This window comes from Caballeronia udeis, assembly GCF_001544555.2.
Taxonomy (GTDB): Bacteria; Pseudomonadota; Gammaproteobacteria; order Burkholderiales; family Burkholderiaceae; genus Caballeronia; species Caballeronia udeis.
Map to the genome: position 1 here is coordinate 57,672 of NZ_FCOK02000005.1, position 115,343 is coordinate 173,014.

Annotated in this window: 95 protein-coding genes and 2 pseudogenes (2 of these 97 cut by a window edge); 46 read left to right on the top strand and 51 right to left on the bottom strand. The window is 59.8% G+C overall.

The window, feature by feature from the left end:
- Positions 1–1,300, top strand: partial view of a hypothetical protein gene (locus AWB69_RS05675; protein ID WP_156528750.1) — the 3' portion only. The gene continues 8 nt to the left of window position 1, outside the view; 1,300 of the gene's 1,308 nt are visible here — the last part of the coding sequence; the start codon falls outside the window, past its left edge; the stop codon is at positions 1,298–1,300.
- Here the strand turns inward: AWB69_RS05675 and AWB69_RS05680 are convergent.
- The gene (locus tag AWB69_RS05680; RefSeq protein ID WP_156528751.1) at positions 1,293–2,666 is read right to left on the bottom strand and encodes a hypothetical protein; all 1,374 of its coding nucleotides are present in this window, start codon (positions 2,664–2,666) and stop codon (positions 1,293–1,295) included. The genes AWB69_RS05675 and AWB69_RS05680 overlap by 8 nt on opposite strands.
- A gap of 143 nt (positions 2,667–2,809) precedes the next feature.
- A complete protein-coding gene (locus AWB69_RS05685; RefSeq protein ID WP_062083092.1) occupies positions 2,810–3,280 on the bottom strand; it encodes a hypothetical protein in 471 nt (156 codons plus the stop codon).
- Positions 3,281–4,679: 1,399 nt separating this feature from the next.
- Between AWB69_RS05685 and AWB69_RS50705 the strand changes: the two genes are divergently transcribed.
- The 3 genes from AWB69_RS50705 to AWB69_RS05700 all read left to right on the top strand — a co-directional run bounded on the left by AWB69_RS50705 (position 4,680) and on the right by AWB69_RS05700 (position 6,890).
- Entirely contained in the window at positions 4,680–5,426 is a 747-nt protein-coding gene (locus tag AWB69_RS50705; RefSeq protein WP_062083094.1) for a helix-turn-helix domain-containing protein, read from the top strand.
- 497 nt (positions 5,427–5,923) lie between these two features.
- Complete coding sequence (locus AWB69_RS05695) at positions 5,924–6,547, top strand: hypothetical protein (RefSeq protein WP_062083096.1); 624 nt, start codon at positions 5,924–5,926, stop codon at positions 6,545–6,547.
- 55 nt (positions 6,548–6,602) lie between these two features.
- Positions 6,603–6,890 (top strand): DUF6723 family protein, encoded by a 288-nt coding sequence (locus tag AWB69_RS05700; protein ID WP_063977755.1) that lies wholly within the window; start codon positions 6,603–6,605, stop codon positions 6,888–6,890.
- A gap of 92 nt (positions 6,891–6,982) precedes the next feature.
- Here AWB69_RS05700 and AWB69_RS05705 read toward each other — a convergent pair whose 3' ends face one another.
- The 8 genes from AWB69_RS05705 to ehuR form a co-directional block, all read right to left on the bottom strand.
- On the bottom strand, positions 6,983–8,368 hold the full coding sequence (locus AWB69_RS05705) for an aspartate aminotransferase family protein (protein WP_062083100.1): 1,386 nt from the start codon (positions 8,366–8,368) through the stop codon (positions 6,983–6,985).
- Positions 8,369–8,402: 34 nt separating this feature from the next.
- On the bottom strand, positions 8,403–9,875 hold the full coding sequence (locus tag AWB69_RS05710; protein ID WP_062083102.1) for an NAD-dependent succinate-semialdehyde dehydrogenase: 1,473 nt from the start codon (positions 9,873–9,875) through the stop codon (positions 8,403–8,405).
- Between the two features lie 122 nt (positions 9,876–9,997).
- The gene (locus AWB69_RS05715) at positions 9,998–10,465 is read right to left on the bottom strand and encodes an Lrp/AsnC family transcriptional regulator (protein WP_062083353.1); all 468 of its coding nucleotides are present in this window, start codon (positions 10,463–10,465) and stop codon (positions 9,998–10,000) included.
- Between the two features lie 5 nt (positions 10,466–10,470).
- Positions 10,471–11,511 carry a N(2)-acetyl-L-2,4-diaminobutanoate deacetylase DoeB gene (doeB, locus tag AWB69_RS05720; protein ID WP_062083104.1) on the bottom strand — a complete coding sequence of 347 codons (1,041 nt, stop codon included), beginning with the start codon at positions 11,509–11,511 and terminating at the stop codon, positions 10,471–10,473.
- Positions 11,512–11,513: 2 nt separating this feature from the next.
- Positions 11,514–12,731, bottom strand: coding sequence for an ectoine hydrolase DoeA (doeA, locus tag AWB69_RS05725; RefSeq protein WP_197500173.1), 1,218 nt, complete (start codon positions 12,729–12,731; stop codon positions 11,514–11,516).
- Between the two features lie 9 nt (positions 12,732–12,740).
- Entirely contained in the window at positions 12,741–13,733 is a 993-nt protein-coding gene (locus AWB69_RS05730) for a cyclodeaminase (RefSeq protein WP_062083106.1), read from the bottom strand.
- Position 13,734: 1 nt separating this feature from the next.
- Positions 13,735–14,700 (bottom strand): hydroxyectoine utilization dehydratase EutB, encoded by a 966-nt coding sequence (eutB, locus tag AWB69_RS05735; RefSeq protein WP_062083108.1) that lies wholly within the window; start codon positions 14,698–14,700, stop codon positions 13,735–13,737.
- Between the two features lie 108 nt (positions 14,701–14,808).
- A complete protein-coding gene (ehuR, locus tag AWB69_RS05740; RefSeq protein ID WP_062083110.1) occupies positions 14,809–16,206 on the bottom strand; it encodes a MocR-like ectoine utilization transcription factor EhuR in 1,398 nt (465 codons plus the stop codon).
- Positions 16,207–16,424: 218 nt separating this feature from the next.
- Here ehuR and ehuB point away from each other — a divergent pair, with 218 nt between their 5' ends.
- The 4 genes from ehuB to ehuA all read left to right on the top strand — a co-directional run bounded on the left by ehuB (position 16,425) and on the right by ehuA (position 19,557).
- Complete coding sequence (gene ehuB / locus AWB69_RS05745; RefSeq protein ID WP_062083112.1) at positions 16,425–17,282, top strand: ectoine/hydroxyectoine ABC transporter substrate-binding protein EhuB; 858 nt, start codon at positions 16,425–16,427, stop codon at positions 17,280–17,282.
- Positions 17,283–17,349: 67 nt separating this feature from the next.
- Positions 17,350–18,018, top strand: coding sequence for an ectoine/hydroxyectoine ABC transporter permease subunit EhuC (gene ehuC, locus AWB69_RS05750; protein WP_062083114.1), 669 nt, complete (start codon positions 17,350–17,352; stop codon positions 18,016–18,018).
- The gene (gene ehuD / locus AWB69_RS05755; RefSeq protein ID WP_062083116.1) at positions 18,015–18,674 is read left to right on the top strand and encodes an ectoine/hydroxyectoine ABC transporter permease subunit EhuD; all 660 of its coding nucleotides are present in this window, start codon (positions 18,015–18,017) and stop codon (positions 18,672–18,674) included. The genes ehuC and ehuD overlap by 4 nt, the downstream gene beginning before the upstream one ends.
- A gap of 58 nt (positions 18,675–18,732) precedes the next feature.
- Positions 18,733–19,557, top strand: coding sequence for an ectoine/hydroxyectoine ABC transporter ATP-binding protein EhuA (gene ehuA / locus AWB69_RS05760; RefSeq protein ID WP_082913282.1), 825 nt, complete (start codon positions 18,733–18,735; stop codon positions 19,555–19,557).
- Between the two features lie 63 nt (positions 19,558–19,620).
- Here ehuA and AWB69_RS05765 read toward each other — a convergent pair whose 3' ends face one another.
- From AWB69_RS05765 to AWB69_RS05785, 5 genes and pseudogenes are all read right to left on the bottom strand, one after another.
- Complete coding sequence (locus tag AWB69_RS05765; RefSeq protein WP_062083118.1) at positions 19,621–20,394, bottom strand: YkgJ family cysteine cluster protein; 774 nt, start codon at positions 20,392–20,394, stop codon at positions 19,621–19,623.
- A gap of 349 nt (positions 20,395–20,743) precedes the next feature.
- Positions 20,744–22,261, bottom strand: a pseudogene (locus AWB69_RS05770) (efflux transporter outer membrane subunit).
- Positions 22,262–22,288: 27 nt separating this feature from the next.
- Complete coding sequence (locus AWB69_RS05775) at positions 22,289–25,483, bottom strand: efflux RND transporter permease subunit (protein WP_062083120.1); 3,195 nt, start codon at positions 25,481–25,483, stop codon at positions 22,289–22,291.
- Positions 25,484–25,559: 76 nt separating this feature from the next.
- Positions 25,560–26,744: an efflux RND transporter periplasmic adaptor subunit gene (locus AWB69_RS05780; protein WP_062083122.1), complete on the bottom strand. Its 1,185-nt coding sequence runs from the start codon at positions 26,742–26,744 to the stop codon at positions 25,560–25,562.
- Positions 26,745–26,794: 50 nt separating this feature from the next.
- Positions 26,795–27,610: an alpha/beta hydrolase gene (locus tag AWB69_RS05785; RefSeq protein ID WP_062083125.1), complete on the bottom strand. Its 816-nt coding sequence runs from the start codon at positions 27,608–27,610 to the stop codon at positions 26,795–26,797.
- A 195-nt stretch (positions 27,611–27,805) separates the two neighbouring features.
- Between AWB69_RS05785 and AWB69_RS05790 the strand changes: the two genes are divergently transcribed.
- The 4 genes from AWB69_RS05790 (at position 27,806) to ald (ending at position 32,918) form a co-directional block, all read left to right on the top strand.
- On the top strand, positions 27,806–28,816 hold the full coding sequence (locus AWB69_RS05790; RefSeq protein WP_082913272.1) for a LysR family transcriptional regulator: 1,011 nt from the start codon (positions 27,806–27,808) through the stop codon (positions 28,814–28,816).
- A gap of 333 nt (positions 28,817–29,149) precedes the next feature.
- Positions 29,150–30,265, top strand: a complete 1,116-nt coding sequence (locus tag AWB69_RS05795) for a porin (protein WP_062083127.1) — start codon at positions 29,150–29,152, stop codon at positions 30,263–30,265.
- 235 nt (positions 30,266–30,500) lie between these two features.
- Entirely contained in the window at positions 30,501–31,301 is an 801-nt protein-coding gene (locus tag AWB69_RS05800) for a hypothetical protein (protein WP_062083129.1), read from the top strand.
- 501 nt (positions 31,302–31,802) lie between these two features.
- Positions 31,803–32,918 carry an alanine dehydrogenase gene (gene ald, locus AWB69_RS05810; RefSeq protein WP_062083133.1) on the top strand — a complete coding sequence of 372 codons (1,116 nt, stop codon included), beginning with the start codon at positions 31,803–31,805 and terminating at the stop codon, positions 32,916–32,918.
- A gap of 114 nt (positions 32,919–33,032) precedes the next feature.
- On the opposite strand, the gene AWB69_RS05815 is transcribed toward ald, so the two are convergent.
- The 3 genes from AWB69_RS05815 to AWB69_RS05835 form a co-directional block, all read right to left on the bottom strand.
- A complete protein-coding gene (locus AWB69_RS05815) occupies positions 33,033–35,354 on the bottom strand; it encodes a hypothetical protein (RefSeq protein WP_062083136.1) in 2,322 nt (773 codons plus the stop codon).
- A gap of 1,256 nt (positions 35,355–36,610) precedes the next feature.
- Positions 36,611–37,210: a GNAT family N-acetyltransferase gene (locus AWB69_RS05830; RefSeq protein ID WP_197500182.1), complete on the bottom strand. Its 600-nt coding sequence runs from the start codon at positions 37,208–37,210 to the stop codon at positions 36,611–36,613.
- Between the two features lie 125 nt (positions 37,211–37,335).
- Positions 37,336–38,205, bottom strand: a complete 870-nt coding sequence (locus AWB69_RS05835) for an alpha/beta hydrolase (protein ID WP_197500174.1) — start codon at positions 38,203–38,205, stop codon at positions 37,336–37,338.
- Between the two features lie 540 nt (positions 38,206–38,745).
- Here AWB69_RS05835 and AWB69_RS05840 point away from each other — a divergent pair.
- From AWB69_RS05840 to AWB69_RS05850, 3 genes are all read left to right on the top strand, one after another.
- Positions 38,746–39,840: a glycosyltransferase family 4 protein gene (locus AWB69_RS05840; RefSeq protein ID WP_062083144.1), complete on the top strand. Its 1,095-nt coding sequence runs from the start codon at positions 38,746–38,748 to the stop codon at positions 39,838–39,840.
- 41 nt (positions 39,841–39,881) lie between these two features.
- Positions 39,882–40,679 (top strand): polysaccharide deacetylase family protein, encoded by a 798-nt coding sequence (locus AWB69_RS05845; protein ID WP_062083147.1) that lies wholly within the window; start codon positions 39,882–39,884, stop codon positions 40,677–40,679.
- 78 nt (positions 40,680–40,757) lie between these two features.
- The gene (locus AWB69_RS05850) at positions 40,758–41,390 is read left to right on the top strand and encodes a hypothetical protein (protein ID WP_156528752.1); all 633 of its coding nucleotides are present in this window, start codon (positions 40,758–40,760) and stop codon (positions 41,388–41,390) included.
- A 37-nt stretch (positions 41,391–41,427) separates the two neighbouring features.
- Here the strand turns inward: AWB69_RS05850 and AWB69_RS05855 are convergent, their stop codons facing one another.
- A complete protein-coding gene (locus tag AWB69_RS05855) occupies positions 41,428–41,988 on the bottom strand; it encodes a DUF4337 domain-containing protein (protein ID WP_062083150.1) in 561 nt (186 codons plus the stop codon).
- Positions 41,989–42,359: 371 nt separating this feature from the next.
- Positions 42,360–44,549: a DUF6600 domain-containing protein gene (locus AWB69_RS05860; RefSeq protein ID WP_156528753.1), complete on the bottom strand. Its 2,190-nt coding sequence runs from the start codon at positions 44,547–44,549 to the stop codon at positions 42,360–42,362.
- A gap of 765 nt (positions 44,550–45,314) precedes the next feature.
- Between AWB69_RS05860 and AWB69_RS05865 the strand changes: the two genes are divergently transcribed.
- The 3 genes from AWB69_RS05865 (at position 45,315) to AWB69_RS05875 (ending at position 47,386) form a co-directional block, all read left to right on the top strand.
- On the top strand, positions 45,315–45,968 hold the full coding sequence (locus AWB69_RS05865) for a helix-turn-helix transcriptional regulator (protein ID WP_062083154.1): 654 nt from the start codon (positions 45,315–45,317) through the stop codon (positions 45,966–45,968).
- A gap of 245 nt (positions 45,969–46,213) precedes the next feature.
- Positions 46,214–46,858, top strand: a complete 645-nt coding sequence (locus tag AWB69_RS05870) for an MAPEG family protein (RefSeq protein ID WP_062083156.1) — start codon at positions 46,214–46,216, stop codon at positions 46,856–46,858.
- A 135-nt stretch (positions 46,859–46,993) separates the two neighbouring features.
- Positions 46,994–47,386: a VOC family protein gene (locus AWB69_RS05875; protein ID WP_062083158.1), complete on the top strand. Its 393-nt coding sequence runs from the start codon at positions 46,994–46,996 to the stop codon at positions 47,384–47,386.
- A 24-nt stretch (positions 47,387–47,410) separates the two neighbouring features.
- Here the strand turns inward: AWB69_RS05875 and AWB69_RS05880 are convergent, their stop codons facing one another.
- Together AWB69_RS05880 and AWB69_RS05885 are read right to left on the bottom strand one after the other, a co-directional pair.
- The gene (locus tag AWB69_RS05880) at positions 47,411–47,845 is read right to left on the bottom strand and encodes an NlpC/P60 family protein (RefSeq protein ID WP_231936993.1); all 435 of its coding nucleotides are present in this window, start codon (positions 47,843–47,845) and stop codon (positions 47,411–47,413) included.
- A gap of 79 nt (positions 47,846–47,924) precedes the next feature.
- Positions 47,925–49,379 carry an MFS transporter gene (locus AWB69_RS05885; protein WP_062083163.1) on the bottom strand — a complete coding sequence of 485 codons (1,455 nt, stop codon included), beginning with the start codon at positions 49,377–49,379 and terminating at the stop codon, positions 47,925–47,927.
- Positions 49,380–49,859: 480 nt separating this feature from the next.
- Between AWB69_RS05885 and AWB69_RS05895 the strand changes: the two genes are divergently transcribed.
- Positions 49,860–50,165, top strand: coding sequence for an NIPSNAP family protein (locus tag AWB69_RS05895; protein WP_062083168.1), 306 nt, complete (start codon positions 49,860–49,862; stop codon positions 50,163–50,165).
- Positions 50,166–50,309: 144 nt separating this feature from the next.
- Here the strand turns inward: AWB69_RS05895 and AWB69_RS05900 are convergent, their stop codons facing one another.
- A complete protein-coding gene (locus AWB69_RS05900; RefSeq protein WP_062083365.1) occupies positions 50,310–51,446 on the bottom strand; it encodes a porin in 1,137 nt (378 codons plus the stop codon).
- Between the two features lie 1,312 nt (positions 51,447–52,758).
- Between AWB69_RS05900 and AWB69_RS05905 the strand changes: the two genes are divergently transcribed.
- The 6 genes from AWB69_RS05905 (at position 52,759) to AWB69_RS05930 (ending at position 62,443) form a co-directional block, all read left to right on the top strand.
- Positions 52,759–53,127: a hypothetical protein gene (locus tag AWB69_RS05905; protein ID WP_156528754.1), complete on the top strand. Its 369-nt coding sequence runs from the start codon at positions 52,759–52,761 to the stop codon at positions 53,125–53,127.
- Positions 53,128–53,317: 190 nt separating this feature from the next.
- Positions 53,318–55,585: an outer membrane protein assembly factor BamA gene (bamA, locus tag AWB69_RS05910; RefSeq protein ID WP_062083367.1), complete on the top strand. Its 2,268-nt coding sequence runs from the start codon at positions 53,318–53,320 to the stop codon at positions 55,583–55,585.
- A 75-nt stretch (positions 55,586–55,660) separates the two neighbouring features.
- Complete coding sequence (locus AWB69_RS05915; protein WP_231936994.1) at positions 55,661–57,934, top strand: LPS-assembly protein LptD; 2,274 nt, start codon at positions 55,661–55,663, stop codon at positions 57,932–57,934.
- A gap of 110 nt (positions 57,935–58,044) precedes the next feature.
- Positions 58,045–58,752, top strand: coding sequence for an ABC transporter ATP-binding protein (locus AWB69_RS05920; protein ID WP_062083175.1), 708 nt, complete (start codon positions 58,045–58,047; stop codon positions 58,750–58,752).
- Positions 58,749–61,319 (top strand): FtsX-like permease family protein, encoded by a 2,571-nt coding sequence (locus tag AWB69_RS05925; RefSeq protein ID WP_062083177.1) that lies wholly within the window; start codon positions 58,749–58,751, stop codon positions 61,317–61,319. The genes AWB69_RS05920 and AWB69_RS05925 overlap by 4 nt, the downstream gene beginning before the upstream one ends.
- A 44-nt stretch (positions 61,320–61,363) precedes the next feature.
- Positions 61,364–62,443: a lipocalin-like domain-containing protein gene (locus tag AWB69_RS05930; RefSeq protein ID WP_231936995.1), complete on the top strand. Its 1,080-nt coding sequence runs from the start codon at positions 61,364–61,366 to the stop codon at positions 62,441–62,443.
- A gap of 141 nt (positions 62,444–62,584) precedes the next feature.
- Here the strand turns inward: AWB69_RS05930 and AWB69_RS05935 are convergent, their stop codons facing one another.
- Complete coding sequence (locus AWB69_RS05935; RefSeq protein ID WP_062083369.1) at positions 62,585–62,983, bottom strand: DUF3597 domain-containing protein; 399 nt, start codon at positions 62,981–62,983, stop codon at positions 62,585–62,587.
- 371 nt (positions 62,984–63,354) lie between these two features.
- Here AWB69_RS05935 and AWB69_RS05940 point away from each other — a divergent pair, with 371 nt between their 5' ends.
- Positions 63,355–64,047, top strand: coding sequence for a Crp/Fnr family transcriptional regulator (locus AWB69_RS05940; protein WP_062083181.1), 693 nt, complete (start codon positions 63,355–63,357; stop codon positions 64,045–64,047).
- A gap of 133 nt (positions 64,048–64,180) precedes the next feature.
- On the opposite strand, the gene AWB69_RS05945 is transcribed toward AWB69_RS05940, so the two are convergent.
- Positions 64,181–65,836, bottom strand: coding sequence for an AMP-binding protein (locus AWB69_RS05945; RefSeq protein ID WP_062083183.1), 1,656 nt, complete (start codon positions 65,834–65,836; stop codon positions 64,181–64,183).
- A gap of 268 nt (positions 65,837–66,104) precedes the next feature.
- On the opposite strand from AWB69_RS05945, the gene AWB69_RS05950 reads away from it, so the two are divergent.
- The 3 genes from AWB69_RS05950 to AWB69_RS05965 all read left to right on the top strand — a co-directional run bounded on the left by AWB69_RS05950 (position 66,105) and on the right by AWB69_RS05965 (position 69,226).
- Complete coding sequence (locus AWB69_RS05950; RefSeq protein WP_062083185.1) at positions 66,105–66,830, top strand: nitroreductase; 726 nt, start codon at positions 66,105–66,107, stop codon at positions 66,828–66,830.
- A 323-nt stretch (positions 66,831–67,153) separates the two neighbouring features.
- Positions 67,154–67,918, top strand: coding sequence for an SDR family NAD(P)-dependent oxidoreductase (locus tag AWB69_RS05960; RefSeq protein WP_062083190.1), 765 nt, complete (start codon positions 67,154–67,156; stop codon positions 67,916–67,918).
- Between the two features lie 120 nt (positions 67,919–68,038).
- Positions 68,039–69,226 carry an acetyl-CoA C-acyltransferase gene (locus tag AWB69_RS05965; protein ID WP_062083192.1) on the top strand — a complete coding sequence of 396 codons (1,188 nt, stop codon included), beginning with the start codon at positions 68,039–68,041 and terminating at the stop codon, positions 69,224–69,226.
- 97 nt (positions 69,227–69,323) lie between these two features.
- Here the strand turns inward: AWB69_RS05965 and AWB69_RS05970 are convergent, their stop codons facing one another.
- From AWB69_RS05970 to AWB69_RS05980, 4 genes are all read right to left on the bottom strand, one after another.
- Positions 69,324–70,256 (bottom strand): LysR family transcriptional regulator, encoded by a 933-nt coding sequence (locus AWB69_RS05970; protein ID WP_062083372.1) that lies wholly within the window; start codon positions 70,254–70,256, stop codon positions 69,324–69,326.
- Between the two features lie 217 nt (positions 70,257–70,473).
- Positions 70,474–70,896, bottom strand: coding sequence for a DUF3331 domain-containing protein (locus AWB69_RS50710; RefSeq protein ID WP_075643866.1), 423 nt, complete (start codon positions 70,894–70,896; stop codon positions 70,474–70,476).
- A gap of 232 nt (positions 70,897–71,128) precedes the next feature.
- Positions 71,129–71,902, bottom strand: a complete 774-nt coding sequence (locus AWB69_RS05975) for an alpha/beta fold hydrolase (protein ID WP_062083194.1) — start codon at positions 71,900–71,902, stop codon at positions 71,129–71,131.
- A 207-nt stretch (positions 71,903–72,109) separates the two neighbouring features.
- Complete coding sequence (locus AWB69_RS05980) at positions 72,110–72,535, bottom strand: organic hydroperoxide resistance protein (RefSeq protein WP_062083196.1); 426 nt, start codon at positions 72,533–72,535, stop codon at positions 72,110–72,112.
- 1,004 nt (positions 72,536–73,539) lie between these two features.
- Between AWB69_RS05980 and AWB69_RS05985 the strand changes: the two genes are divergently transcribed.
- Positions 73,540–76,401 carry an ATP-binding protein gene (locus tag AWB69_RS05985; protein ID WP_062083198.1) on the top strand — a complete coding sequence of 954 codons (2,862 nt, stop codon included), beginning with the start codon at positions 73,540–73,542 and terminating at the stop codon, positions 76,399–76,401.
- Between the two features lie 227 nt (positions 76,402–76,628).
- Here AWB69_RS05985 and AWB69_RS05990 read toward each other — a convergent pair whose 3' ends face one another.
- Together AWB69_RS05990 and AWB69_RS05995 are read right to left on the bottom strand one after the other, a co-directional pair.
- Positions 76,629–76,937, bottom strand: coding sequence for a DUF4148 domain-containing protein (locus tag AWB69_RS05990; protein ID WP_062083200.1), 309 nt, complete (start codon positions 76,935–76,937; stop codon positions 76,629–76,631).
- A gap of 256 nt (positions 76,938–77,193) precedes the next feature.
- A complete protein-coding gene (locus AWB69_RS05995) occupies positions 77,194–77,979 on the bottom strand; it encodes a 3-hydroxybutyrate dehydrogenase (protein WP_062083202.1) in 786 nt (261 codons plus the stop codon).
- A 594-nt stretch (positions 77,980–78,573) separates the two neighbouring features.
- Between AWB69_RS05995 and AWB69_RS06000 the strand changes: the two genes are divergently transcribed.
- The 8 genes from AWB69_RS06000 (at position 78,574) to maiA (ending at position 87,857) form a co-directional block, all read left to right on the top strand.
- On the top strand, positions 78,574–80,847 hold the full coding sequence (locus AWB69_RS06000; protein ID WP_082913275.1) for a CoA transferase: 2,274 nt from the start codon (positions 78,574–78,576) through the stop codon (positions 80,845–80,847).
- Between the two features lie 85 nt (positions 80,848–80,932).
- Positions 80,933–81,865 (top strand): SMP-30/gluconolactonase/LRE family protein, encoded by a 933-nt coding sequence (locus tag AWB69_RS06005; protein WP_062083207.1) that lies wholly within the window; start codon positions 80,933–80,935, stop codon positions 81,863–81,865.
- 201 nt (positions 81,866–82,066) lie between these two features.
- Positions 82,067–83,062: a D-2-hydroxyacid dehydrogenase family protein gene (locus tag AWB69_RS06010; RefSeq protein ID WP_062083209.1), complete on the top strand. Its 996-nt coding sequence runs from the start codon at positions 82,067–82,069 to the stop codon at positions 83,060–83,062.
- Positions 83,062–83,967: an alpha/beta hydrolase gene (locus AWB69_RS06015; RefSeq protein ID WP_062083211.1), complete on the top strand. Its 906-nt coding sequence runs from the start codon at positions 83,062–83,064 to the stop codon at positions 83,965–83,967. Before AWB69_RS06010 ends, AWB69_RS06015 begins: the two co-directional genes overlap by 1 nt.
- Positions 83,964–84,839 (top strand): MBL fold metallo-hydrolase, encoded by an 876-nt coding sequence (locus AWB69_RS06020; protein WP_062083213.1) that lies wholly within the window; start codon positions 83,964–83,966, stop codon positions 84,837–84,839. Before AWB69_RS06015 ends, AWB69_RS06020 begins: the two co-directional genes overlap by 4 nt.
- Positions 84,840–84,947: 108 nt before the next feature.
- Positions 84,948–86,417: an MATE family efflux transporter gene (locus AWB69_RS06025; RefSeq protein WP_062083215.1), complete on the top strand. Its 1,470-nt coding sequence runs from the start codon at positions 84,948–84,950 to the stop codon at positions 86,415–86,417.
- Positions 86,418–86,706: 289 nt separating this feature from the next.
- On the top strand, positions 86,707–86,982 hold the full coding sequence (locus AWB69_RS06030; protein ID WP_062083217.1) for a hypothetical protein: 276 nt from the start codon (positions 86,707–86,709) through the stop codon (positions 86,980–86,982).
- A 212-nt stretch (positions 86,983–87,194) separates the two neighbouring features.
- Positions 87,195–87,857, top strand: a complete 663-nt coding sequence (gene maiA, locus AWB69_RS06035; protein WP_062083219.1) for a maleylacetoacetate isomerase — start codon at positions 87,195–87,197, stop codon at positions 87,855–87,857.
- Between the two features lie 232 nt (positions 87,858–88,089).
- On the opposite strand, the gene AWB69_RS06040 is transcribed toward maiA, so the two are convergent.
- The 5 genes from AWB69_RS06040 to AWB69_RS06060 form a co-directional block, all read right to left on the bottom strand.
- Positions 88,090–88,827 (bottom strand): IclR family transcriptional regulator, encoded by a 738-nt coding sequence (locus tag AWB69_RS06040; protein ID WP_062083221.1) that lies wholly within the window; start codon positions 88,825–88,827, stop codon positions 88,090–88,092.
- Between the two features lie 94 nt (positions 88,828–88,921).
- The gene (locus AWB69_RS06045) at positions 88,922–90,088 is read right to left on the bottom strand and encodes an acyl-CoA dehydrogenase family protein (RefSeq protein WP_062083223.1); all 1,167 of its coding nucleotides are present in this window, start codon (positions 90,086–90,088) and stop codon (positions 88,922–88,924) included.
- A gap of 16 nt (positions 90,089–90,104) precedes the next feature.
- Entirely contained in the window at positions 90,105–91,403 is a 1,299-nt protein-coding gene (locus AWB69_RS06050) for a CitMHS family transporter (RefSeq protein WP_062083224.1), read from the bottom strand.
- On the bottom strand, positions 91,403–92,554 hold the full coding sequence (locus AWB69_RS06055) for a CaiB/BaiF CoA transferase family protein (RefSeq protein ID WP_231936996.1): 1,152 nt from the start codon (positions 92,552–92,554) through the stop codon (positions 91,403–91,405). Before AWB69_RS06055 ends, AWB69_RS06050 begins: the two co-directional genes overlap by 1 nt.
- 119 nt (positions 92,555–92,673) lie before the next feature.
- Positions 92,674–93,591 carry a LysR substrate-binding domain-containing protein gene (locus AWB69_RS06060; RefSeq protein WP_062083226.1) on the bottom strand — a complete coding sequence of 306 codons (918 nt, stop codon included), beginning with the start codon at positions 93,589–93,591 and terminating at the stop codon, positions 92,674–92,676.
- A 140-nt stretch (positions 93,592–93,731) separates the two neighbouring features.
- On the opposite strand from AWB69_RS06060, the gene AWB69_RS06065 reads away from it, so the two are divergent.
- The 5 genes from AWB69_RS06065 to AWB69_RS06085 all read left to right on the top strand — a co-directional run bounded on the left by AWB69_RS06065 (position 93,732) and on the right by AWB69_RS06085 (position 98,859).
- The gene (locus AWB69_RS06065) at positions 93,732–95,054 is read left to right on the top strand and encodes an NAD(P)/FAD-dependent oxidoreductase (RefSeq protein WP_062083227.1); all 1,323 of its coding nucleotides are present in this window, start codon (positions 93,732–93,734) and stop codon (positions 95,052–95,054) included.
- Between the two features lie 100 nt (positions 95,055–95,154).
- Positions 95,155–95,973, top strand: a complete 819-nt coding sequence (locus tag AWB69_RS06070; protein ID WP_062083228.1) for a substrate-binding periplasmic protein — start codon at positions 95,155–95,157, stop codon at positions 95,971–95,973.
- Positions 95,974–96,002: 29 nt separating this feature from the next.
- On the top strand, positions 96,003–96,794 hold the full coding sequence (locus tag AWB69_RS06075; protein ID WP_062083230.1) for an amino acid ABC transporter permease: 792 nt from the start codon (positions 96,003–96,005) through the stop codon (positions 96,792–96,794).
- Between the two features lie 25 nt (positions 96,795–96,819).
- Positions 96,820–98,160 (top strand): NAD(P)/FAD-dependent oxidoreductase, encoded by a 1,341-nt coding sequence (locus tag AWB69_RS06080; protein ID WP_062083232.1) that lies wholly within the window; start codon positions 96,820–96,822, stop codon positions 98,158–98,160.
- Positions 98,161–98,175: 15 nt separating this feature from the next.
- Positions 98,176–98,859 carry an SDR family NAD(P)-dependent oxidoreductase gene (locus AWB69_RS06085; RefSeq protein ID WP_062083234.1) on the top strand — a complete coding sequence of 228 codons (684 nt, stop codon included), beginning with the start codon at positions 98,176–98,178 and terminating at the stop codon, positions 98,857–98,859.
- Positions 98,860–98,874: 15 nt separating this feature from the next.
- Here AWB69_RS06085 and AWB69_RS06090 read toward each other — a convergent pair whose 3' ends face one another.
- The 6 genes from AWB69_RS06090 to andAc form a co-directional block, all read right to left on the bottom strand.
- Positions 98,875–99,456: a histidine phosphatase family protein gene (locus AWB69_RS06090; RefSeq protein ID WP_062083374.1), complete on the bottom strand. Its 582-nt coding sequence runs from the start codon at positions 99,454–99,456 to the stop codon at positions 98,875–98,877.
- Positions 99,457–99,650: 194 nt separating this feature from the next.
- Complete coding sequence (locus AWB69_RS06095) at positions 99,651–100,901, bottom strand: NAD(P)/FAD-dependent oxidoreductase (protein ID WP_062083236.1); 1,251 nt, start codon at positions 100,899–100,901, stop codon at positions 99,651–99,653.
- Between the two features lie 179 nt (positions 100,902–101,080).
- On the bottom strand, positions 101,081–102,301 hold the full coding sequence (gene andAa / locus AWB69_RS06100) for an anthranilate 1,2-dioxygenase system ferredoxin--NAD(+) reductase (protein ID WP_062083239.1): 1,221 nt from the start codon (positions 102,299–102,301) through the stop codon (positions 101,081–101,083).
- Positions 102,291–102,614, bottom strand: coding sequence for an anthranilate 1,2-dioxygenase ferredoxin subunit AndAb (andAb, locus tag AWB69_RS06105; RefSeq protein ID WP_062083242.1), 324 nt, complete (start codon positions 102,612–102,614; stop codon positions 102,291–102,293). Before andAb ends, andAa begins: the two co-directional genes overlap by 11 nt.
- Positions 102,615–102,625: 11 nt before the next feature.
- Positions 102,626–103,099, bottom strand: a complete 474-nt coding sequence (gene andAd / locus AWB69_RS06110) for an anthranilate 1,2-dioxygenase small subunit AndAd (RefSeq protein WP_082913276.1) — start codon at positions 103,097–103,099, stop codon at positions 102,626–102,628.
- An 18-nt stretch (positions 103,100–103,117) separates the two neighbouring features.
- Positions 103,118–104,359, bottom strand: a complete 1,242-nt coding sequence (gene andAc / locus AWB69_RS06115) for an anthranilate 1,2-dioxygenase large subunit AndAc (protein ID WP_156528757.1) — start codon at positions 104,357–104,359, stop codon at positions 103,118–103,120.
- A 332-nt stretch (positions 104,360–104,691) separates the two neighbouring features.
- Here andAc and andR point away from each other — a divergent pair, with 332 nt between their 5' ends.
- Positions 104,692–105,660, top strand: a complete 969-nt coding sequence (andR, locus tag AWB69_RS06120; RefSeq protein ID WP_062083246.1) for an anthranilate 1,2-dioxygenase regulatory protein AndR — start codon at positions 104,692–104,694, stop codon at positions 105,658–105,660.
- A gap of 69 nt (positions 105,661–105,729) precedes the next feature.
- On the opposite strand, the gene AWB69_RS06125 is transcribed toward andR, so the two are convergent.
- Entirely contained in the window at positions 105,730–106,506 is a 777-nt protein-coding gene (locus AWB69_RS06125; protein ID WP_062083249.1) for an SDR family NAD(P)-dependent oxidoreductase, read from the bottom strand.
- A 139-nt stretch (positions 106,507–106,645) separates the two neighbouring features.
- Between AWB69_RS06125 and AWB69_RS06130 the strand changes: the two genes are divergently transcribed.
- Positions 106,646–107,236 carry a TetR/AcrR family transcriptional regulator gene (locus AWB69_RS06130; protein WP_062083251.1) on the top strand — a complete coding sequence of 197 codons (591 nt, stop codon included), beginning with the start codon at positions 106,646–106,648 and terminating at the stop codon, positions 107,234–107,236.
- Here the strand turns inward: AWB69_RS06130 and AWB69_RS06135 are convergent.
- The 7 genes from AWB69_RS06135 to cfa form a co-directional block, all read right to left on the bottom strand.
- On the bottom strand, positions 107,233–107,454 hold the full coding sequence (locus AWB69_RS06135) for a hypothetical protein (protein ID WP_062083253.1): 222 nt from the start codon (positions 107,452–107,454) through the stop codon (positions 107,233–107,235). The genes AWB69_RS06130 and AWB69_RS06135 overlap by 4 nt on opposite strands.
- A 583-nt stretch (positions 107,455–108,037) precedes the next feature.
- Complete coding sequence (locus AWB69_RS06140; RefSeq protein ID WP_082913277.1) at positions 108,038–108,610, bottom strand: H-NS histone family protein; 573 nt, start codon at positions 108,608–108,610, stop codon at positions 108,038–108,040.
- 400 nt (positions 108,611–109,010) lie between these two features.
- Positions 109,011–110,582 (bottom strand): methyl-accepting chemotaxis protein, encoded by a 1,572-nt coding sequence (locus AWB69_RS50275; RefSeq protein ID WP_062083255.1) that lies wholly within the window; start codon positions 110,580–110,582, stop codon positions 109,011–109,013.
- Positions 110,583–111,334: 752 nt separating this feature from the next.
- Positions 111,335–112,036: an AIM24 family protein gene (locus AWB69_RS06155; protein WP_062083378.1), complete on the bottom strand. Its 702-nt coding sequence runs from the start codon at positions 112,034–112,036 to the stop codon at positions 111,335–111,337.
- A 167-nt stretch (positions 112,037–112,203) separates the two neighbouring features.
- Positions 112,204–113,001, bottom strand: coding sequence for a prohibitin family protein (locus AWB69_RS06160; RefSeq protein WP_062083259.1), 798 nt, complete (start codon positions 112,999–113,001; stop codon positions 112,204–112,206).
- 257 nt (positions 113,002–113,258) lie between these two features.
- Positions 113,259–113,663 (bottom strand): hypothetical protein, encoded by a 405-nt coding sequence (locus AWB69_RS06165; RefSeq protein WP_062083261.1) that lies wholly within the window; start codon positions 113,661–113,663, stop codon positions 113,259–113,261.
- A gap of 12 nt (positions 113,664–113,675) precedes the next feature.
- A complete protein-coding gene (gene cfa / locus AWB69_RS06170; RefSeq protein WP_062083263.1) occupies positions 113,676–114,863 on the bottom strand; it encodes a cyclopropane fatty acyl phospholipid synthase in 1,188 nt (395 codons plus the stop codon).
- A gap of 188 nt (positions 114,864–115,051) precedes the next feature.
- On the opposite strand from cfa, the pseudogene AWB69_RS50715 reads away from it, so the two are divergent.
- Positions 115,052–115,159 (top strand): annotated as a pseudogene (locus AWB69_RS50715) (IS5/IS1182 family transposase); the annotation flags it as partial.
- 6 nt (positions 115,160–115,165) lie between these two features.
- On the opposite strand, the gene AWB69_RS06175 reads toward AWB69_RS50715, so the two are convergent.
- A protein-coding gene (locus tag AWB69_RS06175; RefSeq protein ID WP_062083264.1) for a methyltransferase family protein crosses the window boundary here: on the bottom strand, positions 115,166–115,343 show its 3' portion. The gene runs 482 nt beyond the window's last position; the window shows 178 of its 660 coding nt (coding positions 483–660); its start codon lies off the right edge, out of view; its stop codon occupies positions 115,166–115,168.

The following is a 115,343-nucleotide window of genomic DNA, read 5'->3' on the forward strand; positions in this document are numbered from 1 at the left end:
TACAGGACGTTCGCGACGCCGCTTGCTGATCAACGCCGCCCTGTTGAGCGCGGCTGGCACTGCTGGACGGCTGGCGTCTGCCGCATCCACCGCCTCCGCCACGGCTGGAATTACGCCGTTCTCGCACGCCGCGCTCATGCGGGAACCGCCGGTCATTACACCCATGATGTTCGGTGCCAAAGCCGACGGCATGAGCGACGACACCGCCGCGTTCAACGCAATGTACGCACACGTGCGCGCCACAAGCAGTCGTACGGTATTTCTACGTGGCCATCGATATCAGGCCAATGGCAGCATCTATGCACGCGACGTCTCGACCATCGGCGAAGGCGCAACGCTGACCATGGCCGTCAATAGCGAGAAGGACAGTTACGCTTTCGAATGGGGCGGCAGCGATACATTCGTGACGGAGCTCGCATTCGATTTGTCCAACCTCGGACGCAATCCGATGCAGGGCGTTGTCAACGGATGCAATGACGCCTCGAACCAGCGCTTCTTTCGCAATCGCGTCACGGCGCACACCACGGAACCGTCGAAGCTGCAGTCGAACATCTTCGGGCTGTGGGTCCTCGGTACAGGTCTCAACGGCCTCTACGTGCTCGATAACCAGTTCGAGGGCTGCTCATACGGCGTCCAGGTCAACAACCAGGACGGCATGGACAAAAACGTCCGCAAGCAGCCGCTCGGGAAACCTTCGCAACACATTCACATCCGCGGCAACACCTGTATTGATGCAACGATCGGCGTGAATACACCGCACGTCATGTGCTCGAACGTGGTGATAGAAGGCAACACAATCACGCCAAAGAACCTGCACCTCGATCTGCCTCTCAACGTGGCGCATGTGACAGAACTGGTGGTCTACGGGAATACGGTGACGTCGAACACGGCGAGCGCGAACGGGACACTTCATATTGAGGACGCCAGCGGCGCGGTGACGGTGAGTGCGAATGTCGTGACTGCGCTCGCCGCCAACAACGGCATCCAGTTCGGCGTCGATCCAAGCGCGAGCCACGACGCACGGCCCGCCATGCGCGCCGTCATCATGGCCAATCATGTGCAGGGATCGCTTGCATCGCTTACATCAACCGCGTCGATTCCGCATGGCGAGACGATCGGTATTTTGCTGCCGGACCCCGGCACCATCGACACCACGGTCACAGGCAACTATGTGGCAGGCTTCACGCAGGGTATCAATGCGGTAGCGGCGTCTACGGTGTTCGGCAACACCATCGCAAACTGCCCCGTTCCGCTGCGCCTGTCGAAGGACAGCGCAGCCCGCCAGAACGTGGTCAAGTGATCAAGGCATCAGGTGTGTTGACCACGGGCGGCGAAGGCATCGGGCTCTCGACCGGCTGATGAGCCGCAACTGAGGGCGCAAACAGGTTGACCGATTCCCGAAAGCCGCGAAAGCCGGCAATTTTCCGCGGCTCCTTGGCCTTGCGCGGAATCATCCGGGGCACGAACACCATGCCAATGACATACATCATCGGCGCCCCCGCGATCGGCTGCGAGATCAGCGCGGTGATCAATAATGGGGTACATGCCGCGACCTTCTTCCAGTTCATGCCAGGCCCAAGCCTGAAGCCGGACAACAAGAGCACCTGACAGCCAAATCCAAACAAGCCCATCATGCCCAACTCGGCGATCAGGCAGATGCCGTCGTTCGTGGCAAGGCTTGAATAGAGCCCATTGCCAAACGGATTCCGACGCACATCGTCAAGACCCCGCCTGATCGAATCCTCGCGATCGGACAACGACGAGCCGTGCGTCACTGCCTTATCTTCCAGACCAATATAAGGGGTGTACATGGACACGGGATAAACGAGGCCGATCACCACTGCGGTCAGCACCACGCGCCATGTACGAACACGCCCCCCCGAGAACAGGGCGATGGTACCCATGGTCATCACGAGCAACGCGATCCCGAGTGACGAAAACGCGCAGATCGTCCCGCCGGCCAGACCAAACATGACTATCTTCGAACGCCGTGTGAAGGCCTCGTACGCGAGACAAAAGCAGGCCACTGCCTGATAGATCCCGGCCTCGCGAAAGAACCCGCAATAGCGGTCGAGTTTCACCGAGCCCGAAACAAAGTCGCCATAAAGCATGGAGAACGGGAAGTAGACAGCGCCGGTGGTGGTCTGCTGATGCAGCGTGACTTCGGTATAGCCCTTCACGTCGACAGTGAACAGGAACAACGACTCCTTGCCCCCGAGCAGGTTCGAGAGCGCGACGGTCACCATGCTGGACAGTCCGAGGACGGCTATGACCGTGCACAACGTCCTGAAAAACGTGCGGTTGGCTTCCTCATCGATAAGAAACGCTCCATAAGCCAGCGCGACGACCATGGTGGCGATGAACTCCTTGAACATCCAGTCGAGCTGCGACATCTCGAAGACGATCGAGATCGGACAAATGTACAGCCAGTAGAGTCCGAGCAAGCCAAGCAAGGTTGCGACGTCCCAGCGGATAACCGCGTTGGAGTACCGCGTCCTCTTCATGTTGTGCAGCACATGCAAACCGGTGAGCGGCACCGAGAGCGCGATCCCCATCGATGTGTAGCTCTCTCCGAGCGCAGCCGGGCGCATCAGGAACAGATTGAGCACCAGCCCAAGACTGACCAGGCCTGTCACGCTAGGGAACTTGAAAGAAAGTTGTCGCATCTGCATGCTTGTTCGCAACCTTGTTAAACGATGAAAGGGTCCCGGTCATGACGCCGTTCGAATCGTCGGTACAGATAGCCGAAGCGTCCTTCACACGGGAACGCATGTCGTTCACTGAAACGCCAGGAATGTTGTTCGCATGGTCATGCGCTCATCGAAAAATCCTCCGGTGAAGAAGTTGTATATGCAAGTGTCCCCCCGCGCGCAAGCATCGTGGCGGCGGTTGCGCCGTTGATCCCGGCATGCTTGCTGCCGAGAAACGCGGCGCCCTTGCTTGACCAGGACACACTGAGGCAGACGAACGGCAGCGCGACACACAAGCTCAGGCCAACCTGGCAGGACTCCGGGCGCGCAATGACAATCATGAGAAGATTGAGAAACCCGGGGACGCAAGCAACCTTCCCGTGAGCCTCCCAGCGCTTCAAGAACGATTCCGCGAAATGGAGCAAGGTCGCGCCGCCTGACGGCGCCGCTGTTCCATGGCGATATCGTTTGCGCATGGTCTGGTCGGCCTTTTCCCCGTATCGCCTGGAGAATTCCGGCCAGATGACTTGATTGAGCATGTTGATCAACTGAAAAGCGATTCTCGGCAGCGTGCGATAAGCGCTGAGCACACCAACGCCAAGGTTCCAAACAGGGTTCCGGTCCGGATCACCATGGCCCGGGTACTGGCCGCGTTCGCGGCTGGCAGCGGATCCGGTGCGGGAAGTTCAGGGCAACGACACCTGGCGCCTGGCGCCTAATGGTCGCTCGCTTGACACACTGCCTGGAATCGTCCCGTCAAAACCACCGCTGAGCACGAGCGCAAGGTCGCGTCCTTGCAAGCGCTCGCATTCACACCATTCGAATCCTTTGGGGTTGCTTGACACCTCTGATGATACGCAGGGGAAATGAAGGCGCAACGGGCTTGACCGATGCGGACAAGATGTTGGCGCGTGAGGAACAACCGCTACCATTTTTCATTTCAATGACGACGTGCTCAAGCGAGAAGCTTGGTTGAGAAGCTTAGACATCGTCATGCAACCGGCACATGTTCGACTTCGATAAACGACTTGCGCCAAGCTCCGCAGCGCCGCGTTTGACTACCGTCTTTATAGCCTTCTCGATATCACAACGGGTATCGACGTATACGTCAAACGTTTGCGCGATCCGTTCGGTGTCCGGATCTTTTTAGCCGGGCTGACGTCCTTCATGACGTCAGCCTTGCCACAGCCTCACCTCTTGCCCGTTTTCTTAATCTTATTAAGATTAAGTACCAACATTCGATGGCAATTTTGTCATCAAAGTTTCGAAAATTGTGAAGAAATTTGTCAAATATCTTTAAATTGGTGAGCCGCAATTTTAAAGAATGTATTATTGAGAGGAATGACAGGTTTCTTTGTATCTGCGGACTTGCCACCTGTCGCTTGACGACATCGAGCTGCTTCAGCGGAATGTCCCGTTGCGGATGCGCGGACGGTTCGCTCTCCTGCCCTGATCGTCTGAGGGTTGTCTGAAACCCGGCAGTGAGTCGTGGCCTGATGGCTGCCCTGTTGCCCGCCATCCTGCACCGCCCGTCAAAGCTTGCGGAGCCAAAATGAATCATCGCGAATATTGCTGTGCCCGGTCCGGGGCGCCCCGAAGGTACCCGGAATGCCGCTCGCGAAGGGGAAAGAGTGATCGAATGTGCGATAGCGCACAGTCGGAAATTAATGAATAGTTTCTTGAATCCCGTAGTTATCTTTACGACGGCTTTTATTTTCATCTAATTGAGTCATAGATAACTCCTGGATTACATTTTTCCTCGTCAATACGCGCTATTTTTAATTTCCAGGATCAATGGAATTTAATTAGAAGACACATCCTTCAATTGTCTTCTGATAAGGAAAAAGCCAGCTTCACCCATGATCGACAAAAGTCAGGCCGATCAGGGAAGGAACGAATTCAGCCAGGGCCATTAGATCGTATGCAAGCGCGGTGCGGCAGGTTCCCACCGCCTCGATAGAAAGCAATCCTTCCTGCCAAGGAGGCTGTATGGGCGACGCTGAACGCAATCTGCACCTGTTGGGTTTGGGCCGGGGTGCACCAGACTACAACTGGGCCACTGCAACCGCGCAAGTCGGCATCGTGTTTTTCCAGGACTTCGCGAACGGTACGTCGGATAGCGTGCCGGATACGATCACCGGCGTGCTGCACGTGGTCAATGAAATGCCGCCGCTGGACGGCGTGGAGGGTCGTGTTTATCACGTGCGGTTGCTGCTCGCACCTCAAGCCGGTTCGCACCCGGCGGCCGTCACGCAGGTCAGCCTGGAACAGCGCAAGACGCCGGCAGGCGTATCGCCGGACACGGGCACCAGCCCTGCATTTCTTCAGCCCTGGACAGCACGCTTCCAGCAGGATGACGGGACGGGTCAAATTCATCGGGAGTCCCCAGTTCCTGCACCAAGGGGCAACGAGAAGGTCATTGCTTCTGCAAAGTGGCTGGCGGCGAACTGTGATCGCCTGATCTCGGTCGCCGACGCAGCGCGGGCCGTGGCAATGAGCAAGCGCAACTTCCTGAGACGGTTCCGGGAGGAGATGGGCATGACACCCTCCGAGTACCTGCTGTGCGCCAGATTGAACCGTACATGCCAGTTGCTGAAGGAGAGCGATCTGCCCATCGACAAGATCGCGCGACGCAGCGGCATGGGCAGCGGTGCACGGCTAGCCAAGGTCTTTCGCAAGCGCCTCAACATGTCACCTACTGCATTCCGCGCCCGGGCACGCGTCGAAGCTGCCTGAGCGCGAACAGCAATCGACTGCTGTGCCGGATCGATAAATCCGGCGCAGGAGGGTCACGTCAGGAAGCTGCAAAGAGCTGCACCAGACGCGACACCAAAACCGGCGCACCAGGGCTGCTATTTTTGAATCCTGGTGAGCGTTGGTTATGCGGTCTTTGCGCCGCTCACCTCCACCTCACTACCACTCCCTGATGCCGGCGCCTTCCCGGCGGTCGCGTTCGCGACGACCCGGACATCGTGCGCACATTGCCTTCGCTGAGGCTCAGCGGCGTCGGCGCGCCTTTATACAAGCCCGATACTTTCACACTGCGCTCACCCGCTTGTTCGGAATGATTCTTGCTCGTGGTCTGGTAACACGAAGCAAGGCTAGCCGGGGAAAGCGTTGCGAGAGAAACCTCGCGCCCATTGCACTCACCAACGAACGCGCTGGGCCCCGCTTATGTGAGCTGGCGCCCCGGGCCGGCCCCCGTTCGTTGTATTCACTGCCACGGAGGTCATGTGGACGAGAAGGTTCGGCAATTGATGGCGCAGATAAACGGGCTGGAAGATGAGCTGAGGACCGTTTTGCATGAAGCGGAAATACCCCTGTTCTATCGCGTGGAGGGAAAACGGATCAGATTCGACCAGTCGGTCAGGGAGGCGCACCAGCGATCAAAGACCAGCCTGCTGAACTGGTTCGTCAAGAGTCGACCGCCTACTGTTGTGGTCGCGCCTGTCATCTATGGGCTGATCGTGCCGTTGCTGTTCCTCGATCTCGGCTTGACCCTATATCAGGCCCTTTGCTTTCCTGTGTACAGGATCAACAAGGTCAGGCGCTCGGACTATATTGTGTTGGACCGGTGGCACCTCAGCTACCTGAACTTCATTGAGAAGTTCAATTGCGCCTACTGTGCGTACGCGAATGGCCTGCTTGCCTACGGTACCGAAATTGCTGCGCGAACCGAGCAGTACTGGTGTCCCATCAAGCACGCTCGAAAGATGCTCGGTGCGCCGCCAAGGACTAAAGCGTTCCTGGCCTATGGCGATGGTGAAAATTACCAGCAGCGGCTGTCCGCATTCCGCGATGCGCTGGCAAAGGATAGCGGTAAACCGGATGATCCAAGCGGCCCGCCTTCGGCGTGAGCCGCGGGGAAATACATTGCCGTGCTCGGCGAGCCGGCGCAACACATCCAATACCATGAAAAAAGCAAAAATTGTCCTGTCCATGCGTCAACTAAAAATCCGGGAAGCAGGCAAACGTATGCGCCCTGAAGACTTCGCGGTGTACGCGTCCTATCAGATCAACGCCGGCGGATTGTTTGTAGGAACACTAAAGGTTATTAGAAAAACCGACGGCCGGCTGTTGTTCCCGTTCCAGGGAGCGCCGGTGCTCGGACCTTACCCTTCGCGAGAAGAGGCGCGCGAGGCGGCGGTCACACGCGGCGAACAGATAGTCGCCAACGATATCGCCAATCCGGAGGATTGAGAGAAAAACGCTAGCCGAAAAAAACCGCCCGGCAAAGCGGGCGGCCTGACTTTCCGATGCCGGAAGAGCGCGCGATACGACGCTAAGTGACGTCAGGCGATCGTCTGCGTGGCGACTTCATCCACGGCTTCGCGCACGATACCGACGATCTCGTCCACATCCGCCCGCGTGGTCACCAGCGGCGGGGCAAAGCCGAGAATATCGCCGTGCGGCATGGCCCTCGCGATCACTCCGCGCCGCAATGCGGCTGCCGATACCTTCGGCCCGACCTTCAACGCTGCGTCGAAAGGCTGGCGGCCTGCCTTGTCCGCCATGAATTCCAGCGCGGCCAGCATGCCGGTCTGGCGCACTTCGCCCACCAGCGGATGCTGGTCGAATGCGGCGTGCAGTTGCGCGCCGAGATAAGCGCCGACAGTGGCTGCGTTCTGCGTCAGGTTCTCGCGCTCGAGAATGTCCAGGTTGGCAATAGCGGCAGCCGCGCAAATGGGGTGGCCCGAATAAGTCCACCCGTGTCCCATGGCGCCATGTTCCTGTGAGCCCTTCTCGATCACGTCCCACACCCGTTCGCCCACAATCACGCCCGACAACGGCGCGTAGGCGCTCGTAAGACCCTTCGCGACGGTGATCAGGTCCGGCTGCATGCCGTAGTGCTGCGCGCCCATCTTCGACCCAAGCCGGCCGAAGCCGCACACCACTTCATCGGAGATCAGCAGGATGTCGTGCTTCTTCAGTACCTGCTGGATCGCGGCCCAATACCCCTCCGGAGGCGCGATGATACCGCCTGTCCCCATTACCGGTTCGCCTATGAACGCAGCGATCGTATCGGCGCCCTCATGCGCGATCAGCTTCTCGAGTTCCTCCACGCAATACGCGACAAACTGCGTTTCGTCCATGCCCGCCGGCGCTTGCCGGTACCAGTGCGGGCAGACCGTATGCTTCACGCGATCGATCGGCAAATCGAAATGCTGATGGAAGCTCGGAAGACCGGTCAGGCTGCCCGTGACAATGCCCGAACCGTGATAACCACGCTGGCGTGAAATGATCTTCTTCTTGTTCGGGCGGCCCAGCACGTTGTTGTAGTACCAGACAATCTTGATCTGCGTTTCGTTGGCGTCCGAACCGGACATGCCGTAATAAACCTTCTTCATCCCCGCCGGCGCCCAGTCGATAATCCGCGACGACAATTCGATGATGGTGTCGGTGGAATGGCCCACGTACGTGTGGTAGTACGCCAGCTTTTTCGCTTGCTCGTAGATCGCATCGGCCACTTCGGTGCGGCCATAGCCAATGTTCACGCAGTAGAGACCCGCGAAGGCGTCTATGTAGCTCTTGCCCTCGTGATCTTCAATCCGGATACCCTTAGCTCCCCGGATGATCTTGCCGGGCAGCGCGCCGCTTGCGTGATCGTGCGCGTGGGTCGAAGGATGCATGAAGTGTGCGCGGTCTTCGTTGAACAGTTGGTCGAGTTGCTGTGCCATGAGTTACTCCCTGAATTTGATTACGCTGTGACGCTCAGACGCTCAGCGGCAGCCCGAGGTTGCCGAGGCAAAAATATTTGGTTTCGACGAACGGCTCGAAACCCTCCGATCCGCCTTCACGGCCGAGGCCCGACGCCTTCATGCCGCCGAAGGGGATAGGCGCACCGGTGAACTTGACGCCGTTGACCGAGATCATCGCGAAATCGAGCCGGCGCACCAGTTGAAAGATCGTGTCCATGCGCGTGGCGCAGATGTAGGCAGCCAGACCGTGTTCGGTGTCGTTCGCTTTCGCAACCACTTCATCGAGCGTGTTGAACGACGAAACGGCGGATGTCGGGGCGAAGTTCTCTTCATCGTAGATACGCATTCCAGGCGCGGCGTCGGCTACAACGGTGGGCTCGAAGAACCACCCGCCGAGCGCATGCGCCTGTCCGCCGGTGGTGATGCGCGCGCCCTTCGCCCGGGCGTCGGCCACGCGCTCGGCGGTAGTATTGAAGGCCGCCTGATGCATCAGCGGGCCAACCTCCACGCCCGCCTCGAAAGCCGGACCGACCTTCACCGCGCGCACGGCCTCGGTGTATCGATCAACGAAGTTTTCGTACAGCGGCGCGGCCACGAAGATGCGGTTTGCCGCGCAACAGTCCTGCCCCGAGGTCTGGAACTTCGCACCGACCGCCACCTTGACGGCCTGATCGAGATCAGCGTCTTCCGTCACGATGAAAGGCGCGTTGCCCCCAAGTTCCAGCGCAAGCTTCTTGATGCCGGACTCGGCCGCCGCCCGCGCGACGAGCCCGCCCACACGCGTTGATCCGGTGAAGCTGACCGAGCGCACGCGCACATCGCTTACCAGTGTTTCCATCGCCATTTGCGGCTCGCCCAGCACGACGTTGAATACGCCCGCGGGAAAACCCGCTTCTTCCGCCAGTTGCGCCAGCGCCAGCGCGGAAAACGGCGTTTCGTGCGCGGGCTTGACGATCACCGTGCAACCCGCGGCAAGCGCGGCAGCGGCCTTGCGGGTAATCATTGCAACCGGGAAATTCCACGGCGTAATAAGCGCGGCAACGCCGGCCGGTTCCATCACCGTGCCGAGATGCGCGCCATTGATATGAGTGGGAATCGTGCGGCCGCAGAGGCGTTTTGCTTCATTGGCGTACCACTCGACGAAGCTTGCCGCATACGAGATTTCCCCTTTGGATTCCGCCAAAGGCTTGCCTTGTTCCATCGAGAGAATGGCGGCCAGATCGTGCTGATGACGCAGGATCAGTTCATGCCAGCGCAGCAGGATCGCGCTGCGGCGCTCTTGCGGCACCCATCGCCAGGATTCGAATGCACGCTGCGCGGCGCCAACCGCTGCTTCTATTTGGGCGCGACCGAGCATGGGCACGTGACCGATCACCTCCTGGTCGGCAGGGTTCTGCACGGCGATTGTTGATGCGCTCTCGCTATGAATCCAGCGGCCATCGACATAACAAAGCGACTTGAAGAGGACGGGATGACCCAGCAACATGAAAGGCTCCTGATTGCACTGTATGACGTCCATTTTCTTCCCTGCCGCCGTGCGATTTTTTCGATGTGGTACACCTTGCGTGGCGTTTTTTCTGTTCTGCGCGCCCTTCTCGCGATATTCGTCTAGTCCCAGTCGGGAATGCTGTCCGGCATGCTTTTCACGACCTTCGTGACGATGTACGTGAAATAGCGTTCGATTCCTATTTCATCCCTCAGCAAGGAGTCGATGAAGCGCTGGTAATGATCAATGTCCGGCGAGACCACGTGCAGTACATAGTCCACGCCGCCGCCCGTCGCGTAACACTGGACAACTTGCGGCGCGGCCAGCACGCGTTCCTCGAAGCGCCGCATGTCGTGCGCGGTGTGTCTTGCGAGTGTCACTTCCACTACGATCCGGCTCGCCTTGATCGCACCCACCCAATCGAGTTCCGCCCTGTACCCCTTGATGACACCGCTCTCCTCCAGCTTGCGCACGCGTTCCCACGCTGGAGAAATCGACAGGTTGACCTCTTCGGCCAGCCGCGATTTCGTGATGCGGCCATCGCGGGCCAGGATGCGCAGGATGGCGATGTCGAAGCGGTCGAGCTTGATCACGGTCAGATGACCACGGGAATATGACCTTCCACCACATCGGCCACCACCGCGACCGTATCGCCGATCTGCACCAGGCCCGGAAAGTGCCGCGCGGCCAGCAAGCCGCTGCGGCGCGCCACATATTCAACCGCCGGGGCGCCCGTACGCGTGGCGTCGTAGACGCGAGCCAGCACATCGCCTTCTTCAACAAAGTCCCCTAAATGACGGCACATTTCGAGCAGACCGCTATGCTCGCTGGTCGTGTAGCAAGTGCCGTCCGGCATGTCCAGCAGGGTCGTCGTGCGGTTGTTTCCCCGCAGGTCGTCGCGCGGCGATATGCCCTCCCGGTCGATGACACCCGCATGCGCGAGGAAGCCATATACACCGCGCTCGGCAATCGCCACGCTTGCAGCCGTTGCCGTTCCGCCGCCGCCCAGCTCGGTGGAGACGAATACTTTCCCCGCTTCTTCCACGGCGGAATCGAACAGTCCAACGCTATCCAGTTCAAGCATGCGCATGGAGTACGGTGCGCCAAACGCACGCATCGCGGCTTCGCACCGCACCTGCTGCTGGGCGTCGGCCAGGACATGAATTGCTGCAAACGGCAGGAAGTCCAGCGTGCGGCCACCGGCGTGAATATCGAGTACGTAGTCGGAGATAGGCAGCAAATGGCGCTGGAAATAATCCGCTATCTTCTCGGTGACCGTGCCGTCCGGCTTACCGGGAAAACTCCGGTTGAGGTTGCCGGAATCCACCGACGAGGTGCGCGTGCCGGCCTTGAACGCCGGGTAGTTCATGAAGGGGACAACAATCACGCGTCCGGTGACATCGCCTGCCTTGAGCGTTGAAGCAAGCTTGGACAGCGCGATCGGCCCTTCGTATTCGTCGCCGTGATTGCCACCGGTCAGGAGCACGGTCGGCCCCTCGCCGCGCTGGATCACGGTGATGGGAATCATGATGGCGCCCCACGCTGAGTCGTCGCGGGAATACGGCAGCTTGAGGAACCCGTGCTGTTCGCCGGCGGCCGAGAAATCCACCGTCGGCGTAATGGGTGACGCGCGCATTGCTACTCCTTCACGAACAATTGACGAGGCGTGTTGCAGAACGTCTCCACGCCCGTGCCCGTAATCAGGATGCTCTCCGTGATTTCCAGGCCCCAGTCGTCGAGCCACAGCCCCGGCATGAAGTGAAACGTCATGCCGGGTTCGAGGACCGTCTTGTCCCCCGGGCGCAGGCTCATCGTGCGTTCGCCCCAGTCTGGCGGGTAGCTCGCACCGATCGGATAACCGCAGCGGCTGTCCTTCTCGATTCCGGATTTGCGCAGCACCGCGAAAAACGCGTTGGCGATGTCTTCGCAAAGATTGCCGGGCCTGGCTGCCGCGAGTCCCGCTTCTATGCCTTCCAGCACGGCTTTTTCCGCATCGATGAAATGTTTCGGCGGGCGGCCAAGATAGACCGTGCGCGATTGCGGGCAGTGATACCGCCTGAAGCAGCCTGCGACCTCGAAGAACGTTCCCGCGTTCGAGGTGAACTCCGAGTCATCCCAGGTCAGGTGTGGCGCGGCGGCATCCGACCCTGTCGGCAGCAAAGGCACGATCGCCGGATAGTCGCCGCCATAGCCCTCCACACCCGTGATGCCCGCAGAATAGATCTCCGCGACAAGATCGCTCTTGCGCATGCCCGGTTCGACCCGCTCGAGAATGCGTGCGTGCATCTTCTCGACAATCCGCGCGGCAACCCGCATGTACTCGATCTCGCGAGGCGACTTGACCGCGCGCTGCCAGTTGACCAGGGAGGTTGCGTCGACCCATGTTGCGTGCGGAAGATGCTGCGTCAACGACGCGTACGCCGCCGCGCTGAAGTAGTAGTTATCCTTCTCCACGCCAATCCGGCATTTATCCCAGCCGCGTGCAGCAATGACTTCGCGTGACAGATAATCCATAGGATGCCGAACCGGTGACTGAACGTAGTGATCGGGGTAACCCACTATCTGGTCGTGCTGCATGAAGGCGGTACGCCTGGCGCCGTTCGCATCCTGTCCACGGCCAAACCATACCGGTTCGCCTTCCATGGGCAGGAGCACGCACTGGTGCACATAGAATGACCAGCCGTCGTAACCGGTGAGCCAGTTCATGTTCGTTGGATCGGAGGCGATCAGCAGATCGATCCCGGCCTTTTGCATCGCTCTTCGCGTCTTGGCAATGCGTGCGTCGAATTCGCTTTGTTCGAAATGGAGGCGTGCGCCTCTCGCTTGCTCTTGTGTTTGTTGCGTCATGAATGACATCGTCCCCTCTCAGAGCGTCACGTCGTTGTTGAAAATGGTTCCGGCGTTTTGCGCATGCGCACGTTGCAGCGCCAGCGCTGCGATAGCTGTGTCCTGTGCCCCGGTGCCCGTCAGGTCGCAGATCGTGATGTCGCCGTCATGCATGCGCCCCGGGCGACTACCCGCAATGACGTGTCCCAGCTCCGCAAAGCTGGCATCCGCGGCAACCACACCCGCCTCGATGGCGTGGTGAAGCTCGCCGAGAATGCGCGTTTGCTGAAGACGGTCGCAGACATAGCGCCCGGCAGCGAGAACCGGCGGTGCGAGCTCATTCTTGTGCTCGGCGTCCGATCCCATCGCGGTGACATGCAAACCCGGGTGCAGGTCTTCAGCGTGTATTAGCGGACTTCGGCTGGGTGTAGTCGTGATGGCGATATCGGCTAGCGCAAGCGCTTCATGCACACTGGCCGCGACCTCGCAGCGAATGCCGCGCGTACCCTTCGCAAAGCTGCGCGCACGCTCCATGTCGCGTGCCCAGACAGTGACGTGGTCAACCTCGCGGACCAGTCGCACTGCCTCCAGCTGAAGGCGTGCCTGCTCGCCCGCCCCGATCACAGCCACGCGCCTGGCGTCCTTGCGGGCAAGCCAGCGCGCAGCAACCGCGCCCGCCGCTGCCGTACGAACCGCCGTGAGATAACCGTTGTCGAGCAGTACCGCCTCGGTCAGTCCCGTACGCGCGGACAGCACCAGCATGAGGCCATTGAGACTCGGCAACCCGAGCGCGGGGTTGTTGAAGAAACCGGGGCTGACCTTGATGGCGAAGCTATCGAAACGCGGCAGCCACGCAGTCTTTACATCGACTTCACCGGCATGCTCGGGAAGGTCGAGACGAAGGACCGGCGGCATGGCCACCGCCTCGGTCGCAAGCGAAAGAAACGCGGATTCAACCTGGTCGATTGCTGCGAGATCGAGTGGCACGAGCGCACGTAGCTGCGCCTCGCCGAGGAGTGTGATGGCGGACATGTCAAGCCTCCTGGATCAGCCGGCGATGCAAGCCGATATCGATATTCGCGCCGCTTACGACCAGTACGACGGGACCGCTCTTAAGCTCCAGACGTCCGTCAAGCAGCGCGGCAATCCCCACCGCAGCCGCCCCTTCGATCACAAGCCGTTCTTCGCGATACGCATGCACGATGCCCCGTGCTATGGACGCTTCGTCCAGCAGCACGATGCTGTCGGCAAGCTCTTGTGTCAGTGCGAAGGTATGTTCGTTGTCCAGGCCGATGCCGCCGCCCAGTGAATCCGCAAGCGTCTCTACTTCGTCAACAAGCACAGGCCGCCGCGCCGCGAGACTCGCATGCATCGCGGCGCCGCGTTCCATGCTTACGCCGGTCATCGCGACCTCGGGACGAATGCGCTTCGCAGCAAACGCCACGCCGCTGAACAAGCCGCCGCCCGACAAAGGCACGACTATGCATGCGGTATCCGGCAAGGCCTCCATGATCTCCAGGCCAATAGTCGCCTGGCCCGCAATCACATTGAGGTTGTCGAAAGGCGGGACGAATGCGAAGCCTTCTTCGCTGGCAAGACGCAACGCCTCCACCTGCGCTTCGTCCTGACTCTTACCCGCAATGACGACACGCGCACCGAGCGCCTTGACGGCATCGACCTTGTTCGTCGGCACCAGCGCCGACATGCACACGGCCGCCTCCATGCCGAGCGTTCGCGCTGCATAGGCGACGGCCCGGCCATGATTTCCCGTCGATGCAGTGACCACCTTCATGATGCCGCGCTCAGCGAGGCCGGCCAACGCGTTGGTCGCCCCGCGCAGCTTGAAGCTGCCGGTCGGCTGCATGGTTTCGAGCTTCAGATGGACGTCTGTACCGGCGATCCGCGACAGCGACGCTGACGCGAGCAGCGGTGTGTGCGTCACATGCTGCTCAATGCGGCGACGCGCGCGATAGACATCGGCAAGCGAGAGAGCGGGCATGAACGGGATCGCATGATGAAGTGGATGCGATCGAGTCTAATGTCCTAAAAAGCGCTTTTTAATGTCCTAGTTCAATCGATACAACAAGTGCCCGGCTTCGATCCCGGGTCAATTGAAGTCGTGCACATGCGGGTACTGCTCGAACACTTCGCCTATGGTTTCAAGCGCGGTTTTAAATGTGTGGTCACTCACTTCGGCGCCCACGCACAGACGCACTGCGTTCGGTCTCTCGGCGCCGCGCACGAGGAACGGATCGGGCGATGTCACCGCGATCTTCCGGTTGCGCAACTCGCGCGTGACGCGGTCCGCTTGCCAGTAGTCCGGCACCTTCAACCACGCCGACAACGCCTGCGGATGACTCCCCAGTACATAGCGGCCGAGCACCTCGCGCAGTATCGCCTGGCGGGCGCCCAGGCGCTCTCGCTGCACCTGGACCAGGTGTTGCGCGGTCCCATCCATGATCCAGCGGGTAGCAACCTCGGCCACGGGCGAAGTCGCCATCCAGCTACTGACGCGCAGTACGCTTTCGGCTCGCAGCGCGAGGCGTCGCGGCATGGTGAGATACCCGGTCCGCAAACCGGTCAGCACCGACTTCGTCATGCTCGTGCAGTAGAACGACAGTTCTGGAATCAGGCTGGCGATAGGCGTCTGGGCCTTGGCCGGCAGCGCGCCATACACGTCGTCCTCGATCACGTACACACCATAACGCTCGGCAATTCGAGCAATCGCGCGCCGCCGCGAATCCGGCATCAGGGCGACCGTGGGGTTGTTCAGTGTCGGGGTGCAGACCAGCGCGCTGATGCGCTCGCTGTCGCACATCTCTTCGAAATGTTCGGGACGTATGCCGTATTCGTCGATCTCCAGCCCCTTGAGCGTGAAGCCCAGTACATTGGCCGAGCCAATCACGCCATGGTCGGTCAGGCTTTCGCACAGTACGGTGTCGCCCGGGCCGACGAACGACGCCAGTGCGAGGAAGATGCCATGGGCGGCGCCGTTGGTGACCAGCAGCGTCTCGGGATTCGCCGGCATGTTGAGCGTGGCGAGCCACGCGGCGCCCGCCTGCCTGTGATGCTCAAACCCTGCGATGGGCCGGAACGCGCGTATCCACGGCTGGTCGTCGATCGTCGCAAGGGTCGCGCACACCTTGCGCCACATGGCATCGTGCTCCGGCGTATGCACGATCCGCGCGATCGAAAAGTCGATGACCTCGCGCTCGGCCGTGTCGAGCATGTACTTCGACATGGTCTCCGTCACGCGTGCCGCGACGAAGCTTCCTCTGCCGACCTCGCACCGGATCAGCCCTTGCCGCTCCAGTTCCTTATACGCGTTCGTCACGGTCTGCACGCTGATAGCCAGGTCTGACGCGACCTCGCGCTGCGGCGGCAGGCGCGCGCCTGACCCCAGCGCCGCGCTTTCAATATCTTCCGCGATCGCTTTCACCAGACGTTTGTATTTCGACTCGACACCATGCACCGTGCGCACCGCGTCACGCCACCGCTCGTTCACGTTTGCCTCCGTTCAATAGGTCTTATAGTGGCGCAGAAGCCACCGCGAAAATTATTGTCCTAGAGCAATTAGAACAAAAATATGGCTTTGTATGCTGCGTTCATGGCGGTGTAACGCGACCTCGAAACCGGAATAAAACCAAGGGTTTGCGAGCATTTTTCGCCACTGGCGCCCGTGCGGATGCGGCGCGATCAACCACGCTACGGAAACGGATCGACATGAAACTCAAACGAGTGTCTGGAATGCTGGGGGCGCTGTCCATTGCTGCGGCAGCGGGGTTGGTAGCCCATGCAGCGGCCGCGAACGCCGAAACAACCTTGCAGCGCATTCAGCGCACCGGGGAAGTGCGCATTGGCTACGCGAACGAAAGCCCCTTTGCGTACACCACGCCGGACGGCACCGTCACCGGTGAGTCGCCCGAGATTGCGAAGAAGGTGTTCGCCAAGCTTGGCGTCAAGAAGGTCGATGCAGTGCTGACCGAGTGGGGTTCACTCATTCCCGGACTGCGCGCGGGCCGCTTCGACGTGATCGCAGCCGGCATGTACGTCACGCCTGAGCGCTGCAAGCAGGTCGCCTTCGCGAATCCTCAATACCAGATCCAGGACACCTTGCTGACCTTGAAGGGCAATCCGAAGAACCTGCAGAGCTACACTGACGTGGGCAAGAACCCCGACACGAAACTGGCTGTCATGGCGGGCTCGGTCGAGTTGGGCTACGCGCGCGACTCCGGCGTGAAGGACGGGCAATTGCTGCAGGTACCCGATACCACCGCACAGTTGCAGGCCGTGCGGGCGGGCCGCGCCGACGCTGCCGCCGGCACCGAGCTGACCATGAAGGGACTCGCGGCCAAGGCGGGTCCGACAGTTGAAGCCATACCGAAGTTTACTGACGATCCCAAGCACACCGGCTACGGCGCGCTGGCGTTCCGACCAGAAGACACGGACCTGCGCGACGCGGTCAACCAGCAACTGAAGGCATGGCTCGGTACCCCGGATCATCTCAAGACAGTTGCCCCGTTTGGCTTCGATAAAAGCAACCTCCCGGACAAGACCGCCGCCGAGCTTTGCGGCGGCTGACCGGCTTCGTTTGACGAGCCGGCAAGTGCCGGCCCGCACCGCCTCAAGTATTTAAGCGAGGAACGCCATGGGCGACTTGCATGAACTCCTGCCCCTCCTGATGAAGGGCACGCTCGTCACCGTCGAGATTGCCGTGGCCGGTATCTTGCTGGCCATCGTAATGGCCGGCGTGGCGACTGTCCTGCGCACGTCGGCGTGGCGAGCCTTGCGCTGGATCGGCAACGTGTACGTGGAGGTATTTCGCGGGACGTCGCTACTGGTGCAGCTATTCTGGTTTTTCTTCGTGCTGCCCCTGCCGCCGTTCAATCTCGAACTGAAACCGTTCACGGTCGCCATCGTCGGGCTGGGGTTGCATTACGGAGCCTACGGCTCCGAAATCCTGCGCGGTGCGCTGCGTTCGGTTCCAGGCGGCCAATATGAAGCGGCGCTGGCGTTGAACATGCCCGCGTCGATCAGGATGCGGCGCATTGTCCTGCCGCAAGCCATGATCAACGCGCTGCCACCCGCCACGAACCTGATGATCGAATTGTTGAAGGGGACGTCGCTGGTTTCGTTGATCACGCTCTCCGACCTGACCTTCCGCGCGCGCCAGCTCGACGAAGCAACCTTCAAGACCGCTGAGATCTTCGCGCTGACGCTGGTGATCTATTTCGTCATGGCGCAGATTGTTGTGACCGTCATGCGTCATTTCGAACGCCGCGTCAGTCACGGAATCGCGCAGAGGACAGTGAAATGAATTCCTTCTTCGACGTCAAGTACGCAGTGCACATCCTGCCTGAGCTGCTGCGGGCGTCCATGTACACCATCGGCATCACGCTGGTCGGTTTTGCGATTGCCTTGGTGCTGGGACTCGTGCTCGCCATCCTGCGCCGCAGCACCATCACGCCGCTTGCGCGCGCGACGGGCTTTTTTGTCGAGTTCATTCGCAGCACACCTCTGCTGATCCAGGTCTATGTGCTGTTCTATGTAGCGCCGCTCTACGGTCTCACGATGTCGGCACTGACCGCGGGCACGATCGGCATTGCGGTCCATTACGCGTGCTACGTGTCCGAGGTTTATCGGGCCGGCTTGAATGGCGTGGCGCGCGGACAGTGGGAAGCGGCCTGCGCGTTGTCGCTGTCGCCGTGGCGCACGTATAGCGGCGTCATTCTTCCACAGGCAATCCGCCCGGTCATTCCGGCGCTCGGGAATTATCTGGTCGCCATGTTCAAGGACACGCCCGTGCTGTCCGCCATCACGGTGGTCGAGCTGATGCAGCAGGCGAAAAACATCGGCTCGGAAACGTTCCGCTATCTCGAACCGATCACCATGACCGGCCTGTTCTTTTTATTGATCAGCGTGACGTTCGCCTCGGGCGTGCGTCATCTCGAACATCGCGTGAGATTGCCATGACGCGTGTTCTATCCGAACAACCGGCAGGGACATGCTGATGGAACTCCAGGAGAAGCAGATGAAACGGGATCCAGACCCCGCACTCGGCGCAGACGCTGTTGCGCCCAACATCCAGCCAATGGTGCGCTTTGCCGGCGTCACGAAACGATACGGCTCGCTCACCGTGCTCGACGCGCTTGATCTGGAGGTCGCCCGCAACGAGAAGGTCGCGATCATCGGACCAAGCGGGTCAGGCAAATCCACGCTGCTGCGCGTGCTGATGACACTCGATCCGCTAAGCGACGGTCTGATTGAAGTGGAAGGCGAGCCGCTCACGCACATGCGCCGCAACGGCGTGCTGGTGCCCGCATCGGACCGGCATGTGCGTGAAGTGCGCCGCAAGATCGGCATGGTGTTCCAGAGCTTCAACCTGTTCCCGCATATGACGGCGCTGCAAAATACGATCGAAGCGCCGCTACGGGTGCTGGGCATGTCAAAGCGCGATGCGAACGAACGAGGCCGCGAGCTGCTGTCCATGGTCGGGCTTGACGACAAGTGCAATCACTATCCGTCGCAGTTGTCGGGTGGACAGCAACAGCGCGTGGCCATTGCGCGAGCGTTGGCAATGCGGCCTAAAGTGATGCTGTTCGACGAAGTGACCTCGGCGCTCGATCCCGAGTTATGCGGTGAAGTGCTGAACGTGATTCGGAGGCTGGGCCGCGAGCACGATCTCACCATGCTGATGGTGACTCACCAGATGGGATTCGCCAAGGAATTCGCGGACCGCGTCTGCTTCTTTTCGCAAGGCAAGATCATTGAGCAGGCGCCGCCGCAGCAGTTCTTCGGCGCACCGCAACACGAGCGCACGCAGCAGTTCCTGCGTGCCGTCCGGGAAGCGACTTAGACTTATAACCTGCGTATGAACCCGGACCCATCCCGATCGATCGGTCCGGGCATTGATCGTGGATCAAGGCGACGCGGGAAAGAAGCCGAGGTAATCGAACGCGGGCGCATCCGTCTTCACATAATGGACGCCTGCCGCGCCTATGGACGTAAGCGTGTCCACCGTTGCGCGACGGTTCGACACGACCTTCCACTGCAGCACATGCTCGCTTGCATCGCCGCTTTCGCGAGCGCGTTTCAACGCGGCGATGGTCAGGGCGCCGGGCGGTGAGTAGACCACCAGACCCTCGTTAGCCAACGCTGCCGCATCTATATCCAGATCCAGGCAGGCGCGCGCTTTGGTCGGGGTGTCGCTGACGTCTGCCGCCCGTGATCTGGCGATCAGCTCGTACGTCGTGGCATCAACCACGCGCAGCTCGCTCATCAGAAGCGGCTTGTCCGGCGCCCATGCTTCCGGCGGACATTTCTTCTGCTCAGGCTTCAACTCGATGAACCGGTTGATCTCCGCAGGATAGATGCGGCAGACAGTCGGGCGTTGCTCATACACGGCACAACTCATGTTCGCTTGCAAATTCGGACACGGACCGTCGAACGATGCCGCCAGGATCACGATAACGCGCACGGGCAACTCGCCGCTGGACGCAGCGAACGACCGGCGCCGCTTGAGCTGTGCCTGCAGGTTGTCGGCAGGCGGCTCATCGGGCCAGGGAACGGCTTCACAGAGAAACTGGACATCGCCCCCGCGCTCAAGCCATGTGAGCGCTTCGTCGACGCTCAAAGGCAGCTTGAGGTCCTGGCAGCACTTGCCGCACATCGTGCATCCAAAATTAATATCCATCTGTTGACGCTTCCCATGGAAAGGCATCTGTAATCGTCGTCAAGCGCTGTCGCGGTGTCGGATGATAAAGGGCGACCTGTATGCTAGTTCGGCGACTTCAGGCAATGGGTTACATGCCCCCGGGTCTTTTTTTGCGCGAATCTTCTGCGACGGCATAACGAATGATCATTCGCGTGCCTCTATTGATTGTTGCGGGACTCGTGCGTCAAGCGAGACTCCGCTCGTTCAGATTCAATTCTCTTTAGCGGCGCAAGAAATACTCAGGCGGGCGAACGGTGATTCCCGCCCGCCTTGGGTGATGACCGGTCGCTATGCTTAAGCACTCGCCTTAGCGCGCACTTAGCGTCAATCAGCGCTGCGCGATGCTCGATCCGGACGAGTTTGCCGCTGCAGAATCGACCGAACCCCCGCCCCACCCGCCGCCCAATGCCCGGATCAGGTTAACCGTGGCGACTGCCTGCACACCCGACAATTGCACTGCGGCCCGCTGCGTCTGAAGCGCGGTGCGTTCCGCATCGATCACGTCGAGATAGTTAACGGCGCCTTCCGTGTACTGCGTCGTGGAGATCGTGGCGGCACGATTGGACGCGCTGACGGCCTCTGCTTCCGTGCGCGTCTGCGTCTCCAGGATGCGCAGGTCCGACAGGTTGTCCTCGACCTCCTGGAACGCAACCAGCACCTGCTGCCGGTAGTTCGCCGCGTCCTCCTCGAACACGGCGCGAGCGTTAGCGAGGTTGCCCTTGCGCCGCCCTCCGTCGAAGAGAGGCACGGTGAGCGCGGTCCCGGCGAGCGGTCCAAGCAGGAAAGCGCGGCTCGACCATTTGAAGAGATCGCCGAGCGTGGCGGATTCAACTCCTGCCGCACCCGTGAGCGACAACGACGGGAAGTAGGCGGACTTGGCCACCCCGATCCGCGCATTGGCCGCGGCCATCGCGCGTTCCGCGGCCGCAATGTCCGGCCGGCGTTCCAGCAGTGAAGATGGCAAGCCGGGCGGAATGCGGATCTGCACCGGCACCAGCGGGTTTGCCGCCATGGAGAACTGTGCAGGCGCCTTTCCCAGCAGAACAGCAAGGCTGTGCTCGGAGGACGCACGCAGCCGCTGCGCCGTCATTGCGTCGGAGCGAGCGGTGGCGAGTTCGGACTGCGCCCGGGCCACGTCGAGTTCGCTGATGTCCCCTTCGTTGAAGCGATGCTGCACGAGTTCAAGCGCTTGTTCACGGAGTGCAACGGTTCGCGTATAAACCTCAAGCTCCGAATCCAGTTCACGCAAGTTGAAATAGTTCTGCGCCACGTCCGCTTGCAAAGCCAACTGCGCGGAACGAAGCAATGCCTCGCTTTGCTCGGCGTCCGCACCGGCAGCCTTCACTGAATCGGACACCCGCCCGAACAGATCGGCTTCATAGGAAGCCGTGGCCTGTGCGCGCCATAACGTCTGTGACGGCACGTTGACGCCATCGGGTTCAAGCAGCGACGCGGGAGTCACCTTTTCCCGCGTTGGCCCAAAACCCGCGTCTATCGATGGAAACAAACCGGAGCGTGCCGTTTGCTGAATGGCTCGCGATTACTTCACGCGCGCCACCGCCGCTTTCAGGTCCTGGTTAGCGTTCAGTGCTTGTTGCTCAAGATCGTTCAGCGTGGCGTCATCGAAAATGATCCACCATTGGCCGCGGGCAATATGATCCGACGGTTGCGCGGTTTTCCACGTGCCGGCGTCCGCAGCGCTCGATTGAACCCGTGTTTCCTTGAACGCGGCCGGGGCGTTCACATCGGGCTTTTCATACACCGGGGCAAGCGAGCACCCCGCCAGCGCCAGCAGCAGCAATGCCGACAATCCCCAACCCCGGTTGCTCAAGTATGTATTTGTCATGTTCATTGAATATCTCTTGAATGCCCGTTAAGCCTCGACCGATGCGTCGATACCGCGCATGTGCGGATGCAAGCCGTGCTTGTCCACTACATGCTCGTTGCCGGCAAGCTTGCGCAGCACCACATAGAACACCGGCGTGAGCAGCAGCCCGAAGAGCGTCACGCCGAGCATGCCGAAGAACACGGCAATGCCCATGGCTTTGCGCATTTCCGAGCCAGCGCCTGACGACATCACCAGCGGCACCACGCCCATGATGAAAGCGATAGACGTCATCAGGATAGGACGCAGGCGCAGGCGGCTTGCCTCAATCGCCGCTTCGACAATGGACCGTCCCTGCATCTCCAGCTCGCGTGCAAACTCCACAATGAGAATCGCGTTCTTGGCGGACAACCCGACCAGCACCATCAGGCCAATTTGCGTAAAGATGTTGTTGTCGCCGTGAGTCAGCCAGACACCCAGCAGTGCAGAGAAAATACTCATGGGCACGATCAGGATCACCGCCAACGGCAAGGTCAGGCTTTCGTATAGAGCAGCCAGTACCAGATACACGAGCAGCACGCTGATTGGGAATACGACAAGCGCCGCGTTGCCCGCCAATTCCTGCTGGTACGTGAGATCAGTCCATTCGAACTTGAAGCCGCGTGGCAGCGTCTCGGCTGCGATACGCGCGACCGCCGCCTGTGCCTGACCGGACGAATAACCGGGTGCGGGGCCACCGTTGATATCGGCTGCGGTGTAGCCGTTGTAGCGCACCACCATCTCTGGCCCGAACGTCGGCGTCACCTTCACGAGCGAGGACAACGGCACCATTTCGCCGTTGGCGTTGCGGGTCTTGAGCAGACCAATCGCGTCGGTGTTTGAACGGAACGGCGCATCTGCCTGCACGCGCACCTGGTACACCCGGCCGAACTTGTTGAAGTCATTCACATAGAACGAGCCAAGATAGACCTGCATGGTGTTGAACACATCCGTTACCGACACCCCCAGTTGTTTCGCCTTGACCCGGTCCAGATCCACATTCAGTTGCGGCACGTTGATCTGATAGCTGGAGAACGAAGGTCCCAGTTCAGGCGTCTGCGCCGCGCGTTTGATGAACGCCTGCGTCGCGTCGTTCAACGCCGAATAGCCTAACGCCTGGTGATCTTCTATCTGCAGTTTGAAGCCGCCCAAGGTTCCCAGCCCCAGGACCGGCGGCGGTGGAAACACCGCCATAAACGCGCCCTTGATCGTGGAAAACCGCTTGTTGAGTTCGGCTGCCACGCCGCCGGCGGTGATCGAACTTGATTTACGTTCATCGAACGGCGTCAGCCCGAAAAACACGACAGCCGCGCTGGACGAGTTGGTAAAGCCGTTGATCGACAGGCCGGGAAACTGCACGGCGGAAATTGCGCCCGGGACGTTCTTGCTGATCTCGCCCATCTGGCGGACAACGTCCTCCGTACGATCGAGCGAAGCGCCGTTGGGCAACTGGACAATGCCAATGAGATATTGCTTGTCCTGCGCCGGCACGAAACCACCGGGGACAATTTTCTCCATCAGCACCGCGCCGCCCAGCAGGACCAGGTAGATACCCAGGATCACCGCCTTGCGATTGACGAAGGTCGCCACGCCCTTGCTGTAGTTTTCAGCGCCGCGATGGAACACCTTGTTGAAAAGCCTGAAGAACCCGCCGAACACACGATCCATGATGCGCGTCAGCCAGTCCTTTGGTTGATCATGTCCCTTCAGCAGCAGTGCTGCCAGCGCCGGCGACAAGGTCAGCGAGTTGAACGCGGAGATCACCGTGGAAATGGCGATGGTCATCGCAAACTGCTTATAGAACTGCCCTGTCAGGCCCGACATGAACGCGAGCGGCACGAACACGGCGACCAGGGTCAGCGCGATCGCGATGATCGGTCCGCTCACCTCCTGCATGGCCTGATAGGTCGCATCCCGTGCTGAAAGTCCGGACGAGATGTTTCGCTCGACGTTCTCCACCACCACGATCGCGTCGTCCACCACAATGCCGATCGCCAGCACCATGCCGAACAGCGACAGCGCATTGATGGAAAATCCGAACGCCAGCAGCAGCGAGAATGTCCCGATGATCGACACCGGCACCGCCAGCAACGGAATGATCGACGCACGCCATGTCTGCAGGAACACGATCACCACCAGCACGACCAGCGCAACGGCCTCGATCAGCGTATGAATTACCGCGTCAATGCTCGAGCGCACGAACTGGGTGGGGTCATAGACGATCGAGTATTGGACGCCCGGCGGCATGTCGACTTGCATCTCCTTCATTGCCTGCCGGACCTGATCCGATATTTGCAGCGAGTTCGCGCCAGGCTGTTGAAAGATCGTCAGCGCGACCGCGGACTTGTTGTCAAGCAGCGAACGCCGCGCATAGTCGGACGCGGCCAGCTCGACACGCGCTACATCGCGCAAATGCGTGACAGCGCCGTCAGGCGAAGTCTTCAGCACGATGTCCTGGAACTGCGCTTCGGTCTGCAAGCGTCCTTGCGTATTGATGTTCAATTGCAGCGGTACATTCGCCGTGGTCGGCGACGACCCGATCACGCCCGCCGCCACCTGGATGTTCTGCTCACGGATCGCGTTGACTATGTCAGTTGCCGTCATGCCCCGCTCGGCGACCTTCTGCGGATCGAGCCACACGCGCATCGAATAATCGCCTGAGCCCCACAGGTCGACCTGCCCCACGCCCTGGATCCGTTCGAGCCTGTCCTTCACATTGATCAGCGCATAGTTGCGCAGATACGTGGAGTCGTATCGGCCGCTGGGCGAGATCAGGTGAACGACCATGGTCAGCGTCGGGGACGACTTGATGGTCGTCACGCCGAGCCGCTGCACGTCGTCGGGAAGACGCGGCAGCGCCTGCGAGACGCGGTTCTGCACAAGCTGCTGCGCCTTGTCCGGGTCCATGCCCAGCTTGAACGTCACGGTCAATGTCAGCTTGCCGTCGCTGTTGGCTTGCGACTGCATGTACAGCATGTTCTCGACGCCGTTGATCTGCTCTTCCAGCGGCGACGCGACCGTTTCGGCAATGACCTTCGGATTGGCGCCCGGATACTGCGCGTTCACGATCACCGACGGCGGCACGACTTCCGGATACTCGGAGATCGGCAGGTTGAACATGGCGATCACCCCGGCCAGCAGAATGATCGTCGACAACACGCCCGCAAAAATAGGGCGATCGATAAAAAACCTGGAGATGTTCATGATGGTTTGTTTGTCTGCATGAGAGGCTGCATGAGCGTTCGCGTGGCGCCGGTGGCGCTACCTGGAAGCACACGCTCTATGAAGCGTCCTTGACCGGTGTGGAAGTACCGGACATGACCACCGCGTTCGGCTTGATGACCTCGTTCGGACGCACCCGCTGCAAGCCGTTGATGACAATCCGCTCACCGGGCTGAAGGCCCTTGACGATCACGCGCAGGCCGTCGTTCTGCGTACCCAGCGTCACCTCGCGGTACTGCGCGCGGTTGTCGTGATCCACGACCATCACGAATTTCTTGTCCTGGTCGGTGCCGATCGCGGCATCGTCGATCAGCACGGCCGGATGCGGAGCGCCGCCGCCCACCTTGATGCGTGCATAGAGACCGGGTAGCAACGCGCCGTCGCCGTTGTCGAATCGCGCTCTTACACGGATCGTGCCCGAGCCGGCATCAAGGCGGTTATCCACCGAGTCAACCTTGCCTTCGCGTGAGTAGCCGTCCTCGTTCGCCAGCCCGAGCGAGACCGGCACGCTTGCCCGCGAGTCGTGGCTTAGATAGCGCAGATACGTTTGCTCGTCGACATCGAACGATGCGTAGATGGGTGAGACCGAAACGAGCGTGGTAAGCAGCGGAGCGCTCGAACCCGTTGAGACAATGTTGCCCACTGTCATCTCGGCACGCGACACGCGGCCCGATACCGGCGCGACAATATTCGTGTAGCCCAGATTGATCTGCGCTGTTTCGAGCGCCGCTTGCGCGGCCTTCAAATTCGCCTGCGCCTCGCGCGCGGCGTTTTGCGCCTGATCATAATCACGCTTGGCAATGGCGTTATCCACCAGCAAGCGGTCCGCACGCGCGGCGTCTGTTGCGGTATAGCCATTGCGCGCCTGGGCCGCAGCCAGTTGCGCCGACGCACGGTCCACCTCCGCCACGTAAGGGCGCGGATCGATAGTGAACAGCGGGTCGCCCTTCCTGACCAACGCACCGTCCTTGAAGCGCACCGCGACAATGGTGCCCGGCACAAGCGGCCGGATCTCCACTTTATCGATCGCTTCCAGCCGTCCGGAATAGCTCTGGTAGTCCGTCACCGACCTGGCGACAACCGCAGCCACATCGACTTCCGTCGGCGGTGCCGCATTGGACGCGGCAACCGCCGAGCTGACCGGCGAATCGCCGTGGCCATGAAATACCGTCAATGCGCCCGCCCCGGCCAGGACGAGCGTTGTGCCGAGCGCAGCGTATTTCCGATTGCGTGTGATGGACATTTTTTGCTCCGATTAAATCGCTATGAATTTTTATGAATCACTACGAGGGCTTAGCGTCTGTGCGCTTTGAGCGGCAACCGTTTCTGGAAGAACGCCACGACATCGGCTAACGCCGCCGGATGTGTCCCCAGCTCATGATGAGAAGCGTTGCGATACCGCGTAACCTCGGTCGGCACCCCTGCGGCAATCAGCTCGCCCGCATACTTTTCGGCTTCAACGTGCAGCAGATCGTGTTGCGCACTGGCGATCAGCGCCGGCGGCAAACCAGCCAGCCGGCGCGATTCGATCGGGGCCGCGTACGGATGCAGCCACTGCGATGCATTGGGCAAATAGGCTCGATAACATTGCGCGCATTCGCTCGCGCCGAGATCCGGATCGACAATCTCGTCCTCGTTGGCCATGCGCGTCATGCTCGGATCAAGCAGAGGCGCGAGCAGCGCTTGCGCCGCAAAAGAGAACTCGCCGCGATCCCGCGCAACCGCTGCAAGACAGGTCGCAAGATTGCCGCCGGCATCGTGACCCGCCACGCCCATGCGCCGTGCATCCGCGCCTTGTGCACGCGCATTGGCCACCGCCCATTGCGTGGCGCGGTAGCCATCTTCAAGCGCGGCAGGAAATGGAAACCGGGGAGACAGCGAGTAACCCACCGACACCACCCACGCTTGCGTATGGCGGGCGATCGTCGCCGCGGCAATCTCCGCGTCGTCGGGCGAGCCGCGGACAAAACCACCGCCGTGGAAATAAATAATGATCGGCAAGAGCGCGCCTTTTGAAGCCGGAAGATAGCTGCGCACCTTGATGAGCTGCGCATGACCCGTGATCGATACGTCTTCGATGCTGAGCGTTGAATCGCTCGTCAATTGCATGTTCTGTGTGACGCGCTTCGCGCCATTCCGCCAAAGTTACGATGGATCGGATTGTGGACTTCAGCGCAATTCTGATAAATGGTTATAATCCAGAACACAATTCGCTCGCTCGGAACAATCGCGTTTCGACCCTCCCCATTTCTGCTTGAACAGCGTGCTGCCGCCTGTGCGGCAAAGCGCTGAAGGTGAGACAACATGGACCGGCTACAGGCAATGCAGGTATTCACGAAGATCGTGGAGATGAACAGTTTTTCCCGTGCGGCAGATGCGCTGAGCCTGCCGCACGCGTCCACCACCACGATCATCAAGAACCTGGAGGCACACCTGCGTGTACGCCTCCTGCAACGCACGACGAGGCGGTTGAACCTGACTCCCGAAGGCGCGCAATATTACGAGCGTTGCGTTCGCATCCTTGCGGAGATCGATGAAACTGAGGACTCCCTTTCAAATTCCGGAAAGGGCCCGCAAGGCAAGCTTCGCATCGACATGCCGGGATCTATCGGCAGGTTGATCGTGATGCCCCGGCTGCTCGAGTTCCGGGAGCGCTTCCCCGACATCGACCTCATGGTCGGCTTTGGAGACAAGCCGGTGGACCTGGTGCAGGACGGAGTGGATTGTGCGATTCGCGTTGGTGAGCTGGAGGACTCGAGTCTGGTCGCACGACGTCTGGGTGAGCTTCAGACGCTGACTGCAGCAAGCCCCGCTTATATCGGGCGTCATGGCGAGCCGACGAATCTGGACGACCTCCGGCAACACCTGGCGGTACAGTATTTCTCCAACAGGACGGGTCGTATCAAGGACATGAATTTTGTTGTCGACCAGACAACGACCGCGGTCAAGATGCAGGGTGCGCTAGCCGTGAATGACGCCGAAGCCTACGTGATGTGCGGCGTAAAGGGCGCCGGGATTGTTCAGGCGCCCCAGTTCATGCTGCTGCCGCACCTGCGTTCCGGCGAGCTGGTCGAGGTGCTGCCGCAGTGGAAACCGCGTCCCATGCCTATCGCGGCGGTCTATCCGCACAATCGTCACCTGGCGCCCAAGGTCCGCGTGTTTGTTGACTGGATCGCGCTGGTCTTCGAAAAGTGTCCCTTGATGTCCAGCAACATGGGTGTTCAAGGCCGCTGCCTGATTGACGAAACCGGCTATCAGGCGGACTTTCACAATGGGGCTCGCGCGCTTGGCGCATCTCAACAAGCCTATGCGTGATTACCCAATCTGCGAGGACTGCATTTTGGTGTCCTCCGCGGGCCGGTCAGGCTTCTTGCCATTCCAACATGCGAGATTGTTCGTATCACAACAAATAACTATTCTCTTCAAATGCATTTATCTGAAGCAGATGTTTGAATAACTTAATAACTATTTTCTCCGTGGGGGAAAGTCCTCCCCCTGCCTCCACGGCCGGCCCCGGATTTACCCAAGAGATCCGGGGCTTTTTTACCCGTTGTTAGCTGGATAAAATGCGCAAGACACGACGACGGCTGCGCGATAAAAACGCCGGGTGAACCGGCGACGCAGTCAAAATTGACTATTGGAGGAGACATGAACAAGCTCACAGCCGTTGCGCTGGTGTCGGTTCTGGCTACTGGCACTACGGCCGCGCGCGCTCAAAGCAGCGTGACCCTGTATGGACGAATAGACGCCGGGGTGGAATATGTGAACGGCGCACCCACGGGACAAAACCCCGTGACCGGCGCATCGACCGGAAGCGCTAGCCGCTTCAGGGCGGAAAGCGGCGATTGGGGAACGAGTCTTTGGGGCATCAAGGGCGTGGAAGATCTCGGAGGAGGCAACAAGGCCGTATTCCACCTCGAAGGCGCATTCAACACCATGACCGGTCAAGGCCCTTCAAACAATGGCCTGTTCGACCGGTATGCCACGGTGGGAATTGCTAACGACCGCTTTGGTACCGTGCTGCTCGGCAAGGAGCTTTTCCTCTCGAACGGCGTCTGGGACTTCGATCCGTTTGGTCAAAGCAACTGGTCGTCGGCATCGCTGGTTCGCGGTCGTAACTGGAACCACACGAGCAACAACATCTCGTATCAATCGCCGACCATTGCCGGCTTCGATATCAGCGGGCAATACGCGCTCTCCAACGCGACCAACTGGAACGGTAACGGCACGACCGGACAAGGCCGCGCGGACGCTATCCAGCTCACCTATACGCAGCCGGTTTTCCAGATCCGCGCGATCTACGACGAATGGCGCGACGCCGCTAACGGAACGCTGGACGATGTTTTCAATTTCTCCCGCGAATATTTTGGCGGCATCAATGTGTTTTTGGGGAAATTCAAGATCCAGGCGGTTTATCAGCAATCTCATTCGACTTCCGGCGCCTTGTCGGGTGGCATCACGACCACCAGCCAGGAATGGGGCGGTGTGACCTGGCAAGCTACGCCGGCGGCGGCGCTCATTGCCGCGGTGTATCACGTCAATGCAAACAATGGCGGTGGCAACGCGACCCTCTATACGATCGGTGGCACGTACAACCTGACCAAGCGCACCTTGCTGGATTTCCAGATTGCGACTACCCGCAACAGCGCCAATGCAAACTTCGGCCTGAACGCCAATTCCTTCGGCGATACAACCAGCACCGACAACCCCCTCCCCGGTCACAGCCAGTCCGGCGCATACGCCGGGATTCAACACCTCTTCTAGCGATCCCGCCAAGCGATGCGTGCAACCAATACGGATACCTGCCGGTCGCGCACATCTGCTTGATGCGGCAAGTCTTTGCCCGTGTGTTTATCGTGGTGCCGGGCTTAGCGCACGAGGGCAGCAATTTGTCAGCGTGCGCTAAGCCCCTTTGGCCCTTTGATAAACCTCGCCTCTATTCCGGCTAAGTCCAAGACGAATTCGTGTACGATCCGGTTTTAAATCCGCCTGGCTTGCCATGCTCGCGCTAAAGCTGACGCTGGTCCCCCTCTTTCTCCTCGTCGTTTCCATGTCGGGTAAATGGTGGGGTCCCACTATCGCCGGCTGGCTTGCAGGATTGCCCTTTGTTGCCGGGCCTATCCTGTTCCTGCTGGTCCTGGCTCACGGACCGGTTTTCGGAGCGCATGCGGCGACCTTGTCGCTGTCCGCCATACTCGCCTCCGAAGCATTCAACTTCGCCTATGCATGGACCTGCCGGTCGCGGTCCTGGCCCATTGCGCTGACGGCTGGATTGGCAAGCTGGCTTGTAGCGGCAATAGCCCTGGCTTCCATGCCGGCATCGCCAGCCTGGGCTATGGCAGCCGCACTCATTGCCGTCGCATTTGGACAAACGTTTCTCCCTCGCAGCAATGCCATTGCCCGCGTTGCCCCGCTTAGCCGTAACGATCTCACCGGACGCATGATTGCCGGCGCGGCGCTAACCGTCGCGGTCACCACGCTGTCGTCTGCGCTTGGGCCGAAATGGAGCGGTCTTCTTGCAGTGTTCCCGCTATTGGGGATCGTGCTTTCTGTCTCGTCTCATCGGGCGCATGGCCCTGACTTCGTGGTGTCGCTTTTGCGCGGCATGGTGCTTGGCCGGTTTTCATTCGCCGCGTTCTGCCTATGCCTTATTTTCACCCTTCCCAGACAAGCGGCTTCGCTTGCGTTCATCGAGGCAGCAATCCTTGCCATGGCAGTCCAATGGACCACTAAGCACCTCGCGCATGCGCAACATGCGCGTACGGGCGAGGCGTTGACGGTACCGGCATCGCGAGAGTGATGCCGTGCCTCTCTTCCTGCTCGTCGCAACGGGTTTGGATCCCTGAGTCGGCTCGCGCCTTGCTTTCAATCAGCAAGAATCCGGCGTCGCAACCATGAATGTCCCAGAGCAAAAACATGGGTTCGACGGTCGCTCAGATCGGATTAGCCGGAAATTCGTCGTGCCGGAAGATTCGAAGACGCAAGCCGCGAATGCCATTGCGTGCGGACCGGCGCGGACAGGAAACGCACCGGATGTCTCATGGAAAACCCCGGCTCATTCATCGTCCTGGGACATCAGTTTGCGATCACACTGGACGGTATCCTGGATCAGCAGTAGCGTCGCGGCAAGACGCAAAAGTATCTTGCATGGGACACCGTCAATGCGGCGGCGGGTGCCCTGGCTTGCAGTAGTACCGCCCTTGGCGGCTGCGGAGACGCCTGGTATCCGCGTGCAAGGGTTCGCCCGGGCGTCCATGGCCGCGGACGCCGGCAACTGGCCTTCTCTGGAGGAGAGTCAATCATGCATGTCGGTCTGCCTAAAGAAATCAAGAACCATGAATATCGGGTCGGGCTGACGCCCGCGGGGGTTCGTGAGCTGGTGTCCCACGGGCACGAAGTTGTCGTCCAGACAGCAGCGGGCGCGGAGATCGGTTTATCGGACGATGCCTACAAGGCTGCGGGCGCCACTGTGGTCGACACAGCGCAAGAGGTCTTCGCGGGTGCGGAGATGATCATCAAGGTGAAGGAGCCCCAACCCGCCGAATGCGCGATGCTGCGCGCGGGGCAAATTCTCTATACGTACCTGCATCTGGCGCCCGACCCGGAGCAGACACGCGCACTAGTCGACTCCAAGGCGGTATGCATTGCTTACGAGACCATCACCGGTCCGGGCGGCGGCTTGCCGCTGCTTGCTCCCATGAGCGAAGTCGCTGGCCGCATGTCGATCCAGGCAGGCGCGGCGCATCTGGAGAAATCGAAGGGAGGGATGGCGTTGCTGCTTGGCGGTGTGCCCGGGGTGGCCCCCGCGCATGTGGTGATCATCGGTGCCGGCGTGGTCGGGACCAACGCGTTGCAGATTGCGGTGGGCATGGGCGCCCGCGTGACGATAATCGACAAGAACATCGATCGTCTGCGTGCACTGGACCTGATCTACGGGAACCGCGTCACCACGCTGTGCTCGAACGCGCAGACGATCGAGGATTCGACGCACGCCGCCGATCTCCTGATCGGTGGCGTGCTTATCCCCGGCGCCGCCGCGCCGAAGCTCGTGACCCGCGACATGATTTCGCATATGAAGCCGGGCGCGGTTGTTGTCGACGTCGCCATTGATCAGGGCGGTTGCTTCGAGACGTCCCGGCCCACCACGCATACCGATCCGACTTTCGTCGTAGACAACGTCGTGCATTACTGCGTGGCCAACATGCCGGGCGCGGTGGCGCGAACCTCGACCTTCGCTCTCACGAACGCGACGATCGGGCACGCGCTGGCGATTGCGGACAAAGGCTGGCGGCGCGCGTTGTCCCATGATTCACACCTGCGGGCCGGCTTGAACGTGTGCGAGGGACATGTCACCTACAAGGCCGTTGCGCGCGCCCTTGGTTATACCTACGTGCCGGCAGAAAGCCTGCTCACCTGATCCTGAGCGGAAACGATAAAAGCCAATGCCTCGCGTTCAACCGCGAGGCATTGGCTTTTTGCTAACGGGCGGCTCTTGCTGGCAGCGGCCCATCAGGCGTGCTTGCAACTTGCGTTACTGACCCGTGTAGCCAACCGGAACCGTAGAGTTGGCCTTGGCAACCGTCGCATTGCTCGAGACGATGTATTGCGGGACTTCGGTCAGCGTCAGCGTCACTTTGCCGTTGGTATAGGGCAGCGTGCTGACATTGCCGTAACCGTCGATCTCCGTCACGTTGCCCGATGCGCCTGCAGCGTCCACCTGAAGCGAGTAGGTCGTCGAGTAGGTCTGGCTATACAGTCCGCCCGATGCCGGCCATTGCGCATTGCTGTGCGCCCACAATGCCGTCACAACCTTGCCGTTACCGAGTTGCTGGAACGCATAGGCAAAGGTCCCGGCGGGCGTACCCGTCACGCGGCCAAGCGTGTTGGTGCCGTCGAGTGCGCGGGTCATCGTGGCGAATGCCAGTGCTTCGGGCTTCGGTGACAGGTTCGATGCACCGTACGCGCCCTGGGCGTCGTTCAGGTCAAAGAACGTACCGTAGCCGACTTCGCCCGGATAGTCCGAACCATAGAACAGCGTGGTCACTTGCGCGCCGCCGCCTAGCATGATGATGTGCGAGCGCACGCCAACAGCCGCTTGAGCAAACAACTGGTTCTGCGACGGTGACGTAGGTCCGTAGTTGATGCCCGGATCGTAGCTGGTGCCCGCTTCGGTGGCGAACAGTTTCATGTTCGGCTTGCCGGCTTGCATGATGGCGCGCAACTGGGTCACCTGGTTGTCGAGCGCGTTGGCCTGGTTAGCCGGGTTCGGATCCGAGTCCTGCAATTCAGGCGGATGCGCCGGATAGGTTCCTGCGTTCCAGTAACCATGTGTCGATATCGCGTCGACATAGTTCCACAAACCCATTGCACCATAGGTTTGCAGGTAACCCCCCGTGCAAGCGGTGGGGCAATTGGCCGGGAAGGGGTTGGTCGGACCCATCACGACGGCGTTCGGATCGGTCGAGTGCAAGCCCTGATAAGCGGCCTTGTACATCGCGACGAAATTCGCGTTGCTGTCCATCCAACCTGGTTCCCACGTCACCTGGTAGTAGTTGCTCTGCTGGTTCGGATAGTTCGCGGCACGGATCAGACTCGTGTCGGTACCCACGCGGCCCATGTAGTTCTGGAACTCGGTCATGTTCGACGGCGCATAGGCCATGTCGTTGAACTGACCCGACTTCGAATCCCATGCCGGCAGTCCGTCAAGACGCACAATGCGCATCTGATCGGGGTTTTGCTTGTAGAACGGGTCCAGGTCGCTCACGCTCGGCGTATAGGTGTTGGGGCCATTCGGCTCCATGGCAGACACTTCGCGATCGTCAATGGTCCAGGAAATTCCGAGGTCGTGCAGCGCATTGATGTTGTCGTTGAAACCCTGCATGCCGAAACGGTGCTGGTCCTGATGCGCATACGTGACCGTACCAAGCACAGACGCGAGGTTGGGCAACACGCCGAATGTTGCAATGCCCATGGGACGCGTGCCCAGGTTCGGCAACGTGCCGCCGTTGGACTGCAACGTGGCCGTGATCGAGCCGTAGCCCGACCATGTCGATTTGCACGACATCGTGGCGGTCTGCGCGCCGGACTTCACGGCGAAGCTGCCCTGCGTCTTGATCGCGCCGTTCGCGTCGGCAATCGACCAGATGACCGTGTCCGCGTTCGGCGCGTTGGTCGTGACCGCTACGCTGAATGCCGTGTTATTCGGGAAGATCCGCATGCCGTCGGTTGTCAGTGTATCGGCGCTGATCAACCCATTAGTGCTACCGCCTGCCGTTTGTGTAGGCGAGCCGCATGAAATGGCCGAAGCAGCCGGGGTCGGCGTGGTAGCCGGCGGCGTGGTTGCGGGCGGCGTGGTAGCTGGCGGAGTCGTCACCGGGGTGGTAGTCGCCGGCGGAGTCGTCACCGGGGTGGTGGTCGCCGGCGGAGTCGTCACCGGGGTGGTGGTCGCCGGCGGAGTCGTCACCGGGGTGGTGGTCGCTGGCGGAGTCGTCACCGGGGTGGTAGTCGCCGGCGGAGTCGTCACCGGCTTCGTGGTCGATGCCAGGCTGACCCAGCACGATTTTCCATAGCCGTAAGCCGGATCGGTCTGCGAGACAGCGCCGACATAACAGCCGACCCCGTTCGTGAAGGTGCGCGGGCTGGTCAACATGGTAGTCGGCGAGTTGGGCGGAACCGAGCCAAACACCACGGAACCCTTGCCGGAAAACGTGCAGTTGTCATTCTCACTCCCGCAGAACGTGTATTTCACGCCGCTGACAGTGATGGTGCTGCTTTGCGCCTGGGCGTTGCCGGCACCCAGGAAAGCAAGTGTCGTTGCGACCGAAATCGGAAGTAGTCTTAAATATTTCATCATAGTCCCTGTTGTACCGCTACAAGTATTCCCCGAGGATCGACAAGATCGACCGGAGTCGTCCCGCGTTCGCGTTTTTTGTGGAGCTAAGAGATTTGACCGGGGGGATGGTGCTGATCACTGTCGTGCTGCAAGAACGGCGCCCTTGGACATGTCAATGCCGAACGCGCGCGTGACTTCGCGGGTTCCCGGTTGGCCAAGACTCTCGTGTCTGGAGAACCGGCTAATTACATGAAATAGCGCTTCATATAGTCTGTCATCCTAATTAATGGCGAATTTATCCCGCCTGTCTTGATAAGGTCACAAAGACAGGAAACTGGGTTTGCTTCGAGGAATCCGGCCAGGCTACATCGTCCTGCTGTCACATGTCCGGCTGCGGCTGGACCGCGCGCGTGCTTATCCCCCGCCCGAAGGTTTCATCAACCTCTACGGAACGGACGTCAGCCGCCGCACGCTGCATCTTCAGCAACGCAACAATTGTTGGTTTCGCTTAAATCGTTTGCATACCTATTTATAAAATTTGAAATCACGCCCATGTAATCGAAACGAGGTACAGCCCTGATGGATGACGGCAAGCCTCACCCATCCGTGCTTCGGCTCACCTCTTCCGGTCGCCTTGGCGCCGCGCGCGTGACTACTCGCAGGGCGCAGAAACGCGCGCCCTGGCCGGAGACGTCATGCCGTGGAAACAACGGGTTATCCCAGACAACAAGCTGCGTCAATGCTGCACCGCGATATCCGTCCGCGGAGCATTCGCGCAGGTTTCGCGCGTTGAAAGCAGCGATCAATTCCATATCAGTCAATGCTTCTGAGATGGAAATCCTCTTTCAGCGGCCTGGTATTAGTTACAGTCCGCTTTGGATGGACGAATTATATTCGCAAAAAAACGTTTCATCCGTGTAACGTTCGCAAAGACTCGGAAATAAGTAATAGTTCCTCACACGTTATGCACTGAACGGCCACTATCCCAGAAGTGGCGAAAACACAGAATTTTTCTCTCAATTTTGTGCGCGAAAACGAACGAATCATTATTTAACTGATTGGAATCGTATGACGTTACCTTTTGTTAATATTTGGGGTAAATATAACCGAATCACTTTGCGATATTAATTTTGAAAAGCTGACGTGGCTGAATATTATCGTTATATTAATTAAAGCCTACTAGTTTCTTTCATATTTAATATGGCTTTCGGAATGACACGAGGTTAACGGCGAAGCATTTTGCTGCGCTGCATAATCTGCTGCCGGCCGGTCAGGTTTTATTTCAAGCGCATCTTCTGCTGCAGTAATGCTTTTACCTCCGGCCACTCAGAATCAATGATGCTGAACCGCACCGAGTTGCGCTTGCGGCCATCGGGCATGATGCGCTCGTGACGGACAATGCCTTCCTGCTTTGCGCCAATCCGCAGGATCGCCGCCCGGGATTTTTCGTTGAACTCGTCTGTGGTGAATTGAACGCGCACGGCGTTCATGGCTTCGAACGCGTGGGTCAGGAGAAGGTACTTCGCTTCCGTGTTGACACCCGAGCGTTGCACCGAGGCGCTCAGCCAGGAGTGACCAATTTCGAGCTTTCTATTAACGCGATCGATCTTCCAGAACCGGGTGCTGCCCACCACCTGTCCGGTCTCGCACTTAACGATGACAAACGGCATCACCGTGCCCGCTTGCCGGCCTGCAAGCGCAGTGGCAATGTATTGCCCCGCGGTCTCCGGACCGGGAACGACCGTCACCGTCATGGCCCACAATTCACCATCTGACGCGGCGGCCACCAGCGCCTCCTGATGCGATGACCGCAGAGGACGAAGCTCGATGGTGGGACCGGTCAGCGCAGGTTGGTCATCACGGGAAGCGTCAGGGATCATGGCCGGCAACTTTGTTTTTTGAAGGCCTCAATCATAAGTTAAACCTGGAGCACGGATTACGGTTTGGGGCAATCGCGGCGACCCAGCGTGCGTTCACCTTGCGTTGCCGATACCCCTTCAAATCAAGGCCGGTTTTGCGTTTGCTGCATCCAGTCCACAATGCCATTGACTACCTTTTCTTCTATTCCGTAGTAGCCGTGCGGGGTCAGGGAGCCGCAGTCATCCTGGGTACGTTGCTCGCCACCGCTGACGGTCATGACTGTTGTCGGAGCGCGGCGGATCGATCGCGCGATTGACTGCGCCATGGAAGGCGGTGCGACCTTGCATCTGTCATCCACGTTTGCGACAACAAGCGAAGGCACGCGGACATCGTCGGGATGTGCATCGAAAACTGTTTCGTGAGAACCACCGAGAATGGACACGGACTCGGTCAGTATCAGGCCGGCAAGCTGCGTTCTTCCGGCATGGGATGCAGCGTTCACGGCGGCAATGGAACCTTGGCTGGTACCGAGCACCCATACAGGGGCATTTGCCTGCCTACGCGCAAACTCAATGATCTTTTTCGTTACCTCTGCGTACGCGGCGCTACTGCGCTGCCCTCGCATGGACTGGTGATCCAGCGCATCGACCAGCACGATCCCATAACCCCGGTCACGCCAGAGATCGTCCGAGCGCACGACGAAATTCTTCGCATTCTTGACGCGCCCGCTCTTCTCTATGTCGATCTCGCCGGTGCCCCCCGGAAACATCACGATGATGCCTTTTGTTTCGCGCCGGGCAGCGGAATACATGACCCGCTGGAAACCTCCGCCTTGCAAAGGCAGGTCTTCCACCACGCCATCACCGGTCGACGACACCTCCATGGCCTGAGCACTGTCCGGCGAGGAGCGATGCAGCGCCAGTTCATGTGCGAAGACGCGGGGGCCGGAAACACAGCACATGGCTGCAAGCGCCATGCGCAATAGAAGGTGATGCGGCCTGGCTTCAAACATTCAACGCTCCTGTCAGGCCAAGAAGCCCAAGTGATTTTTCCCGGGCTCCGACTTGATCGACCAGGAAAGCGCACAGCGTACAAAGCGCTGGTCGGAATGTAAAATATATTCTATCGGCTACTGCCATATTGATTGCATATGCCTGTGTGAATCCAGATCCGACGTCGCCTTGCCCGGCCAACCTCACGGTGCCGCAACGACCTTTCCTAGAACACTAAGTTCAATTGCTTACAGCCGTGTCCTCGATTGAGCTTCCTCAGGCAGCGGAATTCCGTTCTGACTCCGAATTAATTCACGTGGGCTACCTGCGCTCTTTATGCGTCCATTCGATCAGGATGGCGTCAGAATAAACGTCTGAACAATCCGCAAACGTTTGTATTTCTGCCCGTATTCAGTCTGGTCAGGCGTAGTCCGGGTAAGGCTTTGTAACGTCTACGCGGCCGTCGAGTTTTTTTGAATTCGACTACATTTTTCTCGGATTATTACTATATATTACGACCACTACAGGATGTTTACGCATTGTCGGGGAGCAGCGAACAGATGAAAGCATTACGCATATTGCACAGCGAGTCGTCAGGCGGCTGGGGCGGCCAGGAGCACAGGACGCTCAAGGAAATGATCGTATTGCGCGCCCGGGGCCACGCTGTGGAGGTCGTCTGTCCTGTTGGTGCCCGCCTCGGCCTACGTGCGAAAGAGGAAGGTTTCACCGTCCACCACGCGAGGATGAAAAGCGGCGCGGACGTATCGTCCATGTTGACCGTCAAGTCGCTGCTGACCCGCCGCAAGTTCGACGTTCTCAACACGCATAGCGGCCATGACAGTATTGTTGCGGGAACTGCCGGGCGGCTCGCCGGCACGCCGCTCGTGGTCCGCACGCGCCACCTCGCCCTGCCCATCAGTTCGCTTGCCACCTACACATGGATTCCGCATCGCGTCATTGCAGTGAGCCGGCATGTGCGCGAGTACCTGATCTCAGCGGGTGTATCGAAGAGCCGCGTTGAAACCATCTATGACGGCATCGTCAAGCCGCCGGCGCTTTCGCACTCCACGTTGCGTGATGAACTCGGGCTCGGCGCAGACGCGATCATCGCGGGCATGGTCGCCATCGTGCGCGATAAAAAGGGCCATGAGGATCTGATCGATGCGGTCCGGCCCATGCTCACTGAACGTCCGAACCTGCATGTCGTGATGGCCGGCGACGGGCCCTGGTTCGACAAGATCAAGAATATTGTCAACGGGTTCGGGATCAGCGATCGGGTCCATCTGCTGGGCTTTCGCACGGACATTCCGAATGTGCTGCGGGGCTGCGATTTCTTCGTGCTGCCCACGCATCAGGAAGCATTGGGGCAGTCGTATATTGAAGCGATGGCGGCGGGCTTGCCGGTCATCGGCACGAACGTCGATGGCGTGCCGGAACTGATCACCCACGGCGTGAACGGCCTGCTTGTGCCGCCCCATGACATCGAGGCGCTGCGAGCGGCCATTGCCCGCCTGATCGACCACCCGAGGCTGCGTGCGCAACTCGGCGTGGCAGGACGTCTCCTGACCGACGCCAGCTTCACGGTCGACGGCATGGCTGACGAAACCATCGACTTCTACGAGCGCGGCATCAGCGAACGGCGGCTTCACGCGTGAGAGAGCGAGGGAAAGCGCAAGCGCATGCGGTGCCGGTTCTGATGTATCACCACATCAGCACGTCGCCAGGAATGATCACGGTTTCGCCCGAACGCTTTGCGGCCCAGATGGCTTATCTCGCGCAAGCGGGTTACCGGACCGTGGGGGCCGCGCAATTGAGCGCGTATCTGGCCGGCGGGTCGTTGCCGGCCAAATCGATCGTGCTGACCTTCGACGACGGTTATCTCGACAACTGGGTGCATGCCCATCCGGTGCTGCAGCGGCACGACTTTACCGCGCTGTGCTTCCTGGTCACGAGCTGGCCCGGCGACGGAGCACCGCGCGTTCACGCGCACTCAGGCGGCGAGCTGCCTGAGTTGCTCAGTCATCACGAAGGTGATCTCGCTATCGAGAACGGGGAAGCAGATCGCACTATCCTGCGATGGTCCGAGATCGACGCGATGCGTCGCGCCGGGACGTTCGAATTTCACAGCCATACGCACAGTCATGTGCGCTGGGATAAGGTCGCCCGCAACCGCGAAGAGAAATGTGCGTCGCTGCGGCGCGACCTCCTGACTGCGCGGGCGGCGCTCGAGACGCGTATAGGCGAAGCATCCGACCACCTTTGCTGGCCCCACGGCTTTTACGACGACGACTACCGGCAAGTCGCTCGCGAAGCCGGCTTCCGACACTTCTATACGTGCGAGATGGGTCCCAACATTCGCGGAACTGAAGAAGCCGGCGAACGCTCGATTTATCGGCTTGAAGTGCGTGACCGTCCGGCGTCGTGGCTCGCATCCAGATTGTGGGTGCATAGCCGGCCAACCCTCAGCCGCGCTTATCTTGCAGTGAAGCGATAACGAGCGATTGGTTGCCTGATGGATGCCGGGCCGGGAATTGCTAGAATCGCGGCTCAAACGCAACGTGGCCAACCACTCATGAAAAATTGCAGCCGCCCGCCGTCAGGCGTTCTATCGCTGGTGCTCGCCATCACGGTGCTTGCGTCGATGCCGGCCTGCGCCGCCGGCGACACGGTTGAAACGATCGTCATGGTCCGTCACGGAGAAAAACCCGCCGCCGGGCTCGGACAGCTCAGTTGCCAGGGGCTGAACCGTGCGCTCGCGTTGCCTCGGGTCATCGAAAGTAAATACGGCAAGCCGGACTTCATTTTTGCGCCTGATCCGGCCAGGCAAAAGAACGATAGCGGCACGAAGTATGACTATGTCCGCCCCCTGGCGACGATCGAACCGACGGCGATTTATTTTGGTCTGCCGGTCAACGCATCGATTGGATTTTCCAGGACCGACGACCTGCATGCGACCCTGCTCTCACCACAATACAAAAGCAGCCTGGTGGTAGTCGCTTGGGAACACAAGATTATCGAGGCGCTTGCCCGCAAGATTGTCAGCGACGCCGGCGGCGACGCGGCGAGCGTGCCTCATTGGGCGAGCACGGATTACGACAGCATCTACGTGCTGCGTATTACGCAAAACGAAGACAAGGTCAAAGCGGCCTTTAGCGTTGAACATGAAGGCCTGAACCATCGTGCCGCGACGTGTCCGGGCGCCTAGCTAACCCCACGCCAGGTAGGCGAACAAGTGCGCTGGTTCAGATATTCAGGAACCCGAGAATCGACACGCCGATACCCGCGACACCCGCCAGGCCCGCAACAACAAACAATTTGCGGCTGCCCGTGAGCGATGTGATTGCCGCAAGCGAAATGGCCACGTTGAGTAACGCGAGCGCCTGACCGAACATGTGTTGCGGATGCCCCTTGCGCTCGGATTGCAGGTTCGCTTCTTCCACCTGCTTTTCCATGTCGTGCGCCTTGGCCTGGATCTCTTTCTTCCTAAGCTCGTATTTGGCGATCTGGTCGCGGTAGTACGCCTGCTTGTCCGGGCCCGACAATTCAGCGGCAAGCTCCATCAGATGTCCCTTGCTGGATTGCGCCTGATACAGGTTCCATTCGTCGCTGGTCTTGCTTTGCAACAGCACGGCGTCGTTCTTGAACAGCAGGGACTGCGTTTGCAAGACCCCTTCCTCGTAGTGCAAAAGACCCGCGAGCGCCGCGAGAATGGCGGTGAACACGGCAACCCAGCGGGATAGCGGATCACCCGAATGCGCTGCATGCTCAACCGCATGCTCATGGGGGGCGTTTTCAGTCGACATGGCTCTGGTTTCCATCATTAAGGCTGGTTATTCGCGTGGCAACGGGGTTTGACACGAGGGTCCCGCAAGGCAAGGACGGGTGCCCTGACAGGAAGTCCGGGATTATCGCAGCGCTTGACCGGTCGACAAAAAACCTTTAGCACTGGAGATCAGGAAAAAACTTGATCGGGCTGCGCGTGGTGTTTGTCTGCAAGCTTTTACCGACTCGATGCCTGTCGCTAGCTAACTGTCACTAAGCACTTAGCGCGCTTAGCGTTTAGCGACACACGTGGCGCCTTCCTCGCTTCACAACACGCGTACAGCGAACGGCAGCCGGTCATGCTCGTTGAGGCGAATAAAACCGGCTGCCTGGCCATCAGCAGATCATCCGTTCAATTCGAATGCTCGTCGTGATGCTCATTACCCTTGGGTGCTGGCGGATGCGGTTCAGGACGCGGAGGCTCCGCCCGATGCGCTTCCTGGTGAACCGGCGGACGCGCAGGCTGTGGCCTTTCCTGCTGTGGCCTTTCCTGCTGTGGCCTTTCCTGCTGTGGCCTTTCCTGCTGTGGCCTTTCCTGCTGCGGTCTTTCCTGCTGCGGTCTTTCCACATGAGACACCGGCGGCTCGACCGGACGCGCATGCTCCTCTGCACGAGGCGCCGCTGCCGGCGCGGCATGCTGTTGCTGAACGTTCGGCTCGCGCATGGCTTGCTCTTGCCGGGGGACTTGCGGCTCGTTCTGAGCCGGACGCCCTGCATGGACCGCAGGCTCGTGGCCGGCGCTTTCGCCCGGCGGCCGTGGCGCGCCATTTTCAGCGGCTACAGGTGCCCGCTGCTGCTGCACAGGTTCAGCAGGACGCACAGCTTGCGGCGCACGCGCTTCTTCGCGCGGAGCATTCGCTTGAACGTTCCCGGCAGGCGCGCCTTGCGCTCCGACAGGACGGGCTTGCGCCCGGTTCACCAGCCGATAGCCTTGCGGCGACGGCGCCGCGGACGCACCACGGTTCAGCGGACGCACGAAGGCTGCGGGTACGGTCGTGCGCACGATCGGCTCACCCGCGCCGGCAACACGCCCGCCGCTGCCGGCGAAGTGTTGCGCGAGCGTGTCGCGGTAGGCGGCAGGAACAACCGGTGCGCGGGTAGCAACGACTTGACGTTGCATGGCCATCGCGGGCGCGCCTACAGAAGCGGTGCGCATCCCGCCCGTGAAGCTGCCGCGTACCGGTGCGATAGCGGCTGTGCCTGCCCCGATCTGCGCGCCGCTGATTTGTTGCGCTGTCAGCCTGCGCGATGCCTGCGCCACCTGCTGGCCATGCACGAACGTATCCGCCGGCACGGCCGTAATAGCGCCAGGCACTCGCTGGTTGATATAGGTGTTGTGAATGTTCGTGATGTTGTTGATGATGGTCGTGTTGTGTACATTCGTGATGTTCACATTGTTGACCCGGTTGTAGTAGCTCGGGCTATAACCCGAGCCCGGATGCCACGGTTCGTGCGGTCCCAATGCAAACCAGGCCACCCCCACGCCCACGGCGCCGCCAATGGCCAGGTCGACACCCCAGTGCCCTCCGCCTCCGCCGCCAACGAACGCGACGAGCGCCGGCGCATACACCGGCTGCGCGACGACAACCGGTCCGGGCACCCATGCCCAGGCATTGCCCAGATACGCCCAGCGGCCATAGTGGAACGGCGCGAAGCCCCAGGGAGCGTCGTCTATCCACGTCCAGCCCCACGGCGCAATCCAGGTCCAATGGCCCTGGTGATAAGGCGCCCATTGCGCAGTTACCGCGACGGTCGGAACCCACACTTCGCCGTAGTTCGGGTCACTGCGCCACGTACCATTCGCATCCAGGTCCTCGTAACCGGGAATTTCCCGCGATACATATCGTGCGGATGCCGAAGCATCTTCTGCACGGTCGCGGCTGATGACCCATTGGTCGAAGGCATCGGGAGCGGGTGCTGGTCCGCCGGCTTGTTGCTGGAGATTCACTCCGGTGAACGTGATCTGCTGGCCCGCGGTCATCTGAAATACACCGCCGTCGCCATAAAGATTGGCGGTGCCGCTTCGCAGCGTCACCGTGGTCGAACTACCGTCGGGTGCGACGTCTACACGAAATTCGCCCGGGCCCGACGCCTGCATCGCGACGTTCGGTGTGTCTATTTCAACAGTCTGCCCGGGGGGCAATGCTCTCACGCGTGTGGACAGCGCGCCCTGCGTGACCTTCAACTGGAGGTTCTTGTCGTCTATGTCGACAATGTTCAACGCGGTCTGCTGACTCAGCCGCAGCGCAGTAGAGCCGACGTGCAGTTCACCTCGCGCGCCAGTGTCTGCCCACAACTGATCGCCGGTGGTGAGCGGACGATTCAGTTCCGCATAAGCCCAGTCGGTTGCACCGGCCGGTTCCATTGTCACGCTGCCGTCGAAGTAGTTGAGACGGGCGACACGGCCCGGGGGATCGATTACAGACGCTGCGGGAGCGGTAGGCGACGGGACGGATTGAGCCCATCCCGGCATGGGGACCACCGCTAACAATGCAATGGCAGAAAGTACGGCTGCATGGGTTCGGCGCAAGCTTACCTTCATGGTGCAACCTCCGGTAGTTTTCAGTTTGTCAGGTTAGCTTCGACCTAAGACACGCACTGTCTAACGCAGGTTTGCCGCCGGTGGATGACACACTTCACATTACATACATTCCGTTGCAAACGATGACGTGACATTTACAAAGAACGAATAGCGGACTTAAGACGCCAGGGCGATCGACCGCAAATAAGCGGGTTGCCAATACTGCTTTATTAACATCTGTAAGGACAGCATCCGCAACCGGTCGATCACCGGCCTGACGCTTATACAGTGTCAGGCCTTTAAAGCAAGAACGCGGTGAATATCCCGCGTATTGGAGTCCTTGTGAACCTTGCTGCCAAGCCAAGTGAAAGGTTTGCTGGCGCATGCAGCAATTGGCGCATTTCACGAGCTTGGTTACATAGCTTCGTATGCCGCTCGCGTCTTTGTAACTCGCCGAGTCACCAAGACCACTAGCGCAGGCGCCACGGCGAAGCTTGCGAACAACCACCAGCAGCGCTTGCAGGACGCACAGCGGCAACAACGTCCAAAAGGCCCGGCGCCAGAACACCGGTCCTGCCTCGCAGCAAGTCGCTCCAGGCTGCGGTGCCCGGCTGATCCACCGGAGGTTGGCCAGTCGAATGGGTCCTCTGGGTGGCAGGGGTGATATGGGGTGTATCGGCAACAGGCATGGGTTTTCCTCGACCTCGACAGTAGGACCGCTTAGGCCTATTATCAAAACATTAGCTTGCATATTAAGCAGGCGCCTCAGATTACACAAGGCGTAACTTGGATAATTCAAGTGGTTTGTCGACTGCGGATCGCATTCTGTTTTTCATCAAGACGAAGGGGCAGGCGTCTACCGCGACCCTGGCCCAAGCCTTCGACATGACCCCCGAGGCTGCCCGCCAGCAGGTACAGAAGCTGGCGGCGTCGGGCTTGATCGAGGGTCAGCAGGAGGCCATAGCGGGCGTGGGCAGGCCGCGCCAGAACTGGGCGCTGACGGAGGCGGGCAACCGCAGGTTCCCGGACACCCATGCGCAGCTGACCGTGCAGTTGATCGGGTCGATCCGGCAGATATTCGGCGAGGACGGAATGGATCGTCTGATTGCGCAGCGCGAGGCGGACTCGCGGGCGCTCTATGCGGCTGCGCGCGCCGGCAGGACGTTGCCGGAGCGGCTGAAACGGCTTGCCGCGCTACGCACCGACGAGGGTTACATGGCGCGGGTGGAACGCGACGGCCATGACTGGCTGCTGATTGAAGACCACTGCCCGATCTGCGCCGCAGCGCGAACTTGCCAGGGGTTTTGCCGCTCGGAGCTGCGCTTGTTTCAGGAGGTGGCGGGAGACGATGCCGCCGCCACGCGCGAGCAGCATCTTCTGGCTGGTGGACACCGGTGCGTTTATCGCATTGTCCCAAATCGATATGCTCAGGATCACTGATCTATTTTCCGCGCGGCGCCGGCCATATCCAGTGCGCGCCGGTCTCAAGCAATCTGTACTCGTAACGCGACAAGTCCTCTGCAGCGGCTAGTTGCAGTCTGGCCTGCCCCGGAATCTCTCGCCGCGTGAAGGCTTGGAGCCAAAACGCTGGAGCCCCGCGCCGCCTGACCGCGGGTTCCGCCGCGTTGACGGGCCGTCAAAAGGCCTTATGCCAACTTCGGCCGCACGGCCTCGGGGAGACAACCATGAAGAAAACCCTTGAATCTGAAGCTGCCGGCGAGATCCGCCGGCATCAATCGACCTTGATCTGGGAAGTCGCAATAGCGTTCCCTGTCACTATTGCGTTGTGGCTTGGCGTTTACTACTTCATGCCGCCGCTTGGCGGCATGGAGGAGCCACTCGCCCGACTTGTGTTCGCTCTAAAATGCAGCTGTTTCGCTATCCTGTTCTGTTTCCTCACAGGCATTGAAGCCGTTGCGCATGAACGCTTGCGTTCGCCGGCAATCGATCCGTTGTCGGGTTATGAAACACGGCGCATGACGATCAACCTGCGCTATCTCCAGAACACGCTCGAACAACTGGTGCTGTTTATCCCCGGACTATTCGCGCTGGCGTTCTACTGCGCCAACGGACACGCAATGCGCGCGGTCGTCGCAACCACGGTGGTCTGGATCGCCACGCGTTTCGCTTTCTGGATCGGATACCACCATGGGTCGCAGCATCGCGCAACAGGCGCTCCCGGCATGATGCAAAGCATGCTGGTTCTCCTTTACGTCTGCGCGAGAATTGGCTACGAAATTGCCGGACCTGCCGGTGCTATCGCTCCGCTGATCGCTTTCGGCTGTGTGGAAGCTGTTCTGGTGCGAACGACGAAGCCGGTGAGTACTTGAACAAGCGCGGTTCCGGCCAAGGCAAAGCCACGACGCCCGGTGGGCTTCGCCACGGCTTGCCAGCGGCCCGCACTGGCCAGATTATGATGCTGCGGCGCCCAGTCGCCCTCACTCACCATCAGAAGGGATGGCCAGATGTTTTCACACGTCCATGTAGGCGTCACCGACCTTGATCGCGCTTTCCGTTTCTACTCGCCGATCATGGAGGCGCTAGGGCTGCCATTGAAATTCCGCGACGATGACAAGCTCTGGGCAGGCTGGGTCGCGGCCGACGCGCCGCGCCCCTTGTTCCTGATCGGAACGCCATTCGATGGAAACGCCGCCAGCCCCGGCAACGGACAAATGACCGCCCTTCTGGCACATGACCGCGATACCGTTGATCTCTGCCACGCCATTGCGCTGTCGCACGGAGGCCGGTGCGATGGGCCGCCGGGCTTGCGGCCGCACTATCACCCGCATTACTACGGTGCGTACTTTCGGGACCCGGACGGAAACAAGATCTGCGTGTGCTGTCACGATCCCGTGTGAGCGGGACATTGATTCATGTGCGTTTTAGTCAGGCCAGCGGTAGCCCAGCACCGACTCCAGCGGGTAGTCAAGCTCGCGTACTTCTCCAAGCTGATTGCCGCCGAAGAGGTAAATGGTTTCGGCGTCGTGGCGAAGATAAAAGCCGACATGCCCGGTCCAGCTAGCAGGATCGTCGCGGGACAAGACAACAACGCACCCGTAAGCCGGCCCGCCGAGGACCCGGCCCCACTCAAGCCACGAACGCGCAAGGGCCGATCCCGTGCCGCGATGCCCGGCTTTTGCAAGGCACCAGTTCACGAACGACGAGCACCATGAGATTTTGTCGTCATAGCCCACCAGATTGGTGTGGCCGTTATATTCGACAATGCGCGGATTACTCTCTCCCGGCCCGAAGCGCCGGACCCCACGCTCGGCGAAAGCCACGGACAACCATGCGGGCGTATCGGTTTCGTTCGCCATACCCAAGATCATTCTTCGCTGTGCGCCTATCTCAAGAGACTACTGCGAGGCCTTCTTCCTCAACTGGCCCATTCGCGTTCTAACCGCCCCTCTGCGACACATTCTGCCGCATCGATCCTCCGCCCACGCTTTGCCCGGCGTCGCGGGCGACCTTGAAGTAGCCCCATACGGAGAGCAGCGTCAGCAACCCGGCGAACAGGAACGCAAGCCGGAAATCGTCGAGCGTGAAATGCATGCCTTCCATGCTCGCCGTCTCGCCGTTAAGCAGCGCGGCGGCCCGCAAGGCCACCGCTCCGTATGCAATACCCAGTCCTATTGTCATCTGTGCAGCCGCACTCCATAACGTGCTCGCGGCGCTCATTTGCGGGGCGCCCACGTCGGCATAAGCAAGGGTGGCAAGCAAGGAAAACTGCATGGAACGCGCCACGCCATAGACAAACACCACGATCAGCACCAAAGCCAGCGGCGACAAAGGCGTAAGGAGGCCGCATATGATGGTGAATATGCCCGCGGTCGCCACGGCGACAATCGACACATACCTGAAGCCGAAGCGCCGCAGGATCCGCGTGGTCAGCGCTTTCATGCCGAGGTTGCCAAGCGCACTGGCAAGCAGCAGCAGGCCCGACTTGAAAGCGGAAAGACCAAAACCTATCTGGAACAGCAGCGGCATCAAGTAAGGCACGGCGCCAATGCCGATACGCGTCAGCGAGCCGGTCAGGACCGTCACCGAATATGTCGGAATCTTCAGCGTCGAAAAGTCGATCAACGGATGCGGATGACCCGCCGCATAACGAACCGCCGCAAAGCCAATCACGAGGCCGGCCAGTACCACGCTGCCCGCGATCCACGGATTGCTGCCGGGCTGGCTGGCCAGTTCGGCGCCGTAGAGGATGGCGGTCAGGGCCGCGCCGCTAAGCACGAGGCCCACTATGTCCAGAGGCTTGCGCTCGGCGCCGCGCAGGTTCGGCACAAGCATGGCGACCGCTATCAACGCACAGATTCCGAACGGCACGTTCAACAGGAATATCCAGCGCCATGAGGCGTACGTGGTGATGAAACCGCCAACGGGCGGCCCGATCACCGGTGCGGCAATAGCCGGCCACGTAATGGTGGAGATGGCCTGCATGAGGCGGCTTTTCTCGGTACTGCGGACCACGATCAGCCGCCCTACCGGGACCATCATTGCGCCGCCCGCTCCCTGCAGCAAACGCGCCGCCGTGAACTCTGCAACTGAATTCGACAAGCCGCACAACACTGAAGCAATCACGAACACGACGATTGCGCTAAAGAACACCGTTCGTGAACCAACGCGGTCCGCCACCCAACCGCTTACCGGAATAAAGATCGCCAGCGCAAGCATGTAGGCGGTCATCCCGATGCTTAGCGCATTCGGGCCGACACCAAATGAACGAGCCATCTGCGGCAACGCGGTTGCAATGACCGTGGTATCCAGATACTCCATGAAGAACGTTCCCGCGACTATGTACGGCAGCCAGCGAGCGGCAGAGGATGTTGGCAACGAACTGTTGCTCATCGATAGTCCCAGGTTTGCAGCGCCAAGGCGCCGGCGACATCGCCTTGAGCGACGTGCAATAGTTGATATTGACGCTGTTTCAGCGCCGATAGATCCAGCGATTACATAAGGCCTTGCGCAAGTGCCCGCTGCGTTTGCTTTGCTTCAGATACACGGTCTGCTCAGCGTTAACCCGCCCGACATTATCGCGTAACACTTGGCGATATGTCTTGGGTCCATGCATCGTGAACGGCCAGTCAGCGCCAAGCCGGATCCATTCTTTCATATTTGAAAGCCTGGCGGTCAAGGGCATTCGCAATTGCATCCCGGTCAGGGAAATCATGACGCACCCATGCCGCGTCGTTGAGCCTTGCCGCGTAGTCGCCAAAGGGATCTGGCTAACTCCAGGCTTCGTTTTCTTTACCGCCCGCCTTGATAAGCGCTTGCTCCCGGCCGGCACGATATTATCCGATCGAACCTCTCTCCCTGAACGGACACACCATGATTACCTGCTACCTGCGCTACGTTATAGACCCGTCGAAACTCGACGAATTCGAGGCCTACGGAAAGATGTGGATTCCACTGGTCGAAAAATTCGGTGGCCAGCACCATGGTTATTTCCTGCCGTCGGAGGGCGCCAGCAATGTTGCCCTGGCGTTGTTCTCGTTTCCAAGCTTGTCGGCCTATGAAGGCTACCGTCAGCAATCGCAGCGTGACCCCGAATGCCAGGCGGCATTCAAGTATGCGGAACAAACGCGGTGCATTGTCAGCTACGAGCGCAGCTTCTTCCGTCCAGTCTTCAGTTAACCGCGCACCAAAAATGAAAAAGCCGGGAGGACTTCCCCGGCTTGTCAAAGCTTCCCGCCAAGTGCACCGCGCTAAGCCGCGGTCTTCCGGCTCATCGTGCCAAAGACCGCATACATCCGCTCAAATGTTCGCTTGGAAGTTCGCTTAGAAGCGGGTACGCAGGCCAATGGTTGCAGCAACCTGGCTATTGGTCGACGAGGCGGTCAACCCGTTGATGTCGGCGGTCAGGCCCGAATCACCCGTACCGTTCACGTGCTGATACACGCCTTGCAGATAAACGTCGGTACGCTTGGACAGCGCGTACGCCGTCTGCAGGGTCACCTGATTGTATTTCGGGCTTACCCCGTCAAGGCTTGCGTTAGTGAACGTGTAGGCACCCGAGAGCGTCCAGGCAGGCGTGAAGTTGTAGCGGCCGTTCACTTCATAGTTGGTAAAGCGCGCACTGCCACCTGCCAGCGCAATGCCGTTTGTCGTACCCGAAGCCGACGCGCCAATACCTGTCAGGTTGTCCAGGTGAGTCTGCGAGAACACAACGCCGACGTTTGCGGCGCCGAACGCATAGTTGACGCCCGCGCCATAGGTGCGTTGACGGCCCGCTGCAAACGTAGCGTCGGAGTTCACCGCGCCGGACGAGTTCAAAGTGGAGCCCGCACTGTTGAGCTGCATGTAGCTGGCGGCGGCGCTCAAAGGACCGTAGTTATACGATGCGCCAAGGCTGTATGCACGGTTGTCCGAGAAACCACCTGCGGCGTTCGAGAAACCATACAAGCCGCCGAACTTGAAGCCGCCGTAGTTGACGCTCTGGTACTTGACCGAGTTGTCGATACGGAACGAGTTGTCGAGGTTGTCGTTGTCGAACGGGTGAGCCGCCTGTGTGCCGCCGAACTGCGTGCCCGTCAGCGCGAGCGGGCCGACATAGTCGACCATTGAGTCGTACTGGCGGCCGAGGGTGATGGCGCCTGCCTGGTCACTCGACAAACCGACGAACGCCTGACGGCCGAACTCCAGGCCATTCTGGCCCAACTTGCCGCTGTCGATATTAAAGCCATTTTCCAACGTGAAGATGGCCTTGAGACCACCACCCAGGTCTTCGGCGCCACGCAGGCCCCAACGGCTGCCGTTAACCTGGCCGCTGGTTGCCTGAACGTTCTTGCTGCCGTCCTGGTTGTTTGTGTAAGTGATGCCCGCGTCGATCAGGCCATAGAGGGTCACGCTGTTCTGAGCGTGTGCCGCTCCGGCAAAGGTGCCTAAGACACCGAGAGCAAGAAGGGATTTCTTCATTTCAAATTCTCCGAAAATACGATTGAGCAACGCGGTCTGCCTGGCCAATTGCCAAGGGCTGCAAACACCGCGATCTCGTCAGATAAACGTGCATCGCTGCGCGCACTGATCGACGTCGACGTGCGTCGGTCAGACGGGCACCATTAAACAGCAGCGATTTGCGAGGGCTGTTGGCAGCGGACAACAAGCATCGTTACCAAGCGTTGCATCCGGCCAAACCCGTAACGCAATAATTTATGAAAGACAGCTCGCCTGGGCGAATGCCGCATGCTCGCAAAGCGTTTTGTGGAAAGGCGTGAGCGGGTGCCCGCGTGCAACGGCCGCGCAAGGCGCGGGACGTGGTCAATAGCCCGACGCGTACCCTACGGTCATGAAGGGGAACATTCTGGAACAATCTGGTGACGCATAAAACGCCGCCAAGCCACGCTTCATACAAGGGGAGAAGACGTCATCGCTCCGGTAATACGCGCTGACGTTCGTAGTGTCCAACAGCATAATCGTTCTATAGTTAAATCAACATGAAACATAAACATGCGATCGTCCTGAAGACGTTGAGCCACTGCTTGTGTGCTTAAGCTTGTCTGCTTAAGCAGGCCTCGCGAAATCCTCACCAAGCATTTCCCTGTGTCTCCCGGCATGACCGCTGCATCCATCAGGCATGCCGTCCTGAACGCTTTTCTCTCAAGAGAAAGCGCGGCTCGCGCATCATGACAAACGCGAACGAAGGCTTTAGGCATAAGCCCGCGCGGCGACCCGACATGCGTCCCCGTTCCACCCGGCTCCGCTGATCCTCTGATGCTCCCCCTATTTCCGGCGAGAAATGCGGTAACGAAGCCGTAACGCACCGCGTCATAGGGCAGGCTACTTTAGTGACTCGTCTAGCGACTTGCACGCGAGGGCAGCAACCATGATGAAACACATCCTATCCGCACAAGTTCTTGCAGCAGTTCTGCGAGCCAGTTCAACGCCTTTGTTTTCGGAAATGCTCGTGGCCATGTCCGCGGGCCGGGAACGCTCGGCTTTCTTTCGCAATACCGGCGCGAATACGGCCACTTTGCGGGGAAGCAGCGCCCGGTAAGGTCAGGCGCTCACTGAGGGAACAGCTTCAAGGAACAACCTCAAGGAACCGCAAGGTAACTCCTTGCCAAGGCCGCCGTCCACCCTTCAATACCTTACACTATAATAAGGATTACAAAATATGCCTCTAGTGAAAGAAAAATTCGATCCCCACAGAAGCCCGGTTCCGGTCGAAGCGGTGGAAAGGAACGATCCGCATGAGCCCATACATGGGTCCGTACATGAGCCCGTGCGAGTGTCTTCCATCGAGCGCATCGAGCTGGAACCCGACGGCCAGCATATGGTTGTGCATAGCGACCGGTCGACCCTGACGTTCCACTACTCGGTATTCCGCGAACTGCTCGCCGTCCTTCCTGCCGCGATCCTGCAGTCAGAGCACATGCTCCAGCGCACGCCGCACATCAACTTCGCGATGGGCTGCGAGGGCTGGGAACTCGGCGCGATCGACAACGGCAAAAGCCTGGTCCTGACGTTTCGCCTTCAGGGCGGCGCCGACATTTCCTTTTGCCTTCCCCGCGAACAAATCCCTCCCATGGTCGACGCGTTGATAGCCGCAGCGCGGCTGGTTCAGATTCCAACGCACGCGAGCGGTCCCTTGCAGTAACCAGCTGGCGCAACGCAGTCCCTGAGCAGCCAGAAGCAGCAGGTTCAGGCCAGGCACGGCACCGATCACGTCCGATACGACGCGGAAAAGCAAGGCAACACATTCGGGCCGATATGCTCGTCAAGTACATCAAATGAAATTTAACTTCCGAACTTTCCGAACCCTACGCACCGCTCACTCAGCCGTTGCCATTGCATTGAACGTGTTCCTTGCGCCGAGCGTCTATGCGGCGACCGCCAGTTTTGTCATCAAGGACATACAGATAGTGGGCCTGCAACGCATCGAGCCCAGCTCGGTGTTCGCCTATGTCCCGCTCAAACGAGGCGACGTGTTCTCGGACGACAAGGCGTCGGAAACCATTCGTGCCCTCTACGCAACCGGCTTCTTCGACGATGTACAGGTCGAGACGCAAGAGAACGTAGTCATTGTGAAAGTACAGGAACGCGCTGCGGTTTCGTCGATCGACTTTGCCGGCATTCACGAGTTCGACAAGGACAATCTCACCAAGGCCTTGCATTCAGTCGGTCTTTCGCAAGGCAGCACGTACGACAAGGCGCTTGTCAGCAAAGCCGAACAGGAACTGAAACGCCAATACCTGACGCGCGGTTATTACGCCGCCGAGGTGACGACGACCGTCACGCCGATCGACCGTAACCGTGTCTCCATCCTGTTCTCGGTAGCGGAAGGTCCCAGCGCCAAGATCCGCCAGATCAACTTCATGGGCAATCACATTGCAAGCTCGTCGACGCTACTCGACGAGATGCAGTTATCGACGCCTAACTGGTTCTCCTGGTACACGAAGAACGATCTCTACGCGAAGGACAAGCTCACGGGGGATCTGGAAAAGGTGCGCTCGTATTACTTGAATCGTGGATATCTGGAGTTCAATATTGACTCCACGCAAGTGTCGATCTCGCCTGACAAGAAGGACATGTACTTGACAGTCACCATTCACGAGGGTGAGCCGTACACCATTTCCAGCATACAGCTTGGCGGCAACCTGCTCGATCGCAACGCCGAGTTGCAAAAGCTCGTAGCGATCCGCGCGGGCGAGCGTTTCTCGGCCGAAAAATTGCAAGCCACCACCCAGGGCCTGGTCGACAAGCTGGGGGAGTATGGCTACGCGTTCGCGCAGGTCAATGCCCAGCCGGAGATTGACCAGGTCCACCATACGGTTGCGTTGACGTTGCAGGTCGAGCCGGGACGCCGCGTATATGTGCGCCGCGTGAGCATTGAAGGCAACACCCGGACGCGCGACGAGGTGATACGTCGTGAAATGCGGCAGATGGAAAGCTCATGGTTCGACAGCAACCGCGTGAAGGTCTCGAAGGAACGGATTGATCGTCTGGGATATTTTACGAACACGGAGATAACCACGGTCCCCGTTCCCGGCACCACCGATGAAGTCGACATAGACGTCAAGGTGGAAGAGAAACCTACAGGTGCGATCACGCTGGGCGCCGGCTATGATTCGAGCGACAAGGTGGTGCTGTCGGCCGGGGTGTCGCAGGACAACGTGTTCGGCTCAGGAACAACGCTCGCGGTGAACGTGAATACCGCGACGACGTACCGGACTTTGTCGGTGACGCAAACCGATCCGTATTTTACGATCGACGGCATCAAGCGCATTACTGACGTGTATTACAGAACCACATATCCGCTTTACAACTTCAGCGATACGAGTTTTCGGATTACATCAGTAGGCGCGGACATGAAGTTCGGCATACCTTTCTCCGAAACGGACATGGTCTATTTTGGCATCGGTTTCGAGCAGGACCGGTTCAACACGGACTCGTCAACGCCACAAAGCTACCTGGACTATGTGGCTGAGTTCGGGCGCGTGGTGAACAACGTTCCGCTGACGGTCGGCTGGTCGCACGACGCACGCGACAGCGCGCTGATACCGAGCAAGGGCTATTTTCTCCAGGCCAACGGTGAGTTGGGAACGCCCGCGGGAAATACCCAGTACTACAAATCAGATATCCAGGCCCAGTACTATTACACGCCCGCCAGAGGGTTTATTCTCGGCCTGAATTTCCAGGCAGGTTATGGTCACGGCATACGCGGCGACGCCTATCCGATCTTCAAGAACTACTATGGCGGCGGTATTGGCTCCGTGCTGGGCTACGAGTCCGGTTCGCTTGGACCCCGCGACGCCACCACCAACGACCCTATCGGCGGGTCGAAGATGATCGTCGGGAACATAGAAATGACCGTCCCGTTGCCGGGTACCGGGTACGACCGGACGCTGCGCGTGTTTACCTTTGTCGACGGCGGCAACGTCTGGGGCGACGAGGGCAACAGCGTAGGCGCTAACGGCTTGCGTTACAGCTATGGTGCGGGACTTGAGTGGATATCCCCGATCGGGCCGCTCAAGCTGGACCTCGGTTTCCCGATCGTGCGGCACGCGGGAGACCAATACCAGAAGTTCCAATTCCAGATCGGCACGTCGTTCTAACCCGTGCCGTCCGTAGAAACACCCATCAGGTTCGCGCCACGCATGCGTCATATCGCCGTCGCAGCGGCGATCGTCATGTCCCTCACACCCTCGCTCGCACGCGCGCAATTGAGCGGCGCGGCGGCTCAGGCGGAGCCGGTCGACCCGCCCTGGGGCCTGCGGGTCGCACCTCAAATAACGGATCATCCGTTGCCGGCAAACGGCTCTCCGTCCGTGTTCGGCATTGGCGACTCGGCGGATGGCGACGAGGACCGCGACCTGTCCCTCAAGGGTCATGGAGAGCTTCGACGCGACGCCACTCTTGTCAAAGGCGACGCGGTTCACTACGACATCGACCGCAATGTGGCCGATGCCTACGGCCATGTGCGCATAGTCGATAACTACGACGTCTTTGTCGGGCCCGAAGCGCATCTGCACGTGGAGGCCAACGAAGGCACCATCGCCACACCGACCTATCACTTCAAACTGACGGGCGGATCGGGGAGCGCGGACAGGATCGACCTGATCGATAACGAACGTTCAGTCGTGCATCACGGCACATACACCGCGTGCCAGTGCGAAACCGATCCTGCCTGGTACCTCAAGGCGGCAAGTTTCGATATGGACCAGGGGTCGAACGAAGGCATTGCTCACAATGGCGTGCTGTTCTTTCAAGGCGTGCCCATCTTCGCGAGTCCGTGGTTGTCGTTTCCGTTGTCCAACGCTCGCCAGAGCGGCTTTCTCCCGCCGACCTTCTCGCTGAGTTCGACGAATGGATTCGACCTCAGCGTCCCGTATTACTTCAACATTGCGCCGAACTACGACCTGACGGTGACACCGCGCTATATGTCCAAGCGCGGCGCCATGCTGACAACGAATTACCGCTATTTGTCGCCTACCTATTCGGGCTCGGTGACCATTGCGTATCTGCCCAACGACGCCCTGACCAAGACCAACCGCTATTCGATCAACATCGTGCACAACCAGAACTTCGGCGACGGGTTGGCTGCCTATGTCAACTATTCGCAGGTGTCGGACGTCAACGTCACAACGGACCTGGCTTCGAATACCGCGTCGCTGGTCAATGGGCAGGACATCTTCCAGCAGGAGGCCGGCGTAACGTACAACAGCGGCCCATGGTCGGTGGTGGCACGGGTGCAGCGCTGGCAATCATTCAGCACGTCGCCGCCCTACAATCGTGCGCCGGAAGTGGACGTTAAATACAATCAGTACAACCTGGGCGGATTTGATTTCGGCGCCGAAGCCGACGCCGCGCGCTTCACCATTTCCACGGCGGACTCCACGGAAGGCAGCCGTTTTACGTTCAATCCCTACGTCAGCTATCCGTTGTCCGGACCCGGATGGTTCATCACGCCGAAGGTCCAGTGGCACTACGTAGCCTACGACCTCTCCTCGATCGGAAGCACGGCGCCAACGGGACAGCCGAAGAGCTTTTCGTTCAATGTGCCCACATTCAGTGTGGACTCGGGGCTCATATTCGAACGCAGCATTCGCCTGTTCGGAACGGACTATATCCAGACGCTGGAACCGCGGCTCTACTACGTCTACACGCCCTACCGGAACCAGACCTTCGCACCCATCTTCGACACGGGCGAAGAGGACTTTGGACTGGCCCAGATTTTCACCGACAACACCTTCGTTGGCGGCGACCGGGTTGCCGACCTGAACCGTGTCACGGCTGCCATCACGAGCAGGTTCATCAACCAGGCGACCGGTGATGAACGGGCTCGCTTCGTCGTGGCGCAACAATACTATTTCACCAATCCGCAAGTGACGCTGGAGCCGGGTGCGGCCGTGACCGACATCCGCGGCAGCGACGTGATTGTCGGCGCATCGCTCAAGATAGGCCCGGGCTTTACGACAGAGCAAGCGGTCCAGTACGACGAGCAGCGCAACCAGCTTGACCAGGGTACCTCCGGCTTCACCTGGAAACCGGGAGATCGGGAAGTAGTCAGCCTTGCTTATCGCTATACCCGTGCCGACGAGGACCTGGACAACGAGGCGGAAAACCAGATCGTGGCATCCGGTCAATGGCCGCTGAGCCGCAACCTTTACGCTGTGGGCCAGGCCAATTACGACATGGTCGCTCATCGCCTGGTGGCGGGATTGCTCGGCGTTCAGTACAACGCGGATTGCTGGGCGCTCAGCTTCGCGGTGCAAAAGTATACGAACATTGCCACCTCAACGACCACGGCCAGCAGCGCTACTCGCGTCCTGTTGCAGCTTCAGCTCAAGGGGCTGACGAAGATCGACAATGGCTTGTCCGAGCAATTCCGTGCAAGCATTCCGGGCTATACGCCCTTGCCTGCGCCGCCTGCGCCCGAGTCGCGGTTCTCGGATTACGAATGAAACCGGACGCGTGAGGGAACTCCGGCGTGGCCGCGCCCTGCACGCGTTCGGCACTTCTCTGTCACAGTGGAGGACTCCGGCCAGTTCCACTCACTGACAACCCGATCCTCATGACCCTTCGCAATAACGGCACTCCCCCCGCACTCGAATGTCGCGGCTTGAGCAAGGCATACGGCGCCGGCCGCGTGCTGCTGGCCAGCCTCGACTTCACGCTCGATCCCGGGGAGTTCGTCGCGATCATGGGCGACTCGGGCGTTGGCAAGTCGACGCTTTTGAACCTGATTGCGGGCCTCGATCAAGCCGACAGCGGCGACGTGCTGATCGACGGCACGTCAATCTCCAGTCTCGACGATAACGCCGCCACTCGCCTTCGGCGGCAAAAACTCGGCTTCGTGTTCCAGGCATTTCACGTCCTGCCGCATCTGACGCTGGTTCAAAATGTCGCGCTTCCGCTATTGCTCAACAACACGCCGCCGGCTCGCGCGCTCGACTTGCTGGACGCCGTGGGCCTGGGCGGACGGGGTGACGACTTCCCACGGCAACTATCGGGCGGAGAGCTGCAACGTGTAGCAATCGCTCGCGCGCTTGTGCATCGGCCGACGCTGATCCTGGCCGATGAACCCACCGGCAACCTGGACCCCGAGACCGCGCATGAAGTACTCTCGTTGTTCCGCGCGGAGATCAAGGCGAACGGCGCCGCTGCGATCATGGTGACGCACTCCATGGCGGCCGCCGCCAGCGCGGACCGGATACTTGTCCTGAGCGAGCATGGGCTGCATGCCGCGCAACCCGCGCAATCCGCTGGGGAGCATCAGTGAGCGCGCGCGTGACCGAACCCTCGCAACGCATTGCAGGCGGCCGGCTCCTCGCACGCTGGCTGCTCGGCGCGGAGTGGCGCAGTCATCCGGCGCGCGCGATTGTCGCCATAGCAACCATTGCGCTGGGCGTGGCGCTCGGCTATGCCGTGCAGCTCATCAACAGTGCGGCATTCAACGAGTTTTCCGCAGCCGCCAAGAGTCTTTCCGGCGAGGCCGACTTGCAGGTCCGCGGCGCGCAGCCCACCTTCGATGAACAGTGGTATCCGCGTCTTGCAACAACACCGGGCGTCGCTTTAGCCAGCCCCGTGCTGGACCTGGACGTCACCTTGCCCGGCCAGACCGCCTCGTTGAAAGTGCTTGGCATCGATGTGTTCAGGGCGAGCCGGATCACGCCGGAGCTGATCGGCGTGCCGTCCGCGCAGCGTCCTCTCGATACGCTTTCCGACGACGCGATCTTCCTCTCGCCCGCTGCGCAGCAGTGGCTTCACGCGGCGCCCGGCGAGCACATCGCGCTGCTTAGCGGGACGTCGAGCGTGCGCTTTCGGGTGGCCGGCGGTTTGGTCAGGACGCGGCCGGGGCAACGCGTCGCGGTGATGGATATTGCCGCCGCCCAGTGGCGTTTCGGACTCGAGGGGAAACTATCGCGCATCGACTTGCAACTACAACGCGGTGTTGACCGGGAACGCTTCAAGCGCGAGTTGCAGGAGCGGCTTGGCAGTCAACTGGTGGTAGCTGAAACGCGCGACGATGAAAACCGCACCGACCGCCTCTCTCGCGCGTATCGCATCAACATGAACGTGCTCGCGCTGGTCGCGCTTTTCACCGGCGCGTTCCTGGTGTTTTCGACCCAGGCGCTGGCGGTCGTCCGACGCCGCGCGCAGTTCGCAATGCTCCGCGTATTGGGCTATACGCGCGGCCAGCTTCTCCGCCAGATCCTCGTGGAAGGCGCGCTGCTCGGGGTACTCGGTTCCATGCTCGGTCTCGCGCTGGGCTACGCGCTGTCGACCATTGCGCTGCGTTTTTTTGGCAGCGACCTGGGCGGCGGCTACTTTCCCGGCGTGCAGCCTCATGTCGGTTTCGAGCCTGTTGCGACCGCCCTATTCCTTGCGCTGGGTATCGTCGTGTCCGTGCTCGGCAGTCTCGTCCCGGCGCTGGAGGCAGCCCGTGCAAGGCCGGCGGCTGCCCTTAAGGCCGGCAGTGAAGAAGGCGCACTGGCGCGGCTGGCAACACCCTGGCCGGCGGTGGTTTGCCTCGCCGTCGCGGGAATACTGGCGCTCTTGCCGCCCTTATTCGATGTCCCCATCCTCGGTTATCTTGCGGTCGCGCTGCTGCTGGTTGGCGGTATCGCATTGATGCCGCGTTGCACGGCCATTGTGTTCACCCTGCTCAGCCGATGGCGTATGAAACGCCGTACGCGCGCTGTGGCGACGCTGGCGCTCGCACGCCTCGCGAATGCCCCTGGGCAGGCATCCATCGCCATGGGCGGGGTTCTGTCGAGTTTTGCGCTGATTGTCGCGATGGCCATCATGGTCGCGAGCTTCCGTGTCTCCGTCGATGAATGGCTGACTCACCTGCTGTCAGCCGACCTGTATGTTCGCGTCGCGGCCAATGGCGACACAGCGAGTCTGAGTCCCGGGGAACAAGCGGCAATAGCCGCGACGCCCGGGATCAGGCACGCCGCATTCACCCGCACGTCGCATCTCACGCTCGACCCCGCGCGCCCGGCGGTAGCCGTGCTCGCGCGCGACATCGACGCAGCCGATCCCGGCGCCGCCATGCAGATGACCGGCCCCGTGCTTCCGCCGTCCGCCCTGCAGGCTGGCGAGACCCCCATATGGGTCTCGGAAGCGATGGTCGACTTGTATCGATACAAGCTGGGAGAAAGGCTTAAGTTGTCTATCGGCACACAGGGCGGGACGTTCGTCGTAGCCGGTGTGTGGCGCGATTACGTGCGCCAGACGGGCGCGATCACGCTAAGGCTTGCCGACTACCGGCGCCTGACAGGAGACACGGGCGCCACTGACGCCGCCCTCACCGTGGACCGCGGTGCAAGCGTGGAAGACCTCATCGCCAGCCTGCGCAAACTGCCCTTCGGCGCCGCGATGCAGTTCGCCGAACCCGGCGAGATCCGTGCCCGGACCCTGACCATTTTCGACCGGAGCTTCGCGGTGACTTATCTGCTGGAAGCGGTGGCCATTGTCATCGGGTTGTTCGGCGTGGCGGCAACGTTCTCCGCGCAGACACTCGCTCGCGCGCGCGAGTTCGGCATGTTGCGGCACGTCGGCGTGACGCGTCGTCAGGTGCTCGCGATCCTCGCGGCGGAAGCCGGTTTGCTGACTGCGCTCGGCATTGCGGTAGGTTTCATTCTGGGCTGGGCGATCAGTCTGATCCTGGTGTTTGTCGTTAATCCGCAGTCGTTCCACTGGAGCATGTCGATGCATATCCCATGGCATATGGTGAGCACGGTGGCCCTTGTCATGCTGATCTCGTCGTGTGCCACAGCGGTGGTCGCGGGACGCAAGGCGGTGTCGCTCGATGCCGTGCGCGCAGTGAAGGAGGACTGGTGATGCGTGGTCTTCCAAGGAGTCTGAACAGAGCCTGGCGATGGGCCATGATGGCGTGCGCTTGCTGCATGATCAGCGCGCCCTCCCTGGCGGCGGAGTTCGCCACGGTCACGCCGGATCATCCGCTGGTTTTTCCTCAGGATACCGGCGCACATCCGGCCTTTCGCACCGAGTGGTGGTACGCAACGGGTTGGCTCAATCAACCGGATGGCAAGCCGCTCGGTTTCCAGATCACGTTCTTTCGCTCGGCGACCGGACATGATCCCGCGGACCCGGGTGCGTTCGCGCCGTCGCAGTTGATCATCGCTCATGCGGCGCTCAGCGAGCCTTCACTGGGACGACTTGTGCACGACCAGAAGATTGCGCGTCAGGGTTTTGGTCTCGCTTATGCAAAAACGGATTACACCGACGTCAAGCTCGACGCCTGGCATCTCGTGCGTGCAGCCGATGGTCACTACACCGTCACAGTCAATGCCGCCGATTTCACGCTGAACCTGTCGCTCACGCCGACTCAGGAACCCCTGCTGCAAGGCGACAACGGTTACTCGCGCAAAGGTCCCTTGGCCGAGCAAGCGAGTTACTACTACAGCGAACCTCAACTGCGCGTGAGCGGCAAGGTCACGCGTGCTTCCAACACGAGCGGCAAGGCCGGCCTTAGTACGGCAGTGACCGGCTCCGCGTGGCTGGATCACGAATGGTCAAGCACGGTGCTTAGCAGCGATGCCGCGGGATGGGACTGGCTAGGCGCCAATTTGTCGGACGGATCGGCGTTGATGGCGTTCAAGGTGCGCGGACAAAACGGCGGGACTGTCTGGTCACACGCGGCGCTTCGTGACGGAAGCGGGCGCGTGACTGCGTTCGATGGGGATCAGGTCGATTTCGTGCCGCGCCGGACGTGGCGCTCGCCACGCACTGGCACGTCGTATCCAGTATCGGAGACAGTCAGGACCGGCGCACTCACGTGGCAACTCGACCCGTTGATGGACGATCAGGAACTCGACTCCAGTCAGTCGACGGGCGCGGTGTATTGGGAGGGAGCGGTATGGGTGCGTCGTGACGGCAAGACACTCGGTCACGGTTACCTGGAACTGACCGGATACGGGAAGACGTTGAAGCTGGAAAGATAGTCACGTCAAGCAGTGTCATTCAAAACAATGTGACAGGAGCATGACGCGGCGCAGATTTAAAAGCCGCGAGATCATGCTGGCACGCCATACCTATGCAAGCGCATACGCGTGCCAGCCGTCGCCTCAGGGGCGACGCGAAGCTTAGCCCTTCAAGCTGTCAGGCACCTTCCCGCCATTGGCCGCAAGCTGCTCCATCACGGCTTTATGCAGCCAGATGTTCATCGATGCGGAGTCGTTGGTGTCGCCGGTATAGTGCAGCTCGCCAGCCAGTTCCTTGCGAGCACCGAGGCTGCTGTCGAGGCCGAGCAATTTCATCAAATCGACAATGGATGTCCTCCAGTTCAATTGCTCCGACGTATTCGCCTGCATGGCGGTCAGGACTGCTTCGACATCCACGGGTTCCGCGGCCGGTGCTGCAGCAGCGTCAGGCGCCGCGGTTGGATCCGCCGCAGGAGGCGCGGCCGGATCGGCGGCAGGCGCTGTATTCGCGGGATGGCTTGAAGGGAAGATCTTGCTCAGGATCGTGCCAAAAATGCTCATGATGTTTATCCCTTGGTCGACGTGGTCAACGACGTTATGAAGCAGCGCGTTCGCCGCTTCGTGGAGCCGCCGCGCAAGACACGTTCCCGCTACAGTCAATGCTTATGTCGCGAGTCCGGCGCACGGCCGCAAAGACATTGTAGGCGATCGATCGTGTTGAAAATGCCCTGACATGGAAAAGCCGCCACGCGCGCAGGATACTGTTTCCACAACACGCGTATAACACCGCATTCGTTTCTGTTTCTGTTGCTACTTCTGCTACTGCACAGGGTTGGATCCTTGCACCTGCATCGACAGAATTTCGTCATCAATCGACGTCGCCCCACAAATGTTTAAACTAGTGCCTTCAACTCTTTCGACCTCAACTCATCATGCCGCTGTCCATTGAGTTTCAGAGCTTCATATCACGCTCTGCCTGGTCAACCAATTTGACAGATGAGCAACTCACTCGCGTCTATATGGATGCCTATCAGCGATCGTATTCTGCTGGTGCCCTGATCTGTCACAGAGGTGATCCTGCGGATCAGTGGCTTGGCGTCATTGAAGGATTGGTGAAAGTCGATACAGTCTCCAAAGGAGGACGGTCCACAACGTTCGCCGGCGTACCAGCGGGCTCCTGGTTTGGGGAAGGATCTGTATTGAAAGATGAGCCTCGACCATACGCGGTGATAGCGCTGCGCGACAGCGAAGTCGCATTTATCCCACGTAGCACGTTTGAGTGGCTGATTGACAATAGCCACTCGTTCAGTCGATTTGTCATTGATCAGCTAAATGCACGGTGCGCGTACTACGTTGGTCTGGTTGCAAACCTCCGTTTGAATAAGGCGTCCGCAAGAGTCGCTTTCTGTCTCGCTGAATTATTCAATCCGCAACTCTTCAACGCTACTGATCCGACGCGAGGTCTTTCGCAAGAGGAAATTGGACGTCTGTCCGGGCTTTCCAGGCAGAATACGAACCGGGCATTGCATGACCTTGCTGACGCGGGGCTATTGATGATCGAATACGGTTCAGTTCGAATTCTCGATCTGCAAGGACTTCAAGACTTCGCGCACTCTGAAGATTGATGACCCTGCTGCTGTACGACATGCCGCAATTGTAAGTGTCGGGTGTCTGTGAGACGCCGCTCAAGATGTTGCTCACGCACGCGGCACAACCACGGTCACTCCCGTATTCCGAAGGGGGATCCAAAAGCCGCGGCTATGCACCAGACAGCTTCGTAATGGCCTCTCGGCTGCCGGCCAGTGCCCGAAGTCGATACTTTTGAATTTTCCCTGTTCCTGTCTTCGGCAGGACACCGTATACGATCCTGACAGGACACTTGTAGTGAGCGAGTCGCTCGCGACAGAACGTAAGAAGCTCACGTTCGGAAGGTTCATTGATACCTCGTCTCAATTCGACAAATGCACAAGGTACTTCACCCCACTTCGCGTCGGGTTGTGCCACCACTGCCGCGATGAGTACTGCCGGGTGTTGATGCAATATGTCCTCCACCTCTACCGACGAAACATTTTCTCCACCCGAAATGATTACGTCCTTGGAGCGGTCCGTGATCTGGATGTATCCGTCTGGATGCACCACGGCAATATCGCCTGTGTGGAACCAGCCTCCCTCGAAGGCGCTTCGGGTAGCCTCCTGGTTCTTCAGATAGCCTTTCATTACTACATTGCCACGCAGAAGTATTTCTCCCTCTGTCTTTCCGTTCGCCGGAACCGGCTCAAAAGTGGCAGCGTCCGCGACCCGCATTGCTTCAAGTCCGGACGTCCGATGACCTTGCCGCGCCTTCAGGCGTGCCTGCTCTTCGTTGGCAAGTGTGAGCCAGTCTGCCTGGATGAAGCAACTGATCGGGGTACCTGAAGCTTCGGTGATGCCGTAGACGTGCTCGACCTCGAAACCCAGCTCGCTCACAGATTTCAGGACAGTCGCCGGGGGCGGTGAACCCGCGGTGCGCACGCGAACGCTGCGCGGTAGCGGGCTACGCTCGCTCGCAGGGGTGTCGGCCAGGGCGGCGAGGACGATTGGCGCTGCACAAAAATGATCGACACCGTGTTCGTGGATGGCCTTGAATATCCCTGCGGCATTAACTTTGCGCAGACAGACATGCGTACCACCAGCTGCTGTGATTGCCCAGGCAAAGCACCATCCGTTGGCGTGAAACATCGGGAGGATCCAGAGGTACACAGGCCCGCGCGGCACGCCCCAGTCGATCAACTGGAGAGTACTCATAAGGCAGGCACTACGGTGGCTGACTACGACTCCTTTCGGGTCGGAAGTCGTTCCGGACGTATAGTTCAACGCAATAGCTTCCCATTCGTCCGCAGGCCATACGCCCTCGAAGTCCGGGTCACCCTCCCCAAGCAATTGCTCATAATCGAGCGCGCCTATTGAAGCCCCCGGCGGGGCTTCCAGATCGGCGATGTCAATCACGAGCGGCCTGTTTGGAACACGCTCAAGCGCGTCCGCTGCAAGGGCCGCGAACTCACGATCCACAAAAAGAACCTTACATTCCCCGTGAAGCAGGATGAACCGAATGCCATCGGCGTCCAGTCTGCAGTTGATCGTGTTGAGCACGGCTCCGCTCAGCGGCACTCCGAAGTGTGCCTCCACCAAGGCGGGGGTATTAGGCGCAATGATCGATACAGTGTCGCCGCGCTTGACACCTCGCCGGGAGAGCGCACTGGCCAGCCGGCGACAACGGCTACGCGTCATCGCCCATGTCTGCTGCATCGCGCCATGCACGATAGCGACACGTTCCGGAAACAATTCGGCGCACCGATCCAGTGAGTGCAGCGGTGTCAGTGGCACATGGTTGGCATCGTTTCGATCGAGACCGCGGTCGTAGATGTTGCTGGGCATGTTATGTCTCCTCGCCTCAATGTCAAAGTGTTCGGGACGAAAGCACCGCGTAGCGGCAACCGCTGAACAGGAGCGCTCAAACCTCGCGATGGCACATCCAATTTATATGTCGCGCCGGCCCGAGACTGTCCCGAACAAGACATTCCTTCCATTCGCGGAGAAACGCTATGGGGTATCGATTGTCATGTTCAAGACAACAGGTCCTTTCGTGCCCGGATATTCTTGTCTGCAAGTGAAACGCTGCCGTACGCGGCAGATGGAGTGAGAGATGAAACAACGTGACACACAGCCACCGATGGACGCCGATGCGCTACGCACAGCGATCGAATGGGCCATCCTCTCGCGTCGCAGCGTCAGGGCGTTTCTGCCCACGCCCGTTCCGCGAGAAACTGTGGAGCGGATATTGGACGTAGCGCGCTTCGCTGCCACGGGCGTCAACATCCAGCCCTGGCGCGTATACGTCGCCACAGGACATACAAAAGATCGCATCTGTGCCGCGATCCAGCGGATCAGGGGTGACTCTGAATCAGACGAGGTATGCACGGACGAATGGGATTATTACCCTCGGGAATGGGTCTCCCCGTATCTTGAAAGAAAACGAACGGTGGGCTGGAAGCTATATGGAATGCTTGGAATCGAAAAGGGCGACAGGGAGCGCATGAAGGCGCAACACAGCCGCAACTATCAGTTCTTTGACGCGCCAGTTGGCCTGTTCTTCACCGTCGACCGCGTCCTGCAGCAGGGTAGCCTGCTCGATTACGGCATGTTTCTGCAAAACATCATGGTAGCCGCTCGCGCCCATGGCTTGAGTACGTGTCCTCAAGCGGCATTCATGAAGTACCACGAGGTCATTTCCGATCAACTTGGGCTGAAGACAAATGAAATGTTTCTCGTTGGCATGAGCCTTGGATTTTCGGATACCTCGCGCATCGAAAACTCCCTCGTCACAGAGAGAGCCGAGGTTGATTCGTTCACAACGTTTTATTCGGACTAGCGGCGCACATGGGAAACGAATCCAAACGCCAATCAGTAGCCCGCATATCGCATGCATCGGCGAAGCATCACGCCGACAGGGTCTGATTTGTGTTGGATCTTGGCGCGCATCGTTGACGAAGTCCCAAGTTGATTCAATTGGACGACGCACGCTGCACTGGCCAGCATGGGCCCGTTTCTCGCATTGAGCCCGCAGTACGCCCCTCTCACCGCGGCCGAGAGCATCCAGGGTTCGTTAAGAGCGGATCTTTCACGCGTTCGGTACGGCGATGCTTCTTCGCCCGGTGACCCATTAACCTTCGTATCCTCTGAAAGGAAGTGGACGTGCAGATCAAAGACAACGTTTTTGTAGTGACTGGGGCTGGTTCTGGCTTGGGGGCAGCCACTGCGAACATGATCGTCGGACGGGGCGGCAAGGTCGTCGTGGCGGATATCAACCCCGACGCGGGTGAGGTCGTCGCCAAAAAGCTCGGGTCCAATGCTCGATTCGTTGTCACCGACGTCGCTAGCGAACAGAGCGCGAGGGCAACCTTCGCGGCGGCCATGGAGATGGGGCTCCTCCGGGGACTCGTCAATTGTGCAGGCGTTGCTCCCGCCGAAAAGGTCATCGGCCGTGAGGGAACGCACAAGCTGGACTCGTTCGCCCGGACGATCAATGTCAATCTGATTGGCAGTTTCAACATGATCCGCATTGCTGCGGAAATGATGAGCGCTTCCCCGCAAGAAGCCTCCGGTGAGCGCGGCGTCATCATCTGCACAGCGTCGGTAGCCGCGTTTGAAGGGCAGGTGGGGCAAACAGCCTACGCCGCGTCCAAGGGCGGCGTAGTCGCGATGACGTTACCGCTTGCGCGAGAACTCTCCCGCTACGGCATCCGCGTCATGACAATTGCTCCAGGCATCATGGAAACCCCGATGCTGCTCAGCATGCCCCCTGAGGTACAGGTCGAGTTGGGCAAAGCGGTGCCGTTTCCAGCCCGAATGGGTAAGCCAGCGGAATACGCCACTCTGGTGGAACACGTCCTCTTGAACGAATACCTGAACGGCGAGGTCATCCGCCTCGACGGCGCTATGCGTATGGCCGCTAGGTAGACGGAGGAGTTTGCGGCGCCTGTGCGCGATATCGCAGAGAGCGCGATGCCAAACAACGAAAGAATCTGTCTTAATTGCGCGTGCGCATCGCACCGCGTTGACACTGGAGGTAACGGAATCATGACGACAAACGATCCAATTGTTATTGTTAGTGCAGCGCGCACTCCGATGGGCGGCTTTCAGGGTGATCTGACGGCTGCCAGTGCAAGCGATCTCGGCGCGGTGTCGATTCGCGCCGCGGTTGAGCGTGCTGGCGTGCCGGCAGAGCAGCTCGATGAAATTATTTTTGGCTGCGTACTGCCAGCGGGCCAAGGTCAGGCACCGGCGCGGCAGGCAGCGCTTAAGGCGGGGTTGCCACTATCCGCAGGCGCGACGACGGTCAACAAGATGTGCGGTTCCGGTATGAAGGCGGTGATGCTGGCGCACGATCTGCTGCTGGCGGATTCGGCGGATGTGATAGTCGCGGGTGGCATGGAGAGTATGACGCAGGCACCGTATCTACTGCCCAAGGCACGCGGCGGTTACCGGATGGGCCACGGTCAGGTGCTTGACCACATGGCACTCGACGGACTCGAGGATGCGTACGACAAGGGTCGGTTGATGGGCACGTTTGCCGAAGATTGCGCGGCAACTTTTCAGTTCACACGTGAGGCACAGGATGCATTCGCGATCACATCGCTCACGCGCGCGCAACGTGCCATCGCCGACGGCAGTTTCAGGGAGGAGATTGCACCCGTGACCGTGCGAGCGGGCAAGACGGATACCGTGGTCGCAGTCGACGAGCAGCCGGGTAAAGCAAAGCGTGACAAGATCCCGCTCCTCAAGCCTGCATTCCGGGACGGTGGCACGGTGACAGCAGCGAACTCATCGTCGATTTCGGACGGTGCAGCAGCATTGGTATTGATGCGCCGCTCGGAGGCCGCGCGGCGTGGCTTGACACCGAAGGCCATGATCGTCGCGCACGCTACGTATTCCGATAAGCCCAGCCTCTTTGCTACAGCGCCTATTGGTGCGGTGCGTAAGCTGTCGGACAAGACTGGCTGGAATCTGCGGGACGTCGACCTGTTCGAGTTCAACGAAGCATTCGCGGTAGCTGTGATGGCGGCGATGCGCGAACTCGATCTGTCGCACGACAAGGTCAACGTGAATGGCGGCGCCTGTGCGCTTGGGCATCCCATCGGCGCATCTGGCGCCCGTATCATCGTGACTCTAATTCATGCATTGCGTGCACGCGGGCTCAAACGCGGCATCGCCAGTCTTTGCCTCGGCGGCGGCGAAGCTACTGCCATAGCTATTGAAGGTGTTTGACGCTGTATGCCCCTGCTTCACCAAAGAGCTCTCAAGCTACGGCCGACTCGGTGAAGTGGGCCCGGCGGCGCTGGCACGTGTTCCGTCGTCGATCGCATCACAACCCGTAGCGGAGCTTCCCAACATCGTCCGAGAGCCTCTTCGGAATTTCCTCACGTAGAAAATCGATCCACGTTCGAATTTTTGCGTCAAGAAACTCGCGGGAAAGATACATTGCGAATATGTCCATTTCCTGAGACACGTAGTCGGGCAGAATCCGCTTCAGTTCTCCGGATGACAGACCATCCATTGCCGTATAAACGGGAAGCAAGCCGATTCCAAGTCCGGTCTTGACGGCGACGACCATGGCATCTGCCACGTTGACCTTGAATATTGGCAGCCCTAATTCGATGTTTTCCACGTCGTCCATTCGACGCAAGCTCCACAAATTCGATCGATAGACCGGCGTTTCGATTTGCAGACCGATATGACCGACGAGGTCCGCAGGGCACTGCGGAACACCGTGCTTCGCGAGATACTCCGGGGAGGCGCAGACGATACTGAAAGCGGTTCCCAGTCGCTGAGAAATCAGGCCAGAGTCCTCCAGCCGTGTCGATGCGACCAGAGAAACGTCGTACCCCTCCTCAAGAAGATCGGGCATGCGCTGATTTATCGTAAGCTCTATACGCACATCCGGATAGAGTTGCTGATATCGACCGACCGCCGGAACGACATAGTGCTGGCTAAAGCTACCCATCGCGTGCACTCGAAGCTTTCCTGAAGGACGGAAAAAGGCATCCCGAGCTTCGGCTTCGGCCTGATCGACGGACTCCAGTATATGTTGGCACTTTCCGAAGTAACGTGCTCCGGTATCCGTCAGCGCTATACGGCGCGTAGTCCGGTTCAGCAAACGAGCTTGAACATGCGTTTCCAGCTCGGAGACGGCCCGCGACGCTTGTCCCGAGGTGATATCCATGCTTGATGCAGCCGCCGTAAAACTACCCGCGTCGACGACGCGAGTGAACACTCGCATGTTGTGCAATATGTCCATGTCAAATCCATTCCTCAATTGAACCTGCATCGATGCGGCATGCGGTTGAACAGCGTTACCCAAGCTCCGTCATATTCCCGCTGGACGTGTCAGCAGGAGTTCTCACTTGCTCGATTGGATGCCCGAAACGCATGCTGAGAAGTGAGCTGATCTGGCTTCCGAGCGACTTGATAGGCCCGCCCAGTTGCGGGCGAGACCCATGCATGACACGAATACGTCAACCTGTCCGCTCGAGCTCGGTGGCAAGGATCATTTCGTCATGGTTGGCGGGACGAGGTCGACCGCGCACGCTCGGCATAAAGACAGCGTCCCCTCTTCGGATAGGTTTGCCGGTCAATGCGCAGTAACCGTTGCTGCGAGCCACGATTTGGCGCCAGACCTGGTCGACGTAGTGACACATCGTGGGATCGCACCATGAAATCAATGCGCTTACATCGTCCTGCCGCTCGATAGCCGTAACCCTGTTTCGGGAGTCTGGATGCGACATAGCTTGATGCGCCTCGCCGGGCATTTCTTTGTGTCCAGTACGTGTGCCTCGCGTTTGGACGATTCTCCACGACTCCCCGCCAGCGTTATCTTCTCCGCCGGAGAGGTGCGACAAAAGCGAGACTACTTGGCTCCACGGATTGACTTCTTCCATGTCGGCGTACCTCTCAGATAAGAAGCCCCAATAACGTGGGCCAGAGGGACCGTTATCGCAAACCACGATTCGCCAGCTGTCAGGGCGTTGAACGCGCAATCGCCTGGCTACATGATTCGAGGCGCTTGTGCGTTCGATGCGTACGCTCCATCTTCACCCATGAAGCGCTCAAGAGAATGTTCTGCTACACCATTTTCGGGAGACAGCTTCAACCTTCGTGGTGATGGTGCATTTACTTCACCAACGCGGAGTTAGCAGCTTCCTCGATGAGTTTGGCCGTTTCCCTCGGGTGAGACAGGTACGCGGCATGGCTTGCTTTCACCTCGACAGTAGTGGCATTCGCGCGCTTGGCCATCCTGCGCTCGTTGTCCGGGTTGATCGACCGATCTTCGGTGGCCACCATGTACCAGGTAGGCTTGTTCTTCCATGCAGGGGTCGTAATCTTGCTGGTGAACGAGTCGGTGGAGATTGGTACTTGCGACTGGGCCATGAAGCGGGACACGGCGGGCGGGACGTCCGCCGCGAAGTCGGCCGCAAAATGCGCAGGATCTATCCACCAGTTGCCGTTGCTGTCCGCCTTGAATGCCTTGGACGCTTGCGGCATGGCCTGTTCAATCGAAGCGCAGCTCTCACCGGCATCGGCTGCAAAGGCGGCGATGTAGACGAGTGCAGCAACCTTCGGATCGTTGCCCGCCTCGGTAATGATGGCCCCGCCGTAGCTGTGGCCAACGAGGACCACCGGTCCGTCCATAGCATCGACCGCTGCCTTCGCATACTTCACATCATCTGCGTAGGAGGTCTCCGGGGGTTGCGGTACAGACACCGTATAGCCATCCTTCGCGAGAATCCGGGCGACGGCCTCCCAGCCGGACCCATCGGCAAATGCACCGTGTACCAGAACCACGTTCTTGATGCCAGTCTTGGGTGCGGATTGCGCCGAGGCAATCTGCAGGGCGCTTGTCGTCAACGTAGCTGCAAGCGCAGCAACCATGTAAAGCTTGTTCATGTCATTTTTCCTTTACAGAGTTTCCATGAACCCTCTCGAGCCCGACGCACCCGTAGATATTCCGCTAGGGATTTGACGTGTTCATATGAGACGGTGTTTTTTTCGAGCGACGGAGATCCAACCATCTGGGGAATTGCCGCCCGAACCCACTATTGAACCGGGAGATCTCTTGTGGAGGAGTTAGTTCGGGCTTAACTCCACGCGTTTCTAGACGAGGGTGAACGTGACGTCGATGTTGCCGCGCGTCGCGTTCGCATACGGGCAAACAACCTCGGCCTTCTGGATAAGAGACCGAGTTGCTTCGCGTGGCATACCAGGTAGCGAAATCTCCAGTTCAACTTCGATGCCAAAGCCGGTTGGAACAGCACCGATACCTACGCTACCTTCTATGGATGCGTCAGCTGGGATTGCGATCTTGTTCTGCGCAGCGACGAATTTCAATGCCCCGAGAAAACAGGCGCTGAAGCCAGCCGCAAATGGTTGTTCAGGGTTAGCGCCTTCGCCACCTGGGCCACCAAGCTCACGCGGTGTGGTCAACTTGAAAACGAGATTGCTTTCGGGTACGACTGCTCGGCCGTCGCGGCCTCCCGTCGCTTGGGCATGCGCACGGTAAAGGACTTTATCAATTTTCATCTGAGTTCTCCTAAAAGCATTGGCGGGAAAGACTTTCCATTTCCAAACCCGACAATCGCTGCACGGCACTTCGGGATCGCCACTGCTCTGACATGCCGGTCGTGTGGAACATGATATTGAGAATAGCGGCCCGGCCGCGCCATCTCCTCTTGGGACGCTGAAAAGTCCTGAAATCTTCTGGCTCTGTCCTGCGGCGTCTCCGCGGCCACGGGACCGGAGCTTGCAAGTCGAAGAGCGCGAGCGACGCCGCAGGTATGAGCGGTAAGCACTTCATGAAGACAGGGCTGTCTGTTGAGGGCGCGCCATACCCGAAGTCGAATATCCGCGCTTGTCGAAGAGGTTGAGACCAAAGGTACCCGTAACCTGTACGCCCCTCTGGGAGATTGCGAGGCGTACGTGCTTCGGGATGAGTCTAAACCGCATGGTTGCGGCGATCTGTTCACATCAAAACGGATGCCCACAGGTCAAGGTTCAGTTGCTTCCTCAACGCGAACGTCTGAGGTCAAGCTGTCGCGCGATGATGCATGGGGGTGAGGTTACATCCGTCTTTCAGCCTTCAGGGAATTACGGAATGTGCTCCACGTCCATTGCCTGCCGAGCGGACAGCTGGTCGTGCATGCGCTTGGTTGGTGATACCATATTCAGGGATGAATGACGGTTGGCGTAGTCATGAAGCATCTTGATGTATTGAAACGAGTCTTCGGCAAAATCCAGATGCGACTGGCAGCGTGCGGACCGGACTTGTTAGCACTTCCGGCTACGGCAGATAGCTGACCATCGGCGCGTTGCACCAGCAGTTTCTCTTGCGTGTCATCGAGCGGCGACTCTACATGTCATCCGCTCGTTCTAGGAATATGTTCCTGGTGCTACTGTGCCTTTCTCCTCAGTTGGGCTGGCATTGTTCCGACGTAACCATTGCGAAGGAATTGACGAGGGAAGTAAGTGGCGCCGTATCCTTTGTGCGGCTTGACTCTTCAGAGCCCGCGCTGCCCGGAGAACGCTTCATGGTCAGGCCGCCTCAACCTGCCACCCTGTTTCGCTTCGGCGCGACGACCGTTAACCCCGGGCGTCGCGAGTTGAGCCATGAGGGAGTGCCCGTCAGCGTTGGAGACCGCGCGTTTGACCTTCTCGTGTTGCTCATCGAGCAGCGTGGCGCTGTCGTCAGCAAGGAACAGATCATGGAGGTGGTCTGGCCGCGAAGAGTTGTCGGCGAGAACACGCTCGAAGGTCAGGTATCGCTGTTGCGGCGCGCGCTGCAAAACGATCGTGATGCGATCCGGACCATTGCCGGACGCGGTTATCAATTCGTCGGAGATCTGGGCATTGACGCGTCGCTCGGTCCAGACCCGACGCCCACGTCGCCGACAAACGCAATCGGACTGCGCTGCAAAGGGCTTCCCGCCCATGTATCGCGCCTCATCGGCCGCGAGGCACATCTCACAGAAGTCGTGGATCTGATCCAGTCGCACCGGCTTGTCACCCTCGTCGGCGCAGGTGGAGTTGGCAAGACGAGGCTCGCGATCGAAGCGGCGCGCCGGCTGTCGGTGAACTTTGCCGATGGTATTGCTTTTGTGGAACTGGCGGCGACCGCATCGGGTGACTATCTTTCGGCCACTGTGGCTGGCGCATTCGGTTTTCCATCGGGAGAGGGAACGCGAGACTTCGAACAGATTGCGCTCCACCTTCATGATCGGCATCTCCTTATCGTCGTTGACAATTGCGAACACTTGATCGAAAGCGCGGCTCAGCTCGTCGAGACGCTGCTGCAGGTGCCGGCCTCAACCATCATCGCCACAAGCCGGGAGGCGTTGAGGATCGCAGGCGAGTATGTCTACCACGTGCCGTCGCTCGACATGCCCTCGCACGACGGGGAACAAGACGTCGCGCGCTTCGGCGCGATCGAACTGTTTCTTGAACGAACCGGCTTGCGGCTGGATGCAGGAATTGACGCATGCATGCCACTCATCGCTCGTATTTGCCGCCAGCTGGATGGTATCCCGCTGGCGATCGAGCTCGCTGCCGCCTGCACTGCCGCTCTTGGCATTCAAGGCGTGGCCGACCGCCTCGACGACCGGTTTCAGATCCTCCGAAACGGGGCGCGGACCGCGCTTCCACGCCAGCAGACATTGCGCGCGACGGTGGACTGGAGCTACGCGCTTCTGCCGCCACGGCTACAGACGATACTGGCCCGGTTAAGTCTGTTCGCGGGGAAATTCACGCTGGACTCGGCGCAGCGGATGGTCGGCGGCACCGACGTACCTCAGCACGAGGTGACAACGGCTATCGCCGAACTCGTCGACAAGTCGCTTTTATGTGCCATTCCCAATCTACCGCGGATGCACTACCGTCTGCTCCACACGATCCGCGCGTATGCGTATGACCGTCTCGTTGAAAGCGGTACGAGCAACGACTGGCTGGTACGTCACGCCCGGCATGTTCTGGACACTTTCCGGACGGCCGAGAGGTCCGCTAGAGAACGCAAGGAGATCGACTGGAGCCGCACGTTCGGGTTTTATCTGGACGATCTTCGCTCCGCTGTCGAATGGGGTTTTTCAACAGACGGGACGACGGTTATCGCCATTGAACTCACCGTGGCCAGTATTACCCCGTCCATGCAACTTGCGTTGTTCGCGGAGTGTCTCTCCCGCCTGGACAGAGCTCTCGACGCGTTAGCCCGACTCCCCGTCCAAGCCCGGTTGAATTTGCCGGTAGTCGAATGGGAGATGAAGCTGCAGACGGCGCGAGGCGCATGCCTGCTGTTTCAAAGTGTAGGGGCTCAGACTGGCGAGCCGTTTGACACTGCGTTGGCACTCGCCCAGGAGACTAGTGATATTGAGTATCAGTTGTGGGCCTCATGGGGCTGCTGGACTCATGCATGGCTGCATGGGCAGTATGCGCGGATGCTTGCTCTAGCGACGAGCTTCACGGAAGTTGCCGGGAAGTCCCGCTGGCCCGGCGACCGGACCGTGGCGCGCAGGATGTCCGGAATGGCTCGTCTGTACCTTGGGGAACTCAATGATGCACTCACCGAACTGGAGTCGATCAAAATACCGGACGACCATGCCAGCCGCGCCGAGCGTATCCGTTTCCTTTTTGACGAACACAGCGCAACCGGCTCCGTGCTTGCGCAGGCACAGGCGTTTCTCGGCCGCGACGATGAAGCTGAACTAACGGCGCGGCGAGTACTCGAGGACGCGCACGCACTGGGTCACGCGCCATCGATCTGCTACGTGTTGAGCGAGGCAGTATGTCCGACAGCATTGCTGCGCAGCGACGATGCATGGCTCAACCAGGCGGCGCAGATGCTCTCCGACACCGCCCGACAAGTGTGGGCATTTAAGCCGCGCGCGGAAATGTGGCGAGGTTTGATTGCGCTGCGCCAGGGGCAGGTCGAATCGTATGACACCAGCATCGCCCCTTCGTTGGAGAAAATGGGCGATGCGCAGTATTGCGTCGTGCTGACGGTGTTCCTGGCTGAAACCGCAATCGCGTTGGCGAGATTTGGCAGAACCCGCGATGCGGACGCGTTGCTCGCCCGCGCCATGGCAAGGGCAGCAGCTGTGAACGACCTCTTTTCCTGGGTAGAACTGCTGCGAGCCGAAGCGGAGATCATGCTTTTACGACGCGAGTCCGACAGCACCTCGCACCTGTCCGAATGCATACTCCTCGACGCTTTGAACGTCGCACGGCGTCACGGGTTCGTGGCGTGGGAGGCGCGTTGCAGGGCTAGCCTCGAACGGCTATGGAAAGCTACTGGAAAACCACCGGTTCAGTTCGTCCTGACGGATTCAACACTGCCAGCGACGTATGAACCGTTCGACTCCCCTCTCACGCTCTCATTGCGCGCCAGAGGCGCTGCGGCCTGACATCAGAATATTGACCGAGAGCAAACTCATTCTGGCAATGAGCCAAGTGGACCTCTTCGAGGCACTCGGTGGAGGATGGGAAGCCGGTAGCGATATGATTTCCCCGATAACCTCGCGTTAATCAAAACAGCGGGAAGAGACCTTTCCCGCCGTTGCAAAGCAGACCCGAGGTGTTACCGGGAGCGCTGATATTGTGATCAAAATTTGGGCGCCACCGGATTGCCGAATCAAGGACGGTTGTACATTGCGTTCCAGTCGGCCTTCGATACTGCCGGGCGTCCCGCGTCCGACGAACCACTCGCAACGCCACCGACGTCTGTCGCGCCGTTTTGTGCAGCGACCCTGGCCTCAGCAGCCTGAATCTGCGCCGGATAACTTACGTTATCACCTTGGCCGGGCTGATATCCAGCCTTCTCCAGCTGGACGAGCTCGGCGCGCACCTGAGCACGAGTCAAAGGGGCATTCGATTGAGCGAACACAGCAACCGGAGCAGCAAGGGCAACGGCAACGACAGCAGCTTGAATAAGCGATTTCATGATAATTACCTCCAGACTTTATTTAGTTCTGCCACGAACAGCCCTGCTCGTGAGTCAGTGATTCAAGTCTAGATAAGCGGACGCTTGAGAATAAGAGCTGTTCTTGGGAAAATCTGCTCCTGAATATGAGTAAATCACCAGTGATGGGAGCACCGGTTGCGATAGTGGAACGGCTTCAGAGTCGCGCGCTGCTGGCGTTCACCGGAACGTAACTGAAGTCGGACGTGCCTGCGCATAACCCGGCCTCCCGAGCCTGTCACTGCATGAACCATCCGTGACTGACCACGAATGACTGCCCGGTCAGCGCGGCGCTTGGGAATGAAGCGAGAAATTCTACTGTCTGTGCAACGTCGGCGGCAGTTGTGAATACGCCGTCGACCGTCTGTCCAAGCATGACTTTCCGGACAACCTCGTCTTCGCTTATGCCCAACTCGCGTGCTTGTTCGGGGATTTGCTTCTCGACGAGCGGCGTCCTCACGAAGCCTGGACAGACGACATGCGAACGCACGTTGTGCGCCGCCCCTTCTTTCGCAAGGACGCGTGAAAGACCCAGCAACCCATGCTTGGCGGTCACGTAAGCCGATTTGAGCGGCGACGCCTCGTGCGAATGCACGGAGCCGATATAAATCACTACGCCTCCACGATTATCGCGATACATGTCGGTCAGGGCGGCCCGCGTTGTGAGGAAGGCGCCGTCCAGATGAATGCCCATCATCTTTCTCCAATCGGCGAACGCGAACGATTCGATAGGATTGACGATCTGGATACCCGCATTCGACACGAGAATGTCGATCGGACCGAGCTCGGCACGCGCACCAGCGAAGCCCTGCTCGACGGCCTTCTCGTCAGCGACGTCCATTTCTACAGCGACTGCGCGGCGACCCGTTGCTGCGATTTCGGTGACGACGGCGCCAGCGGCGGTACGGTTCAGGTCAGCGACCGCCACGGCCGCGCCCGCACTAGCGAGTCGAAGTGCAATAGCCTTGCCAATACCACTGGCTGCACCAGTGACAAGCGCGGTCTTGTTTTCCAGGTTTTGCATTTGGATTCTCCGTGGGCGCCGTTGCGCTCCGATAGTTTGAGGCTGAACCTATGCGTTCGACCTTACTTAAATCGAGCCTAAGGTCCGCGAGGATGTGCGTGTTGGACACAATCCGATGTCAATGAATCTAGGTCAATGTAGACGCATAAAAAAGTAAATGTTTTTAAGAGACTGCCATGTCTCGCGATTGCCTTATACCGGGGCTCCGCCTTGCTGTTGCTTGCATCCGCCACATTTCGCGCCCATGGAGTCGCGATTTGATATCAGAAGATTTCAGGACTTTTCAGCGCGACAGGAGGCGATGGCGTTGCCGGGTATCTACTCTTACATATGGGCTCTGATCGGCAAACGTGAGAGGCGCAGCGATCATGAAACGCCATAGGGTCATCGCTTGTTTTGAGTGTCCGTACGAGCGCGCACTCGACGGCTATCTCACCTTGCTGCGCGAACAGATAAGCAGGGCCGTCGTAGACGTTGCTCTCTGCTGACGTCGTCTCCTATGGCATCCCGCCGCCCGCGTTACTTTAAGGAACCTCCGCCCGATATCGGCAAAGCAGATAGTTAACTTTACTGAGTAAATTCATAGGAATATCCATGTCGCTTTTACCTTTGTCGGGAATCTCTGTCGTGGAATACGGGACGGGGTTGGCAGCCAGGTTAGTGGGCCTGCTGCTGGCGGATCAAGGTGCAACCGTAGTGGTTCGCCGTGAGGGAGGCGAGCCCGCGCCCCTGGACGTGTACCTGGACCGGGGCAAGCATATCCATGCCGGAACGGAGCCAGCTTCGTCAGCGGAGGCCGACGTTGTCATCCGCGACGACATTGACGCCTGTGAAAGAATTCACGGGCAAATTCGTCTCGCAATGACAGCGGTTCTTCCCGGCGAGGCCGCTTATCCATTCCCGGACAGCGTCGGTGACGACATCCTCAAGGCGATCATCGGCTTCTATACCGATTTGGCGATTACGCGAAAGCTGGTCGGTGACGACGTCCTTTACACCCCTTTGCAGCTGTGCTCAATCTATGCCGGAGTCCTCGGTGCGACGGCGGTCGGAGCGGCTCTGGTGGATCGCATCCGGTTTGGTGCCGGCCGGGACATCGTCATTTCGCGTCTGGCCGCCGGCCTGTCTGCTGTCGGAGCGCTGGCGCTTGAGGTTGCCGGCATTCCTGAGCACCTGAAGGCCGACCCTCTCATTTCGTTGCCTCCCGAACTGGAGGCGCACGCGGACAAGGCTCGTGCCGACAAAGCATATTTCGAATGGCTCAAACGGCAGATGAATCCCTTGTTTGCTTGCTACCCTTCCGCTGACGGTCGCCAGGTCATGTTCCTCAGCGTCATTCATCGTCACTACGCCCGTCGACTGCTCGAGAAACTTGGGATCTGGGAAAACATGCAGGCTTTGGGAGTGGTCGACCTGCCGATCTATGATCCAGCTAACGCCGAATTTGCCGATCACAATATCGCCGTGGCGCAGAATCTGCGTTTACCGCTTCGCGCAAAATTGGCTGAACTGATTGCTGCCGCAGTAGCCCGCAAGCCGGCCGAAGAGTGGGAACGGACCCTTGGCGAGGACGACATTCCATGTGCTATGGTTCGCGATTTCGACGAATGGCGCGCTTCGGATCATACGAGGCAATCCGGAATCGTCGAGACAGTTGGCGGATGCGACTGGCCGCAGCTTGGGCGTGTCGTTCGGCTGGCTTCCGCACAACCGTATCCGCCTCTCCATACCTGCACAACCGGACAGACTTCGTTCCCGGCTTCGCAATTGCCAACTGCAACGGTATCGGCAAAATCGGCTGCTCCCCTGGCTGGTATGCGCGTCGTCGACCTCGCAAATGTCATTGCCGGGCCGTCTTGCGGCCGAATGCTGGCCGAACTCGGCGCCGAGGTCATCAAAGTGGATTCCACGCAGCCCGAGCACGTGGCGTTGGTAACCGTAGTCTGGCCGGGCGAACTCTCCCAGGGGAAGCGCAGCATTCTTCTCAATCTGCACCAAGAAAATGGGCGAGAGATTCTCGGACGGTTGGTTGCCCAAGCTGATTTGCTCGTGTTCAATAAACTCGATCCCGTTATGGAGCGGTTGGGTCTTGAACGAGCCGGTCTCGCCCGGATCAATCCCGATGCCATAGCCGTCCAGCTCAGCGCCTTCAAAGGAGAGCGGCCGAGCAGCCACGATGACTACCCTGGTTACGACCCGATCTTGCAGGCCGCGACCGGCATCATGGCCAGATTCGGCTCTTGCGACGCCCCCGAATTGCATGGGCTAGCTTCCTGCGTCGACTATCTCACAGGGTACATCGCAGCTTTCGGAGCGGTCGTCGCTCTCGTCGCCCGCGAGCGGCGTCCCGAAGGTGGCGGCGACTGGGTCGACACGTCGCTTGCTAGCGCCGTGAGTTTCCTCCAGCTCTCGTTCCAGGTAGCGCCCGCGTCGGTAGGAACGGCGGATTGCTTGCGGAGGGTGAAGGACGGCTGGATTTGCGTCGAGCCGGCCAATGCCGATATTCGCGGGATTTCCGGACTAACGGTGCCGGAGGCGCTGGCTGCCGCCAGGTCCGCTGAGATCATTGCTGCACCTGTGCAATCAATCGCCGAACTCAAGGCTCGACATCGAACTGCCCCTTGTGCCGACATCGCTTTCAAGACCGACGCTGGCATGCTTCCCGCCCTGAATCTCCAGCCCACATGGTTTCACTTCGATGGCCGACCCCTGCCTGAACTAGCGGCCGCTCCGGCACCGGGGGCCGATGCAATGGAAATTCTCCTGGGACTGGGTTATGACGCGGCGGATATCGACGGAATGATCTCTGCCGGAGCGGTCGGTCAGATCCTGTGGGGCGGCTCTTCCGTAACGCACAGGGTCGAATAGGGGAATCCATTCGGCAACGGCGGATCTACGGATAGGCCCCGCCAGTACGACGGCGGCTATTGAAACCTGACGGAGGGTACCTACTGTGGCTACGAAGAATGGCGGTACGTTGTATGTTTTACAGGCGCGCCCACCAGCGATCATCGCTCTATCACCGGACGGTTCACACAAGGTCGTGGTCGCGAACCTCACGCGCACGCCTGATGGCATCAAGGTCGATGCAGAAAACCAGGTGGTCTACTGGACCAACATGGGAAGCGGCATCCATCTGGTCGACGGCGATCCGGCTTCCGGCGCAGTTCCCCCGAACGACGGCACGATCGAAAGCGCCAGGCTCGACGGAACCGGGCATCGTGTGCTGGTGCCTTCCGGTATGGCCGGCACGCCCAAGGAACTCGCGCTCGACAAGGACGGCGGTCACCTTTATTGGTGCGATCGCGAAGGCATGCGAGTGATGCGCGCACGGCTGGCCGGCACGGAGGTGACGGAACTCGTCCGCACTGGGAATTTCCCCCAGGATACGGGCGACGAGACCCGTCACTGCGTAGGTATCGCATTAGACAGGGCAAACGGACACATCTATTGGACGCAAAAGGGCGCGCCTGATGCTGGAGAGGGCCGCATCTTCAGAGCGGGTATTGAACTGCCGCCCGGCGCCAAACCCGATCAGCGCCCGGACATTGAATGCATGCTCGCCGATCTACCCGAACCAATCGATCTGGATATCGACCACCGTGACGCCATGCTTTACTGGACAGATCGTGGTGACGATACGCATGACGGAAACACACTGAATCGCGCACGAATCACGGCGTCTGGACTAGCTGATCGCCACGTGCTTGCCCGCGGTCTGAAAGAGGGAATTGGCGTGTCTCTGGATGCACGCGGGCGTCGGGCATTTGTGACCGATCTGGGCGGCAATGTGCGTGAGCTGGACATCGATACGAAGCAAGAATCGCATTTCACCACTGTTGCTCATTTGGGCGTTCTGACAGGTATTGATTATGTCGACATCTGATGAAGACTGCGGCAGGCACAGTCGGAAGCTATCGAGAGGTGATGTACCCGTCTCACGCTAACGGGGCTGCGAAGCACGCTTGCCGGTCGATATCTGCATGTCGTTTACAAGGATTCCTGACTACGCTCAAGGAGTAACAGATGTCCCAAGATACGCACGAAATTGTGCCTGTTCAATTCGGGGTGGTCGGTGGAGTCGCCCATGCCGAATAGATCCGGACCCGTCAGGATCGCCATCCTCGACGATTACCAGGATGTCGCCCTTCTCATGGCGGACTGGTCGGGGCTTGACAGGCGCGCGACCATCACCGTATTCAATGACCACGTGGCAGATCCAGACGCTGTCGTTGCCCGCCTCCAGCCCTTCGAAATCGTCTGTGCGATGCGTGAGCGCACGCCGATGACGCGGGCGATTATCGAGCGTCTGCCAAGACTCCGTCTGATCGCCTCGACGGCCCTGCGGAATGCGTCGATCGACGTTAAGGCCGCCGCAGAGCGGGGCGTCGACGTCATGCATACCGGTTATAGCTCCGCCCCAACGATCGAACTGACGTGGGCGCTCATCCTGGCGAGCGCGCGCAACCTTGTCGCAGAAAACGGTTCGCTGCGCGCCGGGGGCTGGCAGCGCTTTGTCGGCGATGATCTCGCCGGACGCACGCTTGGAGTTCTGGGTCTCGGGAATGTCGGAGGCGCAGTGGCGCGGATCGGCAAGGCGTTCGGCATGGAAGTGATCGCATGGAGCCAGAACCTGACAGCCGACCATGCCGCGGAGGCGGGCGCCGCCCTGGTCACCAGGGAGGAACTGTTCCGGCGAGCGGATATCGTTACCGTGCACCTCGTGCTCAGCGGTCGGACACAGGGGCTCGTGAGCGCTGAGGAACTTGCGCTCATGAAGCCCACGGCGCGGCTGGTGAACACTTCTCGTGGCCCGATCGTGGTCGAGGCCGATCTGCTCGCGGCATTGCGGAGTGGCAAGATCGCTGGCGCCGCGATCGACGTCTTTGACCAGGAGCCGTTGCCCTCCGATCATCCGTTTCGTAGCCAGGCGAACCTGCTGGCGACGCCGCATATCGGCTACGTCTCGCGTAGCCTTTATGCACGTTTCTATCAAGAGACGGTCCACAACATTCGTCAGTGGCTCGACGCCCGGGATGGACAGATGATCCCAACTGCAGGCGTTTCACCACGGAGGGGATGATGTTCGAACGGCGCGATATTGAATTCGAGGCAGAGGGTGGCGATCGCCTCCGCGGGTGGCTATTCATTCCAGAGAACACGGCTGCCCGCCATCCGGCCATCTCAATGGCGCATGGCTATGCAGGTGTGAAGGAGCATGGACTCGAGCGTTTCGCGCGAGCCTTCGCCGAGGCCGGGTTTGTCGTGCTCGTACACGATCATCGAAACTTCGGCTCAAGCGACGGCGCAATCCGACACGATATCGACCCCTGGCGCCAGATCGCCGACTGGCGACGGGCCATCTCCTTCCTCGAATCCCTGCCCGAGGTCGACGCGGACAGGATCGGAGTCTGGGGCACGAGTTATGCCGGCGGCCACGTGCTCGTCCTCGCTGCGACCGACCGCCGGATCCGAGCCGTTGTCGCGCAGGTACCGACGATCAGCGGCTATCAGCAGGGACTGCGTCGGGTGCCGCCCGATGCGCTCACCGCGCTGGAAGACCTCTTCGATGACGATGAGCGGGCGCAGTTTCACGGCGAGCCGGCCCGCCGGCAGCAAGTTGTCGGCGACAATCCTTTGGTGCCAGCATCGTATCGATCGAGAGACGCCATTTCGTTCTATCTCCAGCCGTTGCCACCGGATGCCTGGACGAACGAGGTGACGGTCCGCTCGGGCCGTCTTGCCCGGATGTACGAGCCGGGTGCCTGGATAGCCCGCGTGTCCCCAACGCCGCTGCTGATGATCGTCGCCCTGGCCGATCACATTACGCTGACCGACCTCGAATTGCGCGCTTACGAGCAGGCGCTTGAGCCTAAGAAGCTCGTCACGATCGACGGCGGACATTTCGATCCCTACCTGGGGCAGTTCGCTGTCGCGAGCGCCGCGGCAACGTTCTGGTTCCGTCGACATCTGAGCCAAGATCAATGACCGAGACATCTGAAAGCAACCAACCCCTGCAATGGAAGCTGTTCATCCGTCGGCGCGCCAGCGCGACGCAAGGCACACCGCCGGGCAAGGACGAACTGAAATGGGTAGCGAACACGACCACGCTGATTCACGGTGAACGGGATGCCCTGCTGGTTGACACTTTCCTCTCGGAGGCGCAAACGGGGGAACTCGCTGACTGGATTGCCGCGTCTGGCAAGCGCCTGCGCACGATCTACATCACCCACGCCCATCCCGATCATTTCTTTGGGCTGAAACTGTTGCGCGACCGCTTTCCGGAGGCGCGGGCGATCGCGCCCGCACAGGTGGTTGACGCAATGCAGGCCGCGCTCGCGCCCGAAGCCGTCGAGCGCTGGCGCAGACGATTTCCGGGTCACATTCCCCCGGATCTCATCTCTGCCGAACGACTGGGTGACGCGACATTCGACCTTGAAGGTCACAAGATTGTCCCGATCGATATTGGCCACACCGATACTGACCACACCACCTGCCTCCATGTGCCCTCGATTGGCCTCGTGATCGCGGGCGATGCCATCTACAACGGCACGCATCCGTACCTCGCCGAATCAGACCGGCGGGGGCTGCGCGACTGGCTCGCCGCAATTGATAAGATCGAGGCGCTTAACCCGCGTGCCGTAGTGGTTGGCCACGGTCCAATTGAGCCGGACAACGCCGTGCGGCACATCCAGGAGACGCGGAAATATATCGAGGATTTCATTCGCCTCGATAATGAAACACACACCGCTCTGGAACTCTACGATCGGATGCTCAGCCTTTATCCCGACCTGATCAATCCGGGATCGCTCTGGGGTGGCGCCCATGCCGCGAAGGCCTCTCGCAGTGCCGACGCTTGACGCTTGACGCTTGACGCTTGATTCGTCCCAGATCATGGTGATGACCTTGTGGAGTGTGAGCGGGATCATTCATGCGATGATTCGCTCACCCCCACCCCATGCTCCGCCATGACATCAAAACGCCACGTTGACTCCGCTCGCTTCGTACACGGCTCGACCTTGCGGCATGTCGTGGTCATGGCAGGAACCGGGGCGATAGGATTGATGGCCGTGTTCGCCGTCGATCTGGCCAATCTCTTCTATGTATCGCTGCTCGGCGACACGTCGGTTGCCGCGGCGGTCGGATTTGCCGGGACCATCAACTTCTTCCACACCGCCATTTCCATTGGCATGACGATCGGCGTCAGCGCAACCGTCGCCCGGCTTCTCGGTGCGGGCCAGCGGACCAAGGCGCGGCAAGTGGCGTCGGCTAGTCTCGTGCTGATGATCCTCATCACCCTCGCCCTGAGCGCCGCCACGCTGCTCTTCCTCGACCCGATCCTCAACGCGCTCGGAGCGGTCGGCGAGACACGCATGCTGACCCGAGGTTTCCTGCTGATCACCACGCCCACGTACGTGTTCCTCGCCATCGGCATGTGCACGGCCGCGCTGATGCGTTCTGTCGGCGATGCCCGCCGGGCGATGACCGTCACGCTGACCGCGGCAGTCGTGACCGCGGTTCTTGATCCGATCCTGATCTTCGGTTTTCATCTTGGGCTGACGGGTGCGGCCATATCGAACGATATAGCACGTCTCGCGCTCGCACTCGTCGGTCTGTATGGCGCGACCCGGGTCAACGATCTCATTGCCCGCGTCCGCTTTGCACGCTTATGGTCCAACAGCCAGCCGGTCATGAAGGTCGCGCTGCCTGCCGTGCTGACCAACCTCGCCACGCCCGTTGCAAGCGCCTACGTGACGCACGCAATGGCCCGTTTCGGTGCGGCAGCCGTGGCGGGGCAAGCTACCATAGACCGCATCACGCCCGTGGCCTTCGCGGTGATCTATGCGCTGACCGGCGCGGTCGGTCCGATCATTGCCCAGAATCTTGGCGCGGGGCGGGCGGACCGGATTCGCGAAACTGTCCGCAACAGCCTGGTGTTCGTGCTGCTGACGGTCGCGGTTGCGTGGGCCGTGCTGGCGCTCGCGCAGGGTGGCCTGATCCGCGCGTTCTCGGCGCGTGGCGACACCGCCGTCATCATCACGGCGTTCTGTTCGTGGCTGGTGGCGAGTTACGCGTTCGTCGGCTGCCAGTTCGTGGCGAACGCGACCTTCAACAATCTCGATCGGCCATTGTTGTCAACGCTGTTCAACTGGGGACGCGCGACTATCGGCACAGTGCCGTTTGTTGCGGCCGGGATGCGGCATGGGCCTGTGGGCGTGATGATCGGACAGGCCGCCGGCAACGCGATCTTCGGCACGATGGCCATGCTGGTCGCATACGCCGTGGTCAAGCGCTTGCCAATGGGCGACTGCGCTGCGCTGGCGAACAGGGGCAGCAACCAGCTCGAGCAATCATCCGTCAATGTCCCTGCAGCGGCCGTGGGAAATACCATGGCGCCGGACGTGGAATTAAAGGAACTGCCGTTGCAAGGTGGTTAAGCCTTTAAGGGGTTAGGCCCTTTATGCCCTTAAGCCGCTTAGCGTTTTCTCTTTAGGTTCGAGCCTGATTCAGCCTTGCTCACTAGCGTTATCACGCCCTATTTTCTTAGCGAATTCCTTGCGTCTGATTGTTCGTTTTGCGCGGATTCACTATTCCCCTCTATCGGTACAATATTTCGATAGTGCGCGCATATACTCCATTCCATCGACGCAGCACACCAACCAGCAGGACCGCTGCGTAGCCCATGAAATGAAGTCGCTGAGTTACTGATACGCATCGGAGCACATCATGAACAAGACCCTTATTGCATCGTTGTTAGTTGCCGTTTCCGCCGCCCTTGCAACACCTGCATTCGCTAGCAGCGGTTATGGTCCCGCACCGTCGTATAACCCGCAGGTTGGCGCACCCGCTTCGCAACGCGGCCAAAGCGCGCAAACCATCGCAGCGGAAAATGCAGCGACCAATGCTGACGCGAGCGCTTACGGCGGCGTGCGAAACACCTCCACGCAATCCGGTGTCCGTGTTCAGGCTAACGGCACACATTCGCTCGACTTACATAACTGATCAAAGCCGAAGTTTGGCGCTTAGCGGGAAGTCGATGCCCGGCGAACTCAGGTTCGCCGGGCATCGGTGTTTGTGAAGATTGCGATCTTCCTGACATACCTGGCATTCAAGCTGTGGACCCTGGCTGGAGCACTTTGATGCATAGTTGAGAACCGGCGACTTAGCCCGCGTCGCCGCTACCGTCCAATCGTCCACTACGAAGGAAGATCCTCATGTCAGAGCAAGTGCAATTCGAACTCTTCGCGTTCTGGCGCTCGTCCGCCGCCTTTCGCGTACGTGTCGCCCTTAATTTGAAGGGCCTGAGCGCGCACGAACAGTACATCGATCTCGACGCAGACGAACAACGCAGCGCAGCATTCCTGAAAATCAGTCCACTAGGGTCCATTCCGGCGTTGGTGGAAGAAGGGCACGAACCGCTGACACAATCGCTGGCCATCCTCGAATTCCTCGACGAACTTCAACCCTCGCCGCCCTTGTTGCCAAGCGATTTATACGGCCGTGCACGGGTCCGCTCCATCGCGTCCATGTGTGCTGCCGATACCCATCCGCTAGTCGTGCCGCGCGTGAAAAAGTATCTGCAGGAAACCGGTGGATTCGACAATGCAGCGTGGCGCGCATGGCAAATCCGCTGGCTCGGCACGGGCCTTGCCGCAGTGGAAGAGCGTCTCGCGGGCGCGCCGGAAACAGGGACTTTCTGTCATGGCGATGAACCCACCATGGCGGATATCTGTCTCGCGAGCATTGTCGCGGTGACGCGTGTGTTCAAGATCGCGATTCCCGATGCACCGACTATCGACCGGATCATGGCCGCGTGTGATCAGCATCCGGCATTCATGAAGGCCGATCCGAAGCGGCAGGTTGGAGCGCCGACTTAAAGTGGCAATGGCAAAGTTCGGCGGCTGACGGGCCTTGGCCGCCGGACCTTGCGTTTGATCTGCCCCACCGGACTGGCCGCTTGTCTCTCGGCCAAGCCGGCATTGCCGGTGTACGCTTCAGCGACCAAATCAAGAAGGTTCATGCCAGACTGCCCTTGCCTTGACGAGAGTATCCAGGGCGGGAAGAGGTATCAACGCCAGCATCAAGAACGCCTGGATAAACCAAAGCCCCTCATTTCTCTTGCGCATCGATCTCCTGCTTCACACGCACAAGCTCGGCCCCATGAGCGTCCTGTTGCTTCTCGATCCGTTCGGTCGGCCCGACCACCGATATGCCGTACAGGTCCCCACCAACCGACACCGCAATCGCCACCGCCGAAAGCTCCGGCGCGCTCTCTCCAAGATTGACATGCCAGCCGCGTTTTTTAGCGGCCTCCGCCTGCGTCACGAGCGCTGCCAGATCCGCTGTCGTGCGATCGGTCATCCGCTCGAACCCGAGCTTCGCAGCCAGCGCCTGTTGCTGTTCCGGCGCGAGCTCGCCAAAGATCGCCTTGCCGATCGAATTGGCGTGCACGGGACGAAGCTCACCCGGCTTCACGATGTAGCGAATAGCCTTGAACGACTCCACTACGTCGAGATAAACCACGGCTGTATCGTGAATCTTGCCGAGCACGATGGTCTCGCCGGTGGCGTCGCGTAATGCGACCAGCCGCGCGTGCAGCATCTCCACCACAGGATCGACCGCGTCTATCGCTTGCGCGAGCTGCAGCAGCCGCCGGGTCGGATAATAACCGCCGCGTTTTTTTACTTCATAGAGGTACCCGCGGCTTACCAGCGTACGGGCGAGCGCGAGGCAACTCGATACCGGCACGTCCATCAACCGGGCGAGTTCGGTCAGCGGCAAAGGCCGCTGTTCCGTGGCGAAACGTTCGAACAAGTCGAGCGTGCGTGCAACGAGTTTGACATCCATGGCAATTCGTTCCACTGGTTTAAGGCAGGTTCCCTGCACCTTTAAGGCCGCGCATGCAAAGCGCTTGCTCCCATGCGGCTTGCGCCAGTACGCATTAGTAAGACTTAGGCAACCCAAGCACTTTCTCTGCAATAAAGCACATGATCATTTGCGGACTCACTGGCGCGAGCCTCGGAATCATACACTCGCGCAAATAACGTTCGACGTGATACTCCTTTGCGTAGCCCATTCCGCCAAGCGTCGCCATTGCGGTCTGGCATGACTGGAAGGCCGCTTCCGCGGCCAGATACTTGGCGGCATTTGCTTCGGCGCCGCACGGCTTGCCGGCGTCATACAGCGAGGCCGCCTTGAAGACCATCAGGCTGGCTGCCTCAAGCTGCATCCACGACTGCGCGAGCGGATGCTGGATCGACTGGTTCTGTCCAATCGGACGCCCGAACACCACGCGCTCCTTTGCATATTGCGTGGCTCGCCTTAGCGCAGCCTGACCCAGACCGATCGCTTCCGCTGCAATCAGGATCCGCTCCGGATTCAGACCGTGCAGCAAATATTTGAAGCCCTCGCCTTCCTCGCCAATCAGGTCACCGGCGGGAACACGCAAGCCATCGATGAAAAGCATGTTCGAATCCACCGCCTTGCGGCCCATCTTCTCGATCTCGCGCACTTCAACTTTTGTACGGTCAAGATCGGTATAAAAAAGGCTCAGGCCTTGCGTTGGCTTAGCCACCTGATCGAGCGGCATGGTCCTCGCGATGATCAACATCTTGTTCGCCACCTGCGCCGTCGATATCCAGATCTTGCGGCCCGTCAGCACGTAGTGGTCACCATCACGCACGGCCTGCGTTTTAAGCCGCGTGGTGTCGAGTCCCGAATCGGGTTCGGTGACGGCGAAGCACGCCTTGTCGGTCCCTTCTATCAACGGCGGGAGGAAGCGCTGCTTCTGTTCCGCGCTGCCGAACACCTGCACGGGATTCAGCCCGAAGATGTTCATATGCACCGCCGAGGCGCCCGACAAACCCGCGCCCGACGCACTGATGGTCTGCATCATCAGCGCGGCCTCGGTCATGCCAAGTCCCGAGCCGCCGTAGTCCTGCGACATTGCAATGCCGAGCCAGCCCGCATCCGCCAGCGTGCGGTGAAAGTCGTGGGGAAAACCCCCTTCGCGATCGCGTTCGAGCCAGTAATCGTCATCGTAGCGTTCGCAGAGTTTTTCTATCGCGGCCTTGATGGATTGCTGGTCTTCAGTGAGTTCGAAATTCATGAGAAGAAGTCCTGTACTAGAGCGGAAACACACCGATCACCACCGCTGCCGCAACCATCAGCAACGTGGCCGCGAAGAGGAACGGGATCGTGAACTTCTGGTGCTCGGCCAGTTCAACGCCTGTCAAACCAACAATCAGGAACGTTGCGGGCGTCAATGGACTGACCGGAAAACCCGTGGTCATCTGACCGAGCAATGCGGCTTGCGCCATCTGTATGGGCGGCACGCCAAGCAGCTTCGCGCTCTCCGCCATCACGGGGAGAATGCCGAAGTAGAAGGAGTCGGGGTCGAACAGCAGGGACAGCGGCATGGATAGCAAACCCAGCACGAACGGCATGTGGCGTGCATGTTCGGCGGGAACGTGCTGCACGACGACCTGCGCCATGGCGGAGAGCATACCGGTGCCGGACATGATGCCGGTGAATGCGCCCGCCGCGAGCAGCACGCTCGCCATCATCAACGCCGCTTTCGCGTGGGCGTCAATGCGAGCGCGCTGCGCGTCGACCTCCGGATAGTTCACGATCAGCGCGACCACGGTGCCAAGCATGAACATGACGACCGGGTCCACGATCCCGCTCACCAGCGTGGCAAGCACGACCACCGTCAGCACCACGTTGATCCAGAAACGCTCGGGCCGCCGCAGCGCCGCTTCTTCCGCGGAGAGTTCACGCGGCTGCAACACCGCTTCCGGCGCACCCTTGCCGAGACCAAGGCGTTTCTCTTCGCGCTTGCCGAGCCAGTAAGCCGAGCCGAACACGAACGTGAGGCCGACCGCTTGCAGCGGAATCATCGGATAGAAAATCACCGTGGTCGGAATATGCAGCGCGGCGGAGGCCCGCAGCATGGGCCCCACCCAGGGCAGGAAGTTCACGCCGGCCGCCATCGATGCAACACAAGCGAGGATCCGTTTGTCGAGTCCGAGGCGCGTGTAAAGCGGCAGCATGGCGGGGATGGTGACGAGAAACGTGACCGCGCCCGAGCCATCGAGGTGAATCAGCAGTGCAAGCAGCGCCGACCCCATCACAATCCGCGTGGGTTTGGCGCCGACCATCCGCAAGATGCCGTTGATGATCGGATCGAGCATGCCCGAATCTGTTAGGATTCCGAAAAAAAGAATCGCAAATACAAACATCCCCGCTACCGGGCCGATTGCCTGTACCCCGTGCACAATAAATTTCGCTGTCGATAACCCGAAGCCAGCGGCGAGCGCCGCGACCGTCGGCACCGCGATCAGCGCCACCAGCGGCGAAAGCCGCTTGGTGATGATCAGGCCGAACAGCGCGACGATCGCAATAGTGCCAGTCAGCGCGAGCATCAGGCGTCTCCCTTCGGGGCTTGATCGAAGACCTGCGCCTCGTGCTCGTTGAGCTTGGGCGGTGGCGTCCGGTAGGTGGCAGGCGTGCGGCTGAGCTTGATCGGCGAGGCAATGCCCTTGTAACCTTCCATCGACACCACCATCCCCCGATGCGCCGTATGCGGCAAATCAAGCGCGGCATTGATGGACAGCACTGGCGCGCACGGCACGCCGCGCCGAATGAGCGTATCGGCAAGTACCGCCCCGTCCCAACGCTCGAACACGCTTTCCAGTTCGCGCCGCAGTTCCCTGCGATTCGCCGTGCGCGCCTTGTTGCTCTCGAAGCGCGGATCGTCGGCAAGCTGAGGCGTCCAGAGCACTTCGCACAGCGTTGTAAATTGCGCGTTGTTGCCCACCGCCAGGAAGATATCGACGCTGCCGGTATGGAACATGTCGTACGGCGTGATGTTCGGATGTGCATTGCCCGTGCGCTGCGGCGGCTTGCCGGAGTAGAAATAGTTCGCCGTGTGCGGATGCAAGAGGGACAGCGCGCAGTCGAACAGCGTGGACTCCACGAACTGCCCAAGCTGACTGCCTTCGCGTTCGCGCAACGCCATCAGGATGCCGAGCGCGGCGTTCAGGCCGGTGACCATGTCCACAATCGGAATGCCCACACGCGTGGCCTCACCGTCCGCCTCGCCGTTCACGCTCATGATGCCGGTCATCGCCTGGATCGCCGCGTCGTAGCCCGGCAGGCCGCCAAGCGGACCATCCGCGCCGAAACCGGATACGCGGCAATGGACGAGCTTCGGAAAGCGCGCCTGCAATAGTTGCTCGTAACCAATACCCCAGCGCTCGAGCGTACCCGGCTTGAAGTTTTCGATCAGCACGTCAGCGGTTTCGAGCAGCGCAAGCAGCCTCGCGCGCCCCGCTTCCTCTGACAGGTCCAGCGACACGCCGAGCTTGTTGCGATTCACGCCGAGGAAATACGACGCGGTATCGCCGTCGAACGGCGGACCCCAGGTGCGCGTTTCGTCGCCCGCGGGAGGTTCGATCTTGATGACTTCGGCGCCGTGGTCGGCGAGGATCTGCGTGCAGTAAGGACCACCCAGCACACGCGATAAATCGATCACGCGAATGCCGTCGAGCGAACCCAGAGGGGTTTGAGTCAAGATTTTTGTCTCCATCGGTAACGGTTTTTCTATCTCATTATTCCTGCCTGTGAATAAAACTTTATATACGTGAATATACGGCGTCAAGAAAAATCGGCGAAACACCTAGCGGGAAAAGTTCAGAACATTGCGGCGGGACCTCGCAAACGGGCCACCTCAGTGGCCATCGTTTCCCGGGTGAGATCGAGGAAAGCCGTCACCAGCGGATTCGGATGGGGCAACTGAGGACAGACCGTGAAGCCGCGAAACATCACGTCCGGCGAGAACGGCCGGAACACAATGCGCGCGGGATTGGTATCGGAAGTAGCCAGCGGATTCACCACGCCCACACCCAGGCCACGCGCGACCATTGCGCAAATGGTCGCGCCGTAAGGCGTCTCGATCACCGGCACCTGGTTCACCCCGGCCTGCCGCAACGCGCGGTCGAGCGACGAGCGGGTGTCGTCGGCATAGGACGGCAGGATGAGGCTCTGGTCCCTCAAGTCACGCGCATGGATGCGCTTGCGTGCGGTGAGCGGATGGTGGGCAGGCAGCGCGCAGACCCCCGCCAGCCGATACAACTCCGTGCTGGTCACGCCGAATGCATCGGGCGTGGTGGTGGCAAAACCAACGTCGCAATAGGCCGACGATGCCCAGCGCTGGATCGTGCCCTCGCTACGCATTTCCAGCGACACCGCAATACGCGGATATGCCGCGAGGAAGCGCTCGATCACAAGGGGTACGAACGATAATGCGAGCACCGGCGGCGCCACCAGACGCAGCCTGCCAGTGCCGAACTGGCGGATTTCCCGCGCTGAATGACCGAGCTTTTCGAGTCCCACGAAACTACGGTCGACCTCACGATAGAAGGCCGTGCCTGCATCAGTGGCCTGGATCCGGCCGCCGTTGCGTGTGAAAAGCGCCAGTCCCGTCGACGCCTCCAGTTCCGCAATCAAGCGGCTGACGCTGGGCTGCGAGGTGCCGAGTTCTTCAGCCGCTGCGGTCATCGATCCGCGCAGCATCACCAGCCTGAACGCTTCGATTTGCTTCTGGTTCATGTGTGTTCCTCCTGCGGGATTCTCCCGTTCCGCATGGAAGCTTGTCATATCAAAAATGAATAGCAGACCTTTTTGGCCGTATTTGACCGGATGAAAGAACCGCTCCTAGACTGATTGCAACTAGTCACTGCCAGCGAACCATGCGAGCCGACGCACTGCTTTTCCACGATGACTTCCGCATCGCACCGTATTGGTGGGACGCAGCGCCGCCCGAAACGTCGCGCGTCGCCCTGCCGTCAAGCGTGGATCTGGTGATCGTGGGAAGCGGCTATTGCGGGTTGTCGGCGGCGGCTGAAGCGGCACGGCAAGGTGCGTCGGTGGCTGTGCTGGATGCCGCCGAGATCGGTGCAGGCGGCAGCACGCGCAGCGGCGGCATGCTGTCGAGCGGGCAAAAAATGGCATTGACTGACGCCATTCGCGGGGTATCGGCGGAGCGGCTGAGCCGCTTGATGGCCGAATCCATGGCGAGTTTCGAGTATCTCAAGCACCTGATCGCCAGCGAATCGCTCGACGCCGACCTGCAGATAACAGGCCGCTTTTTCGGCGCGTTCACCCCCGGTCATTTCGAGCGGCTGCGTCAGCAAGGCGAGCTGCTGCGCGAGAAAACCGGCGTGACCGTGCACGTGGTGACACGTGCCGGGCAACGCGCGGTAGTCGGGTCGGACTACTACTACGGCGGCATTCTCGTAGATGAATACGGCGGCCTGCATACGGCGAAATATCACCGCGCGCTACGCGATCTTGCGCGGCGTTGCGGCGCAAGCCTGCATTCGCACGCGGCCGTGGAACGGATTGAACGGACCGGCGCGCGCTTCACTGTCCATACAGTGCGCGGCAAGGTCGATGCCAAGCGGGTGCTGGTCGCGACCAACGGTTATACGGGAAACCTGTCGCCGTTTTTATCGCGTCGCGTGCTGCCGGTGGCGAGTTATCAGATCGCCACGGAACCGCTGCCGCCGGGACTCATGGATGTATTGAATCCGGGCCGCCGCATGATCAGCGACTCCAAGCGCAACCTGTTTTATACGCGCCCTTCGCCCGACGGCACGCGCATGCTGTTCGGCTCGCGGCCGTCGTTTCGCGAAGTCGGCGAACGCGAGGCGGCCCGCATCCTGCACGCAAAGATGGTGCAGCTCTGGCCCGCCTTGCGCGACGTTCGTATCACGCATGCATGGAAGGGATACGTTGCCATGACCGGTGACAAGCTCGCGCATATCGGCGAGCACGACGGCGTGTTCTACGCACTCGGCTGCAACGGCAATGGCGTCGCCTTGATGAGTTACCTCGGGCAGCGCATTGCAAGAACACTATCAGGCCTCGATGCCGCGCCCGGTGCATTCGGCGAAGGCCCGTTTCCGCTGAGTCCGGGCGGCATCGCGCGCAGCTTGAGCGTGCCGGTGGGCGCCGTGCTCTATCAGCTCGACGACTGCTGGAACGGCCGCGTGCGCGGCGCGCTGTCCTGACGCTAACCCTGACCCTGACGTTCGTGTTCAAGCCTGTTAGTGACGCTGCATCGACCTGTCGTATTTTCAACTCATCGCTGGTTTCCCCTGGAGCAACATCATGCGGTTTCGACACTTTTTCAGCCTCGTTTCTATCGTCGCTTCCCTCTCGCTGATAGCCGCGACCGGCGCGCATGCCGACGACCTCGGCACCCTTGCGCCGGGCAAACTGATGGCCGGCGTGGACGCCAACAACAAGCCCTATTCCTACATCGATAACGGCAAGATGACCGGCTTCGACGTGGAGTTGCTGCGGGCGATTGGCGCCAAGCTGGGATTGAGTGTCGACTTCCGTGCGCAAGACTTCAGCGGTTTGCTGCCGAGCGTGTCGAACCAGCAGATCGATCTCGCCGCCGGATCGATATCGATCACGACGGACCGGCTCAAGATGGTCGATTTCTCCGAGGGTTATCTTACCGGGCTGCTTAGCGTAGCGACCTTGCCCGACAGCGCGATCACGAGCGACAAAGCGTCGGTCAAGGACAAGCGGATTGGCGTGGTCCAGGGTACGATTGAAGACACGTATTCGGACAGCTACCTGCCGGGCGCGCAGATCGTGCGGTTCCCGAACGTGAACGCGGGTTTTCTCTCCCTGCGCTCGAAATATATCGATGGTTTCTTCATCGATAAATCGCTTGTCGACGGTCTGCAAAGCAAGTACCCGCAGTTGAATCTTGCCGACCGGCTGGATATCTCCGCCATCAACCTGCCGGCCGGTTTTCCGATACGCAAAGGCAACGTCAAGCTAGAGACCGCGGTCAACAAGACGCTTAACGAGCTGGTGGCGGACGGTACCTGGATGAAGCTCTACACGAAGTTCCATCCCGGTTATCCGAAGCCCGCCAGCCTGCCGCCGTACGAGATGAAAACCGGTAGCTGACCTTTCGCCGACATGATCCGGAGAGCGCCATGAACGCATTCCTGCAGAACTTCCTCGACTGGCAGTTGCTCACGGGATCGCTGCCTTCGCTGCTCGAAACCGGGCTCGTGAACACACTCGTGCTGTCGCTGTTCTCGACCCTGCTCGGCATCATCGCGGGCATGGTGCTGGCGTTGATGGCCGTGTCGCACATGCGCTGGCTCGAAGCGCCGGCGCGCGTGTTCGTCGAAGTCTTTCGCGGTCTGCCGGCGGCGCTCGTGATCCTGCTCGTGGGGCAAGGGCTGGCGCCGGTCGGGCTCGCGGTGTTCGGCCCGAATCCGTATCCGCTTGCCATCGTGGCGCTAGGGCTGATTTCATCGGCGTATATAGCGGAGATCTTTCGTTCGGGCATCCAGAGCGTGGGCAAAGGGCAACTCTCCGCATGTCAGGCGCTAGGCATGACGTACTGGACCGCCATGCGTCATGTGATCGTGCCGCAAGGCATCCGGCGCATTCTGCCTGCGCTTGCGAACCAGTTCATTTCGATCGTGAAAGATTCAAGCCTTGTGTATTTTCTCGGCTTGCTGACCTCGCAACGGGACTTGTTCACGATTGGACAGAACACGTCGGTGAACACGGCCAACCTGTCTCCGCTGGTTGCAGCCGGGCTCGTCTACTTGCTGATTACCGTGCCCCTCACGCACGCGATCAATCATATCGACCGCTGGACCAACCGGCATTCGAATCCACGCTACGGCGGCGCAAGCGGCGCCACCACGCGCAAGCAGCTCAAGCGTCAGGCAGCAGCCGCGCGCGCGGGCATGGCCGAACAACACAACTAGACCAACCCCGGGGAATAACAAGCTTATGGGACCACCAGTCGAGAGCGTCACCGACGACACCCTCCTGCCGGACGAAGTGGATGTCGTGGTGATCGGCGGCGGGATTATTGGCGTGAGTACGGCGTTGTACTTGAGCGATAAAGGCCTGCGCGTTGCAGTGTGCGAGAAGGGTTATATAGCGGGCGAACAATCCAGCCGCAACTGGGGCTGGGTGCGTGTCACGCATCGCGACATGCGCGAGTTCGAGCTGAGCATTGAAAGCCTGAAACTGTGGCGCACGCTAGACCGCACGCTTGGCATCGACACCGGCTTCACGCAGTGCGGCATCCTTTATATGGCTAACGACGATGCGAAGATGGACGAGCATCGCGTATGGCTTGAGAAAGCGCGCGCATTAGCCGGCAACGATGCATTCGATACCCGTGAAGTCGATCCCAAGACCGTGGCCGGTTTGCTGCCGGGCGCAACGAGGTCTTTCAAGGGCGGCCTGTACACGCCCGGCGACGGCCGCGCTGAACCTCAGAAAGCCGCACCGGCGATCGCAAATGCGCTGCGCAAACGCGGCGTGAAAATCCTCACGCCCTGTGCGGTGCGCGGTGTGGAAACAACCGCTGGACGCATCAGCGCGGTGGTGACCGAACTGGGAACAATCCGCTGCAAGAGCGTGGTGGTAGCGGGCGGTGCGTGGTCGCGGCTCTTCTGCGGGAACCTGGATGTCAACGTGCCGCAGTTGATGGTGAAGGCTTCCGTGTTGCGGACATCGCCTATTGAAGGCGGTCCCATGGTGAGCGCCAGTAACAAGGAGTTTGCGTTCCGCAAGCGCGCGGACGGCGGTTATACGATTGCTTTCGGCTTTCGCACCTATACGGATATCACGCCTGACAGCTTCCGCCTGTTTCCTCAATATATCCCTGCGCTCAAGAGTCAGATGGGCGCATTGCGGATTGGATTAGGCGCGCGTTTCTTCGATGAACTGCGTCGTCCGCGTCATTGGGCGCTTGATCAACGGACCGCCTTCGAGGACGTTCGCACGCTCGACCCGGAGCCCATTTCCGCTTACACCGATGCCGGCCTGCGTGAATTCGTGAAGGTCTTTCCGCATCTGAGCGGCGCGCGTATCGCGCAGCGCTGGGCGGGTCTCATGGACGTGACACCGGATGCCATTCCCGTGATATCGGGCGTTGAAAGCGTGCCGGGGCTTTTCATCGGCACCGGATTTTCAGGGCATGGGTTTGGCATCGGTCCGGCCGCGGGAAAACTGATGGCGGATCTCGTCGCGAACGACACGCCGCTTGTCGATCCGCACATGTTCCGGCTAAGCCGTTTCAGTGACGGCACGAAGGTCGTTATTGACGCGGGTTTTTAAGCAAGGAGCTGGACCATGAACAAGGTAGCGATGATTTCCGGCGCGAATCGCGGGATTGGCCTGGCGGTAGCCACCGAATTGCACCGGCGAGGTTATCGGTTGTCCCTCGGCATGCGTGACCCTTCAGCGTCGCGCATCCCCTTCGACGCATTCACGTATGCCTATGAAGCACGCGATCCGCTCAGCGGACAACGTTGGGTCGACGCGACCGTCGAGCGTTTTGGCCGTATCGATGTCCTGATCAACAATGCGGGAATCTGCACGCACATCACGCTTGAGGACGGCACGGGCGAGCAACTCGAAGAGACCCTCGATATCAACGTGAAGGCGCCCTTCCGCCTGATCCAGGCCGCGTTGCCGCATCTGCGCAAACCCGGCGACGCCCGGGTCGTGCAGATTGCGTCGTTGTCGGGCAAGCGCGTGAAAAACCTGAACGCGGGTTACCAGATGTCGAAGCATGCGGTAATAGCGTTGAATCATGCGGTGCGGCGAGCCGGCTGGGATGACGGCATCCGCGCGACGGCGATCTGCCCCGGCTTCGTGAATACCGACATGGCAGCGGGCGTAGCCGACGTCGATCCTCAGGAATTGACCCAGCCTGAGGATCTGGCCTTGCTGATCGCGAACACCATAGCGATGCCGAATACGGCGAGTGTCGCGGAGATCCTCGTGAATTTCCGGCACGAGGACTTGTTCTAAGCTCCAGGCGTTGCCCTACGACTGCGGATAACGCACGTTCCAGTGTTTCAGCGCCCTCGTTTCGCGGTCGAAACCAAGCACGCTGACCGACGCGGTATCGAGTAGCAGATGTGCTCCGAGCGCCGCTGAATCAGCCATCCAGCAGGCGCCGAGAACCCGCAGAAAATGCGCGTGCGAAAACAGCGCGATGCGCCCTTTCGTGGCAAGCAGCCGCTCGATCAAGGACTCTGCCCGGGCCTGGATGGCTTCTACATTTTCACCTTCCGGCATGGGTGAAGTCCACACGGCCCAGTCAGGATCTTCGGCGCGGATATCGTGCGTCGTACGGCCTTCATAAATACCGTAGTTCCATTCGCTCAAGCGCGGCTCTTCTTCTGCCTGAGCACCAAGACCTGCTTCGGCGCAGGTGTCGCGAGCGCGGGACATCGGGCTGCACAGCACCAGGTCGAAGGGCTGCGCCGCAAGCACCGGCCGCAGCGATCGCGCCTGTTCGCGCCCGTGGTCAGTCAACGGGATATCGGTGCGGCCCGTGTGCTGGCCGGACAGGCTCCATTCGGTTTCACCATGACGGATCAGCCAGATCTCGGGTTGGTTCACGTGGTTTTCGGCAGTGGTAGCGTTCATTGGCGTAGGCACGATTAGGGTCGGGGATCGGGATTCGACGTTCGGCTCAGGGCCGAAACGAGCGGGACATGCTTCAGCGTCAGCCCCGATTCTACGGGGCTATCGACAAATTTTCAGAGCAGGGTCTCGATTGCAAGGTGAGCCAAGGTGAGTGATTGCCGGCGGCGTCAGGCTGACCCGAAGCGGTCGGCCCTGAACGGCGTGACATCGACGAACGGCTCCTCCCCCGTCATCATGGACGCGATCAGCCGGCCGGTGACCGCACCGAGCGTCAAGCCGTGATGCGCATGTCCGAACGCAAACCACAAGGTCTTGTGACGCGGCGCGGGGCCAATGATCGGCATCATGTCGGGCGTACACGGGCGCCGGCCCATCCACGGTTCCTCATCCACCCGCTCGCCCAGCGGGAACAGCGTACGTGCCAAGGGCTCGGCACGCATGAGTTGCACGGGTGTCTTCGGCGCATCGCGATCCGCCAGCTCAACGCCCGTTGTCAGCCGAATGCCGCGCGCCATTGGCGCGAGCAGGAAACCGTTGTCCACATCCAGCACGGGATGATTCAGCACCGTCCCGGGTTGCGGCGCGTAATGCATGTGGTAACCGCGCTTGACCGCAAGCGGCAGCCGGTAGCCCAATGCCGACGTCACGTCTTGGGCCCAGGGGCCCAACGCGATCACCGCCGACGACGCACTGACCGGACCGTCTTGCGTCGTCACGCGCCAACCGTCGCCCTCGGCTTCCAGCGACGTTGCATCGCCAGTCAGGAAGCGGCCGCCGAGGCGCTCGAAGTACGCCGCATAACCCGCGACCAGCGCACCCGGATCAGTGACCGACACGGCATCCGTGTAATGCAGACCGCCCACGAGCGAGCGGTCGAGATGCGGTTCGGCGAGTTGCAACTTCGCCGGATCGAGGAGCTTGTATTGCACCCCAAACTCGCGCTGCCACCGCTTGGCGTCGCGCAACTCGTCGTCCCGCGCGGCGGCAGTGTGGAACACCTTGATCCAGCCCGTTGGCCGCAACAACGACTCGACGCCGGCTTCCTGCGCGAGGACCTCGTGCTCGGTCACGCAATGTTCAATCAGCGTGGCGTACTGACGCGCGATAGCGGCATGGCGCGCGGGTTCGGAATTGCGCCAATAGGCCCAGAGGAAGGGCGCGAGCGCGGGCAATGCATCGCGATGGTAATGAACGTCGATAGACGAATTGCGCGCGTAGTGCAACAGCGTGCCGATGTCGCGGGGAAGCGCATAGGGATAGACACCCTCGCGCTGCAACAGCCCCGCGTTGCCGAACGAGGTTTCGAGTCCGGGACGCTTGCGGTCCACCAGCGCAACCGAGCGGCCACGCTTTTGCAAATGAATGGCGATCGATACCCCTACGATGCCCGCGCCCAGCACGACTGTGTCGAACTTCATGCGTTGAATCTCTCCTCTACGTCCAGTTTTTGTTCGCGTCGGTGAGCGGTGGACGAGTATTCGCCACTCACCTCACCGCCCCGGAAACTTCTAGACGTAGATCATACGCGCGCGCTTCCCAGGCTTTCGGAATAGGCATTCGTTCCAGCCTGGCCACCACGGCCAGTCAAGACAAGCCTCTATTTGAGCAGGGCTTTGAGCGGTGTATCCGGATCGGCGAGACGGGCGTGGTCCAATACTTTTCCCGCAGCCATCAACCGCCGGCACACCGCCACTTCCCGGCCGCAGTTCACCGTCACCGCAGCCTCGAGTCTGTCGTCCGCACCAAGCGCCAGCATGCAGAACGAACCGCCTTGCGGATCGCCTCGCCTGAAGACCGACTGATGCGCCGCAAAAACGCCCAGCGTCTGCAGATTGCAGGCATATTGATCAGACCAAAGCCACGGCATCTCGGCATAAAGTTCCTCGCCGCCAAGCATGTTCGCGGCCGCCACGGCAGGCTGGTTTTCCGCCACCTGCCACGACTCCACCCGCACATGCCGCCCCAGCAGCGCGTTGAAGTGACTCGTCACTTCGCCCGCGGCGAAGATCAGCGGGTCGGCGGTGCGGCAATGCTGATCCACCACAATGCCGTTATCCACAAGCAATCCCGCCGATGCGGCCAGCTCCACGTTGGGCACAACGCCTATGCCGATCACCACCACGTCCGCATGCACTTCGCCGCGATCGGTCTTGATCATCGCGCCGGTGGGAGTCTTGTCGATGGCAAGCGGCGTGGTGTCGAGCTGCATATCCACGCCATGACGCCGATGCAGCCCGAGCATGAACGCGCCAACTTCAGCCGGCATTGAACGCTGCAACAAGCGGCTTGCGGGCTCGATCACCGTCACCGCACAGCCACGCGATACCGCTGACGCCGCCACCTCCAGCCCGATAAATCCGCCTCCCAGCACAGCGACCCGAGCGCCCGGCGCGAGCACTTCGCGCAGCGCGCGCGCATCGGCGATAGTGCGAACGTAGTGCAGCTTCACACCCTCGTCGACCGGTCCGCTAAAACGCCGCACCCGCGATCCGGTTGCTATCAGCAAGCGCTGATAGCCGACCCGCGCGCCATCGCTGAGCAACACGCACTGCTGTTCACGGTCGATCGCGGTCACCCGCACGCCCAGCCGCATCTCGATACGCTGCTGCGCGTACCAGTTTGCATCGCGGATAAAAGCGCGTTGCTCGCCTTCGACCCCAAGCAACGCATCCTTCGACAACACCGGCCGGTCGTAAGGCAGTTCCGCCTCCTCACCGATCATCAGGATGCGGCTCTCCGGCGCCTTCAGCCGAAGCGTTTCGGCGGCACGCCGCGCGGCGTGTCCCGCGCCGGCGATCACATACGCTTCATTCGACATGGATCTCGACGCTGCCCTCGTTGATGCGAACCGGATACGTGCGGACCGCTTCCACGATAGGCGCACATTGCGGCGCACCCGTCCGAATGTCGACAAGCCCCTGATGCAGGGGACATTCGACACAACCGTTCTCGACGAATCCCTCCGAGAGACGCGCGTGACCGTGCGTACAAAGATCGTGCAACGCGAATACCTCATCGCCTAAACGGAAGACCGCGATGGGTTTGTTACCCGCAACAACAGCAACCGGTTCTCCTTCTTCGAAGTCATCGAGTGCGCCAACGGGAAACCACGTATGAGCCAACTGGTTCATTCTTCTCTCCTTCAGATCGGTGTGGCGAGCAGGGTCTGCACGCGCGAAGTGTCATAGATCACGCGCTTTGACTGGTATCGCAAACCGGCGTCGGTACGCACCACCTTGTCGTAGTACTTGCCCGCCTGGTACACGTTCGATTCGCCGTTCGTGCGCGTCTGGATCACCACGTAATTGCTCTCGGTTTCGATCACGCCGTCCTTCTCCGCCATCACGCAGAGCCCGGACGTCATGTGCCGGTAGCTGTGTTCCTCGAAGATATTGGCATTGCGCAACGACACCACGCGATCGCGCAGCATCTTCTGGTTGTTGCAATAGATGATGCCGATTGGAAGGCCCATGTCGGCGTTTTCCTTCGGCACGATCTCATACAGACAGTCTTCGGTGAAGAGCGTCGGCCAGGCTTCGAGACGATCGTTGTCGAGGTTGTTGATGTACTGGTCCTGCAACATGTGCAGTTCGAACCACAGCTTCATTGCTTCCATGATCTCGTTCCTCGACGTTCAATAACCCATCAGCTTCTGGTAACCGACCCAGAACTTGCGGATCAGGCTTTCGGTGATGACCGTGTCTTGCTGGTCCGGATTGCCGCGCGACATCTCGATCACCGAGGTCGCGCCGGCGTCGCGGATCGTGCCGCGCTGGACGAGTTCGGTGGCCTCCGTATCTTCCATCGATATATAACCGGCAGGTCCCACCAGGTTCGCCTGCTTGATACGCAGCTCGCGCATCTCCGGCGTGTCGTCGGCATAACCGAAGAAGTGGAAAATCAGCTCGAAGCTATCGGGCCCTTTAGGCAGCAACTGGCGCGCGACCAGCGTGTTGTGGATCTGCTGGATCACGAGTTGCGGGAAGATCGGCTGGATATGATTGGTCGTGTCTTCTTCGTATTCGGAAATCAGGCCGAGGATGGAATCGTCTTCAAGCGCGAAGCCTTCGTCGAAGGAGCGGATGTTCTGCTGCTTGTAGGCCGCCGATGTGTCCTCGCCCGTCTTCGTCACGGTGATGATGCTGTGCAGTCCGTGGGTGGCGTCGGGTATGGAACGCGCCTTCATGCCGACGCGGAAAATGTTGAAAGTCGTATGAAACAGATGCAGCATGCTCGCGTGATACGGGTCCTTCACATTTTCGAAATAAAGCTTCCAGTTCGATTTTGAAAACTGCCGCGTGCAGCCGAGATATTCAATCGGCTTGTGAAAGATCCGATCGATCCAGGGCCGCATTTCGGCGCCAAGATACTCAGGCAAGGGACCGACCGTTTCGCTGAAGGTCGCGAACACCAGCCCGCGATAACTCTCCACGCGAAGCTTTCTCAAGCTGTGATTCTTCGGATCGAAATCGGCGGGCATGCCGGTCATGCCTTTCTGCCCGCGCCGGAACGGGACGCCCAGCAAGTTGCCGCTCTTGTCGAAACTCCACTGGTGGTACACGCACGTGTGCGAGCTCGCGTTGCCGCGGGACTTCCTGCAAACGGACGCGCCGCGATGCGCGCAGCGGTTGACCCACGCCGCCAGCGAGCCGTCGTCGTTGCGCGTGACAACCACGGGCGTGTCGCCAACGAAGGTGCTTTTGAAGTCGCCCGGATTCGGGATCTCGGCTTCCAGCGCCACGAAATTCCAGGTGGGTCCGCGATAAATCCGCTCTTGCTCGCGCTCGTACACCGCCTGCGAGCTGAAGACCTTGTAGGGCACGCGCGAGCCGTCGTCATGAGGAAAAGTTACCGCATCGGAGTCGAGCGGGTTCATCGGGCGAAGGGGGAATTCAGCCCCGCCGTCCGGTGCGTCCGGTACATCCTGGGCGTTCATCGCATTCGTTTCCACGGCGATTTCTCCTTTTGTGGGGGATTGGTGTGCTGCGATTTTTGGAGCGCCAAAATAGCGGGTCTATCCGATAACGGCTGCGCGCAGGCTCCGCTATCCACTTCCGGCACGTTTTCGCCGGGAAGCGGGTGGCGCGCGGCACGGGGCTCGGGCAGAACGGCGAAGTGAATTACCATGTGCCTGCGAGGCTGCATGAGCATCTGCCTGAGCATTTCCCTGAGCATCGCCGTGATTGTTTTCACCGACCGGAACCGTCCATGTCGCAAGCCGCCTTTCGTGCTGACGCGTTGCGGGGTTATCGATTATTCGAATCGACTGACCTCGATGAAACCCGCGAACTGATCTCGCGCGTGATGCAGCCGCACGCGCTCGTACCCTCGGGCACGGGCCGCGGCCGCTCGCATATGGATTTCGTCAGGCTCGGCGGACTGGGTCTCGGCACGATCGCTTTCGGCGACGCCATGCGCGTGGACGTCAAGGCGGTGGACGGTTATTACCTGCTGATGTTTTGCGTAAACGGCAACGCTGAAGTCCGCACGATGGGACGTTCCATGCAGGTGAACCGCGACCAGGGCGTTTTATGTGCGCCGGGGCAGGCGTTCGATGCACTGCTCTCGCCGGGCTGCGAACAGTTTGTGCTGCGGATCGATCCGGTAGCGCTGAACGCGCACGCGGGACTGGCCGCGCAGGACTTTGCCTCGCTGGTGCCGGTGGGCAGCTCGGATTTACGCGGCTGGATGCAGCAATTGCAACTGGTCGCGAGTTCGCCCGAATTGCTCGCCAGTGCGCGCAGCAATCCGCGTGTGGCGACGCATCTTGAAGGTTTGCTGATCGATCTGTTCGCCACGAGTTACGTGGGCAAGGATAGAGCGTCGGGTTTCGCTTCGAAGCGCTCGCCCGTGTCACCCGGCTTCGTGAAGCGCGCTGAGGCGTTCATTGAAGCGCGTTGCAGGGAGCCGATGGAATTACTCGATATTGCCAACGCTGCCGGTGTCTCGACTCGCACGTTGCGCGACGGCTTTCAGCAGTTTCGCGGCGTGAGTCCCATGCAATATGTGCGGCAATTGCGGCTGGAACGCGCACGTGATGCATTGCGTGCGGCGCCTCTCGATGTGAGGGTCGCTGAAATTGCCCTCGATTGCGGCTTCGCGCATCTCGGGCGTTTCTCGATGGTCTACAAGGCAATGTTCGGCGAATCTCCATCGGAGACGCTGCGGGCACGGTAAGCGTACCCGCGTGCGTGTCGTACAGCGCGACCATGCCCCTCCACGCGTTGCGGCGGGGCATGGGCAGGCTCAGCTTGCACGAAGCGCTGGGGACGCCCATGGCGCGCCGATCGTGCCGCCGTCGACCACAATCTCGGCAGCCGTGATTCCGGACGCACCATTCGAGGCCAGGAACGCAACCGCCTCCGCAACTTCCTCAGCAGCAGCGAAGCGTTCCATTGGAATAGCCCCCGACAACGCTTGTTCCGTGCCGTCGATCGTCGCGCCCGTCCGTGCGCCGCGGGTCCAGATCGGCGTGCGGGTGCCACCGGGGATCACCGTGTTCACGCGAATGCCGCGTTGCACGAGCTCGCCGGCGAACACTTTCGCCATCCCGGTGATCCCGGCCTTGGACGCCGAATAAGCCGCCGTACCCGCCCGCCCAAGCTCACGCATGACGGAGCCATTCAGCACGATCGATCCCCCTGCCGACATCAACGGCAACGCGGCTTGAACCGTCAGAAAAACTGCTGTCACGTTGGTGCGCAGAATTGCCTCGAACGCCGCGGCGGTAGTGCCGCCCAATGGCGTTGGCCCTGAAATGCCCGCATTGGCAAACACGATATCAAGCGAACCGTAAGCATCACTGACTTGCTTGATCACCGAATCGATTGCCATGGGATCGTCAAGATCAGCCTGAATGCCGAGCGCGTTTGCACCAAGCTCGGAAACCGCCTCGTCAAGCTTCGCACGGTCACGCCCCGTGATCGCCACGCGCGCCCCTTCGGCAATCAACAACTTCGCCGTCGCAAAACCGATACCGCTGTTTCCGCCCGTAATCAAAGCAGTTTTGTCAGTGAATCGCATGAGTCCTTCTCCTGTGCTGGTCGCCGCCGGTCGCGGCTGAAAGATGCATCGGCAGTATCAATACCGTCATCTGCATGTTGAACATAATTCACAAATTCAGTATTATTCTCATCATGCAGATTGTCAAGCGGGGGATGCGATGGGGTTTTCACAGGCACAGAAGGCAGAGAGCAGGCAACGTGTGCTGGACGTAGCTGCGCGGCAGATTCGCGAACACGGCCTTGAAGCGCTGGGCGTTGCCGACTGCATGTGCAGTGCGGGACTGACGCATGGCGCGTTCTATGGGCATTTTTCATCGCGTGAGGCGTTGATCAGGGCCGCGCTGGAACAGGCACTGACGAAAGGCCAGACTCGTTTGAGATCGCGCACGGTCGATGCGGCGGAACATGCAAAGACGCCGTTGGAGGCGATTGCCGACGCCTACCTGAACCCCACGCACGCGGACAATCCAGGCACCGGATGCGCACTTTGTGCACTTGCCGGCGACTCGGTGCATGCAACGGCGGATGTGAAGGCGCTCTACACCACGTATTTGCGGCAGCTTGCAGGGCACTTGACGCAAGCAGCGGGGAGTGAGAACCAGGCGGTGGGACTAGGGGTAGTGGCCACTATCGTGGGAGCGATCACACTGGCGCGTGCGGTAGACGATCGCGAACTGGCGCTGTCTATACTCGCCGCCGCGCATGCGCTTGTCATGACACAGGACGATGCTGCCCGGCGAATGGATTAGCGGTAGCCGGCGAACTGACGGGTGCAGAATCGATGCAACTGCTGCAATAACTCGGAGCCCCGCGCGGTCAGTCGGGGCATGGCCCGGCCATTTGTGGTCGCTTCAATCCGGACGAGGTGCTCGTGCTCGAGACTGGCCACATCGGAACATTGCGGTTCCACCTGCGACGGTGAATGCTGGATCAGGAGCAGTGTCGACAACTCGTGAGGGCTGAGCATGGGAATCTCCTTGCATGAATGAATCGCAACGGTTTGCGTTCATGCATCCTAGAGAGCCAAATCTACATTCGCGCTACAGCCATTTTTCACCGCGTTACACCGTTACATTCTGGCAATGAGCAAGCGCCCGCGCGGGGTGTAACCGCTGAGGCCAGAAACTTCCCGTTGCAATTGCCCGGTCAACCGGTCCAGGCTCGATCCTTTCAACGGGTAAGGTAGCGCATGCAAGCCGTATGCCGCCGGCGCAGCCAATTGGATCGACGCACCGGAACGCAATAACGCCAGACGCCTGCTCGCTTCCTGCGAGGCGTTTCAGGGCGGCTGGTAAGCTTTGCATGATGGCCGGTTCGACTTGGCCAAGTCAGATGATGCAGCGCCAACGCTTCTGCAATGTCACCTGCAAGTCGGCCGTCGAGTGTGCGCTTCAGCCCAGTACTCGCGTAATGAAGAGCAAGCGCTTGCTGCGCGCACCACAAATCGCGGACGACGCTCGGCAGTTCTATCAACACTCAGCTTTCCCCTTGCCCTGCTTACCTTGTTGATGGCGGTTGACAAATGCAGTGATACATTCTCCTTGTGCTGGTCACGCCGGCTCTACCACCTTCATCCGCACCAACAGGGGAACGCCACGACCATCAATTGTCAGCCCAAGCTCGTACACGCCAGCGCCAAGGTGCGCGAGGCGAGACCAGGACGGCATGAAGCCCCTGTCGCGTGCGAGCTTCATGAGCGCCATTTTGTCCATACCCATGACGCAATCACTAACGAAGCGCGAGCCGGCTTCGGGCATCAACGCTGCGGGGAAGGTTGCTGGCAATCCTAATGACTCAAGCTGTTCAATGGGCGATTCCCTGTTTTCCGAGGCCGAATATTCGTCGCCAACCACAAATGCTGCGCGATTCTTACCTTTGATCCAACCAGGTTCCCGCCCCATTCCGCTCCAAGTGGCGCCCGACTCCGGGTCTCGATACGTCGGGCCGCTGCGCTTGCGTTCCTTCCTTGCCTTTTTGGTTGAGAACACATCTTCGACCGTAAATCCGAACTCGGCGACTCTCGCCTTAATCTCCGCTAAAGCTCCCGCTGCTTCCACTTCGCGGGCCAATGCAATCTGGCGATCCAGTTCGGCAGCCTTAGCCAATAAGTCTCGATAGTCCAAGTTTCCCCCTTTATCTAGATCGAGCGAGCACGCATTTGTTTTCCGAGATTACTGATCAGCTTCGGTACCCTGCATTCATTTACCGGGGTCGCGGTGCACGACAGCTGGGTGCCTTACCCCTACTATGATTGCATAGCATGCGTCATGCAACGCGCATCGTCTGCGCGAGTTGATCGGGGTGTGGGAATCCACCCGGCAGTCGTGGGCCGAACACATAATCAAGTTGCTGCGCCAGGCCAAGTGCGAGGTCAATCGCAGCATCGCCGGCGGCCAGACAAGCTTGAGCCGCACGCGCACAAACTACCATGTGCGAACGACATTCATTCTTGCGATAACTTCCAAGGCGCGCGCCCCTGGCCTCCAACATGGCAGCGTACAAACCCCTTCTCCCGTCAAGCACTCACACCGCGTGTTCCAGCTTGAATATTTCGACCGACGTGCGAAGTGCCTGAGCTTGACCTTCCAGTGAAGCGGCAGCAGCAGCGGCCTGTTCGACCAAGGCGGCATTCTGCTGTGTCACATCGTCCATTTGCGTGACCGCGCGCGCAACCTGCTCAATACCATTGCTCTGTTCTTCCGAGGCAGCGGTGATCTCGCCCATGATGTCGGTTACGCGCCGCACTGCTCCGATAATATCGTTCATGGTCTGGCCCGCCTCCTGCGCAAGAGCAGAGCCGCTCTTTACGCGATTGACCGAGGTCAGGATCAATTCTTTGATTTCCCGCGCGGCGCTTGAGGATCGTTGTGCAAGGCCACGCACTTCAGAGGCGACCACCGCGAAGCCCCGCCCTTGCTCTCCGGCGCGCGCCGCTTCCACCGCAGCGTTGAGCGCAAGAATATTGGTCTGGAAAGCAATGCCTTCAATAATACCGATGATGTCGGCAATTTTAATTGAACTGTCGTTGATCTCGGCCATGGTTCCGACAACGCGGCCCACCACGTCATTGCCTCGATTCGCGATCGCCGATGCGCTGACGGCGAGCGTGCTGGCCTGCCGCGCGTTTTCGGCATTCTGGCGTACCGTGCCCGTAAGTTCCTGCATGCTTGCCGCAGTCTCTTCGAGCGAAGCCGCTTGCTCCTCGGTGCGGCTAGAGAGGTCGGCGTTACCGCTCGCAATCTGGCGCGTCGCCGCGCCTATCGATTCGGTCCCGCCTCGCACGGCGCTCACGGTGTCGATGAGGCTTGCGCGCATACGGGACAGGCCGGCAAGCAGCATGCCCATTTCGTCGCGTGACCTCACATCGACTTTCTCGCGCAAATCACCGCTCGCGATCAGATTGAAATGCCTCAGCGCATCTGCAATGGGCACGCCGATGGCACGCCGCAGCGACATCCAACTGTAGCCGGCTACTATAACGCCCGTCGCCACCATGACCAGGCATGCAATGCTGAGCATCGAGGAATTGCGTTCTGCGCGCTCGTATCCTGTCTGCCCGAGTTCTTCCTGATAACTCTTCAACGCGTCATCGCTTTTGGTCATGACCCCATAGACCGGCGTCAGGCGATTAGCTGCGTCAACAATCGCGTCGTGGTTAGCGCCTTTGATCGCAGCGATATATACGTCGAGTGCTGCCTGCATGTTGAGCCGGGACGTGCTCGTGGTTTCAGCGAGATGGTCCTCCGGGACGTCCCGGGGCAGGCTCAAGTATTTCTTCCACGAGTCGTTGGAAGCGATACGGAAACCTTGGGCCCTGCTGACGATCGATGCAGCCGACCCGTCCTCCGGCGAGAGTGCCGCCCGGTCAAGCGCCATGCGCTCGCGCGCCACGAAAATTTCCATGTTGCCGATCGCGACGGTCCCGGGTAACTGCTTGGAATAGGTCTGGCGATTCGATTCATTACTGCGGTTCATGCCGACTAGCCCAAGCACGCCGATAACGATCATCAGCAAAGCCATGATGCCTACGGCGACGCCGAGCCGCGCTTTAATGGTAAACCAGGTGCGTTGCGCCCCGATCGTATTATCGTTCATGTGTCTCCCTCATTGATGATTCGAGTCCATGCCCATCGCCTCGAACCGTATAACGGCCAGCTTGCCGATAAACTTAAGCAATTAAATGATTCTGGGGCGCCTATTTCCCTGCGATGTTTCGTGTGATTCACCAATTCGCAAGACCTGCAGTGCCACGGAACCCGCACGGCCCCACGCGTATTGGCAGTTCTATTTTTTTGATCGGTTAGCTGCCTTGTCCGCCTGACGCGTATCCACCGCTTCAGTTTTTGGTGAATTGGCTGCGTGGTCGCCGGTCGTTTTTCGTCGGTTACGGCCTGACGCATCCTCGCGAGTTCGTTTCTTGGTGAGTTGGCGACGTGGTTCGGTATGCGTATTAATTCGGTGGAAAATTATTCGCGGATAGCGCGGGGTGCCCCTTGGTCGGAGCGAACGGGTTGGGTTCGGGCCTTGAGCCTCACATTGCCCGAAACCGGCGTCATATGCGTTCCCCTAGGCGAAGTGGAGCGGTGCGCCCAGTGCTTTGAGCAACTGGAGTCCCTGGTGCAACACCCAGAGGTCATCGTGTGTTTCGCGGGCAAACGGCACTGCCAAGTCCGGCCCATTCAACGTGGGCGAACGGCGGATCCGGTCTGGAGCACGATTCTGGCTGCGAGGGGCGGTATCCCTACGCAGGGACCAATCGTAGGCCGCTCCGAAGGTATCGCCGCGGCCTTGCAAGGGCTATTCCGATGGCTAGAGATGGTCCGCTCGCTCCGGTGAAAACCCGAGGGTCAATTGTCGGCAGTCTCGTAGTTGACGTACATCGATTGAATGCCAACACGTCCCGGTCCTGTGAATCTGTTCACGATGAAATTCATGCCGGCTCCGAAGAAACCGCTCGTGAGCTTGTCAACCACTGTCTCCATCTTGACGCCTGGTGTCTTGTACAACCAGCCACCCGGTTCGATATCGATGGTCTCACCAGCCGCGAGTTCCTTCTCGAACACGTTCCCGTAGCCGTGTAGCCAGAGCACACCCTCACTCGAATCGCTCCGGAACTTATCGATGAAAAAACCACTTTTGCCGAAAAGCATGTTGCTGACGCCGCGCACGCGTTCGAAGGTATATTCAACATTCGCAGTCGCCGCCAGGAACTGATGTTCGCGTACATCCAGTTCCTCGCCTCTTCCGAGGTGAATTGGAACGATGTGCCCGGCTCCATCCCGGCTGAAAGCGATCGTGCCATTGCCGCTCGCCTCGGTGACGAAGATCTGCATGCCCGCCATCATGCGCTTCAATGCGCCTTTCATCGGGCGCAAGCCAATCTTCACGTTGGAATTCTTCCAGAGCAAGATGTGGTGCTCGAAGAAGACCGACTGACGCGACACGTCGACCGATAGCACCGGCACGAGCTCGCCTCCAATGTGATAGGTGACCCCGCCATAGGTTTCGTCGGCGGCGCTAGTAGGCATGAGTGTCGGTAACTGGTTCATTTTGATCCCGTTGTGCACACAGTGGAGTGAAAGCGCAGTGTCCATCCGATAACTGCTCCGAAACAACCGGCGCCGAAAAGCTGGAGGAGGTTCATCGCTTTATCCCGACATTCGGCTACCGGCCGTACAGGGCGCTCGGGCGCCGGATGCTTTTCCGATAGAAGGAGTTACTTGCCGTCGGTCACGCTTATGAAAGGCAATGGGGCGTTGCTACCCATGTAGGTTGGCAGCTGTCCGTTCCACTTTTTGATCGCCTCAAGGGCTATATATTTCTGGCCGCCTTGATTTTCGACAGCCGACGCTTGGATGGCGATCGCTTTAGCGTTCCCCTCTGCCTCGACCACTCTTTGTTCTGTAGCGATCTTCGCAGTCTCCAACGACTGCTCAGCGGTCAATCGATTCTGGCCCGCGACTACCTTAGCTCGCACTGCTTCAGCGAACTGCGGATCGAAATGGAAATTCTGTACGTTGATATCCGATACGATGATCTTATATTTTGCGAGCTTCGCCTGTAGCGTTAGGACGATCGCCGCCGAGACGGCGCTTCGCTGGGTGACCAACTGCTCGGCCGTGTATTTGGATGTAACTGCTTTGAATGACTCATACAGCGCCGGAACGATGAACTTGGCCTCTATGTCTGAATCGTCACCGAAGTTGTTGTACACGTAAGGGGCATGCAAAGGGTCATACTCGTAATTCACCGTGATGTCTTCGAACACCTCTTGAAGATCAGCGGTTCCGCCTTCCGCTTTCTGTGCGGTAGCGCTTTGGAAGCGAACATTAAAGTCGACTACACGAGCAAGTGGATTTAGAAAATGAAGCCCTTCAGGTAACGGCTCATCGCTAACATCACCGAACATCTTAACGACTCCTCGGTGCCCGGCGGGAACAACGTGCAAACACATAAATACAACCAGCAGCGACAACGCAACAACCCCAGCCAAGGCAACCAACCTTACTTTCATAGTATTCCTTTTTTTGGTTACAAGCAGTGTTTTCCCAGGTGCCTGCACGGCAGACTCGCTTTCCGTTCTTATCCAGGACACAGATCGTACCAACCACGCCTATCGCCCGATCCTCACCGATTCCCCAGAGACAACCGTTGCTATCGATCACGAACTGAGACTTCGAGATTGGCACCGCATGTTTTATCGCCGACGCAACGACTTTTCAAGCGTAACATCTCGTCGGCCAAGCGGACCTCGGAAAGTAGCGCGGTGAATCAGGATCTGGGCGTCCGCGGCACCTTGCGCTTGGCCACGGGTTTCGTCGGTGGCGCCTGCCGCCGCGTGGCCGCGCTTGCCCGCGCCATTAACAGTTGCTCGCGTGTGCGTGCCAGTTCGTCGGCGTCCCGCGCGTGCGCTACTTGAGCCGACGCGAGATTGCCATCCAGGACACCTACCTGCTGGCGCAGATCGCCAAGTTGCACGTGGACCGCCCGGAGCTCGGTGCGATACCGGGCGTCGCTCTGCTCCCGTTTGCGCGCGGCGGCGTCCAGTTCCTTCTGCAAGCGCGCGGCCGCTTGTCGCTCCCGGTCGATTTCCAGCAGCGCCCGTTTTTCGGCGGCTTTGAGCCGCTCCTGCACCCGCGCGCGCTCTGAGTTGCGCCCCCGGCCGGATTTCAGCATAGCCCGAAAAAATCAGGACCGGACGGACCGATACGCGCCACTCCGTCCGCGCTTGCTCAGCACCAACTGCCACAACTGGCCTTGGCCTGATCGGAAAAAGCCGGCGGACGACAAGAGGAAGTATTTCCACATCCGATAAAATCGTTCGTCATACTGAGCCTTTAGTCGCGGCCATGCTTCGTCGAATTTGGCAGACCAGGCCATTAACGTCTTGTCGTAGTCCCGGCCAAAATTATGCCAGTCTTCAATAAGAAAGCGCCCTTCCAGAGAAGTCGCTATTTGTTTGGCCGAGGGTAAATGGCCATTCGGAAAGATATATTTATCGATCCAGGCATCCGTCTTCTTTTCCGTCACGAAGTTACCAATCGTGTGCAATAAGAACAAGCCATCCGGGCGCAACAGATCCCTCACAATATTGAAGTAAATATCGTAGTTTTTAGGCCCGACATGCTCGAACATTCCGACTGAAACGATCTTGTCGAATTGCCCGGTAAGATCTCGATAATCGGTGAGCTCGATCGTCACGGGTAAGCCGGCGCATCGTTCTTGCGCCAGCTTCTGCTGTTCCCTGGAAACGGTAATGCCCACGACCTCCACGCCGTATTCCGTTGCAGCATATCGGGCCAGGCCGCCCCAACCGCAACCAATATCCAGCAGACGTTCGCCGGGCTTGAGCTGCAGTTTTCGGCATATCAGCTGAAGCTTGTGCAGTTGGGCTTCTTCGAGCGTCTGAGCTTGTTCCCAATAGCCGCACGAATACATCATGTGCGAGTCCAGCATGCTTTCAAAGATGTCATTGCCAATGTCATAATGGCGCTCACCCACCTGAAATGCGCGACTCTTGCTTTGCGCATTTAGCAGCTTTTGACGCATCATTTCAACAATGAATCTGATCTTTGCGGGGCCGACCACGGTTTGTTCAAGGTCAGTACTCGCTATCCGATGAAAAAACCCATCCAGTTGTTCGCACTCCCAGTCGCCATCCATATAAGACTCGCCAATTCCCAGCTCCCACGTCGAGAACATCTTCCGGAAGAATGCTTTATCGAGGATCTGAATGTCCCAGGGCGCTGGGCCATTTACCTGAACCCCTGCATGCTCAAGTAGCTGCGTGATAATTCGGGGTGCGGCGCGTCTAAGCTTGGGAGACGCTGTGTCCGAGAGGACGGCTTCATTGCGATTCGTGTTGATCGTCACCATTGCCTCTTGAACGAAAGGGTTGTGGCGCACTGTAACGCAAAAGGGGCAAGCGTCAGAATCGCAGAACTTCCAACCAGTAAGCACTGCCCTCACGGGTCGGCTTACAACGAGCGCGACCGGGCCCAACTGAAGGCATTTCCGAGAGGTGGTTTCCAGGGCAAGTTGAGTGCACTGAAGTTCTTGTCGACAGAGTCCTGCGCGTTCGCTTCGAACGCCTCCCCCTCATTCACGAAGCGTTCATGAAGATCGCCACCTGCATCATTGGTTGGCGGCAACGTCAACCTTCATTGTGTTAGCGCTTCTTAGTAAAGCCCCGGAATCAACCGCGATGTACGGGCACGATAAGCATTGTATTCGGCTCCGAACTGCGCATGCAGCAGCGCTTCTTCCGAACGGATGCGCGCGACGAGCGGCAGGATAGTGAGTACCGTGAGCAATACGCCAACTCCGGAACGAAAGGCGAGTGCCCACCCCAGCGAA

Excerpts from the sequence above, each read along its gene's own strand:
- AWB69_RS05680 (WP_156528751.1), bottom strand. The coding sequence starts at position 2,666 with ATGCGACAACTTTCTTTCAAGTTCCCTAGCGTGACAGGCCTGGTCAGT.
- AWB69_RS50705 (WP_062083094.1), top strand. The coding sequence starts at position 4,680 with ATGGGCGACGCTGAACGCAATCTGCACCTGTTGGGTTTGGGCCGGGGT.
- AWB69_RS05700 (WP_063977755.1), top strand. The coding sequence starts at position 6,603 with ATGAAAAAAGCAAAAATTGTCCTGTCCATGCGTCAACTAAAAATCCGG.
- AWB69_RS05705 (WP_062083100.1), bottom strand. The coding sequence starts at position 8,368 with ATGGCACAGCAACTCGACCAACTGTTCAACGAAGACCGCGCACACTTC.
- AWB69_RS05710 (WP_062083102.1), bottom strand. The coding sequence starts at position 9,875 with ATGTTGCTGGGTCATCCCGTCCTCTTCAAGTCGCTTTGTTATGTCGAT.
- doeB (WP_062083104.1), bottom strand. The coding sequence starts at position 11,511 with ATGCGCGCGTCACCCATTACGCCGACGGTGGATTTCTCGGCCGCCGGC.
- doeA (WP_197500173.1), bottom strand. The coding sequence starts at position 12,731 with ATGTCATTCATGACGCAACAAACACAAGAGCAAGCGAGAGGCGCACGC.
- AWB69_RS05730 (WP_062083106.1), bottom strand. The coding sequence starts at position 13,733 with ATGTCCGCCATCACACTCCTCGGCGAGGCGCAGCTACGTGCGCTCGTG.
- eutB (WP_062083108.1), bottom strand. The coding sequence starts at position 14,700 with ATGCCCGCTCTCTCGCTTGCCGATGTCTATCGCGCGCGTCGCCGCATT.
- ehuB (WP_062083112.1), top strand. The coding sequence starts at position 16,425 with ATGAAACTCAAACGAGTGTCTGGAATGCTGGGGGCGCTGTCCATTGCT.
- ehuC (WP_062083114.1), top strand. The coding sequence starts at position 17,350 with ATGGGCGACTTGCATGAACTCCTGCCCCTCCTGATGAAGGGCACGCTC.
- ehuD (WP_062083116.1), top strand. The coding sequence starts at position 18,015 with ATGAATTCCTTCTTCGACGTCAAGTACGCAGTGCACATCCTGCCTGAG.
- ehuA (WP_082913282.1), top strand. The coding sequence starts at position 18,733 with ATGAAACGGGATCCAGACCCCGCACTCGGCGCAGACGCTGTTGCGCCC.
- AWB69_RS05765 (WP_062083118.1), bottom strand. The coding sequence starts at position 20,394 with ATGGATATTAATTTTGGATGCACGATGTGCGGCAAGTGCTGCCAGGAC.
- AWB69_RS05775 (WP_062083120.1), bottom strand. The coding sequence starts at position 25,483 with ATGAACATCTCCAGGTTTTTTATCGATCGCCCTATTTTTGCGGGCGTG.
- AWB69_RS05780 (WP_062083122.1), bottom strand. The coding sequence starts at position 26,744 with ATGTCCATCACACGCAATCGGAAATACGCTGCGCTCGGCACAACGCTC.
- AWB69_RS05785 (WP_062083125.1), bottom strand. The coding sequence starts at position 27,610 with ATGCAATTGACGAGCGATTCAACGCTCAGCATCGAAGACGTATCGATC.
- AWB69_RS05790 (WP_082913272.1), top strand. The coding sequence starts at position 27,806 with ATGGACCGGCTACAGGCAATGCAGGTATTCACGAAGATCGTGGAGATG.
- AWB69_RS05795 (WP_062083127.1), top strand. The coding sequence starts at position 29,150 with ATGAACAAGCTCACAGCCGTTGCGCTGGTGTCGGTTCTGGCTACTGGC.
- AWB69_RS05800 (WP_062083129.1), top strand. The coding sequence starts at position 30,501 with ATGCTCGCGCTAAAGCTGACGCTGGTCCCCCTCTTTCTCCTCGTCGTT.
- ald (WP_062083133.1), top strand. The coding sequence starts at position 31,803 with ATGCATGTCGGTCTGCCTAAAGAAATCAAGAACCATGAATATCGGGTC.
- AWB69_RS05815 (WP_062083136.1), bottom strand. The coding sequence starts at position 35,354 with ATGATGAAATATTTAAGACTACTTCCGATTTCGGTCGCAACGACACTT.
- AWB69_RS05835 (WP_197500174.1), bottom strand. The coding sequence starts at position 38,205 with ATGTTTGAAGCCAGGCCGCATCACCTTCTATTGCGCATGGCGCTTGCA.
- AWB69_RS05840 (WP_062083144.1), top strand. The coding sequence starts at position 38,746 with ATGAAAGCATTACGCATATTGCACAGCGAGTCGTCAGGCGGCTGGGGC.
- AWB69_RS05845 (WP_062083147.1), top strand. The coding sequence starts at position 39,882 with ATGTATCACCACATCAGCACGTCGCCAGGAATGATCACGGTTTCGCCC.
- AWB69_RS05850 (WP_156528752.1), top strand. The coding sequence starts at position 40,758 with ATGAAAAATTGCAGCCGCCCGCCGTCAGGCGTTCTATCGCTGGTGCTC.
- AWB69_RS05855 (WP_062083150.1), bottom strand. The coding sequence starts at position 41,988 with ATGTCGACTGAAAACGCCCCCCATGAGCATGCGGTTGAGCATGCAGCG.
- AWB69_RS05860 (WP_156528753.1), bottom strand. The coding sequence starts at position 44,549 with ATGAAGGTAAGCTTGCGCCGAACCCATGCAGCCGTACTTTCTGCCATT.
- AWB69_RS05870 (WP_062083156.1), top strand. The coding sequence starts at position 46,214 with ATGAAGAAAACCCTTGAATCTGAAGCTGCCGGCGAGATCCGCCGGCAT.
- AWB69_RS05875 (WP_062083158.1), top strand. The coding sequence starts at position 46,994 with ATGTTTTCACACGTCCATGTAGGCGTCACCGACCTTGATCGCGCTTTC.
- AWB69_RS05880 (WP_231936993.1), bottom strand. The coding sequence starts at position 47,845 with ATGGCGAACGAAACCGATACGCCCGCATGGTTGTCCGTGGCTTTCGCC.
- AWB69_RS05885 (WP_062083163.1), bottom strand. The coding sequence starts at position 49,379 with ATGAGCAACAGTTCGTTGCCAACATCCTCTGCCGCTCGCTGGCTGCCG.
- AWB69_RS05895 (WP_062083168.1), top strand. The coding sequence starts at position 49,860 with ATGATTACCTGCTACCTGCGCTACGTTATAGACCCGTCGAAACTCGAC.
- AWB69_RS05900 (WP_062083365.1), bottom strand. The coding sequence starts at position 51,446 with ATGAAGAAATCCCTTCTTGCTCTCGGTGTCTTAGGCACCTTTGCCGGA.
- AWB69_RS05915 (WP_231936994.1), top strand. The coding sequence starts at position 55,661 with ATGTCCCTCACACCCTCGCTCGCACGCGCGCAATTGAGCGGCGCGGCG.
- AWB69_RS05920 (WP_062083175.1), top strand. The coding sequence starts at position 58,045 with ATGACCCTTCGCAATAACGGCACTCCCCCCGCACTCGAATGTCGCGGC.
- AWB69_RS05930 (WP_231936995.1), top strand. The coding sequence starts at position 61,364 with ATGATGGCGTGCGCTTGCTGCATGATCAGCGCGCCCTCCCTGGCGGCG.
- AWB69_RS05935 (WP_062083369.1), bottom strand. The coding sequence starts at position 62,983 with ATGAGCATTTTTGGCACGATCCTGAGCAAGATCTTCCCTTCAAGCCAT.
- AWB69_RS05940 (WP_062083181.1), top strand. The coding sequence starts at position 63,355 with ATGCCGCTGTCCATTGAGTTTCAGAGCTTCATATCACGCTCTGCCTGG.
- AWB69_RS05945 (WP_062083183.1), bottom strand. The coding sequence starts at position 65,836 with ATGCCCAGCAACATCTACGACCGCGGTCTCGATCGAAACGATGCCAAC.
- AWB69_RS05950 (WP_062083185.1), top strand. The coding sequence starts at position 66,105 with ATGAAACAACGTGACACACAGCCACCGATGGACGCCGATGCGCTACGC.
- AWB69_RS05965 (WP_062083192.1), top strand. The coding sequence starts at position 68,039 with ATGACGACAAACGATCCAATTGTTATTGTTAGTGCAGCGCGCACTCCG.
- AWB69_RS05970 (WP_062083372.1), bottom strand. The coding sequence starts at position 70,256 with ATGGACATATTGCACAACATGCGAGTGTTCACTCGCGTCGTCGACGCG.
- AWB69_RS50710 (WP_075643866.1), bottom strand. The coding sequence starts at position 70,896 with ATGGAAGAAGTCAATCCGTGGAGCCAAGTAGTCTCGCTTTTGTCGCAC.
- AWB69_RS05975 (WP_062083194.1), bottom strand. The coding sequence starts at position 71,902 with ATGAACAAGCTTTACATGGTTGCTGCGCTTGCAGCTACGTTGACGACA.
- AWB69_RS05980 (WP_062083196.1), bottom strand. The coding sequence starts at position 72,535 with ATGAAAATTGATAAAGTCCTTTACCGTGCGCATGCCCAAGCGACGGGA.
- AWB69_RS05985 (WP_062083198.1), top strand. The coding sequence starts at position 73,540 with ATGGTCAGGCCGCCTCAACCTGCCACCCTGTTTCGCTTCGGCGCGACG.
- AWB69_RS05990 (WP_062083200.1), bottom strand. The coding sequence starts at position 76,937 with ATGAAATCGCTTATTCAAGCTGCTGTCGTTGCCGTTGCCCTTGCTGCT.
- AWB69_RS05995 (WP_062083202.1), bottom strand. The coding sequence starts at position 77,979 with ATGCAAAACCTGGAAAACAAGACCGCGCTTGTCACTGGTGCAGCCAGT.
- AWB69_RS06000 (WP_082913275.1), top strand. The coding sequence starts at position 78,574 with ATGTCGCTTTTACCTTTGTCGGGAATCTCTGTCGTGGAATACGGGACG.
- AWB69_RS06010 (WP_062083209.1), top strand. The coding sequence starts at position 82,067 with ATGCCGAATAGATCCGGACCCGTCAGGATCGCCATCCTCGACGATTAC.
- AWB69_RS06015 (WP_062083211.1), top strand. The coding sequence starts at position 83,062 with ATGTTCGAACGGCGCGATATTGAATTCGAGGCAGAGGGTGGCGATCGC.
- AWB69_RS06020 (WP_062083213.1), top strand. The coding sequence starts at position 83,964 with ATGACCGAGACATCTGAAAGCAACCAACCCCTGCAATGGAAGCTGTTC.
- AWB69_RS06025 (WP_062083215.1), top strand. The coding sequence starts at position 84,948 with ATGACATCAAAACGCCACGTTGACTCCGCTCGCTTCGTACACGGCTCG.
- AWB69_RS06030 (WP_062083217.1), top strand. The coding sequence starts at position 86,707 with ATGAACAAGACCCTTATTGCATCGTTGTTAGTTGCCGTTTCCGCCGCC.
- maiA (WP_062083219.1), top strand. The coding sequence starts at position 87,195 with ATGTCAGAGCAAGTGCAATTCGAACTCTTCGCGTTCTGGCGCTCGTCC.
- AWB69_RS06040 (WP_062083221.1), bottom strand. The coding sequence starts at position 88,827 with ATGGATGTCAAACTCGTTGCACGCACGCTCGACTTGTTCGAACGTTTC.
- AWB69_RS06045 (WP_062083223.1), bottom strand. The coding sequence starts at position 90,088 with ATGAATTTCGAACTCACTGAAGACCAGCAATCCATCAAGGCCGCGATA.
- AWB69_RS06050 (WP_062083224.1), bottom strand. The coding sequence starts at position 91,403 with ATGCTCGCGCTGACTGGCACTATTGCGATCGTCGCGCTGTTCGGCCTG.
- AWB69_RS06060 (WP_062083226.1), bottom strand. The coding sequence starts at position 93,591 with ATGAACCAGAAGCAAATCGAAGCGTTCAGGCTGGTGATGCTGCGCGGA.
- AWB69_RS06065 (WP_062083227.1), top strand. The coding sequence starts at position 93,732 with ATGCGAGCCGACGCACTGCTTTTCCACGATGACTTCCGCATCGCACCG.
- AWB69_RS06070 (WP_062083228.1), top strand. The coding sequence starts at position 95,155 with ATGCGGTTTCGACACTTTTTCAGCCTCGTTTCTATCGTCGCTTCCCTC.
- AWB69_RS06075 (WP_062083230.1), top strand. The coding sequence starts at position 96,003 with ATGAACGCATTCCTGCAGAACTTCCTCGACTGGCAGTTGCTCACGGGA.
- AWB69_RS06080 (WP_062083232.1), top strand. The coding sequence starts at position 96,820 with ATGGGACCACCAGTCGAGAGCGTCACCGACGACACCCTCCTGCCGGAC.
- AWB69_RS06085 (WP_062083234.1), top strand. The coding sequence starts at position 98,176 with ATGAACAAGGTAGCGATGATTTCCGGCGCGAATCGCGGGATTGGCCTG.
- AWB69_RS06095 (WP_062083236.1), bottom strand. The coding sequence starts at position 100,901 with ATGAAGTTCGACACAGTCGTGCTGGGCGCGGGCATCGTAGGGGTATCG.
- andAa (WP_062083239.1), bottom strand. The coding sequence starts at position 102,301 with ATGTCGAATGAAGCGTATGTGATCGCCGGCGCGGGACACGCCGCGCGG.
- andAb (WP_062083242.1), bottom strand. The coding sequence starts at position 102,614 with ATGAACCAGTTGGCTCATACGTGGTTTCCCGTTGGCGCACTCGATGAC.
- andAd (WP_082913276.1), bottom strand. The coding sequence starts at position 103,099 with ATGGAAGCAATGAAGCTGTGGTTCGAACTGCACATGTTGCAGGACCAG.
- andAc (WP_156528757.1), bottom strand. The coding sequence starts at position 104,359 with ATGAACCCGCTCGACTCCGATGCGGTAACTTTTCCTCATGACGACGGC.
- andR (WP_062083246.1), top strand. The coding sequence starts at position 104,692 with ATGTCGCAAGCCGCCTTTCGTGCTGACGCGTTGCGGGGTTATCGATTA.
- AWB69_RS06125 (WP_062083249.1), bottom strand. The coding sequence starts at position 106,506 with ATGCGATTCACTGACAAAACTGCTTTGATTACGGGCGGAAACAGCGGT.
- AWB69_RS06130 (WP_062083251.1), top strand. The coding sequence starts at position 106,646 with ATGGGGTTTTCACAGGCACAGAAGGCAGAGAGCAGGCAACGTGTGCTG.
- AWB69_RS06135 (WP_062083253.1), bottom strand. The coding sequence starts at position 107,454 with ATGCTCAGCCCTCACGAGTTGTCGACACTGCTCCTGATCCAGCATTCA.
- AWB69_RS50275 (WP_062083255.1), bottom strand. The coding sequence starts at position 110,582 with ATGAACGATAATACGATCGGGGCGCAACGCACCTGGTTTACCATTAAA.
- AWB69_RS06155 (WP_062083378.1), bottom strand. The coding sequence starts at position 112,036 with ATGAACCAGTTACCGACACTCATGCCTACTAGCGCCGCCGACGAAACC.
- AWB69_RS06160 (WP_062083259.1), bottom strand. The coding sequence starts at position 113,001 with ATGAAAGTAAGGTTGGTTGCCTTGGCTGGGGTTGTTGCGTTGTCGCTG.
- AWB69_RS06165 (WP_062083261.1), bottom strand. The coding sequence starts at position 113,663 with ATGCTGAAATCCGGCCGGGGGCGCAACTCAGAGCGCGCGCGGGTGCAG.
- cfa (WP_062083263.1), bottom strand. The coding sequence starts at position 114,863 with ATGGTGACGATCAACACGAATCGCAATGAAGCCGTCCTCTCGGACACA.